Source organism: Halorubrum sp. SS7, from assembly GCF_005435055.1.
Lineage (GTDB): Archaea > Halobacteriota > Halobacteria > Halobacteriales > Haloferacaceae > Halorubrum > Halorubrum salinarum.
The window spans coordinates 1-107,841 of record NZ_SGXV01000005.1; the positions used below are offsets into that span (position 1 = coordinate 1).

114 protein-coding genes and 1 tRNA gene (1 of these 115 only partly in view) are annotated in these 107,841 nt (G+C 71.7%); 53 read left to right on the plus strand and 62 right to left on the minus strand.

The window, feature by feature from the left end:
- Positions 1-2,205: DNA mismatch repair protein MutS (gene mutS / locus EXE44_RS07105; protein ID WP_137716567.1), on the minus strand; the 2,205-nt coding region annotated here is incomplete at its 3' end.
- 112 nt (positions 2,206-2,317) lie between these two features.
- Between mutS and EXE44_RS07110 the strand changes: the two genes are divergently transcribed.
- A complete protein-coding gene (locus EXE44_RS07110) occupies positions 2,318-2,857 on the plus strand; it encodes a DnaJ domain-containing protein (RefSeq protein ID WP_137716568.1) in 540 nt (179 codons plus the stop codon).
- A 66-nt stretch (positions 2,858-2,923) separates the two neighbouring features.
- Here EXE44_RS07110 and EXE44_RS07115 read toward each other — a convergent pair whose 3' ends face one another.
- Positions 2,924-3,610: a molybdenum cofactor guanylyltransferase gene (locus EXE44_RS07115; protein ID WP_137716569.1), complete on the minus strand. Its 687-nt coding sequence runs from the start codon at positions 3,608-3,610 to the stop codon at positions 2,924-2,926.
- A gap of 141 nt (positions 3,611-3,751) precedes the next feature.
- Between EXE44_RS07115 and pdxS the strand changes: the two genes are divergently transcribed.
- Complete coding sequence (pdxS, locus tag EXE44_RS07120) at positions 3,752-4,660, plus strand: pyridoxal 5'-phosphate synthase lyase subunit PdxS (RefSeq protein ID WP_137716570.1); 909 nt, start codon at positions 3,752-3,754, stop codon at positions 4,658-4,660.
- 109 nt (positions 4,661-4,769) lie between these two features.
- Here pdxS and EXE44_RS07125 read toward each other — a convergent pair whose 3' ends face one another.
- From EXE44_RS07125 to EXE44_RS07135, 3 genes are read right to left on the minus strand one after another with little or no spacing between them, the layout of a single operon-like run.
- Positions 4,770-5,945 (minus strand): ABC transporter permease, encoded by a 1,176-nt coding sequence (locus EXE44_RS07125; RefSeq protein WP_137716571.1) that lies wholly within the window; start codon positions 5,943-5,945, stop codon positions 4,770-4,772.
- Positions 5,942-6,727 (minus strand): ABC transporter ATP-binding protein, encoded by a 786-nt coding sequence (locus EXE44_RS07130; RefSeq protein WP_394348225.1) that lies wholly within the window; start codon positions 6,725-6,727, stop codon positions 5,942-5,944. Before EXE44_RS07130 ends, EXE44_RS07125 begins: the two co-directional genes overlap by 4 nt.
- Entirely contained in the window at positions 6,724-8,127 is a 1,404-nt protein-coding gene (locus EXE44_RS07135) for a hypothetical protein (protein WP_137716572.1), read from the minus strand. The genes EXE44_RS07130 and EXE44_RS07135 overlap by 4 nt, the downstream gene beginning before the upstream one ends.
- A 174-nt stretch (positions 8,128-8,301) precedes the next feature.
- On the opposite strand from EXE44_RS07135, the gene psmA reads away from it, so the two are divergent.
- The 4 genes from psmA (at position 8,302) to EXE44_RS07155 (ending at position 10,878) form a co-directional block, all read left to right on the plus strand.
- Positions 8,302-9,063, plus strand: a complete 762-nt coding sequence (psmA, locus tag EXE44_RS07140; protein WP_199241190.1) for an archaeal proteasome endopeptidase complex subunit alpha — start codon at positions 8,302-8,304, stop codon at positions 9,061-9,063.
- Positions 9,064-9,169: 106 nt separating this feature from the next.
- On the plus strand, positions 9,170-9,568 hold the full coding sequence (locus EXE44_RS07145; RefSeq protein ID WP_137716573.1) for a helix-turn-helix domain-containing protein: 399 nt from the start codon (positions 9,170-9,172) through the stop codon (positions 9,566-9,568).
- 85 nt (positions 9,569-9,653) lie between these two features.
- The gene (locus EXE44_RS07150) at positions 9,654-9,905 is read left to right on the plus strand and encodes a hypothetical protein (protein ID WP_137716574.1); all 252 of its coding nucleotides are present in this window, start codon (positions 9,654-9,656) and stop codon (positions 9,903-9,905) included.
- Positions 9,906-9,966: 61 nt separating this feature from the next.
- Positions 9,967-10,878: an acetamidase/formamidase family protein gene (locus EXE44_RS07155; protein ID WP_137716575.1), complete on the plus strand. Its 912-nt coding sequence runs from the start codon at positions 9,967-9,969 to the stop codon at positions 10,876-10,878.
- Between the two features lie 52 nt (positions 10,879-10,930).
- Here the strand turns inward: EXE44_RS07155 and EXE44_RS07160 are convergent, their stop codons facing one another.
- A complete protein-coding gene (locus tag EXE44_RS07160; RefSeq protein WP_137716576.1) occupies positions 10,931-12,946 on the minus strand; it encodes an ATP-binding protein in 2,016 nt (671 codons plus the stop codon).
- Positions 12,947-13,036: 90 nt separating this feature from the next.
- Here EXE44_RS07160 and EXE44_RS07165 point away from each other — a divergent pair, with 90 nt between their 5' ends.
- A complete protein-coding gene (locus tag EXE44_RS07165; protein WP_121562805.1) occupies positions 13,037-13,399 on the plus strand; it encodes a DUF5518 domain-containing protein in 363 nt (120 codons plus the stop codon).
- Between the two features lie 291 nt (positions 13,400-13,690).
- On the opposite strand, the gene EXE44_RS07170 is transcribed toward EXE44_RS07165, so the two are convergent.
- Positions 13,691-15,361: a tryptophan--tRNA ligase gene (locus tag EXE44_RS07170; protein ID WP_137716577.1), complete on the minus strand. Its 1,671-nt coding sequence runs from the start codon at positions 15,359-15,361 to the stop codon at positions 13,691-13,693.
- 126 nt (positions 15,362-15,487) lie between these two features.
- On the minus strand, positions 15,488-16,291 hold the full coding sequence (locus EXE44_RS07175) for a TOBE domain-containing protein (RefSeq protein ID WP_137716578.1): 804 nt from the start codon (positions 16,289-16,291) through the stop codon (positions 15,488-15,490).
- A 103-nt stretch (positions 16,292-16,394) separates the two neighbouring features.
- Between EXE44_RS07175 and EXE44_RS07180 the strand changes: the two genes are divergently transcribed.
- From EXE44_RS07180 to EXE44_RS07190, 3 genes are read left to right on the plus strand one after another with little or no spacing between them, the layout of a single operon-like run.
- The gene (locus tag EXE44_RS07180; protein WP_137716579.1) at positions 16,395-17,360 is read left to right on the plus strand and encodes a substrate-binding domain-containing protein; all 966 of its coding nucleotides are present in this window, start codon (positions 16,395-16,397) and stop codon (positions 17,358-17,360) included.
- Between the two features lie 2 nt (positions 17,361-17,362).
- Positions 17,363-18,112 carry an ABC transporter permease gene (locus EXE44_RS07185; RefSeq protein ID WP_137716580.1) on the plus strand — a complete coding sequence of 250 codons (750 nt, stop codon included), beginning with the start codon at positions 17,363-17,365 and terminating at the stop codon, positions 18,110-18,112.
- Between the two features lie 51 nt (positions 18,113-18,163).
- Positions 18,164-18,916 (plus strand): phosphate ABC transporter ATP-binding protein, encoded by a 753-nt coding sequence (locus EXE44_RS07190; RefSeq protein ID WP_137716581.1) that lies wholly within the window; start codon positions 18,164-18,166, stop codon positions 18,914-18,916.
- Between the two features lie 33 nt (positions 18,917-18,949).
- Here EXE44_RS07190 and EXE44_RS07195 read toward each other — a convergent pair whose 3' ends face one another.
- The 3 genes from EXE44_RS07195 to EXE44_RS07205 form a co-directional block, all read right to left on the minus strand.
- Positions 18,950-19,513 carry an HIT family protein gene (locus tag EXE44_RS07195; protein WP_137716582.1) on the minus strand — a complete coding sequence of 188 codons (564 nt, stop codon included), beginning with the start codon at positions 19,511-19,513 and terminating at the stop codon, positions 18,950-18,952.
- Complete coding sequence (gene map / locus EXE44_RS07200; protein ID WP_137716583.1) at positions 19,513-20,421, minus strand: type II methionyl aminopeptidase; 909 nt, start codon at positions 20,419-20,421, stop codon at positions 19,513-19,515. The genes EXE44_RS07195 and map overlap by 1 nt, the downstream gene beginning before the upstream one ends.
- An 83-nt stretch (positions 20,422-20,504) precedes the next feature.
- Entirely contained in the window at positions 20,505-20,741 is a 237-nt protein-coding gene (locus EXE44_RS07205; RefSeq protein WP_137716584.1) for a DUF2249 domain-containing protein, read from the minus strand.
- A gap of 130 nt (positions 20,742-20,871) precedes the next feature.
- On the opposite strand from EXE44_RS07205, the gene EXE44_RS07210 reads away from it, so the two are divergent.
- A complete protein-coding gene (locus tag EXE44_RS07210) occupies positions 20,872-21,195 on the plus strand; it encodes a CGCGG family rSAM-modified RiPP protein (protein WP_137716585.1) in 324 nt (107 codons plus the stop codon).
- A gap of 27 nt (positions 21,196-21,222) precedes the next feature.
- Here the strand turns inward: EXE44_RS07210 and EXE44_RS07215 are convergent, their stop codons facing one another.
- Positions 21,223-23,274 carry a histidine kinase N-terminal 7TM domain-containing protein gene (locus EXE44_RS07215; protein WP_137716586.1) on the minus strand — a complete coding sequence of 684 codons (2,052 nt, stop codon included), beginning with the start codon at positions 23,272-23,274 and terminating at the stop codon, positions 21,223-21,225.
- A gap of 74 nt (positions 23,275-23,348) precedes the next feature.
- Here EXE44_RS07215 and EXE44_RS07220 point away from each other — a divergent pair, with 74 nt between their 5' ends.
- The gene (locus tag EXE44_RS07220) at positions 23,349-23,816 is read left to right on the plus strand and encodes a peroxiredoxin (RefSeq protein WP_137716587.1); all 468 of its coding nucleotides are present in this window, start codon (positions 23,349-23,351) and stop codon (positions 23,814-23,816) included.
- Positions 23,817-23,855: 39 nt separating this feature from the next.
- Here EXE44_RS07220 and EXE44_RS07225 read toward each other — a convergent pair whose 3' ends face one another.
- From EXE44_RS07225 to EXE44_RS07235, 3 genes are all read right to left on the minus strand, one after another.
- Positions 23,856-24,770 carry a DMT family transporter gene (locus EXE44_RS07225; protein ID WP_137716588.1) on the minus strand — a complete coding sequence of 305 codons (915 nt, stop codon included), beginning with the start codon at positions 24,768-24,770 and terminating at the stop codon, positions 23,856-23,858.
- 96 nt (positions 24,771-24,866) lie between these two features.
- Positions 24,867-25,913 (minus strand): geranylfarnesyl diphosphate synthase, encoded by a 1,047-nt coding sequence (gene idsA3, locus EXE44_RS07230; RefSeq protein ID WP_053770762.1) that lies wholly within the window; start codon positions 25,911-25,913, stop codon positions 24,867-24,869.
- Complete coding sequence (locus EXE44_RS07235) at positions 25,910-27,262, minus strand: ribonuclease J (protein WP_137716741.1); 1,353 nt, start codon at positions 27,260-27,262, stop codon at positions 25,910-25,912. Before EXE44_RS07235 ends, idsA3 begins: the two co-directional genes overlap by 4 nt.
- 285 nt (positions 27,263-27,547) lie before the next feature.
- Here EXE44_RS07235 and EXE44_RS07240 point away from each other — a divergent pair, with 285 nt between their 5' ends.
- The 5 genes from EXE44_RS07240 to EXE44_RS07260 all read left to right on the plus strand — a co-directional run bounded on the left by EXE44_RS07240 (position 27,548) and on the right by EXE44_RS07260 (position 31,589).
- Positions 27,548-28,198, plus strand: coding sequence for a hypothetical protein (locus EXE44_RS07240; protein ID WP_137716589.1), 651 nt, complete (start codon positions 27,548-27,550; stop codon positions 28,196-28,198).
- A complete protein-coding gene (locus EXE44_RS07245; RefSeq protein WP_137716590.1) occupies positions 28,195-29,484 on the plus strand; it encodes a hypothetical protein in 1,290 nt (429 codons plus the stop codon). Before EXE44_RS07240 ends, EXE44_RS07245 begins: the two co-directional genes overlap by 4 nt.
- Before the next feature lie 101 nt (positions 29,485-29,585).
- Entirely contained in the window at positions 29,586-29,828 is a 243-nt protein-coding gene (locus tag EXE44_RS07250; RefSeq protein WP_017344111.1) for an LSM domain-containing protein, read from the plus strand.
- Positions 29,825-30,001, plus strand: coding sequence for a 50S ribosomal protein L37e (locus EXE44_RS07255; RefSeq protein ID WP_053770758.1), 177 nt, complete (start codon positions 29,825-29,827; stop codon positions 29,999-30,001). Before EXE44_RS07250 ends, EXE44_RS07255 begins: the two co-directional genes overlap by 4 nt.
- A gap of 553 nt (positions 30,002-30,554) precedes the next feature.
- Positions 30,555-31,589: an LLM class flavin-dependent oxidoreductase gene (locus EXE44_RS07260; protein WP_137716591.1), complete on the plus strand. Its 1,035-nt coding sequence runs from the start codon at positions 30,555-30,557 to the stop codon at positions 31,587-31,589.
- A 129-nt stretch (positions 31,590-31,718) separates the two neighbouring features.
- Here EXE44_RS07260 and EXE44_RS07265 read toward each other — a convergent pair whose 3' ends face one another.
- Genes EXE44_RS07265 through EXE44_RS07280 form a run of 4 tightly spaced genes read right to left on the minus strand, consistent with a single transcriptional unit; the run spans position 31,719 to position 35,735 of the window.
- Positions 31,719-32,777 carry a deoxyhypusine synthase gene (locus tag EXE44_RS07265; RefSeq protein ID WP_137716592.1) on the minus strand — a complete coding sequence of 353 codons (1,059 nt, stop codon included), beginning with the start codon at positions 32,775-32,777 and terminating at the stop codon, positions 31,719-31,721.
- Between the two features lie 39 nt (positions 32,778-32,816).
- Positions 32,817-33,101 carry a ubiquitin-like small modifier protein 1 gene (locus tag EXE44_RS07270; RefSeq protein ID WP_137716593.1) on the minus strand — a complete coding sequence of 95 codons (285 nt, stop codon included), beginning with the start codon at positions 33,099-33,101 and terminating at the stop codon, positions 32,817-32,819.
- Positions 33,102-33,123: 22 nt separating this feature from the next.
- Positions 33,124-34,473, minus strand: coding sequence for a cation:proton antiporter regulatory subunit (locus EXE44_RS07275; RefSeq protein ID WP_137716594.1), 1,350 nt, complete (start codon positions 34,471-34,473; stop codon positions 33,124-33,126).
- Positions 34,470-35,735: a potassium channel family protein gene (locus tag EXE44_RS07280; protein WP_137716595.1), complete on the minus strand. Its 1,266-nt coding sequence runs from the start codon at positions 35,733-35,735 to the stop codon at positions 34,470-34,472. The genes EXE44_RS07275 and EXE44_RS07280 overlap by 4 nt, the downstream gene beginning before the upstream one ends.
- A 153-nt stretch (positions 35,736-35,888) precedes the next feature.
- Here EXE44_RS07280 and EXE44_RS07285 point away from each other — a divergent pair, with 153 nt between their 5' ends.
- Positions 35,889-37,064, plus strand: a complete 1,176-nt coding sequence (locus EXE44_RS07285) for an NAD-binding protein (protein ID WP_137716596.1) — start codon at positions 35,889-35,891, stop codon at positions 37,062-37,064.
- Positions 37,065-37,080: 16 nt separating this feature from the next.
- Here the strand turns inward: EXE44_RS07285 and EXE44_RS07290 are convergent, their stop codons facing one another.
- The 6 genes from EXE44_RS07290 to sdhC all read right to left on the minus strand — a co-directional run bounded on the left by EXE44_RS07290 (position 37,081) and on the right by sdhC (position 41,937).
- Complete coding sequence (locus EXE44_RS07290; RefSeq protein WP_137716597.1) at positions 37,081-37,716, minus strand: uracil-DNA glycosylase family protein; 636 nt, start codon at positions 37,714-37,716, stop codon at positions 37,081-37,083.
- 123 nt (positions 37,717-37,839) lie between these two features.
- Positions 37,840-38,067: a helix-turn-helix domain-containing protein gene (locus EXE44_RS07295; RefSeq protein WP_053770751.1), complete on the minus strand. Its 228-nt coding sequence runs from the start codon at positions 38,065-38,067 to the stop codon at positions 37,840-37,842.
- Between the two features lie 296 nt (positions 38,068-38,363).
- Positions 38,364-40,193 (minus strand): FAD-binding protein, encoded by a 1,830-nt coding sequence (locus EXE44_RS07300; protein ID WP_137705441.1) that lies wholly within the window; start codon positions 40,191-40,193, stop codon positions 38,364-38,366.
- A gap of 53 nt (positions 40,194-40,246) precedes the next feature.
- A complete protein-coding gene (locus EXE44_RS07305) occupies positions 40,247-41,131 on the minus strand; it encodes a succinate dehydrogenase/fumarate reductase iron-sulfur subunit (RefSeq protein WP_121562831.1) in 885 nt (294 codons plus the stop codon).
- Between the two features lie 7 nt (positions 41,132-41,138).
- Complete coding sequence (locus EXE44_RS07310; RefSeq protein ID WP_004596874.1) at positions 41,139-41,510, minus strand: succinate dehydrogenase hydrophobic membrane anchor subunit; 372 nt, start codon at positions 41,508-41,510, stop codon at positions 41,139-41,141.
- Between the two features lies 1 nt (position 41,511).
- The gene (gene sdhC, locus EXE44_RS07315) at positions 41,512-41,937 is read right to left on the minus strand and encodes a succinate dehydrogenase, cytochrome b556 subunit (protein ID WP_053770748.1); all 426 of its coding nucleotides are present in this window, start codon (positions 41,935-41,937) and stop codon (positions 41,512-41,514) included.
- A gap of 224 nt (positions 41,938-42,161) precedes the next feature.
- Here sdhC and EXE44_RS07320 point away from each other — a divergent pair, with 224 nt between their 5' ends.
- The 4 genes from EXE44_RS07320 (at position 42,162) to EXE44_RS07335 (ending at position 45,610) form a co-directional block, all read left to right on the plus strand.
- Positions 42,162-42,356 carry a cold-shock protein gene (locus EXE44_RS07320; protein ID WP_004596869.1) on the plus strand — a complete coding sequence of 65 codons (195 nt, stop codon included), beginning with the start codon at positions 42,162-42,164 and terminating at the stop codon, positions 42,354-42,356.
- Positions 42,357-42,525: 169 nt separating this feature from the next.
- Positions 42,526-43,227 carry a TetR/AcrR family transcriptional regulator gene (locus tag EXE44_RS07325; protein ID WP_121562832.1) on the plus strand — a complete coding sequence of 234 codons (702 nt, stop codon included), beginning with the start codon at positions 42,526-42,528 and terminating at the stop codon, positions 43,225-43,227.
- Positions 43,224-44,504, plus strand: a complete 1,281-nt coding sequence (locus tag EXE44_RS07330) for an MFS transporter (protein WP_137716598.1) — start codon at positions 43,224-43,226, stop codon at positions 44,502-44,504. Before EXE44_RS07325 ends, EXE44_RS07330 begins: the two co-directional genes overlap by 4 nt.
- A 629-nt stretch (positions 44,505-45,133) precedes the next feature.
- Positions 45,134-45,610: a 50S ribosomal protein L11 gene (locus EXE44_RS07335; protein ID WP_053770745.1), complete on the plus strand. Its 477-nt coding sequence runs from the start codon at positions 45,134-45,136 to the stop codon at positions 45,608-45,610.
- 54 nt (positions 45,611-45,664) lie between these two features.
- Here the strand turns inward: EXE44_RS07335 and EXE44_RS07340 are convergent, their stop codons facing one another.
- On the minus strand, positions 45,665-46,396 hold the full coding sequence (locus EXE44_RS07340) for a DUF4013 domain-containing protein (RefSeq protein WP_137716599.1): 732 nt from the start codon (positions 46,394-46,396) through the stop codon (positions 45,665-45,667).
- 170 nt (positions 46,397-46,566) lie between these two features.
- On the opposite strand from EXE44_RS07340, the gene EXE44_RS07345 reads away from it, so the two are divergent.
- Positions 46,567-47,706 carry a hypothetical protein gene (locus tag EXE44_RS07345; protein ID WP_137716600.1) on the plus strand — a complete coding sequence of 380 codons (1,140 nt, stop codon included), beginning with the start codon at positions 46,567-46,569 and terminating at the stop codon, positions 47,704-47,706.
- Between the two features lie 100 nt (positions 47,707-47,806).
- Positions 47,807-48,103: a transcriptional regulator gene (locus EXE44_RS07350; RefSeq protein ID WP_121562836.1), complete on the plus strand. Its 297-nt coding sequence runs from the start codon at positions 47,807-47,809 to the stop codon at positions 48,101-48,103.
- 3 nt (positions 48,104-48,106) lie between these two features.
- Here the strand turns inward: EXE44_RS07350 and EXE44_RS07355 are convergent, their stop codons facing one another.
- Positions 48,107-48,568, minus strand: a complete 462-nt coding sequence (locus tag EXE44_RS07355; protein WP_121562837.1) for a universal stress protein — start codon at positions 48,566-48,568, stop codon at positions 48,107-48,109.
- A gap of 135 nt (positions 48,569-48,703) precedes the next feature.
- Here EXE44_RS07355 and EXE44_RS07360 point away from each other — a divergent pair, with 135 nt between their 5' ends.
- Complete coding sequence (locus EXE44_RS07360; protein WP_137716601.1) at positions 48,704-49,114, plus strand: RDD family protein; 411 nt, start codon at positions 48,704-48,706, stop codon at positions 49,112-49,114.
- A 52-nt stretch (positions 49,115-49,166) separates the two neighbouring features.
- Here the strand turns inward: EXE44_RS07360 and EXE44_RS07365 are convergent, their stop codons facing one another.
- Positions 49,167-51,062: an ATP-binding protein gene (locus EXE44_RS07365; RefSeq protein ID WP_137716602.1), complete on the minus strand. Its 1,896-nt coding sequence runs from the start codon at positions 51,060-51,062 to the stop codon at positions 49,167-49,169.
- Positions 51,063-51,185: 123 nt separating this feature from the next.
- Between EXE44_RS07365 and EXE44_RS07370 the strand changes: the two genes are divergently transcribed.
- Together EXE44_RS07370 and EXE44_RS07375 are read left to right on the plus strand one after the other, a co-directional pair.
- Complete coding sequence (locus tag EXE44_RS07370; RefSeq protein ID WP_137716603.1) at positions 51,186-51,521, plus strand: hypothetical protein; 336 nt, start codon at positions 51,186-51,188, stop codon at positions 51,519-51,521.
- A gap of 81 nt (positions 51,522-51,602) precedes the next feature.
- Positions 51,603-52,961 (plus strand): M28 family peptidase, encoded by a 1,359-nt coding sequence (locus EXE44_RS07375; RefSeq protein ID WP_137716604.1) that lies wholly within the window; start codon positions 51,603-51,605, stop codon positions 52,959-52,961.
- 48 nt (positions 52,962-53,009) lie between these two features.
- Here EXE44_RS07375 and EXE44_RS07380 read toward each other — a convergent pair whose 3' ends face one another.
- The 5 genes from EXE44_RS07380 to EXE44_RS07400 all read right to left on the minus strand — a co-directional run bounded on the left by EXE44_RS07380 (position 53,010) and on the right by EXE44_RS07400 (position 57,511).
- Complete coding sequence (locus EXE44_RS07380; protein ID WP_137716605.1) at positions 53,010-53,537, minus strand: hypothetical protein; 528 nt, start codon at positions 53,535-53,537, stop codon at positions 53,010-53,012.
- Between the two features lie 80 nt (positions 53,538-53,617).
- Positions 53,618-53,806 (minus strand): hypothetical protein, encoded by a 189-nt coding sequence (locus EXE44_RS07385; protein ID WP_053770736.1) that lies wholly within the window; start codon positions 53,804-53,806, stop codon positions 53,618-53,620.
- Between the two features lie 47 nt (positions 53,807-53,853).
- Positions 53,854-54,594 carry a helix-turn-helix domain-containing protein gene (locus tag EXE44_RS07390; RefSeq protein ID WP_137716606.1) on the minus strand — a complete coding sequence of 247 codons (741 nt, stop codon included), beginning with the start codon at positions 54,592-54,594 and terminating at the stop codon, positions 53,854-53,856.
- 231 nt (positions 54,595-54,825) lie between these two features.
- Positions 54,826-56,124 carry an RNA-guided endonuclease TnpB family protein gene (locus tag EXE44_RS07395; RefSeq protein WP_137716607.1) on the minus strand — a complete coding sequence of 433 codons (1,299 nt, stop codon included), beginning with the start codon at positions 56,122-56,124 and terminating at the stop codon, positions 54,826-54,828.
- 313 nt (positions 56,125-56,437) lie between these two features.
- A complete protein-coding gene (locus EXE44_RS07400; protein ID WP_137705427.1) occupies positions 56,438-57,511 on the minus strand; it encodes an aldo/keto reductase in 1,074 nt (357 codons plus the stop codon).
- Between the two features lie 133 nt (positions 57,512-57,644).
- Here EXE44_RS07400 and EXE44_RS07405 point away from each other — a divergent pair, with 133 nt between their 5' ends.
- The 5 genes from EXE44_RS07405 (at position 57,645) to EXE44_RS07425 (ending at position 60,870) form a co-directional block, all read left to right on the plus strand.
- Positions 57,645-57,833: a hypothetical protein gene (locus EXE44_RS07405; protein WP_121600174.1), complete on the plus strand. Its 189-nt coding sequence runs from the start codon at positions 57,645-57,647 to the stop codon at positions 57,831-57,833.
- Positions 57,834-57,897: 64 nt separating this feature from the next.
- On the plus strand, positions 57,898-58,809 hold the full coding sequence (locus EXE44_RS07410) for an acyltransferase (protein ID WP_137716608.1): 912 nt from the start codon (positions 57,898-57,900) through the stop codon (positions 58,807-58,809).
- Positions 58,810-58,922: 113 nt separating this feature from the next.
- On the plus strand, positions 58,923-59,516 hold the full coding sequence (locus EXE44_RS07415; RefSeq protein ID WP_137716609.1) for a DJ-1/PfpI family protein: 594 nt from the start codon (positions 58,923-58,925) through the stop codon (positions 59,514-59,516).
- A gap of 18 nt (positions 59,517-59,534) precedes the next feature.
- The gene (locus tag EXE44_RS07420; RefSeq protein WP_137716610.1) at positions 59,535-60,380 is read left to right on the plus strand and encodes a hypothetical protein; all 846 of its coding nucleotides are present in this window, start codon (positions 59,535-59,537) and stop codon (positions 60,378-60,380) included.
- Positions 60,381-60,459: 79 nt separating this feature from the next.
- Positions 60,460-60,870, plus strand: coding sequence for a DoxX family protein (locus tag EXE44_RS07425; RefSeq protein WP_137716611.1), 411 nt, complete (start codon positions 60,460-60,462; stop codon positions 60,868-60,870).
- Between the two features lie 82 nt (positions 60,871-60,952).
- Here the strand turns inward: EXE44_RS07425 and EXE44_RS07430 are convergent, their stop codons facing one another.
- The 5 genes from EXE44_RS07430 to EXE44_RS07450 all read right to left on the minus strand — a co-directional run bounded on the left by EXE44_RS07430 (position 60,953) and on the right by EXE44_RS07450 (position 65,040).
- On the minus strand, positions 60,953-62,029 hold the full coding sequence (locus EXE44_RS07430) for a CNNM domain-containing protein (RefSeq protein WP_137716612.1): 1,077 nt from the start codon (positions 62,027-62,029) through the stop codon (positions 60,953-60,955).
- A gap of 87 nt (positions 62,030-62,116) precedes the next feature.
- Complete coding sequence (gene hisS / locus EXE44_RS07435) at positions 62,117-63,439, minus strand: histidine--tRNA ligase (protein WP_137716613.1); 1,323 nt, start codon at positions 63,437-63,439, stop codon at positions 62,117-62,119.
- 106 nt (positions 63,440-63,545) lie between these two features.
- Complete coding sequence (locus EXE44_RS07440) at positions 63,546-64,001, minus strand: DUF892 family protein (protein WP_121562852.1); 456 nt, start codon at positions 63,999-64,001, stop codon at positions 63,546-63,548.
- Positions 64,002-64,092: 91 nt separating this feature from the next.
- Positions 64,093-64,686: an asparagine synthase-related protein gene (locus EXE44_RS07445; protein ID WP_121562853.1), complete on the minus strand. Its 594-nt coding sequence runs from the start codon at positions 64,684-64,686 to the stop codon at positions 64,093-64,095.
- A complete protein-coding gene (locus EXE44_RS07450; protein ID WP_053770715.1) occupies positions 64,687-65,040 on the minus strand; it encodes a DNA-binding protein in 354 nt (117 codons plus the stop codon).
- Between the two features lie 140 nt (positions 65,041-65,180).
- Here EXE44_RS07450 and EXE44_RS07455 point away from each other — a divergent pair, with 140 nt between their 5' ends.
- A complete protein-coding gene (locus EXE44_RS07455) occupies positions 65,181-66,326 on the plus strand; it encodes a 60S ribosomal export protein NMD3 (RefSeq protein WP_137716614.1) in 1,146 nt (381 codons plus the stop codon).
- Between the two features lie 102 nt (positions 66,327-66,428).
- On the opposite strand, the gene EXE44_RS07460 is transcribed toward EXE44_RS07455, so the two are convergent.
- Entirely contained in the window at positions 66,429-66,620 is a 192-nt protein-coding gene (locus tag EXE44_RS07460; protein ID WP_121562855.1) for a UPF0175 family protein, read from the minus strand.
- A 330-nt stretch (positions 66,621-66,950) separates the two neighbouring features.
- Positions 66,951-68,855, minus strand: a complete 1,905-nt coding sequence (locus EXE44_RS07465; RefSeq protein WP_137716615.1) for a helicase C-terminal domain-containing protein — start codon at positions 68,853-68,855, stop codon at positions 66,951-66,953.
- A 92-nt stretch (positions 68,856-68,947) separates the two neighbouring features.
- Between EXE44_RS07465 and EXE44_RS07470 the strand changes: the two genes are divergently transcribed.
- Positions 68,948-69,178: a hypothetical protein gene (locus EXE44_RS07470; RefSeq protein ID WP_121562857.1), complete on the plus strand. Its 231-nt coding sequence runs from the start codon at positions 68,948-68,950 to the stop codon at positions 69,176-69,178.
- Between the two features lie 28 nt (positions 69,179-69,206).
- Here EXE44_RS07470 and EXE44_RS07475 read toward each other — a convergent pair whose 3' ends face one another.
- A complete protein-coding gene (locus tag EXE44_RS07475; RefSeq protein ID WP_137716616.1) occupies positions 69,207-69,671 on the minus strand; it encodes a DUF302 domain-containing protein in 465 nt (154 codons plus the stop codon).
- A gap of 181 nt (positions 69,672-69,852) precedes the next feature.
- On the opposite strand from EXE44_RS07475, the gene EXE44_RS07480 reads away from it, so the two are divergent.
- Entirely contained in the window at positions 69,853-71,328 is a 1,476-nt protein-coding gene (locus tag EXE44_RS07480) for a carotenoid oxygenase family protein (protein ID WP_137716617.1), read from the plus strand.
- A 129-nt stretch (positions 71,329-71,457) separates the two neighbouring features.
- Entirely contained in the window at positions 71,458-72,069 is a 612-nt protein-coding gene (locus EXE44_RS07485) for a hypothetical protein (RefSeq protein WP_137716618.1), read from the plus strand.
- Positions 72,070-72,209: 140 nt separating this feature from the next.
- On the opposite strand, the gene EXE44_RS07490 is transcribed toward EXE44_RS07485, so the two are convergent.
- Both EXE44_RS07490 and EXE44_RS07495 read right to left on the minus strand, forming a co-directional pair.
- Positions 72,210-72,284: transfer RNA gene (locus EXE44_RS07490), tRNA-Glu, on the minus strand.
- A gap of 94 nt (positions 72,285-72,378) precedes the next feature.
- Positions 72,379-73,455 (minus strand): M28 family peptidase, encoded by a 1,077-nt coding sequence (locus EXE44_RS07495; RefSeq protein ID WP_121562861.1) that lies wholly within the window; start codon positions 73,453-73,455, stop codon positions 72,379-72,381.
- Positions 73,456-73,554: 99 nt separating this feature from the next.
- Between EXE44_RS07495 and EXE44_RS07500 the strand changes: the two genes are divergently transcribed.
- Entirely contained in the window at positions 73,555-74,655 is a 1,101-nt protein-coding gene (locus EXE44_RS07500) for a zinc-dependent metalloprotease (protein ID WP_137716619.1), read from the plus strand.
- A 13-nt stretch (positions 74,656-74,668) separates the two neighbouring features.
- Here the strand turns inward: EXE44_RS07500 and EXE44_RS07505 are convergent, their stop codons facing one another.
- Positions 74,669-75,076: an SHOCT domain-containing protein gene (locus EXE44_RS07505; RefSeq protein ID WP_137716620.1), complete on the minus strand. Its 408-nt coding sequence runs from the start codon at positions 75,074-75,076 to the stop codon at positions 74,669-74,671.
- A gap of 101 nt (positions 75,077-75,177) precedes the next feature.
- Here EXE44_RS07505 and EXE44_RS07510 point away from each other — a divergent pair, with 101 nt between their 5' ends.
- Complete coding sequence (locus EXE44_RS07510; RefSeq protein ID WP_137716621.1) at positions 75,178-75,834, plus strand: non-canonical purine NTP pyrophosphatase; 657 nt, start codon at positions 75,178-75,180, stop codon at positions 75,832-75,834.
- A 27-nt stretch (positions 75,835-75,861) separates the two neighbouring features.
- Here the strand turns inward: EXE44_RS07510 and EXE44_RS07515 are convergent, their stop codons facing one another.
- Complete coding sequence (locus tag EXE44_RS07515) at positions 75,862-77,202, minus strand: aminotransferase class III-fold pyridoxal phosphate-dependent enzyme (RefSeq protein WP_137716622.1); 1,341 nt, start codon at positions 77,200-77,202, stop codon at positions 75,862-75,864.
- A 223-nt stretch (positions 77,203-77,425) separates the two neighbouring features.
- On the opposite strand from EXE44_RS07515, the gene EXE44_RS07520 reads away from it, so the two are divergent.
- The gene (locus EXE44_RS07520; RefSeq protein WP_121562969.1) at positions 77,426-77,788 is read left to right on the plus strand and encodes an Hsp20/alpha crystallin family protein; all 363 of its coding nucleotides are present in this window, start codon (positions 77,426-77,428) and stop codon (positions 77,786-77,788) included.
- A 184-nt stretch (positions 77,789-77,972) separates the two neighbouring features.
- Positions 77,973-78,638 carry a deoxyribose-phosphate aldolase gene (gene deoC, locus EXE44_RS07525; protein ID WP_137716623.1) on the plus strand — a complete coding sequence of 222 codons (666 nt, stop codon included), beginning with the start codon at positions 77,973-77,975 and terminating at the stop codon, positions 78,636-78,638.
- On the opposite strand, the gene EXE44_RS07530 is transcribed toward deoC, so the two are convergent.
- Positions 78,635-81,085 carry a methyl-accepting chemotaxis protein gene (locus EXE44_RS07530; protein ID WP_137716624.1) on the minus strand — a complete coding sequence of 817 codons (2,451 nt, stop codon included), beginning with the start codon at positions 81,083-81,085 and terminating at the stop codon, positions 78,635-78,637. The two genes, deoC and EXE44_RS07530, sit on opposite strands and share 4 nt — an antisense overlap.
- Positions 81,082-82,236 (minus strand): BMP family protein, encoded by a 1,155-nt coding sequence (locus EXE44_RS07535; protein WP_137716625.1) that lies wholly within the window; start codon positions 82,234-82,236, stop codon positions 81,082-81,084. The genes EXE44_RS07530 and EXE44_RS07535 overlap by 4 nt, the downstream gene beginning before the upstream one ends.
- A 158-nt stretch (positions 82,237-82,394) precedes the next feature.
- Between EXE44_RS07535 and EXE44_RS07540 the strand changes: the two genes are divergently transcribed.
- The gene (locus tag EXE44_RS07540) at positions 82,395-82,619 is read left to right on the plus strand and encodes a hypothetical protein (RefSeq protein ID WP_121562869.1); all 225 of its coding nucleotides are present in this window, start codon (positions 82,395-82,397) and stop codon (positions 82,617-82,619) included.
- 72 nt (positions 82,620-82,691) lie between these two features.
- A complete protein-coding gene (locus EXE44_RS20705) occupies positions 82,692-82,862 on the plus strand; it encodes a hypothetical protein (protein ID WP_199241191.1) in 171 nt (56 codons plus the stop codon).
- A gap of 32 nt (positions 82,863-82,894) precedes the next feature.
- On the opposite strand, the gene EXE44_RS07545 is transcribed toward EXE44_RS20705, so the two are convergent.
- The 4 genes from EXE44_RS07545 to EXE44_RS07560 all read right to left on the minus strand — a co-directional run bounded on the left by EXE44_RS07545 (position 82,895) and on the right by EXE44_RS07560 (position 85,973).
- Positions 82,895-83,722: an ABC transporter ATP-binding protein gene (locus tag EXE44_RS07545; RefSeq protein WP_137716626.1), complete on the minus strand. Its 828-nt coding sequence runs from the start codon at positions 83,720-83,722 to the stop codon at positions 82,895-82,897.
- Positions 83,710-84,513 carry an ABC transporter permease gene (locus EXE44_RS07550; protein ID WP_137716627.1) on the minus strand — a complete coding sequence of 268 codons (804 nt, stop codon included), beginning with the start codon at positions 84,511-84,513 and terminating at the stop codon, positions 83,710-83,712. Before EXE44_RS07550 ends, EXE44_RS07545 begins: the two co-directional genes overlap by 13 nt.
- Positions 84,513-85,532, minus strand: a complete 1,020-nt coding sequence (locus tag EXE44_RS07555; protein WP_137716628.1) for an ABC transporter substrate-binding protein — start codon at positions 85,530-85,532, stop codon at positions 84,513-84,515. Before EXE44_RS07555 ends, EXE44_RS07550 begins: the two co-directional genes overlap by 1 nt.
- A 231-nt stretch (positions 85,533-85,763) precedes the next feature.
- Complete coding sequence (locus EXE44_RS07560; RefSeq protein ID WP_053770698.1) at positions 85,764-85,973, minus strand: hypothetical protein; 210 nt, start codon at positions 85,971-85,973, stop codon at positions 85,764-85,766.
- 142 nt (positions 85,974-86,115) lie between these two features.
- Between EXE44_RS07560 and EXE44_RS07565 the strand changes: the two genes are divergently transcribed.
- A complete protein-coding gene (locus EXE44_RS07565) occupies positions 86,116-86,919 on the plus strand; it encodes an SDR family oxidoreductase (RefSeq protein WP_199241193.1) in 804 nt (267 codons plus the stop codon).
- Positions 86,920-86,967: 48 nt separating this feature from the next.
- Here EXE44_RS07565 and EXE44_RS07570 read toward each other — a convergent pair whose 3' ends face one another.
- Positions 86,968-87,564 (minus strand): PadR family transcriptional regulator, encoded by a 597-nt coding sequence (locus EXE44_RS07570; protein ID WP_137716629.1) that lies wholly within the window; start codon positions 87,562-87,564, stop codon positions 86,968-86,970.
- Between the two features lie 568 nt (positions 87,565-88,132).
- Here EXE44_RS07570 and EXE44_RS07575 point away from each other — a divergent pair.
- The 4 genes from EXE44_RS07575 to EXE44_RS07590 all read left to right on the plus strand — a co-directional run bounded on the left by EXE44_RS07575 (position 88,133) and on the right by EXE44_RS07590 (position 92,626).
- Complete coding sequence (locus EXE44_RS07575; RefSeq protein WP_137716630.1) at positions 88,133-89,737, plus strand: heme-binding protein; 1,605 nt, start codon at positions 88,133-88,135, stop codon at positions 89,735-89,737.
- Positions 89,738-89,806: 69 nt separating this feature from the next.
- Positions 89,807-90,271 (plus strand): universal stress protein, encoded by a 465-nt coding sequence (locus EXE44_RS07580; RefSeq protein ID WP_137716631.1) that lies wholly within the window; start codon positions 89,807-89,809, stop codon positions 90,269-90,271.
- 77 nt (positions 90,272-90,348) lie between these two features.
- Entirely contained in the window at positions 90,349-91,614 is a 1,266-nt protein-coding gene (locus EXE44_RS07585; protein ID WP_137716632.1) for a DHH family phosphoesterase, read from the plus strand.
- 4 nt (positions 91,615-91,618) lie between these two features.
- Positions 91,619-92,626: a carbohydrate kinase family protein gene (locus EXE44_RS07590; RefSeq protein WP_137716633.1), complete on the plus strand. Its 1,008-nt coding sequence runs from the start codon at positions 91,619-91,621 to the stop codon at positions 92,624-92,626.
- Between the two features lie 52 nt (positions 92,627-92,678).
- Here EXE44_RS07590 and EXE44_RS07595 read toward each other — a convergent pair whose 3' ends face one another.
- From EXE44_RS07595 to EXE44_RS07610, 4 genes are all read right to left on the minus strand, one after another.
- Complete coding sequence (locus EXE44_RS07595; protein WP_137716634.1) at positions 92,679-93,584, minus strand: DUF106 domain-containing protein; 906 nt, start codon at positions 93,582-93,584, stop codon at positions 92,679-92,681.
- A gap of 116 nt (positions 93,585-93,700) precedes the next feature.
- Positions 93,701-94,324 carry an adenylate kinase gene (locus tag EXE44_RS07600; protein WP_053770690.1) on the minus strand — a complete coding sequence of 208 codons (624 nt, stop codon included), beginning with the start codon at positions 94,322-94,324 and terminating at the stop codon, positions 93,701-93,703.
- A 50-nt stretch (positions 94,325-94,374) separates the two neighbouring features.
- Positions 94,375-94,965 (minus strand): GNAT family N-acetyltransferase, encoded by a 591-nt coding sequence (locus tag EXE44_RS07605; protein ID WP_137716635.1) that lies wholly within the window; start codon positions 94,963-94,965, stop codon positions 94,375-94,377.
- Entirely contained in the window at positions 94,962-95,330 is a 369-nt protein-coding gene (locus tag EXE44_RS07610) for a universal stress protein (protein WP_137716636.1), read from the minus strand. The genes EXE44_RS07605 and EXE44_RS07610 overlap by 4 nt, the downstream gene beginning before the upstream one ends.
- A gap of 89 nt (positions 95,331-95,419) precedes the next feature.
- Here EXE44_RS07610 and EXE44_RS07615 point away from each other — a divergent pair, with 89 nt between their 5' ends.
- Together EXE44_RS07615 and EXE44_RS07620 are read left to right on the plus strand one after the other, a co-directional pair.
- Positions 95,420-96,199 (plus strand): DUF5806 family protein, encoded by a 780-nt coding sequence (locus tag EXE44_RS07615; RefSeq protein ID WP_137716637.1) that lies wholly within the window; start codon positions 95,420-95,422, stop codon positions 96,197-96,199.
- A 2-nt stretch (positions 96,200-96,201) separates the two neighbouring features.
- A complete protein-coding gene (locus EXE44_RS07620) occupies positions 96,202-97,851 on the plus strand; it encodes a GAF domain-containing protein (RefSeq protein ID WP_394348226.1) in 1,650 nt (549 codons plus the stop codon).
- Positions 97,852-97,878: 27 nt separating this feature from the next.
- Here the strand turns inward: EXE44_RS07620 and EXE44_RS07625 are convergent, their stop codons facing one another.
- The 6 genes from EXE44_RS07625 to glyA form a co-directional block, all read right to left on the minus strand.
- Positions 97,879-99,600 (minus strand): aldehyde ferredoxin oxidoreductase family protein, encoded by a 1,722-nt coding sequence (locus EXE44_RS07625; protein WP_137716639.1) that lies wholly within the window; start codon positions 99,598-99,600, stop codon positions 97,879-97,881.
- Between the two features lie 94 nt (positions 99,601-99,694).
- Positions 99,695-100,237 carry a metallophosphoesterase gene (locus tag EXE44_RS07630; RefSeq protein ID WP_137716640.1) on the minus strand — a complete coding sequence of 181 codons (543 nt, stop codon included), beginning with the start codon at positions 100,235-100,237 and terminating at the stop codon, positions 99,695-99,697.
- A gap of 36 nt (positions 100,238-100,273) precedes the next feature.
- Complete coding sequence (locus tag EXE44_RS07635; protein ID WP_137716641.1) at positions 100,274-101,275, minus strand: ornithine cyclodeaminase family protein; 1,002 nt, start codon at positions 101,273-101,275, stop codon at positions 100,274-100,276.
- Between the two features lie 92 nt (positions 101,276-101,367).
- The gene (locus tag EXE44_RS07640; RefSeq protein WP_137716642.1) at positions 101,368-101,631 is read right to left on the minus strand and encodes a hypothetical protein; all 264 of its coding nucleotides are present in this window, start codon (positions 101,629-101,631) and stop codon (positions 101,368-101,370) included.
- A gap of 190 nt (positions 101,632-101,821) precedes the next feature.
- The gene (locus EXE44_RS07645; RefSeq protein WP_137716643.1) at positions 101,822-102,232 is read right to left on the minus strand and encodes a DUF3054 domain-containing protein; all 411 of its coding nucleotides are present in this window, start codon (positions 102,230-102,232) and stop codon (positions 101,822-101,824) included.
- Between the two features lie 77 nt (positions 102,233-102,309).
- Positions 102,310-103,557 carry a serine hydroxymethyltransferase gene (gene glyA, locus EXE44_RS07650; RefSeq protein ID WP_137716644.1) on the minus strand — a complete coding sequence of 416 codons (1,248 nt, stop codon included), beginning with the start codon at positions 103,555-103,557 and terminating at the stop codon, positions 102,310-102,312.
- Between the two features lie 232 nt (positions 103,558-103,789).
- Between glyA and tbsP the strand changes: the two genes are divergently transcribed.
- The 4 genes from tbsP to EXE44_RS07670 form a co-directional block, all read left to right on the plus strand.
- Positions 103,790-104,611, plus strand: coding sequence for a transcriptional regulator TbsP (gene tbsP / locus EXE44_RS07655; protein ID WP_137716645.1), 822 nt, complete (start codon positions 103,790-103,792; stop codon positions 104,609-104,611).
- 122 nt (positions 104,612-104,733) lie between these two features.
- Positions 104,734-106,425 (plus strand): YcaO-like family protein, encoded by a 1,692-nt coding sequence (locus EXE44_RS07660; protein ID WP_137716646.1) that lies wholly within the window; start codon positions 104,734-104,736, stop codon positions 106,423-106,425.
- Positions 106,426-106,510: 85 nt separating this feature from the next.
- Positions 106,511-106,849: a cupin domain-containing protein gene (locus tag EXE44_RS07665; RefSeq protein ID WP_137716647.1), complete on the plus strand. Its 339-nt coding sequence runs from the start codon at positions 106,511-106,513 to the stop codon at positions 106,847-106,849.
- A gap of 101 nt (positions 106,850-106,950) precedes the next feature.
- Positions 106,951-107,841, plus strand: the 5' portion of a protein-coding gene (locus tag EXE44_RS07670; protein ID WP_137716648.1) for an aminotransferase class V-fold PLP-dependent enzyme. Its footprint extends 387 nt past the window's final position; the window shows 891 of its 1,278 coding nt (coding positions 1-891); its start codon is at positions 106,951-106,953; its stop codon lies beyond the right edge, outside the window.

The window sequence follows — 107,841 nt, forward strand, 5'->3', positions numbered from 1 at the left end:
GCCCGCGTCGTGGAGGATCTCCGTCAGCTCGCTCATCTCGCGCATGAACGTCGACTGGCCGCCCGCGATGTCGTCGGAGGCGCCGACGCGGGTGAACAGCCGGTCGAAGACGGGGAGCGACGCCGCCTGCGCGGGGACGAACGACCCGGTCTGCGCGAGCACGACCGCGAGCGCGACCGACCGCATGTACGTCGACTTCCCGCTCATGTTCGGCCCCGTGATCACGGCGACCGAGCCGCGCGGGAGGTCCGCGTCGTTCGGCACGAAGTCGTCCTCGGTCCGCTCGACGACCGGGTGTCTGCCGCCCTCGATCGCGACGCCGGCGTCCGGGTCCTCTCGCAGCTCGGGCCGGACGTAGTCGCCCCCGACCGCGACCGTCGCGAGCGAGGTCAGGGCGTCGAGTTCGGCGAGCGCGTCCGCGAGCCCCTGTATCCGCTCGGTCTCCGCCGCGACGCGCTCGCGGACGTCGGCGAACAGCTCGTACTCTAAGGCGTCCGCCCGCTCCGCGGCGCCGACGATCTCCTCCTCGCGCTCCTTCAGCTCCGGGGTGACGTACCGCTCGCTGTTCTTCAGCGTCTGCCGGCGCCGGTAGTCGTCGGGGACGCGGTCGAGGTTCGCGTCGGTCACCTCGATGTAGTAGCCGTGGACCTGGTTGTGGCCGACCGACAGCGAGTCGATCCCGGTGCGCTCGCGCTCGCTCGCCTCCAGGTCGGCGACCCACTCGCGGCCCTCGCGCTCGGTGGCGCGCAGGTCGTCGAGGTCGCCGTCGAACCCCTCGCGTATCACGCCGCCCTCGGTGATCTCCTGTGGCGGGTCGGCCGCGATCGCCGCGTCGATCAGGTCGCGGACCTCGCTCAGCTCGTCGAGCCGGTCGCGGAGGTCGCCGAGGTGGTCGGTGCGGGGGAGTGCGTGGCCGTCGGCGTCCGCGTCGGCCGATCCGTCGGCGTCGCCCGCCGTCTCGTGCCCCTCGTCCGCCCCCGCGAGCGTCGCCTTCAGCTCGGGCACGACCGCGAGCGTCCGATGGAGCGAGCGCAGGTCGCGGGCGTCGGCCCGGCCCCGCGAGACGCGGCTCACCAGCCGTTCGAGGTCGTAGGCGGTCGCGAGCGCGTCGGCGACCCCCTCGCGGGCGAGGCTCCGGTCCGCGAGCTCGCCGACCGCGTCGTGGCGGCTCCGGATCACGTCGGCGTCGACGAGCGGGCGCCGGAGCCAGCGCTCCAAGCACCGCCGGCCGAGCGCGCAGTTCGTCTCGTCGAGCGCGTCGAACAGCGTGTCGCTCGCGCCCAGCCCGCGGTTCTCGAACAGCTCCAGGCTGCGCTGGGCGGCCGCGTCGAGCCGGAGCCGGTCGCGGGGATCGTACCGCCGGATCCGGGTCACGTACCCGAGCGGCCCGTCGTCGCCCTGCGTGTACTCGGCGTACGCCAGCACCGCGCCGGCCGCCCGCAGCTCCGCGTCCGCGTCGAAGCGACGGTCGGGGGCGGGGAGGTACGGCTCCAGGCGCTCGGTCGCCCGCCGGCGGTCGAACGCGCGGTCGTCGTAGTCGTGGGTCGTCCACCCGCGCTCCGCGTCCGCGGGGTCGAAGTCGGGGGCGTCCGGGCCGGCGATGAGCTCCGCCGGCGCGATCCGGTCCAGTTCGCCTGCGACCGCGTCGCGGTCGCCGGACGTGACGAGGCACTCGCCGGTCGAGACGTCGACGGCGGCGAGGCCGACGGTCTCGGAGGAAGGGTCGGCCCCACCGCCGGCCCCGCCGCCCCCGTCGGCCGCCACCGCCGCGACGTAGTTCGTCGTCCCGGATTCGAGGAGGTCGTCCTCGACGACGGTGCCGGGCGTGATGACCTCGGTGACCGCGCGGTCGACGAGGCCGGACGCCTGCTCGGCGTCCTCGACCTGGTCCCCGAGCGCGACGCGGTAGCCCGCGTCGAGGAGGGATTCGAGGTACGGCGCGGCGTTATCGATGGGGATCCCGGCCATTGGGTAGTCGCCCGTCGAGTCGGACCGCTCCGTCAGCGTCACCTCGCAGACGCGTGCGACGGTCTCGGCCGCCTCGCAGAACGCCTCGTAGAAGTCGCCGACCTGGAACAGCACCAGGGCGTCCTCGTGGGCGGCACAGAGGTCGGCGTACTGCGAGAGCATCGGCGTGAGCTCCTCGCGGGCGGCCGCGATCCCTGGCGGCAGCCCCGTGGCCGTCTCTCGGTCCGCCGGTTCCATACCCCGTGTCCGGGCGGCCGCGGGCATAAACGGTGCGGAGCGGCGCGGACCGCCCCGGTCGAGCCCTCGCCGGCGGCGAGAGCCTTACGGTCCTCCGCCCCCGAATACGGCCGTGACGAACCGAACGATCGTCGTGGGGCTCGCCGGGGCGTTCGTCGGCATGACGGCGCTGCTCGTGATCGGCGGGATCGTCCTCCACCCGATCGCGCTGGCGCTGGCGCTGCCGTTCGGCGCCGTCTCCTACTTCCTCTGGTACCACGCCACCGGGCGCCTCCACGACCAGGCCCGGCGGTCTGCCGAGGCGGCGGGCCCGACGGAGCGCCAGCGCGCCAGGCAGCGCGCCCGCGCCGAGGCCAACCGGGAGCGCGCGTACCGCGCCGCCGGCACCGACGGCGGTCGCGGCGCGACCGGGCGGCGGGGCGGCGCTCGCCGACCGGGCGGGGCCGGCGACCCCCGCGACCGCGCCCCCGCCGCCGACCGGATGACCGAGCGCGAGGCGTACGAGACGCTCGGGCTCGACCGCACGGCCGACAGCGAGGCGGTACGGCGGCGGTACCGCGAGCGCGCGAAGCGGCTCCACCCGGACGGCGAGGACGGCGACGAGGACGACTTCAAGGAGCTCAACGAGGCGTACGAGGTCCTGAAGGAGTGACGCGGAGCGCGCCCCGCGGCGACCCCCGATCGCGGCGGTCCGCGACCGCGACGGAGGCGCCGCGGCTCACTCCGCGCCGAGCGCCGCGGCGACCGCCCGCTGCGCCTCGTCGCGCTCGGCCCGCGTGTTGACGTTCGTGAAGGTGCGGTCGGTCGTCAGCGACCGGATCGCCGCGTCGTCGACGACCGTCTCGTTCACCCGGTCAACCATCGCGAGCACCTTCCGGTCGCCGCGGTCGAGCGCGCGGTCGCAGGCGTCCGCGGTCGGGGTCGTCTCGTAGACGGCCTGCGTCGTCTGGTACCAGCGGTCGTCGAGCCGCGGCACCGCGGCCTCGACGCCCGGCTCCGCAGCCAACTCGCGCAGCGCAGCGAGGAACGACGGGTCGACGAACGGCATGTCACAGGCGACGACGACGGCGTACCGGTCGGTCGCCGCGCGGCAGGCGTTCCGGATCCCCGCCAGCGGGCCCAAGTCGGGCTCCTCGTCGAGCGCCCAGCGGACTGTGAGCGGGGCCCTCGACAGGGCCTCGGCGATCGCCTCCCGCTGGTCGGGGCGGCAGTTGACGACGAGTTCGTCGACGACCGGGTCGCCGCCGCTCGCGCGGTCGGCGCCGGGCGGCACCGGGTCGTCGGTCCCCGCGAGCCGGTCCGCGACGCGGCGGATCATCGGCACGCCGGCGACCGGCGCGACGGCCTTGTCGGCGTCGCCGAAGCGCGTCGAACGGCCGCCGGCGAGGATGGCTCCCGTGGTCACGGCCGCGGCTTGGACGGCGGGGGACTTCGCGGTTGCGGTGGTCGGGCGGCGGGGCGATCGGGCGACCCGTGAACGGGGGTTTCGACCGGTCCATCCACCCGAAAGCGACCCGTTAAGTGTCCGGCGCCCCAACTGATATCCATGCCAGAGGCCACGGATCTGGAGGAACTGAAGCGCGGGACCGAGCTGGTCAAGCGCGGCTTCGCACAGATGCAGAAGGGCGGCGTTATCATGGACGTCGTCAACCGCGAGCAGGCCCGCATCGCGGAGGACGCCGGCGCGGTCGCCGTGATGGTCCTCGAACACGTCCCGGCGGACATCCGCAAGCGCGGCGGCGTCGCGCGGATGCCCGACCCCGAGCGCGTCCCTGAGATCATCGACGAGGTGTCGATCCCGGTGATGGGCAAGTCCCGGATCGGCCACCGGAAGGAGGCGGAGATCCTGGAGTCGCTCGGCGTCGACATGATCGACGAGTCGGAGGTCCTGACGCCCGCCGACGACGAGTACCACACCGACAAGCGCGACTTCACGTCGCCGTTCGTCTGCGGCGCCCGGAACCTCCCCGAGGCGCTGCGCCGCATCCGCGAGGGCGCGGCGATGATCCGGACGAAGGGCGAGGCCGGCACGGGCGACGTGAACCAGGCCGTCAAGCACCAGCGCACCATCAAGAACCAGATCCGGACGCTCAGCGGCCTCAACTACGAGGAGCGCGAGAAGTGGGCCCGCGAGCACGGCGCCCCGCGCGACCTCGTCCACGAGACCGCCGAGGCGGAGCGGCTCCCGGTCGTCAACTTCGCCGCCGGCGGCATCGCGACGCCCGCCGACGCCGCGCTCATGATGTACCACGGCTGCGACGGCATCTTCGTCGGCTCCGGCATCTTCGGCGCGGAGGACCCCGAGGCGATGGGCACCGCCATCGTCGAGGCCGTCAACAACTGGGACGACCCCGACGAGCTCGCCCGGATCGCGAGCGGCACCGGGAAGGGGATGAAGGGGCAGTCCAACGAGGACATGAAGGAAGAGGAGAAGCTTCAGGGCCGCGGCGTTTAGACGGGCGTTCCGACTACACAGCGGTTTTTCTCAGTTGAACTGCGGCGGCGCGAACCAGAGCGCCGTTCGAACGCCAAGTAGCTCCGGGCGGGTCGGCCTCTCGGCCGCCTCAGTTCCGCAGCGCCTCGACCGGGCGCTCGTTGGCCGCCTTCCACGCCGGGTACGCGCCGCTGACGATCCCGACGCCCACGCCGAACACGAGCGCGAGCAGGAGGTAGTAGCCGTTCGTCGGGTCGATCACGAGCGCGGCGTCGACGGCCGGCGTCGCGAGGACGAGCCCGGCGACGAGCAGGACGGTGAGGAGGGTGCCGGCCGCGGCGCCGGCCGCGCCGATCAGGCCGGCCTCCGCGAGCAGGACGCGCAACACGTCGCGCCGGGCGACGCCGACCGCGCGCATCACGCCGATCTCCTGACGGCGCTCGACGGTGCTCATCAGCATGACGTTGAGGATCGAGACGCCGGCGACGACCAGCGAGATGGCGCCGAGCCCGAGCAGGAACGTCGAGAGCAGGTCGAAGAACTCGTTGATCTCGTCGACGAGGGCGGCCAGTTCGAACAGGTCAACGCGCTCCTCGCGGGCGTTCACCTCCTCGCGGATGGCGTCGGCGGCCGCGCGCGCCTCGGCGCCGGAGTCGGAGATGACGAGCGCCTGCGCGTAGCCGTCGGCCGAGAACGCGGACTCGGGGAGGAAGACGGCGTCGTCGGGCGCCACCGGGCTGAACGTCTGGCTCTCGACGAGCACCGCGATCACCCGCACCTGCGAGCCCGCGATCTCGACGGTGTCGCCCGCGCCGGCGTCGAGGTCCGCGGCGATGCCCGCGCCGAGGATCGCCCCCTGCCGGTGCCGCTCGGGGAGCCGCCCTTCGGCGGCCTCGTACGCCAGCGCGGGCTCCTCGACCCCGTACACGGTCGCGAACGTCTGGTCGCCCTGCCGCGCGACCGTGGCGCTGTCGGAGTACAGCGGGACGACCGCGGGCTCGCCGACCGCGCGCCGGATCGACGCCACGTCCGCGTCCGACAGCGACTCCACGCCGGCGTCGGCGTTCGGCGAGACGACGACCTGCGTGCCGATGTCGCCGATGGCGTCGTCGGCGCCGAGCGCCAGCACGTTCCCGAAGATGCCGAGCGCCGCGACCGCGAGCACGCCGATACAGACCCCTAACACCGCCAGCACCGTCCGAACGCGGTTGCGCCGCAGGTTCCGCGACGCCATCGACACCGCGGGGCGCCAGCCGCGGAGCCAGCCGGCGGGCCCGCTCGGCGCTCGTCCGTCGCCCTCGCTCATCGGTCGTCCCCCGTCTCACCCTCCGGCAGCCCGCCGGTCAGCACGCCGTCGGTGAGGTCGACGACGCGGTCGGCGTACTCCTCGACGAGCGGGTCGTGCGTGACCGCGACGACGGCGACCCCCTCGGCCTTGACGCGTTCGAACTCCGCGAGGATCGACTCCCCCGTCTCGGTGTCGAGGTTCCCCGTGGGCTCGTCCGCGAGGAGCACGTCGGGCTCGTTGATGAGCGCGCGGGCGATGGCGACGCGCTGCTTCTGTCCGCCGGAGAGCTCGCTCGGCTCGTGGTCGAGCCGGTCGCCGAGCCCGAACCGCGCGAGCAGGTCGGCCGCCCGGCCGCTCGCGTCGCCGGGGTCGAACGCGGTCGGCATCGCGACGTTCTCGACGGCCGTCAGCGTCGGCAGCAGGTGGAAGTCCTGGAAGACGAACCCGATCGACTCCTTCCGCGCCCGGGTCCGCTCGGCGACGGAGAGGTTCGTCACGTCGGTCCCGTTCAGCAGGCGCCGGCCCGCGGTGGGGTCGTCGAGCAGGCCGAGCACGTTCAGCAGCGTCGACTTCCCGGAGCCGCTGGGGCCGACGACCGCGACGAACTCGCCGGGCCGGACCGCGAAGTCGACGTGATCGAGCGCGACGACCGGCTCGCCGCCGCCGCTCGGGTAGCGCTTCACCACGTCCCGCAGCGCGACGCCGAACTCGCCGTCCCCTGCGGGGCCCGTCGTTCGATCGACCGCACCGGCAGCGTCTACGGCGTCGCTCGGTGTATCGGCCGCGGCGTCCCCGCTCACGGCGCCGACCCGCCGCGTCGCCGCCCCGTCGACCCGCCGATCCGTCCGGTCCTGACCGCGAGGCCGACCGCGCCGGCCAGGCCGACGAGCGCGAGGCCGCTCGCGACCGCGCCCGCGGCGCCCACGCCGCCGACGCCGATCCGACCGAGCGTGCCGCCGCTCTCCCCGTCGTCGTCGGCCTCGGGCGCCGCCACCGTCAGGGTCTCCGTGTACCGGACGCCCCGCTCGGTGTAGGTGACGCGGATCGGTATCTCGTCGGCGACGGAGGCGTTCACCGCGGTCGTCAGGTCGAACCCGACGAAGTCGCTCGCGCCGAGGGTGCCGACGAAGTACTCGCCGCCCGCGGCGGTCGGCTCGACGCCCGGCGCGTCGCCGACCGAGACGACCGCGCCGGTCATCTCGCCGCCGCCGGCGTTGCCGAGGTTCGCGTCGACGACGACGCCGTCGGCGGTCTCCCGCACGGTCGCGTCGGTGACGGTCGGCGCGGCCTCGCGGACCGGGTACGTCACCGTCGACTCGGCGGCGCGGTCGGCGCCGCGGTCGTCGAACCGGTCCGTGTCGGCGCGGAAGGCGGCGGTGACCGTCACCTCCGACCGCCGGTCGAGCGGGCCGAGGTCGACGATCACCCGCCGCTCCTCGCCGGGCGCCACGTCCTCGACGACGAACGGGCCGACCGAGACGGTCCGCTCGTCGCCGTCGACCGCGGTCCCGACCGCGCGGAGGCTCACCCGGTCGGCGGTCGTCGTGCCGGTGTTGACCACCGTCACCTCGACGGGCGAGTCGGCGATCGGGGGCGCGTCGCCCTGGCCGCCCGCGTCGCCGGTGTCGAGGCCGCCGCCACCGCCGAAGATCCCCTGGATGCCGCCGACGCCGAGGTCGCCGGCCGAGCTCTCACTTCCCTCGTCGCTCTGGAGGTCCTCGGGGTCGAGCGCGCGGGTCCGAAGGTCGAGCGCGACCTGAGTCGGTCGGACTTCGATCACGGTGTCCCGGCTGACGGTCACGAGATCGCCGCTCGTCGACTGGTTCGCGACCGCCTCGACGGTGAGCCGCTTCGCGCCCGGCTCGTCGAACGACGTCCACAGCGTCGCGTCGAGCGAGTCGCCGGCGGAGAGGGCGCCGACGCCCGAGACGCTGTCGAGCACGTCGCCGTCGGCGTTCCGGACGCGGACCGTCGTGACGTTGGCCGCCGCGTCGCTGCCGCCAGAGTTCGAGACGGTGACGTTCAGCGCCGTCCGCTCCCCGACGGTCGGATCGCTCGGGGAGATCCCCACCTCGCCGACGGTGATCCGCGCGTCCGGGACCGCCGCCGCGCCGCCCGCCGCGAAGGCCCCGCCGATCGTCGCGAGAAGGGTCACGGCGGCCAGTAGCGCGGCCGTGGATGGTGTTCGAGTCAATGTCATACCATCTACGCGATACCCGTGGATATATCCGTCGGCGACGGAGGCGAGGCCCGCGCCGCCCGGCCCGCGGTTTCGGCGGCCTCCGAGACGTACCGGTTACGGATGCTTTTTCAACGGCCCGACGTAAGTAGTGGTAATGAGCGAACGCGACACCGCGCGAGCGGGTGATGGGCGATGATGGGGAACAACGACCAGCAGGCGTACGACCGCGGCACGTCGCTGTTCTCGCCGGACGGGCGCATCTACCAGGTCGAGTACGCCCGCGAGGCGGTCTCGCGCGGCGCGCCGAGCGTCGGCGTCCGGACGACCGACGGCGTCGTGTTCGTCGCGATGTCCCGCCCCTCCTCGTCGCTGATGGAGGCCGAGAGCATCGAGAAGCTCCACAAGCTCGACGACCACGTCGGGACCGCGAGCGCCGGCCACGTCGCCGACGCCCGCCAGCTGATCGACCTCGCGCGCCGCCAGTCGCAGGGGAACCGCCTGCGCTACGGCGAGCCCGTCGGCGTCGAGACGCTGACGAAGTTCGTCACCGACCACATCCAGGAGAACACCCAGCGCGGCGGCACGCGCCCCTACGGCGCCGCCCTCCTCATCGGCGGCATCGACGACGGCGAGCCGCGCCTGTTCGCGGCCGACCCCTCGGGCACGCCGAACGAGTGGAAGGCGACCGTCATCGGCGGCGGTCGGCAGGATATCCAGGGTCACCTCGAAGACGAGTGGCGCGACGACCTCTCGCTCGCGGAGGGCATCGAACTCGCGGTCGCGGCGCTGGCCGCTCACGACGACGAGTTCGAGCCCGCCGACCTCGCGGTCGCGACCGTGACCGAGGCCGACGGCTTCCGGACGGTGCCGGTCGAGGAGGTCGAGACCGCGTTCGAAGCGGCCGGCCTCGACGCCGACGACGAGGCGGACGCCGACGACGAGGCCGACGAGTAGCGACTCCTCGGCCGGGTCGCGTTCGACGCTCGGCGGCGGAGTGCGCGGAATTGTATGTCCTACACACAACACTTTTAGCGGCGGAACGCCTTACCTACGACGTAAAATGCCCGATTCGATGTCCGAACAGCTCCAGCGGGACATGGAGTGCGAGGGGTTGCTCGAGTGTTTCCACGGCCTGAAGCAGTTGGACAAGGACTGTTACCAGGCGCTCGTGTCGGCCGACAAGGCGCTCACGATCGACGAGGTGGCCGAGCGCGTCGACAGGGAGCGCTCGACCGCCTACCGCGCGGTCCAGCGGCTCCTCAAGGCCGGCTTCATCCAGAAGGAGCAGATCAACTACGAGCAGGGGGGATACTACCACGTGTACCGGCCGACCGACCCGTCGCAGATCGCCGACGACATGCAGCGGATGCTCAACGACTGGTACGCGAAGATGGGCCAGCTCATCGGCGAGTTCGAGGAGAAGTACGACCGCCCCGAGCGCGCCGCGGTCGAGAGCTGAGGCGGGGCGCGTCCCGACTGACGACCGCAACCGCGACAGCGACGCGGACCGGTGGCGTTACGCCGTTCGAGGCCGCACGACCGGTATGGCGACGACCGTCCGCTGTGACGACTGTTCGTACGAGGAGGCGTTCGACTCCCTCCGGCGGGCGCGGACGGCCGTGAGCGAACACGAGCGCTCGACCGGCCACGCGGTCGCGTGGGAGATCGAGTCGCTGGCCGGCGGCGTCGAGCGCGCCGGCGCCGACGCGGGCGTGTGCGGCCGGCCGGAGTGCGCGAACCCCGACTCGCCGCTGCTCGACCGCGACGCCGCGCGGGGGGTCGACCCGGACGACTGACCGGGCGGCCCCGTCCGTCCGCGGCGGAGGTTTTTGGTTCCGCCGCCCGGAGCGAGAGCCGATGTCACGAGAAGTCGTCTCACACCGCGACGGCCACGTGTACGAGTTCGGTCCGGAGATGGACCCGATCTACGAGGCCGCGGACGGCGAGTCGCTGACGATCGAGACGGTCGACAGCCTGAGCGGCGCGATCCAGGAAGCCGACGACCTGCTCGACGCGATCCCGGAGGAAGTCAACGCCGCGACGGGGCCGATCGCCGTGGCCGGCGCGAGCCCGGGCGACGTCCTCGCGGTCGAGATAGAGGACGTGCGCGTCGCGGAGGACCGCGGCCGGGTGCTCACCGCTCCCGGGTTCGGACTCCTCCAGGACGACCCCGAGATCGACCACCCGGCGACGCGAATCACCGAGGTCGACGCCGACGCGGAGGCGGTCGACTTCGAGGGGATCGACGTGCCGATCGAGCCCGTGATCGGGACGATCGGCGTCGCCACCGACGGCGAGACGGTCTCGACGCTCACGCCCGACGACCACGGCGGGAACCTCGACACGACCGACGTGACCGGCGGGACGACCGTCTACTTTCCCGTCTTCCAAGAGGGGGCGATGCTGGCGCTGGGCGACGCGAAGGCCGCGATGGCGGACGGCGAGATGTGCGGGACGGGCGCCGAGATAGCGGTCGAGGTCGACGCGACGCTGTCGGTGATCGAGGACCCCGCGGTCTCGCCCGACCGCCCCCTCCTCGACACCGGTGACGCGGTGAAGACGGTCGCGAGCGCCGAGACGATGGAGGCGGCCGTCGAGCTGGCGAACGCCGACATGCTGGACCTGCTTTCGCACCACCACGGGTTCTCGCGCACCGAGGCGTACCTCTTCTCCAGCCTCGTCGGCGGCCTGGAGGTCAGTCAGGTGGTCGACCCGCAGGTGACGGCGCGGAACGCGGTGCCGAGCGAGTACCTCTCGCTGCCGTTCTGACCCCCTACACCGCGGCCTCCTGGGTCGTACTCGTCGCGTCGGCCGGCCGGCCTCAGCGCTCGGACCGCTCGGCGAACCGTCGCGCGGCGTCGCTCAGGCCCCCGTCGGTCGGCGTCTCCGCCCGCTCCGACTCGGCGGCCTCGCCGGCCTCGGCCGCCGCCTCTTCGTCGGCGTCGGTCGCGTCGGTGTCGGTGCCGACCCCTTCGGCCTCCCCGGGTACCGCGTCGGCGCCGTCTCGGGCGGCCGCACCGTCGGCGCGGTCGGCGGCCGCCCCCTCCCCGACCTCGGCCGGGTCCGCGTCCGGCGGATAGCTCAGTTCGGCGGGGGGGACGAAGGCGGTCTCGACCGCGCGGACGATCTCGCGGACCTGCGCCTCGTCGAGGCGGTCGGCGTACGCCTCGCGGACGAGGTCCGGGACCGCGTACGCGTAGTGGCCGCGGCCGGCGTGGCGGATGAGCCCCGCGCGCCGGATCGGTCGGTGGCGGCTGTAGGCGTGCCCGGAGTCGCCGTCGCCGCCGGCGTCGATGTGGGCCGCGACCGGGTCGCTGGCGCCCTCGCGGCGGTAGTGGCGGAGCATGCCGCGCGAGAGCTCCGGGAGCGCCTCGATCCGCGAGCGCAGCTCCTCGATCACCGCCTCCCGGGTGCCGAGCTCGATCGCGTCGTCGAACCGGAGCGCGCTCTCGGCCACGTCGTCGCGGGTGACCGGGTCGACGTCGTCCGGCGGGGCGGGGTCGGACTCGGCCGCGGGTTCGGCGTCCGCGGCGTCGCCGTCTGCGGCCGCGGCGTCCGGATCCGACGAAGCGCCGTCGGCGGACGCGGCCGACTCCGCGTCTCCCTCGGCGCCGCCGTCAGCGGAGGGCGCCGCCTCGCTCGCGGGCTCGTCGTCGCCCTTCGTGGCGGCGACCGCCTCGTCGTACGACTTGAGTACGGACTGCTCGTCTTCGCCGTCGTCTGTCTTGCCGGCTGAGCGCTCGGCGCCGACCCGGGCCCGGCCGCCGCCGCCCCGGTACGGCGCCTCGGCCTTGCCGAGGAGCGCCTGCGCGAACTGGTCGGCCATGTCGCTCAGGTCGCGGGCCTCCTCCAGTTCGCGTTCGAGGTCTGCGATCCGGCGGTCCTTCTTCTCTAACTCCTGCTTGAGGTCGGCTATCTCGGACTCGCGACGCTCCTTCTCGTCGGAGATCGACTGGAGCTCGCCGACGAGGTCGCTGGAGACGGACTTCAGCTCGGGGCGCTCGAAGTCGTCGAGCCCGGGGGTCGCGCCCGCGTCGAACGTCTCCTTGCGGTGGAACTGGATCCGGCGGATCGACTCGTCCCAGTCGGTCATGAGGAAGGCCTCGCCGTCGCCCAAGTCCTCCACCGCGCTCGCGTACTTCGACCCGAGGATGCGCCCGACCACCTTCGTGTCGTTGTCCCACGTGAGCCGGTGCCAGCAGAGCCAGTCGCACTGGGTGATGAAGTCCTTCTTGACGTCGGCGGGGCGCTGGCTGATGCCGACGATGCCGAGGCCGTGTTTCCGGCCGCGCTTGCCAACCTTGATCAGCATCTTCCCCGTCTCGTCCATCCCGCCGCCCTCGGGGATGTACTCGTGGCACTCCTCGATGACGAGGAGGAAGGGCTTCTTCATCCGCTTCTCCTTGGCGAACAGCTGTCTGACGACCGCCAGGAGGAGCTCGTTTGCGGTCTCCTCTTCGAGGTAGCCGGAGACGTCCAAGATGATCGGGACGTTCTGGTCGAGCGCGAGCGTCGCGAGCTTCTCGGCGTGTTCGGGGGAGACGACGATGTCGCACTCCTCGTCGGCGCCGGCGTGGAGGATCTCGTACTCCTCTTTCAGGCCGTAGTACTCCCCGTCCGTGTCGACGATCATCACGGGGAACCCGTTGTCGAGCAGGTTCTCGATGACGACGCTCGCGGTGTTGCTCTTCCCGGACCCGCTTTTGCCCGTGATAAACGAGCGGCCGGTGAGCACGTCGACCACCGGGAGCTCCACCGGCGCGCCCGGCTCCGCCGTCGCGTCGCCGCCGATCCCCTCGCTGACGTCCGCGACGTGGATCGTCTCCTCCTCGCTCATACCCGTGAGAGGTGGCGCCCGCCTCATAAACCATCGCCTCGCCCGTCGGCCTCCACAAGACGTATGCCGTCTCCGGGAGTCCGACCGCACATGGACACGGACAACGCCCTCCTCAACGCGGTCGTCGGCGCGATCGCGTCGGCCCTCCTCTCGTTCACCGGCATCTCACCCCTCCTCGGCGGCGCTGTCGCCGGGTACCTGAACGGCGACGACGGGCTCCGGGTCGGCGCGCTCTCGGGCGCGATCGCGTCGATCCCGATCGTCGGACTGCTGCTGCTCGCGCTGGTTGTGCTCCCGTTCCTGGGGCTCTTCGGGTTCCCGCTCGAAGCCGGGCTCGCGGCCGGCGGCGTGTTCCTGGTCGCCGCCCTCATCGTGTTGGGCGGCGTCGCTTACAGCGTGGTGTTGAGCGCCCTCGGCGGGCTGCTGGGCGTGTACGTAAAAAACGAGCTGTAAGTCGATCGCTGGCACTGATACGTAGCCGAATCCGGACCGGCGGAGAACGCCGCCAAATTACCACCCCGCACGGCACCTCACGCCTCCCCAGCCTCGTCAGTCGCCTCCGCTTCGCTCCGGCGACTGACTCCAGCGAGGGACCGAAGGTCCCTCTGGCAGCCGGCGCTACGCGCCGGCGACCTCGCGCGTGCGGTTCGCGCCGCGCTGCGGCGCTCAGCGGCACGCGCCGACCGCACCGTTCAGTTATGAATGAAATGTGTGAGAATCGGCTCGCGACTCGGCGGAGACGCCTCAGTGCTCGCCGCCCGTGCCGCGCCGGTCGGAGTCGAGGTCGATGTCGAGGTTCTCGAGCAGTTCCTCGGCCTCCTCGCGCTTCTCCTGGTGGTCTTCGAGGAACTCGCGCATCAGCTCGGCGGCTTGCTCCTTACAGCCGCCACAGAGGCGCTCGCCGTTGACGCACTCCGAGTACACCTCCTTGGTCAGCTCGTCGTCGTCGCCCGCGAGCAGGTAGGCGTACAGCTCGTAGACGGGGCACTCGTCGGCCTCGCCGCCGAGTTCGCGCTGCTTTTCGGCGGTGTCGCGGCCGCCGGTCGTCGCTGCCTTCACCTTGTCGTAGCCGTCTTCGGGGTCATCGAGCAGCGAGATGTGGCTCGCCGGGATCGACGAGGACATCTTCCCGCCGGTGAGCCCGGTCATGAACCGGTGGTAGATCGAGGAGGGCTGCCGGAAGCCGAACCCGTCGTGGTCGATCTCGACCTCGCGGGCGACCGACTCCGCCTCGCCGCGGGTGAGGTCGAAGGCGTCGACGTGGCCCTCGAACACGCGCTTCTCGCCGTCGACCGCCTCGATCAGCGCCTCGAACGCCTCGTCGGTCGCGTTGCGGTCGAAGAAGCGCACTCGGGGGCGGAGCGGCTCCTTCCCGCCGGCTTCGAGCTTGTCGAGCGCGGTCGCCTTCGCGGCCGCGAGGTCGACGCTCTCGCGGTCCGACTCCGGGGGCTCGTAGTTCGCGAGCCACTCGGCCGCGTCCTCGCAGCGCACGTCGGGGTCGTCGCCGTCGGCGGCGCGATCCGCCGCGAGAGCGTCGTAGGCCGCCCGGACGAGCTGCCGCTCGTCGTCGTCCAGCTCGAAGGAGGCGAACGCCTCGGTCACCTTGAAGTAGCGCACGCGGGTCGCCAGGTCGCGGGTGAGCCGGACGTGGGGGTCCTGGTCCGGGCCGACCGGGATCACCGTGGGCTTCGGCTCGTCGACGAGCTGGGGGTAGAGGATGTCCGCCGTCTGGGTGATCACGCTCTGCATGTGCGAGATGTTGGTCTCGCCGTCGAAGCCGTAGATCGCCTCGAACTCCGAGAAGTTCGCCTTCGAGCCCAGTTCGAAGCCGAGGTCCTGGACCTCGCGGTTGTCCGACTGGCGGTAGATCTCGCCCTCTTCGGCGTCGAAGCCGAGCGCGAGCAGCGAGAGGAGGTAGTTGCGCGCGTGCTCGTCGATCTCGTCCCACGACATGCCGCGCGCCGAGTGGGCTTCGAGGTCGGCGATGAGGCCGAACGCGTCCCCGCCCATCTCCTGGTGCCAGATGATCTCGTCGAACACGAGCTTGTGGCCGATGTGCGGGTCGCCGGTGGGCATGAACCCGGACAGCGCCGCGAACGGCTCGTCGTTCGCCATCGCCTCCGCGACCGCGTCGTACTCGCGGTGGCCGAAGATGACCCCGCGGCGCATCAGGTAGTGCGGGTCCGGGACCTCGTCGGCGACCTCGTCGAACGCCTCGATGCCGAACTCCTCGAACAGGTCCGCGTAGTCCCCGACCGACGCCGACCCCCACGGGTCGAGCGCGACGTCCTCGGTCGGCTCGTCCGCGCGCTCGGTCCCGCCGTCGGTCCGGGGGGCCGTCGACGGCCCGGGGGCGGGGTCGGACCCGCGCCCGTCGCCGCCCGGCGTCGCCCCCTCGGGGGTGTCCTCGTCCATACCACTCCTCCCGTCGGTCGACGCAAAAACCGTTCGCTTGCGCGAGAGCGGTTCCCACGCCTCGGCGGGCGGGCCGACCTCACCGAAACGGACGACCCCGCCGACAGGCGAGCCCACCGGACGGCGTCACGCCGCGTGCGCCACCAGCCGCGTCGCGGTCGCCTTCCAGCGGATCGACACCGGGTCGCCGGGAGCGAGGCCCAGGCGCTCGATGCTCTCGGCGGTGATCAGCGCGGCCACCTCGACGTCGTCGGAGCCCTCGGCCGCCCCGACCGCGATCCGGACCGTCGACACCGTCTCGCCGGGGTCGACGCGCGAGACGCGGCCGGCGAGGCGGTTCCGGGCGCTCGTCGCGTCGGGGTCCACCGCGTCGGCCGCGTCGTTGATCGTGACGGCGTCGGCGCCGATCCGGACCTGGACCGCGTCGCCGACGGACACTCCGCTCCCGTCGCCGTCCCCGACGCCGCCGCTTTCGCTTCCGCCGCCCTCGTCGTCCCCCGTTCCCCCGTGAAGCCCGGACAGTTCCCCGACCGCGGTGTCGACGACCGCGAGCTCGCCGTCGACGGCCGTCACGGTCCCGTCGAGCACCGTCTCCGGGACCGCCGCGGCCGCCGCGAGGACGGCCTGGAGCCGGTCGTAGCGGTCGAGGAGCGCGCGGCCGGACGCGGCGAGCCGGCTCCCGCCGCCGCCCTCGCCGCCGCGGCGCCGCTCCACGAGCGTCCCGTAGGCCTCCTCCAAGGCCTCGATCCGCGAGAGGGCGCGGGCGCGCGAGCGGCCCAGGTCGGCGGCCGCGCCCGCGACGGACCCCGCCGCGTCGACCGCGCGCAGTAGCGCCGCGTCGCGGCCGTCGAACTCGACGCCGTCCTCGATGAGCGCGGCCCGCCCGCGTCCCGCCGCCGCGTCCGGCCCGACCTCGGTCGGCTCTCCCATGCCCGGAGGATGCCCCCGGGCCGTCATGGCGTTTTCGCCCGGCGCCCCCCCTCGCCCGTCGCAGCGCGGAAGTTATATGTGGCGTCGACCCACCGTTGTATCTATGCCGATACAACGGAGGCGGTTCGTGGCCGCGCTGGGCGCCGGAGCGATCGCGAGCACCGCGGGCTGTTCGTCGACCAGCGGCGACGACGGCGGCGGCGGGAACGGGACCGACGACGGCGGGAGCCCCGCCGAGTCGGTCGGCGTCGCGGGCGAGACGCTGACGCTCACGACGACGACGAGCACGTACGACACCGGGCTCTTAGACGAGATCCACACGGACTTCGAGGAGATGTACGGCGTCACCGTCGACGCCGTCGCGCAGGGGACCGGCGCGGCGTTAGAGACCGCCCGCAACGGCGACTCGGACATCGTGATGGTCCACGCCCGCGGGCTCGAAGACGAGTTCATGCGGAACGGGTACGGGGTCAACCGCCGGGACCTGATGTTCAACGACTTCGTGATCGTCGGGCCCGAGAGCGACCCGGCGGGAATTCAGGGCACGGGCTCCGCGACGGAGGCGCTCACCGCCATCGCCGAGGCGGAGGCGACGTTCGTCTCCCGGGGCGACGAGTCCGGCACGCACACGAAGGAACTGAACCTCTGGGAGGCGGCCGGCACGGATCCCGGCGGCGACTGGTACCAGGAGACCGGCACCGGGATGGGCGAGGCGCTGAACATCGCCAACCAGCAGGGCGCGTACACGCTCTCCGACCGCGGGACCTTCATCTCGCAGCGCTCGGAGATCGACCTCACGATCCTCGTCCAGGGACCGATCGAGGACGGGCCGGAGATCCTCTCGAACCCGTACGGGGTGATGGCGGTCAACCCCGGGGTCCACGAGAACGCCAACTACGACCTCGCGATGGCGTACATCGGCTGGATCACCAGTCCGGGGGTCCAGGAGGCCATCTCGGAGTACCAGGTGAACGGCGAGCAGCTGTTCTTCCCGGAGGCCGTCTCCGAGGACCCGAACTTCCAGCAGTACGTTCCGGAGGGTTGGAGTAGCGAGAGCGACGACGAGTAGTCGTGCCGTTCGAAGCGACCGTCCAGTCGGTCCCGGCGCTGCTCGACGCCGCCGCGCGGCCCGCGGCGTCGCTCCTCGGCGTCTCGTTCAGGGACGGGTACGTCGGGAGCGTCATCGCCGTCTCGCTGTACGTGAGCCTGACCGCGGTGGCGCTGAGCACGCTCGTCAGCGTGCCGGCCGCCGTCGCCATCGGGCTCACGGAGTTCCCTGGCAAGGGGTTCGTGAAGTCGGTGGTCAACACCGGGATGGGGTTCCCCAGCGTGGTCGTGGGGCTCGTCGTGCTGTTCGCGGTCTCGAACCAGGGGCCGCTCGGATCGCTTGAGCTGATCTTCACCCGCGAGGCGATGATCATGTCGCAGTTCGTCCTCGCGACGCCGCCGATCACGGCGATCAGCCTCGCGGCCGTGAGCGGCGTCGACGACGGGGTCCGCGACGCGGCCCGCGTCCTCGGCGGGACGCGCGTCGACGTGGCGCTCGTCGTGATCAAGGAGGCGCGGTACGGCATCGCGACCGCGGTGCTGGCCGGGTTCGGCCGCGCGATAAGCGAGGTCGGCTCCGTCCTCATCGTCGGCGGGAACATCACGAGCGCGGACGGCATCTCGAAGACGCGCACCCTGACGACGGCGATCCAGCTCGAAGCGCGGCAGGGGCAGTACGAGACCGCCATGGTCCTCGGCGTCGTCCTCGTCGCGCTCGTGTTGACGGTCAACGCGATCGTCGTCCGCTTCGGCGACCGGGGGGTGGCGGGCTGATGCGCCGGGAGGTGACGCGGTGACGCTCCGCGTGACGGGGGTGACGGACTGATGCTCCGCGTGACGGACGTGTCGCACGCGTACGGCGACGAGCCCGTGTTCCGCGACCTCTCCATCGACGTCGAGGCCGGCGAGGTCGTGGGGATCATCGGTCCCTCCGGCGTCGGCAAGACCACGCTACTCCGGACGCTCGCGCTCTCGCTGGAGCCGGACGAGGGGACCGTGACGCTCGACGGGACCGACGCGTGGGCGGTCGACGAGGCGGAGCGGCTCGCGCTGCGGCGCCGCGTCGGGATGGTGTTCCAGGAGGCGAGCCTCTTCGGCGGGTCGGTCGCGCGCAACGTCGAGTACGGGCTCCGCGTCCGGCGCTCGTGGGGCGACCGGCTCGCCTCGGTCCTCCGCCTGAACGGCGCCGCCGACGCGGTCGAGGAGTCCTTGGCGGTCGTGGGGCTCGAAGGCAAGATCGACCAGCCGGCCGACGCGCTGTCGGGCGGCGAGGCCCAGCGCGTCTCGTTCGCCCGGGCGCTCGCGTACGACCCCGATGTCCTGCTGCTCGACGAGCCCACCTCGGACCTGGACCCGCGCAACACGGCGGTCATCGAGGAGGCGATCGGCGAGGCGAAGTCGCGGGGGATCGGGGTCGCGCTCGCGACCCACGACATGCACCAGGCCGAGCGCGTCGCGGACCGCGTCGCGGTGCTGCTCGACGACGGGATCACGGAGGTGGGGCCGACCGAAGCCATCTTCGAGGACCCCGAGAACGAGCGCACCCGGAAGTTCATCTCGGGCGAGTTGGTGTACTGATTCGCGTCGCGGAGAGCCACCGACCGAGCGGCGTCAGCCGTCGACGCCGAGGTCGAACGAGAGTCGGACCGCGTCGCCCGCGTCGGCGTCTCCCGGATCGACGACGTGCTCGCCGGCCGCGAACCCGTCGTGGAGGTGGTCGTAGGTGCGCTCTATCGCCTCCACGATCACCTTCGTGTCGCCGGTGACGGGCATGAAGTTCGTGTCGCCGCTCCAGCGCGGGACGACGTGAGTGTGGAGGTGGTCGATCGAGCCGCCGGCGGCGTCGCCGCCGAGGTTCTGCCCGGTGTTGACGCCGTCGGGGTCGAGGTCGCGGCGCAGCGCGGCGAGCGTCGCCGCCTTCAGCCGCGCGTGATCGAGGAGCGTCGCGTCGTCGAGGTCGGTCGGGTCCTCGACGTGGGCGTCCGGGATCACCATCGCGTGGCCGGGGTTGTACGGCGCGTTGTTCAGGATGACGTAGTTACGCTCGCTCCGGGCGACGATCCGCGCCTCGCGGGCGTCCTCGCGCTCGGGCAGGACGCAGAACGGGCAGCCGTCGATCGGGTCGGCGTCGCGCTCGACCCACTCGATCCGCCACGGCGCGAAGATCCGGTCCATCAGTCGTCGAAGCCGTGGATGCCCGCGGTCGTCACCTCGACGCCGTCCTCGGTGACGAGGAGGGTGTGTTCCGCCTGGCTCACCAAGGCGTCGTCGTCCTCCTTCAGGACGGGGTACCCCTTGATCGCGTTCGCCTGCTTGAGGCGGCGCAGCGCCATCTCGGCGCGGTCAGTCTCCAGCCACCGCGCCGCGAACGGGAGGTCGTCGAACCCCTCGATCTCTTCGAGGGCCTGTCGGGCGCGCCGGTCGCGGACGCTCGCGGAGCCCTGCTGTTCGAAGATCTCCTCGTCGGTCCCCTCGCCGACCTTCCCGCGGCCGTCGGTGGCGAACGGCTCGATCGCGACCGCCTGCCCGGGCTCCAGTTCGACCGAGCGGTCGACGCCGCGGTTCGGCACCGTGGGGCCGGTGTGGGCGTCGTAGCGCTCGACGCCGTGCCCGGAGAGGTTGAGCACCGGCGTGTAGCCGTACCCGCGGATCACGTCCTCGATCGCCTGCCCCACGACGCCGACCTCGACGCCCGGGCCGGCCTCGTCGAGCGCGGCCTCCAGGGCCATCTCGGCGGCCTCGACCAGCTCCGGGGTTCCGGTGTGGTCGACCGTCACCGCGGCGTCGGCGATGTAGCCGTCGACGTGGACGCCGACGTCGAGACACACCATCTCCTCGCCGAACTCCGTCTCGTCGCCGCGGCTCGGGGTGGCGTGGGACGCCTCGGGGTCCACGCTAACGTTCACCGGGAAGGCGAGACCGGCCCCCTGCTCGCGGACGAAGTCCTCCGTCCACTCGGCGACCTCGAGGTGGGTCCGGCCCGGTTCGACCATCTCGCGGGCCTCGTTCATCGCCTCGACCAGCACCGCGCCGGCCTCGCGGTAGCTCTCGACCGCGCCCTCGTCCAGAGGTCCGTGACTCATGGACGCGGGTTCGGCGACCGCGCGCAAAGAGGTTGCGGAGAGCGCTCGACGCCGCGAGAGCCGAACGACCAGTTGGCCGGTGCTCAGGGGCGCGTGATCTCGACGTGCCACTCGTCGTCGGCCGGGTTCGCCGTCTCGTGTTCGAACCCGCGCTCCGCCAGCACGTCGTACAGCGGCACCGGCTCGAAGCCGTTCACCAGACAGAGCGACTCCCCCTCGTCGAGGCCGTCGAGCGCGGCCATGATGTCGCCGAACGGCTCGCCGTCTATCTCGCGGGCGTCCAGCCGCTCGTCCGCGTCGTCGAACGGGTCGGAGCTCATGGGTGGGTCGTCGGTTCCCGCGGTGATGTAACTCCTCCCGAAATCGTTCGGGAGGGACCGTCGAGCGCCGGGACGCCGCTCGAACATGTTCGCTCGAAGACGGACGGGGCCCGAGCGCCTCGGACGAGACATGGCGAGCACACCGTCCGACCCCGACGACGAACACGACCACGGCGCCGACCCGGTGACCGACCGCGTCCACGAGAACTCCTGGTCCGCGAACCTCGAAGGCCCGGAACACGCCGCGGACCGCGACCTGCTCGTGCGACAGGCGGTCGACGCGGTCGAGCACACGGCCGCGGGCAACCACGTCAACCTCGTCGCCCACGGCGACCACGGCCACCCGGAGGAGTACCTCTTCGGGGCGCTGGAGTCGGCGTTCGGCGACGCCGTCAACGTAGAGTACGTCGAGCAGTGCGGCTGCGGCGGCCACGTCGTCCGGGTCCACGTCTGAGCGGGACCGCCGCGGCGGCGGGCGGGCCTACTCCCTCTCCTCGGCGGCCCGCGGGAGCCACATCCGGACCACCGTGCCGGTCGGCTCGCGCGTGTCGATCTCCATGTCGCCGCCGGACTCCGTGACGATCCAGTGGACGAGCCAGAGGCCGAGCCCGCTCGCGTGTTCGAGCGCCGTCTCCCGCGCCTCCGAGAACACCGTCCGCTCGACCGGCGGGATCCCCGGGCCGTCGTCGGCCACGTCGAGCCGGAAGCGGTCGCCGTCGGCGACGACCGTCGCCTCGACGCGCGGGTCGTCGCCGTCGTTGTGGACGACGGCGTTCTCCAACACGTTCCGGACCGCCGACTCCAAGAGCTCGTCCGCGGAGACGACGGCCGACTCGGGGACGGACACCGTCACCGTCGCCTCGGGGAACGACGACGACAGGGACTCGCAGAGCCGCTCGACCAGCTCCGAGAGGTCGATCTCGGCCCGCCCCGCGTCGCTGTGGAGCGCGACGTCGATCTCCCGGGCCTGGTCGCTGAGGTGCGTCAGCGTCCGCACCTTCCGGTCGATGATGTCGAGGTACGGGTCGCCCTCCTCGTCGACGTGGTCGCGGAGCAGGTCCGCGTACCCGCCGATGACGTTGGTGTCGTTCTTCAGGTCGTGCCGCAGCACGCGGTTCAACACCTGTAACCGCTGTTCGTACCGCCGGGCGTCCGTCACGTCGGTCGCGGTGATGACCACCTCGCCCGTGTCGGCGAACAGCCGCTCGATCACCGTCTCGAACCGCCGCCAGCTCCCGTCGGCGCGCGCGATCCGGTGCGTGAGCGACTGCGGCTCGGCGCTGTCGAAGGCGCGCTCGAAGGCCTGCTGCGCCTCGCGCCGGTCCTCGGGGTGGACCAGGTCGATGATCGGTCGCCCCTCGATCTCCGTCGGCCGGTGGCCGAGCAGCCGCTCTATCGACGGGCTCACGTAGCGGAGCAGCCCGTCCTCGCCGCAGACCGCGATCACGTTGGGCGACTTCTCGATGAGCGCGCGGTAGCGACGCTGGAGCGTCTCCCGCTCGGTGACGTCGCGGAACAGCAGGACGGTCCCCCCGCGGGTCGTCCCCGGCCCGGTGATGTCGTGGACGTCGACCGTCAGGAACCGCGGCGCGTCGTCGCCGTTGACCGTCACGCGGAACTCGTCGTCGGCCGCCGGATCCGTCACCGCGTCGGCGACCGCGGGGACGTCGTCGAACGCGTCGTCGGCCCGGACGCCGAGCTCGGCGTCCGGAAACAGCGCCTCCGCCGGGTCGTTGGTGTCGACCACGCGGCCGTCGGCGTCGCAGACCACGACGCCGTCCGAGAGGTTCGCGAACACCGCGTCGCGGGCGATCGGCGAGACGTCGAGGATGCGGTACCGGAACACGACCCACGCCAGAAGCGCCGAGGTGCCGCTGAAGGCGATGGGGGTGAAGTCGATGAACCCGGCGTCGGGACCGACGACGCCCGCGATGCCGGCCGCGCTGAGCACCAGCGGCGCGACGCCGGCGAGGAAGAGGACGGCCGCCTGCCGGCGGAACACGCCGTCGCGGGAGACCGCCGCGTATCCGAGGACGATGAACGTGAACAGGTTGACCGTGTAGGTGTAGCCGACGAAGCCGAGCAGCGCCGGCGTCGGCGTGTAGCTGAGGACGCGGTACCCGCCGGCGTCGACGAGGGAGGGGTCGGCGTAGAACAGCGGGTCGACGCCGGCCGTCCACACGGCGGCCGCGACCGCGACGGGGACGACCCAGAGGAGCGCGAACCGGCGCCGGCCGAGCCACGCGGTCCGGTCGACGTACGAAAAGACGAACGCGGGCCACGCGACCGCTAAGCCGGCGGAGCCGAGCCAGACGAAGCGGTTGAAAAACAGCGTGGGCCCGAGGGTCGTCGCCGACAGCTGGGCCGCGTAGGCCAGCGACCAGACGCCGGCGGCGCCCGCGACGGCGACGAAGCTCCACAGGAGGGCGTGCCCGCCGCGCGACCGGTTGGCGGTCCCGTAGACGGCGAACCCGAACGACGCGACGGCCGCGACGAGCAACGGGGCCGTGTACGGCGTCGGTTGCCACGCCATCGATACCGGTAGGATGCGAGTATCCGGTAAAAAGGGACCGAATCGCCTAACCCCTTCGAGACGCGTCGATGCGTATGCTCGAACCGGGCGACTCCGCACCCGAGATCACGCTCACCGACCACCGCGGCGAGACGGTCACCGTCGACCCGGCCGCGGCCGGTCACACGGTGGTGTACTTCTACCCGCGCGCCGACACGCCCGGCTGCACCGCCGAGGCGTGTAGCTTCCGCGACGAGTGGGACGCGTTCGAGGCGGAAGACGTCGCCGTCCTCGGGATCAGCGATGACCCCGTCGAGGACCTCGAACCGTTCGCCGCGGAGTACGACCTCCCCTTCACGCTCCTCTCGGACCCCGACGGCGCCGTGTCGAGCGCGTACGACTCCTACGGCGAGAAGCAGATGTTCGGGAATACCTTCGACGGCGTGTTCCGGAACACGTACGTCCTCGACGACGCGGGCACCGTAGTCCTGGCCTACGAGGGCGTCTCCCCCGAGGACCACGCGGTCGAGATCATCGACGACATCCGCGCGCTCGACGACTGACGGACGTCGGTCCCCGAGCGGTCCGTGCGGACGCGACGCTCACCCGGGGAACCGGATCCCGGCGGCCGCGTCGGCGATCTCGCGCCGCTTCAGCAGGCCGAACCCGAGGACGATGACGACGAAGCCCGCGACGGTGAACGGCGTCACCGGCTCGGCGAGCAGCAGGGCGCCCGCGGCGGTGGCCACGATCGGGACGACGTAGGAGACGAGGTTGATCTCGAAGGGGCCGAGCCGGTCGAGCAGCGTGAAGTAGATGGTGTACGCCACCGCAGAGGAGAGCAGTCCGAGGAACCCCAGCGAGAGGAGCGCGGGCGGGGCGGCGGCCGGGAGCCGCTGGCTCTCGCCGATCCCGAGGCTGAGCGCGTGGATGGCGAGCGCGCCGAAGCCCATCGCCCACCCGGTGAGCGCGACGCTGGAGAACGAGGTCTCGACGGTCCGGAGCCCGACGCTGCCGATCGCGACGGCGACCACGCCGACCGCGATCAGCCCGACGCCGACCGCGACGCCCCCGCCGAGGTTCGCGGGGTCAGGCTGCGCGACGAGCCCCACGCCGAGGAACGCGAGGACGACCCCGACCGCGCCGCGACGATCGAGGTCGGCGCCGCCGATCCACAGGGCCGCGACCGCCGCGGTCGCGATGGGCACGAGGCTGTAGGTGATGGAGGCGATGCCGCTCGTCGTGTACTGCTGGCCGACGAACAGCAGGGCGTTGTTCGCGGCCACGGAGAGCCCGCCGCTGAACCCGATCGCGGTGAGGTCGCCGCGCGTCCGCGGGAACGGGTCGTCCTGCGTGACCAGCACGTACGACAGCAGCGCGAGCGCCGCCACGTCGAACCGGTACGCGGCGTACAGCACCGGCGGGTAGTAGTCGAGGCCGACCTCGATGGCGACGAAGGAGCCGCCCCACAGCAGTGCGAGGGTGAAAAACAAGAGGACGTTCCGGTACCGTGACACGGCCGACCGAACGGGGGCCGCGGGTAAAGCGGTGTCCGTCCCGGCCCGGACCGCCGGTGTCGGGTCGTCGGACGGGACCGCCCGCGGGCGGTCGGCTCAGTAGCCGCGGACGATGAGGTAGTCCGCGAGGTCTTCGAGCAGGCCGCGGGAGCCGCTCTCGGGCAGCAGTTCGAGGTGCTCCTTCGACCGCGCGGTGAGCTCCTCGGCGGTGTCGCGGGCGTACTCGATGGAGCCGACCTCCTCCAACGCGGCGACCGCGTCGTCGATGGCCGCCTCGGTCACCTCGGCGGGCGTGTCGGCGTCGACGAGGCCGTCGACGTCGACGCCCTGCTGGCGGGCGTGGAGCGTGATGAGCGTCTCCTTCCCCTCGACGAGGTCGGAGCCGCGCTGCTTGCCGAGGTCCTCCGACGGGACCGTCAGGTCGAGCACGTCGTCCTGGATCTGGAACGCGCGCCCCGAGTCGATCCCGTACTGGTAGAGGGCGTCGACGACGTCCTCGTCGGCGCCGAGCAGGAGGGCGGGCGTCGCCGCGGAGGCGCCGTACAGCACCGCGGTCTTCAGCTCGACCATCTCCAGGTACTCGTCCGGGAGGATGTCGTCGCGGTTCTCGAAGGCGACGTCGAGCGCCTGCCCCTCGCAGATCTCGGTACAGGTCGACGCGAGCATCCGCATCGCTTCGAGCCCGTGTTGCGGGTCGGCCCCCGTCTCGGTCATGAACTCGAACGCCTTCGAGTAGAGCGTGTCCCCGGCGAGGATCGCCGTCGAGACGTCGTACGCCTCGTGGACCGCGGGGACGCCGCGCCGCAGGTCGTCCTCGTCCATGATGTCGTCGTGGATCAGCGTGAACGACTGGATCACCTCGATGGCGACCGCGGCCCGCATCACGTCGACGTCGTCGCCGTCGAGCGACGGGAACGCGCGGAAGTCGGCGCCCATCGGCTCGGTGCCGGTGACCGCCTCCGCGGCCAGCGTGGTCACCGTCGGGCGGAGCCGCTTGCCGCCGGCCTCGAGGATGTATCGGGTCGCCTCGTACAGCCGCTCGGGCTCCTGTACCGGCAGCTCCTCGTCGATAGCGGCGTTGACCAGCTCCCGCCGCTCGCGGATGGCGTCGAGCACCCGCGCCTCCTTCGTCTCGCTCGTCATTCGACGAGCTGGATGGTGGACCCGTTCTGCGTGACGTGCACGTCGCGTCCGAGCTTGTACCCCTGCGACTTCGCGAGGTCGACGTACGGCGAGCGGCCCTTCAGCGTCTGGTGGCCCGGGATCAGGTGCTGGGGCTGGAGCGCCTGCAGCATCTCGTAGTGGCCCTCCTCGCGGAGGTGGCCGGAGACGTGGATGTCGTCGTAGAGGCGCGCGCCCTGCATCCGGAGGAGCTGTTCGCTCTGGTAGCGCTGGCCCTCGTTGGTGGGCTCCGGGATGACGCTGGCGCTGAAGACGATCTTGTCGCCGTCGTCGATTTCGTACGGGGTCTCGCCGCGGCCCATGCGGGTCAACATCGCGCGCGGCTCGCCCTGGTGGCCCGTCACGATGGGGAGGAAGTTCCCCTTCCCCTCCTTCATGATGCGCTTGAACGCGCGGTCGACGGACTTCCGGTGGCCGTACATGCCGACGTCGCCCTGGAAGTCGACGAAGTCGAGCCGCTCGGCCGTACCGGAGTACTTCTCCATCGAGCGCCCGAGCAGGACCGGCTGCCGGCCGATCTCGCGGGCGTACTCGACGAGGGTCTTCACGCGGGCGATGTGGGAGGAGAACGTGGTGGCGACGATGCCGCCGGTGTAGTCCTCCATCGACTTCAGCGTGTCCTCGACGTGCTTCTTCGCGTACGACTCGGAGGGGGTTCGGCCCTTCTGGCCGGCGTTCGTACAGTCCTCGATGTACGCGAGGACGCCCTCGTCCTGGCGGCCGATCTCGCGGAACCGCTCCATGTCGATCGGGTCGCCGATGACGGGGTCGTGGTCCAGGCGCTTGTCGAGGCCGTAGACGATCGCCCCCTCGGGCGTGTGGAGGACCGGGTTGATCGCGTCGATGATGGAGTGGGTGACGTTGACGAACTCCATCTCGACCTGCTCGGAGTCGCCGATCGCCATCGTGGCGCCCGGCTTCATCTTCACGAGGTCGTTGTCGACCTGGAACTTGCCCTCGTCTTCGATCTGCTGGCGGACCAGCTCGATCGTGTAGGGGGCGGAGACGATGGGGGCGTCGTAGCGGTGGGCGAGCTTCGGGATCCCCGCGATGTGGTCGAGGTGCCCGTGGGTGGGGACGATCGCCTGAACGTCGCCCTCCAGTTCGCTCATGACCCGGTCGTCCGGGATGGCGCCCATGTCGATCAGGTCGAGGCTGTGCATGCTCTCGGTCTCCACGTTGTCGTGGATGAGGACCTTACTGAGGTTCAGGCCCATGTCGAAGATGACGATGTCCTCGCCCGCGCGGACCGCCGTCATCTGTCGACCGACCTCTTCGTAACCGCCGAGTGTCGCAATTTCGATTTCCATGGTGTGTTCGTGTCTGACGCCGTGGTCGGCGCCGGTCACTGAAACCCCGCAAGGAGCCGTCGGCGCACCGTCGTACCGCGCGTCGTGAAGGCCCCGCTACGGCCGAGTCGTCGCGACTCACCGTGTCCCGCGGGAGTGTGGTACCTCGGCGTACTCTCGCCCACGTTAAAAACTCCCGGGTTCGGCCCCGCGACGGTGGTTCGCGTCCGAACGGGGCCTCGGCGGTCCGTCGCGGGAGGGTCGCGTCCCACAAAGCGTTTCACGCTCTCCGCCGAACCGCCGCCGATGACGGACGTTCCCCGCCGCCGAGCCCTCCTCGCGGCCGCGTCAGGGATCGCCGCCCTGGCCGGCTGCGCCGGCAGCGAGACCGCGTCGAACAGCTACCCGAGCAGCGACCGACCGATCGACGACTACGAGCTGGCGAAGGCGCGCGACGAGCGCGGCGGCGCGCTGGTTGCCGAGGGCGACGAGCTGCCGTCGCTGTCGGCCGACGAGCGGGCGCCGCAGCGGCGGCAGACGCACCGCGTGTTGGTCGCGGCGTCGGACCTCGACGAGCTCACGTTCGCCGGGACGGGCGCGGGCGAACGGCTCCGGACGTTCCTCGCCGCGACCGACTTCGAGTCGTCGTCGGCGTACCTTCTCTCGATGCCGGTGCGGGCGTGTCGGGAGGTCCGGTTCCGGTCCGTGTCGGTCGAGCCGGACGAGCTCGCGGACGGCGACCTCCACCCCCACGCCGACTTCTGTCGGGCGTACCGCCCGGCGGACGTCGAGTGCGACGCGGACGCGACCCACACGGTCGGGTTCGCGATCCGGCTCCCCGTCGCCGCCGACCGCTCGACCGGGAGCGGGAGGGGCATGAGCGGCTCTTGCCTGCGTCGGGAGCCACCGGCCGTCTTCAACGCCTCGTCGACCGGCTCGGGGGGTGAGGGCGCGTGACCGAAGAGGGCGAGTCCCGGCGACGGTTCCTCGCCGGGGTCGCGACCGCGGGCGCGGCGGCGGTCGCCGGCTGTTCCGGCCTCCCGTTCACCGGCGGCGAGACGGAGCGCCGCGAGGCGGCCGCGGTGCCGACGGACCTCGTCGACGCGACCGAGTGGCCCTCCGCGCCGTTCCCCGCGACCGTCCCCGACGCCCTCGCGGCGGCGCACGTGTCTCGCGCCCGCGACCTGCTCGACGCCGTCCCGGCGGAGCCGTCGCTTCCGAACGCGGCGGTCGCGGCGGCGATCGCCGACGACAGGGCGCGGGCGGTCGAGCGGGTCGACGCGGAGCCGACCGACCCGTGGCCGACCGAGTCCCTCGCCGCGCGGCGGCGGGCCCGCGGAACGGCGGCGACGGTCCGCGGCGCCCACCGGGCGGCAACCGGCGTCGACGACGGGGCGGCCCTGACTGCCCGGCGCCGCGCCGTCCGCGAAGACCGGGCGACGATCGCGGCCGACCTAGAGTACCGCGCCGAGGCGACGGCGGCGGCGGCGCTCGCCTACGAGCCGGTCGAGTCGCTGCTCGCGGCGTGCGCGCGGCACCTGGTCCCCACCGTCAGGTACCCGGACGACCCGGTCGCGGCGCCGTTCCGGGCCGGGGACGCGGTCGGCGACGTCGAGCGCGCGCGGGCCGCCGCGACCGACGCCGCGGGCCTCCGCGACGCGTTTCACGGCGACCGCGAGGGGCTCGGCCCGCGGTGGGCGTCGCTGGTGGCGGCCGCGGACGTGCTGGACGGGTCGGTGCGCCGAACGCGCGCGGAGGTGCGGCGGCGCACCGGCGACGAGGCGGCGCCCGGCGACGAGGACCTGAGCGGGACCGTGGCACAGGAGCTGGCGGTCGCGACCGACCGGCGGACGGAGTCGGCGGTCAGAGACGTCGAGCGGGCGTCCGACAACGGGAACTACGCCACCGCGGTGATCGAAGCCGGGACCGCGCTGGCGACGGTTGAGGCGCGGCGGCGGGCCGTCGAGGCGATCCGCGACGGCCGCCACCGGGAGCCGCCGTCGGAGTCGTCGCTCCGGTCGGCCGCGGAGCGGGCGCGCGAGGCCGTCGCGGCGGTCGACGGCGGCGACCCGCTCGCGGCGCGGTTCGTCCGCCCGGCGCTGGCCTCGCTCGAACGCGTCGCCGACGAGATCGACGCGGGGTACGCCGCCCCGAGGCGGACCCAGGCGGAGCTGACGTACGCCGCCCTGTACGCGCGGGCGGTCCCGCCGGCGACCGCGTTCGTGCGCGAGCGACTGGCGTGAGGGTCGGTCCGGGGGCGGCGGGCCCGCGGTCGTGTCAAACCGACCGGCCTCGGAGGCTCCGTCCCGGTATTTTTATTACCGCGACGGGCGGCGATCGGACAATGAGTGGACGACCCCTCGACGTGCTCGAAGCGTCGCTCGAGGAGCCCGTGACGGTACACCTGAAGGACGGCACGACCTACTACGGCGTCCTCGGCGGCTACGACCAGCACATGAACGTCGTCATCGAGCCCGAGGCCGACGTGGACGACCGCGTCGACGACGACCTCGACGGCGAGTTCGCCGTCGCGATCGAAGACACAACGATTATACGCGGCGATAACGTCGTCACCATCAAAGCATGACCGGCGCAGGTACGCCCTCTCAGGGAAAGAAGAACAAGACGGTCCACGTGAAGTGTCGACGCTGCGGTGAGAAGTCCTACCACGTCAAGAAGGAGCGCTGCTCCTCGTGCGGCTTCGGCGAGTCCGCCTCCCGGCGCGACTACGCCTGGCAGTCGAAGAACGGCGACAACTGAACCGGCGTCTCTTCAGGTTCTTCTCGCTTTCACTCGCGTAGCTACGCGTTTACCGTGGAGGAACGACGGACACTCTCGAAGTCTCAGTCGCTCGGCCGTACGAGATCGCTGACTCCGCGGTGACCACCACCAAAGCCCCAGCCGCGAGGACTCGCGCGCCTTGTTGTCGCCCGAAAATCTCCGATTTTCGGGATGACGAGAGAGCTTCGCTCTCTCGAACCACGCGCCTCGCTCGTTCGCTTCGCTCACTCGCTGCGGTGCTTACTGCGGCGTGCTTCGCCCTCGCGGCAGCGTGGCGCTACGCGCCACGGGCAACCGGCGGCTCCGCCGCCGGTGACTGCCCCTTTGCGTCCCGCCCCGCACAGCACCGCAGCCTCACGCCTCCCCAGCCTCGTCGCTGGCGGCGCCAGCCGCCAGCGACTCCCTCGCGCGTGCGGCTCGCGGCCTGTCGGCCGCTCGCAGGCACGCGCCACCGCACGGAATCCGGGGTTGCGATCCGCCACGACGCCGCCGGGACCCAAACCGTTTCACGCGGCGGTCGCCGAGCGGGCGTATGGACCTCTCAGTCGTCGACCTCTCGCCGGTCCCCCGCGGCGGCACCGCGGCGGACGCGTTCGCGAACACGGTCGACGCCGCGAAACACGCCGAGCGACTGGGCTACGAGCGGTTCTGGGTCGCCGAACACCACGGGATGGGCGACCGCCTCGCCGGCACCACGCCCGAGGTGCTGCTCGGGCGGCTCGCCGGCGCGACCGACTCGATCCGGATCGGCAGCGGCGCGGTGCTGATGAACCACTACAGCCCGTTCAAGGTGGCCGAGTCGTTCGGCGTCCTCGACGGGCTGGCGCCCGGCCGCGTCGACCTCGGCATGGGGCGCGCGAACGGCTCGCCCGCGTCCGACCGCGCGCTCGGCACCGACCGCCGCGTCGAGGACCCGAACGAGGACCACCGCGAGCGGATCACCGCGGTCGTGAACCACCTCCGCGACGACTACCCGCCGGAACACCCCTACTCCGACCTGTCGGTGCCGGGCTCCGACTCGGGGCCGGCCGTCCCGTGGGTGCTCGGGTCGAGCCCGTCGAGCGGCGAGATCGCTGGCGAGCTCGGCCTCCGCTACTGCTTCGCCGGGTTCATCCGGCCCGGATTCGCCGAGCGCGCGTTCGCGGCGTACCGCGAGGCGTTCGACCCCGAGGGGGGACTCGGGGCGCTCGACGAGCCGCGGGGGATGGTCGCGGTCAACGCGGTCGCGGCCGAGACGGACGAGGCAGCGGCCCGGCGGCGCGCCCCCGCGGAGGCGACGTTCCGGCGGATGAAGCGCGGCGAGCTGGGCGACGAGACGCCGACGGTCGAGGAGGCGGTCGACGAGCTGGGCGGCGCGCCCGAGCCGACGCCGGCGACGCTGGACGACGACGAGTGGCCGCGGTCGATCTCGGGGAGCCCCGAGACGATTTCGGGGCTCTTAGAGCAGCTGGCCGACCGCGTCGGCGTCGACGAGGTGATGATCCAGCACACGGTACCGGACCACGACGACGCCTTGGAGTCGCACGCGCTGCTCGCCGAGGCGATGGATCTGGACGCGAGAGAGTAGGACGGTCGCTGCGCGTCGGGTGCTTCCCACCCCGCGAACCGTTTTTGGAAAGCTGCCGAGAACGAGTCGGCGTCGAGTACCGCGGATCAGTTTACAGCCGATGACGTGGACGGAATCGCGCTCGCGCGCCTACTCCACGCGCTCGCGGGCGGCGGCGACGAGCATCGGGAGCATCACGGTCGCGTCGCCGTGGACGGAGGCGTTTCGCGCGTCCTTCTCAAGCTTTCCCCACGAGCGCGCCTCGTCGAGGCTCGCGCCGGAGAGCCCGCCGGTCGCCTCGGGGTCCATCGTGACCTGGACGGCGTAGTCGTAGGCGCGGGGCGTGACGAGCATCGTCTGGAGCGTGAAGTTCTTCGGGACGCCGCCGCCGACGAGCAGGCAGCCCGCGTCGTCGGCCTCGAAGGCGAGGTCCGTCAGCTCGGTCATGTCCGCGAGGGCGTCGATGGTGAAGTCGGCCGTCTGGGCGTACATCCACGCCTGAAGCCCCAACACGGAGTCCTGGACCGCGGGGCAGTAGACCGGTACGTCGTGCTCGTAGGCGGCGGCCGCGACCCCCGGCCCCTCGGGGACGTCGTCGCGCTCGTTGACTTCGGCGTTCGCGCGGCCGAGCTCGCGCGTGAGGTCGGCGATGGAGACGGCGCCGCTCCCCGCGTCGTCCGGGTCGGCCTCCAGCGCCGGGAACACCTCCTCGCGGAGGTGGCCCTCGAAGTCGGCGAAGTGCTCCTGGGGGAGGTAGACGTTGTAGATGCGGTCGACCCCCTCGTCGCGGAGCCCCTCGTCGTGCTCGCGCGGCGTCTTCTCGGGGTCGCGAGTGCGCCCGTGGTGGTGTTTCCCGCCGATGGCCTCGATGGCGTCGTGGGTGAGGTTCGCCCCGGTGGTCACCAAGGCGTCGACGTAGCCGTCGCGGATCAGGTCGGCGACGATCCGACGCATGCCGGCGGGGACCATCGCGCCCGCCAGCGAGAGGAAGACGGTACAGTCCTCGTTGGCGAACATCTCCGCGAGCACGTCTCCGGCCTCGTTGACCGCGGCGGCGCCGATCCCCGCGTCGCCGTAGCCGTCGACGAGTTCGCTCACGGTCATCCCGGCGGTCGCGCGCGTGTGGCCGACCGGGTCCTCGTGGAACTCCTCGCGGTGCGGGTCGTGGCCGCCGTCGTCGCCGTGATCGCCCTCGTCGCTGTCGGTCATGGCTCCGGATGGGGCCGGCGCGCGTTTGAAACGACCGATCTATCGGACGGGGCGGCCGCCGCTCACGGGCGGGAACAGCGCGAGCTCGTCGCCCGCCTCCAGCGTGGCGTCGAGCCCCTCGTCGTGGCGGACGCTCCGCCCGTTCCGGAGGACGTTGATGTGGTCCGCGACGGCGCCGTCCTCCATCACGCGGTCCCGCAGGTCGGGGTGTGCGTCGAGCAGCGCGTCGAGCGCGTCGCCGACCGTGTCGCCCGGCCCCGCGTCGACCGCCACCGTGCGGTCGCCCGCGATCTCCGCGAGGTCGGCGAACAGCTTCCACTCCATACCGGATCCCCGCGCGGGCGACTCAAGAGCGTTGCGTCCCGTCGGGGTCCGCGTCTGCGTCGTCGGCGTCGCCGGCGTCCCCGACCGCGGCGTCGGCGGCAGCGGATCCGGCCTCGCGCCCGGTCGCGGACGCCGCACCGGGCGCGTCGTTCCCGGGGTCCGACTCGCTCGGCGCCGCGGCGGCGGCCTCGAACCGCCGGATCGCGCCCGGGCGGCCGACGAGGTACACCAGGTCCCCGGCGCCGAAGGCGTACGCCCGCGGCGGGATGGGCTCGACGGAGCCGCCCGCCGGTCGGACCGCGGCGACGACGGCCCCGACCTCCCCGACGGTGCTCCCGTCGAGGTCGCTGCCGGCCGCGACGGTGACGGAGGCCATCGTCTCGTCCGCGTTGCGCAGCAGGGAGGCGAACTCGCGGTCGGCCTGCGGCTCCGCGGGGAGCGTGACGAGCCGGTAGCCGCCCTCGTCGGTCAGCCGCTCGGCGTCCGACTCGTCGAGCGCGACCGTGACGGCGTCGCCGGCGACGCCGCGCAGCTCGCCGGTCGCGACCCGCTCCGGCTCGGGGTCGTCGCGCCACAGCTGGACCGTGTCGCCGACCGTGGCGTTGTTCGGCGGGTCCGCGGCGACGGCGACCGCGGCCGACCCCGGCGCGAGCGTCGGGCCGAGCCCGGCGGCGCGGGAGCCGACCGCGAAGTACTCCACGGTCCCGTCCGCGCCGAGGTCGGCGTCGACGTAGCCGACCCCGTACTCGTCTTTGAGCCGGGCGATGAGCCGCTCGCGGAGCTCGGCCGCGGGGAGCTTCCGCGGGAACAGCAGGGTCGTCTCCGCGAGCTCCGCCTTCTTGTCCGCCGAGACCGGGTCGTACGTGTCCATGTCGCGGATCTCGTCGACCGACGGGAGCGTCACCGCCGTGAAGCGCCCGACCGCGCGGACGATCCCGCTCAGCTCGCCGTCGAGCTGTTTGGCGCCGGAGAGCGCGAACACGTCGACCGCGAGCCGGTCGCCGGCGTACCGGCCGACGGGCGCGGTCACCGCCGCGACGCCGAGCGAGACGAGGTTGAAGAAGACGCTCTCGGGCGCCAGCAGGGCGGGGTTGTCCCCGACCGCCACCGACCCCAGCGAGGTCGTGTTGAGGTACAGCGCGACGACCGAGACGCCGAGGAGCCAGGTCACCCCCTCCGGGATCTCCGTGCGGAAGTACCAGCGGTAAGCCAGCGCGGCGCCGGCCGCGACGAGCACGGCGACGGCCGCGAACGTGACGAGCGTGACCGCCGCCTGCCACGGCCGCGCGAAACCGACGCCGACGGCCGCGAGAGCGAGGTCGGCCGCGGCGAGCCCGTCCGCGCCGCCGAGAGCGACGAGCAGGGGACTCACGCGGCCACCTCCGCGAACCGGTCGAGCGCGTCGCGGCTCCCGACGACGAACAGGTCGTCGCCGGCGGACAGCGACTGCGAGCCGTCCGGCGCGACCGTCCACGTCTCGTGACGCGCCGCGAGGACCGCCACGCCGTACGCCTCGCGGACCTCGGCCTCGCCGATCGTGTGGCCGTCGAGCGGGCCGTCGGCGACCACCGAGACCTTCCGGAACCGCTTCCCGGCCCGACGCAGCAGGGCCGTGAGCTCGTACTCGCGGCGGGTGCCCCGCGACAGCACCAGCACGCGCCCGCGGTCGGCCCGGAGGAGCGCCGTCGCCTCCGAGCGGTCGAGCGCGAGCGTGACGCGCCCCTCGCCGCCGGTCGTCGTGGGCGCGGTCGCCGCTGGGGGCGCGGCGACGGCCTCCTCGCCGCCGTCCGTCCGGGCGTCGTCGTCCGGGTCCGGGTCGTCGCCCGCGGCGGCGGGCGTCGACGCCGCGGTGGCCCCCGGCTCCGGCTTCCCGCTCGACCGGGCGGCGATCACGGCGCCCTCGGCGTCGAGGTCCGGGGTTATCACGCGGACGACGTCGCCGCGGGCGATGCCGGTCGGGACCAGCGCCGACACGGACACCGCGCGCTTCCCGGCGGGCACCCGCTTCGAGAGCGCGCCGGTCGGCGGCGCGGCCGACACCGTCGCGCGCGCCTGTTCGTCGATCCGCACGGCAACGTCGGCGAGGTCCAACTCGGTCCGGAGCCGCTCCGCGAACCGGCTTTCGAGCTCCGCGAGCGGGAGGTCGGCGGGGAACGCCCAGTCGCCGTCGACGATCGCGCGGCGCGTGTCCGCCGGCAGCGGCGGGTACCCCTCCATGTCGTTCACCTCGCCGGCCACCTCGACGGAGACGCGCCCGCGGCCGCCGACCAGCTCGATCACGTCGGTCGAGAGCGTCCGGTCGCGGAGCTGCTTGAGCGAGATGCGCTTCGGGACGCTGGCGCCGAGCTTGTCCCCCTGCGCGTGGGCGTACATCGAGAGCATGAGCACCACGACGATCGCCGTGAGGATCGCCGGCGCGCGCTCCGAGGAGCGGATCGTCTCGTCGTTGAGCGCGAGCAGCCCGCCGTTGACGCCGGCGATGGCGAGCGACAGCACGACCACCCCGAGCCCGGGGATCGTCACGTCCGTGACGTACTTGAACACGAACCCGAGGGCCCCGGCCACCAGCGCGGGGACGATCCCGGTGATGACGCCGAGGTAGACGCCGAATACGATCTCGACGGGCAGCGACATACGCCCCCCAACCGGCGGCGCGGTTAAACGTGTGTCGGCGCGCCGCGTCCGGGCGGGTCGCGGGAGCGCCGCGGGCGCGCGCCGTTCCCGCCGGCGGCGAGCGGGTCGGACCGGCCTCGCGGGGTTTAAGTCCGGTCTCGGCGACCCGGAGATATGGAGCTGACCCGGGACTGGGTTACCGTCCGCGCGTCGATCGCGTTGACGTTCGGGGTCGCGATCCTCTCCATCCTCGCCGGGCTCGCGCAGATCGGCGGGCTCGGCGTCAACGGCCCGCTCGCCCCGTACGTCGGCGGCGTCGTCCGGCAGACGGTCGGGTTCACGGGGACGATCACCGGCTTCGCGATGTTCGCGAGCGGGTTCGCGCTGCGGAACGGGTACCGAGTGGGGTGGTACTCCACGGCGGTGCTGCTGCCGCTGACGGCGCTTCAAGGCCTGTTACAGGCGTCCGTCCTGTCGTTCCCGCTCGTGGCGCTGTCGGTCCTGTCGGCGCCGACGCTCGTGATCAACCGGGGGCGGTTCGACCGCCGGTTCAGCCCTTCGCCCACGCAGCTGGCCGCGGGCGCGGCGCTCGTGGGAGCGGTCGCGTACGGAACGGTCGGCTCGTACGCCCTCAGGGACCAGTTCGAGGGGATCGAGACGATCGTCGACGCGTTCTACTTCACGATCGTCACGGCCTCGACGGTCGGCTACGGCGACATCCACCCGGCGACCGGCCCGGCCTCCGACATCGCGCAGCTGTTCGCGCTCTCGTCGCTCGTGGTGAACGTCGCCGCCTTCGCGGTGGCGCTCGGGGTCCTCCTCACGCCCGCAATCGAGGCGCAGCTCTCCAAGGCGCTCGGGAAAATGACAGACAGACAGATAGACCTCCTCGACGACCACGTCCTCGTGTTAGGCTACGGGGACCTGACGGAACCGATCCTCGAAGAGCTCGACGCCCGCGACGGCGTCGAGTACGCGGTGGTGACGCCGGACGAAAACGTCGCCAGGCGGCTCACGGACCGCGACGTGCCCGTGTACACCGCCGACCCCAGCGACGTCGACCCGCTCGAACGGGTCAACCTCGACGGAGCCCGCGCCGTCGTCGCCGCCACCGAGGACGACGCGCGCGACGCGCTCGCCATCCTCACCGCCCGCCAGCTCAACCCGGACGTGCGAATCGTCGCGGCGGTGACGCAGCGAGAGAACGTCGACAAGCTCCGCCGCGCCGGCGCCGACCAGGTCATCTCGCCGTCGACGCTCGGCGGGCACATCCTCGTCGACTGCGCGTTCGGCGCGGACAGCACGGACGCGACCGAGGGGATCTTAGACGACGTCGACCTCGACGACTGAGGCCGGGCCGCGAAAGCTACCGGCTCCGCCGGCCCTTCGTCTGCCGGTAGTCTCGGCTCAACACGTTCTCGCGCATGTGGTCGCGGAAGGCGTCGGCCTCGTCGTCGGTCATCGCGGCCGGCTCGGCCATCGGCACCAGTTCGAACCCCCGCCCGCGGATCGTCGTCGCGTGCTCCGCGTCGACGTCGAAGGAGTCCGGCCGGCGCGTCGTGTACTCGACGGCCAACTCCCTGAGCGGGCGCTCGCCGACCGGCACGATGATCTGCGGGTTGATCATCCTGATCTCCGCGTTGAGGAAGGGCTCGCAGGTGTCGACCTCGCGGTCGGTCGGCCCGCGCTCCGGGTGGCGACACCGCGTCAGGTTCGTGAAGAAGACGTTCTGTACGTCCGGCTCCGCGGCGTCCGGCGCCGACCGGACGAAGCCGAGGTCGGCGAAGATAGACTGGACGCGCTCGCCGCCCCCCTCTCCGGTGAAGGGGACGCCGTTGCGCTCGGCGGCCGCCGTCGGCGCCGTCCCGACCACGAGGAACTCGGCGCCGACGTCGCCGTAGCCGTGGACGACGCGGTCGCGGGCGCCACACAGCGCCTCGCAGTTCTCGCAGTCGGTGTCCATCGCGAACGGGTTCTCGAACTCCGTCTGGTTCGCGTCCACGGTCGACGTGGGCGCTCCGCCACCCTAAACGCTCCGCTGCGGCGGGGAACGCGAAGAGAGGAAGGCGGCGTCGCGAGCGAGGGGTCGCGAGCCGAGGGGCGCGCGGTCGGCGCCGCGGCCGCGTCAGTTGGGGACGTAACAGTCGCCGTCGCAGTCGACGAGGCCCTCGTTGCGGAGGGTCTTCAGGATGCTGTACAGGGAGAGCTTCTTCATGCCGAGCGACTCGCCCATCTCCGAGACCGTGGCGTCGCCGTTCGTGGTCAGGTAGAGGTACACGAGCTTGGCGCGGGGCGACTGGAGCTCCCGGGGCAGCGCCGGGGCGGCCGCGGACGCGGTTTCCGTCTCGATCATCTTGTCCGATCCGTGTAGTTCGACGATAATAAATCCCCCATTCAACGTTCGTCGAAACTACCGGAAGGCGTCGGAGAGCGCGTCTCCCGCCGGTTCCCTCGGGTCTCGTGCGAGCAACGTCGATCAACGAACCGGAAATCGACGCGTATCGACGCCCGGTTTCGACCGTCGACGGATAGGAGACCGTGAACGATCCGGATCGATCGGGTGAAAGCGAGGAGGTATCGAAGCGAGTCGCCGCCGACCCGCGGCGGACGGTCGCGGGCGGCCGCGCGTGCCGCGCGTCGCCGGACGGCTCAGTACGAGCGGCTCTTCGGCTCGTACGTCTTGTTCTCGCCCTCGAGGACGACCGGCTTGTACCACAGCTCGGGCTCGCCGTCGTTCCACGAGATGAGCGTGTGCTTCAGCCAGTCCTCGTCTTTGCGCTCCTGGTGCTCCTTGCGCCAGTGGGCGCCCCGGAACTCCTCGCGGGCGAGCGCGCCCATCGTGAGCGCCTCCGCGATGTCGAGGATGTTCCGCGTCTCGATGGTGTGGATGAGGTCGGTGTTGAACGTCCGCGACGGGTCCGACACCGCGACGTCCTTGTACGCCTCGCGGGCCTCGCGGAGGTCTTCGAGCGTCTCCTCCAGGCGGCCCTCCTCGCGGAACACGTTGACGTTGGCCGTCATCGTCTCCTGGACGGCGGAGCGGATCTCCGCGTGGTTGCGCCCCTTCCGGGAGAGCAGCTCCTCGACGCGCTCCTGGGCGCGGTCGACGGCCGCCCCGAGGACGCTGTCGGCGTCGGTCGCCACCGCGCCGCCGTCGGCGGCGGCGGGGCCCGAGCCCCCGGTCTCGCCGACCTCGACGCCGAACTCGTAGTCGGCCGGCTGCCAGTCGCCCGAGCGGCCGGTCTCGATCTCGGCCTCGCCCATCTCCTCGCCGGCGGCGTGGCGGCCGGCGCGCTTGCCGAAGACGATGAGCTCCGGCAGCGCGTTCCCGCCGAGGCGGTTCGCGCCGTGGACGGAGGCGCAGGCGCACTCGCCGGCGGCGTACAGCCCGTCGATGACGGTCTCGCCGAACTCGTTCGTCTCGATGCCGCCCATCGCGTAGTGCTGGCCGGGCTTGACCGGCATCGGCTCCGTGAGCCCGTCGGCGCCCTCGAAGTCCTCCGCGAGGTGGAGGATGTTCTCCAGACGGTCGAGGATGCGCTCCTCGCCGAGGTGGCGCATGTCGAGGTGGACGTACTCGTCCTCGATGCCGCGGCCCTCGTTGACCTCGGTCAGCTCGGCGCGGGAAACCACGTCGCGGGAGGCGAGCTCGCCGGCGTTGTTCGCGTAGCCGTGCTCGAACATGAACCGCTCGCCCTCGCTGTTGTAGAGGATGCCGCCCTCGCCGCGGACGCCCTCGGAGATGAGGACGCCGGTCGACGGCAGCGTCGTCGGGTGGAACTGGATGAACTCCATGTCCTCCATCGGGACGCCGGCGCGGTACGCCATCGCGACGCCGTCGCCGGTGTTGGCGACCGCGTTCGTGGTGTGGTCGAACACCTGGCCCATCCCGCCGGTGGCGAGGATGACGCCGTCGTTGGCTTGGAACCCGCTAATTTCGCCGCTCTGGATGTCGTAGGCGACGACGCCGTGACAGGTCCGCTCGGCGGGATCGTCCTCGTCGGTGACCGCGAGGTCCATCACGTGCCACTCGTCGTACACCGTGATCCCGCGTTTGACCACCTGCTCGTACATCGTGTGGAGCATCTGGTGGCCGGTCTCGGCGCCCGCGTAGGTCGTGCGCGGGAACGAGAGGCCGCCGAACGGCCGCTGGGAGACGCGGCCGTCGTCCTCGCGGGAGAACGGCATCCCCCAGTGTTCGAGGCGGATGACCTCCTCGGGGCTCTCCTGGCAGAGCGCCTCGACCGCGGGCGCGTCGCCGAGGTAGTCGGACCCCTTCATCGTGTCGTACGCGTGGTCCTCCCAGGAGTCGGCGTCGCGCAGCGCCGCGTTGATCCCGCCCTCTGCCGCGCCGGTGTGGGACCGGACGGGATGGAGCTTCGACACCATCGCCACGTCCGCGCCCGCTTCCTGTGCCGCGATCGCCGCCCGGAGTCCCGCCCCGCCGGCCCCGACGACGACGACGTCGTGTTCGTACATTGTTGGTATGTAATTTCGTAAGTTCCGGAGTCCCTTGATACTGTCTGTCGGGTTTACCAGAACTTCAGGTTGTTTTTGACTGCCTCCCGCTTCAGCTCCTGAATGTGCTCGGTGAGGGGGATGTCCTTCGGGCACACCTCCGTACAGGAGAACTGGGTCTGACACCGCCAGACGCCGTGTTCCTGCTCGATGATCTCCAGGCGCTTCTGTTTCATCTCCTCGCCCTCGCGCTCGTCCATCGCGAACCGGTACGCCTTGTTGATCGCGGCCGGCCCGAGGTACTCGTTGTCGCCGGCGGCGATGTTACACGAGGACATGCACGCGCCACACCAGATACAGCGCGTGGACATCTTGATCTTCTCGCGGTTCTCGCGGTCCTGGCGCTGCTCTTCGAGCTCGCCGTCAGGGTACTCGTTCGTCTGGAAGTACGGCTCGACGGCCTCCATCTGGTCGTAGAAGTGCTCCATGTCGACGACGAGGTCCTTCGTCACCTCGGCGTGCGGGAGCGGCTCGACGCGGACCGGCTCTTCGAGGTCCGAGATCTGGGTCTTACACGCCAGCTTCTGCCCGCCGTTGACGAACATGGCGTCCGAGCCGCAGACGGCCTGCCGGCAGGAGTGCCGGAAGGTGAGCGAGGAGTCGTACGTGTCGCGCGCGTACATGAGCGCGTCGAGGACGGTCATCCCCTTCGTGAACGGGACGTGGAACGTGTCGAAGCGCGGCTCCTGTTTCCCCTCGACCTGCGGGTCGTAGCGGAACACCTTCAGCTCGACCGTGCTCTCGTCGGCGGCCGCCTTCTCCGCCTCCTCCTCCTGTCGCTGCTCGCGGCGCTCGGCCGCGCGGCGCCGCTTCTCGGCGCGGCGCTCGTCGCCCTTCGAGGCGGGCTCCGTCTCGGTCTCGGTCGATTCCTCGGTCTGCTTCGGAATTTGCGTGCTCATTGTCGGTTCAGTAGAGTCCGATGCCCGCCCACGCGTTCGCGGTGCGGATTCCCTGCGCGATCAGCACGACGCTCGCGGCGACGAGCGTCCACTTGATGACGGTGCGTTTCGTGCCGGTGAGCCCCTGGTTCACCAAGGCGTTGTAGACGCCGTTGACCCCGTGGAACGTCGCGGTCACGAGGAAGAGGATCATCAGCGAGTAGTAGCTCAGCTGCTCCATCCGCGCGGAGCTGGCGAGGAACGACACCTCGTCCGCGTGGTGGACGAAGTGGAGCAGGAAGAAGTGGAACGCCAACACGACCAGCAGGAAGACCGCCGTGACCCGCTGGAGGAACCACATCCGGCCGCCCGACTGGAACGAGGAGTAGCGCTCGGCCATCTCAGAACGCCCCCGCGATGAACGTCGGAACCGACGCGACGGTGATCGCTCCCGTGAGGATCAGCGACGCGTAGAAGCTCTTGTCCTGTGCGTCGAGTCCGATGCCGAGGTCGGTGAGGAGGAGTCGCGTCCCGTTGAGCATGTGGAAGACCGCCACCGCGAGCAGGCCGACCTCCAGGAGGCGCACGAGCAACAGCCCCTCCAAGGAGACGATGGTCTGCGTGTACACGTCGTTTCCAGCGGCGATCGCCGCCTCGCTGGCACCGGCGGCCGGGATCCCCGTACTCAGGACGGCGATGTGCGTGAACAGGTACCCGATGAGCACCCATCCCGTGAACTTGTGGAAGATCCACGCCCACATCCCCGCCTCGAACTCCCGCCAACGGCCGAAGTCCTCAATGAGGCCTCGATTGTACGACTGACTCATACCTAACGGTTCTGAACCGCGCTGGTATAGTAGTTACTAACACGGCGGCCTGCGCGGCCGGATTCCGGACCAATCCGATCGGCGCGGAATCGGAGGGAACGCGGGGGTCAAGCGGCCGAACTCCGAGACGGATCCGATCCGAGAACGCGGTCCGTGCGAGGGCGTTCCACGCCGCGTATCGTCGCGGAAGCCTTATATGTCACAGTCCCGCTTCTACGGTCGCAATGGCGAAAGGCGAAGTTGACTTCTTCAACGACACTGGCGGCTACGGTTTCATTTCGACTGACGACGCGGACGAGGACGTGTTCTTCCACATGGAGGACGTCGGCGGCCCGGACCTCGAAGAGGGTCAGGAAGTCGAGTTCGACATCGAGGAGGCGGACAAGGGTCCGCGCGCGTCGAACGTCACCCGTCTGTAAGTCGGCGACACCCGAGGCGAATCGGCTTTTCGACTGTTCTCGACCCCCGAGCGGCGGCGCCGTCGCGCGCCCCGCCGCGGACGGGCGTCGCTCGCGGCGCCGAGCGGTTTCGGCGCCGAACGGCCCCGACCGATAGGAATTTACCGCTCGTTGACTGACCGGTCAGTCAATGAGCGACTCGCCGAGCGCGGCCGCGGAGATCATGGACGGGGTGTACAGCGCCCTCCGCGCTCACGGCTACGCCGACCTGACGATGCAGGACATCGCCGACGAGTGTTCGAAGAGCAAGTCGCTGCTCCACTACCACTACGACACGAAGGAAGACCTGCTGGTCGCCTTCCTGGAGTACATCATCTCCGACTCCGAGGACCGGATCGCGGCCCGCGCGGACGACCCGCCCGTCGACCGACTGGTCCAGTTCGTGGGGTGGTTCGTCTTCGCCCCCGACGAGGCCGACCGCGAGGCGTTCCACATCGCCCTGCTGGAGCTCCGCACTCAGGGCCCGTTCAACGAGCGGATCCGCGAGCAGCTGGCGCGCAGCGACCGGCTGCTCCGCGGGACCGTCGCCGACATCCTCGCGGACGGCATCGAGGCGGGCGTCTTCCGCGACGTCGACGTCGAGGAGACGGCGGCGCTGCTCGTGGCGACCCTCGACGGCGCGCGGACCCGGCAGATCACCCTCGCCGGCGCCGAACGCGACGCCGAGGGCGAGGGCTACACCCGCGAGGTCGCGGAGGCGGCGCTCCGGCGGATCGTAGGTCCACTGCTCGCCGACGGGGTCGAACTGCCGCCGCTCGACGCGGCGATCGATGCGCTCCGGCTCGACGCCGACGAGCCGGGGAGCGACGCCGCCGCGGACCGCACCGAATGACCCGCTTCGGGTTCGAGCGCCCGCCGCCGGTCCTCCTCGCGGTGATCGCGAGCACGTTCTTCGTCGGCTTCGGCGGCGGCGTCGTCTTCCCGATCCTCCCGAACCTCGGCGCGGTCCTCGGCATCTCGGCGTTCATGGTCGGCGCGATCCTCTCGGCGAACCGGTGGGTGCGGCTCGTCGCGAACGCGCCGGCCGGCGCCCTCGTCGACCGGTACGGGACGCGCACGCCGTTCGTCGTCGGGCTGTTCGTCGAGGGGGTCGCCACGCTCGGGTACGTCGTCGCGCTCGCGGTCCCGGCGGGGATCGCTCCCGAGGCGTGGTTCCTGCTCGCGCGGGTCCTCTGGGGGCTCGGCTCCGCCGCGGTGTTCGCGACCGCGTACACCATCGCCGCCGACCTCTCCGACAGCGGCTCGCGGGGGACGAACATGGGGATCGTCCGCGGCGGGATCACGATGGGGTTCCCGGCCGGCCTCGTGCTCGGCGGGGTCGTCTCCGCGGTCGCGGGCAACGTCGCGGCGTTCGCCGTCGCCGCCGCCTTCGCGCTCACCGCGAGCGTCGTCGCGTACCGGTACGTCCCGGAGACGCACGTCACCGGCGACCGCTCCGGCGACTCGATCAAGCCCTGGGAGGTCGACACCGCCGTCCCGGCCCTGACGGTCGGCCTGGTCAACTTCGGGCTGATGTTCGCGTACATCGGCGCGCTGTTCTCCACGCTCGTGCTGTTCCTCGGCGCGAACGACATCTCGCTGTTCGGCCTCGCCCCGCAGGGGACCTCCGGGCTGTTCATGGCCGGCACGGTCGTCTCGGCCGCGGCCTTCATGCTCGTCGGCGGGCGGGTCTCCGACACCCGCGAGTCGCGGACGCCCATCCTCCTGATCTTCCTCGCGGTCTCGTTCGTCGGGTTCCTGCTGCTCGCCCGGGCCGGGTCGGTCCTCTCCCTGGGGCTCGCCTGCGTCTTCATCGGCGCCGGCCAGGGCGGGACCAGCGGCCCGATGATGGCCCTGCTCGCCGACCTCACCCCCGACGAGCGGATGGGTCGCGCCTCCGGGACGAACAACGTCCTCGGCGACGTGGGGGGCGGCCTCGGCCCCATGGTGTCGCTCCCCCTCATCGAGGCGGTCGGCTTCGCGCCGATATACGCCGCCTGCGCCGCCCTGCCGCTGCTCGCCGGCGGCGTCCTCCTCCTCGGCGTCCGCCGAGAGACCGGGACGTTCCTCCCCGGCCGCGTCGCCGACGAGGCGGGGGCGACCGACCCGTCGAGCGTCGTGGACTCGTAGTTCCGGACTTCCCGGTCCGCTTCGCAGACCGATTAAATAACCAGACCAAGCAGTGGCGCGTGCCGATGAGCGCCCGAAGGGCGCGAATCGACCGCGCGAGGGAGTCGCTGGCTCCCGGAGCGAAGCGGAGGGACCAGCGACGAGGCTGGGGAGGCGTGAGGTGCGGTTGCTGTGCGGTGCGGGGTGGGATTCAAACGGGCAGTCGCGAGGAGGCCGTAGGTGACGCAAGCACTGGAAGGAGCGAGCAGCGCGAGCGACTGAAGCGCGCAGCGAGCGTACGGCCTCTTCGCGGCTGGGGTTTTGGAGATCACCTCGGCAACAGCGATCACGTCTCACCGAGCGGTTGGAGCTTTGAAAACCACCTCAGCAGCGACCATGTCCCACCGAGCGCCTGGGGCTTTGGAGGTGTTCGGCGTCGATCCGCAGCCGGTGTCTTGTGAATAGACGATACGATCGTCGACAGGGTATCGCCCGACGTTGAGTGGTGACGTATGAAATCAGACCGGACAGGCGCGCACCGCCGAGCGAGCGGCTCACCGCCGGGGAACCCAGACGTACGGTGTGCGAACCGCTGACTCCCCCTACCCGAAAGAACAACCGTTAAAAGTCGGCGACGGGTTCGTACGGACATGGCTGGAACTATCGAAGCGCTCGTCCCCGGCGGGCAGGCCAACCCCGGCCCGCCGCTCGGTCCCGAGCTCGGACCGACGCCGGTGGACGTCCAGGACGTCGTCGCGGAGATCAACGACGAGACCGCTGCCTTCGACGGCATGGAGGTGCCCGTCACCGTCGAGTACGACGACGACGGCTCCTTCACCATCGAGGTCGGCGTGCCGCCCACCGCGGAGCTCATCAAGGACGAGGCCGGCTTCGACACCGGCTCCGGCGAGCCGCAGGAGAACTTCGTCGCCGACATGTCGATCGAACAGGTGAAGAAGGTCGCCGAGCAGAAGTCGAGCGACCTGCTCGCGTACGACACGAAGGCCGCCGCCAAGGAGGTCGGCGGCACCTGTGCCTCCCTCGGCGTCACCATCGAGGGCGAGGACGCCCGGACGTTCGACGAGCGCGTCGACGCCGGCGAGTACGACGACGTCCTCGACGAGTAACGCCGCCCCTTTTCGCGAGCTCCGCCCTTCCGCGGCGATTTCGATTCGATCCCGTTACACCGCGGGCCGTTCCGCGGGCTCCGTCTCGGGCGGTTCCGTCCCGACCGGGCGCACGTCGGTCCACGTCCACCCGACGATGGCGGCCGCCGCCACGAGCGCGTAGAACTGGACGAACACCCCCGCGATCGTCCCGAGGATCGGGACCACGGAGAGCACGCCGATCGCGAGCGCGCCGGCGAGCACCACGACCGCCGCGGTGACCCACCCCGCCGCGTACGCCCGCTTCGTGACGACGCCCCAGAGCGTCCCGAGGGCGAAGCCGTCGCCGACCTTCCCGGAGTCCGCGACCGCCGCCAGCGCCGCGGGCGTCACGTAGAGACCGACGAGCGACAGGCCCAGGGCGACGAGCCCCGCGACGAGGACGACGACGCCGACGACGAAGGTGCCGAGGAACGTCCCGGCACCGGGGTCGCCGGTCCCGGGCACCACGACGAACGCGCCGACGGTCAGGGCCCCGGCGACCGCGAGGACCCCGAGCGGCAGCAGCGAGTAGACGAACGCGACGACGAACGCCTTCAGGCCGTCGACGAACAGGTCGCCCCACGCCTCGAACGCCGGGGGCTCGTCGTCGCCGCCGGCGGTGCGCCGAATGACGCGGGTCACGTAGCCGAAGACGAGGATCGAGGGGATGATGAGGGGACTCGCGAGCAGCAGGAGTCCGCCGATGACGGCGGTAGTGACGGCGTCGTCGCCGTCGCGAAGATAGCTGAGCGATGCTTCTAACATGGTGATTCTCACGGCCACGACGCGCCGTGAGGTATTAAAGTAGTAGGGCGGCGGTCCGCAGTAGCCGGGCGGCAGTGGTTCGGGGTCCGGACGCGCCTTACGACGGGCAGAGCCGAGCCGATGGACGGGAGACGGGGTCCGTTTATGTCAGTTCACGAGGATCGGAGGGTATGGCCGAAGAGAGGGACGCCGTCCCCGCGGACGCGGAGCGCGAGTGGGACGCGATCGATATCGACGATATCGGCGGGTTCGACGTCGCGGGGATCGGGGAGCCGTTCGACGAGGACCTGTGGCTGGACGGGCTCGCGCGGAAGGTGGGGATGGGGCACCTGTCCGACGCGCTGCCCGGATCGGTCCCGCCGTCGTACCTCTACGCCCTCGTGACGATCGGCGTGCTCGAACTGGTGCTGGGCGCCTACTCGTACGCTATCGGCGAACCGGTGATCTACCTCCAGAACCCGTTCTTCCTGCTTCAGCCGATCGGCCTGCTTGCCGCCGTTTACGGGTCGCGATCGCTCCGGCGACGCTACCACGAGGTCACGGTGGAGATGCGGATCAGGAACCGAACCGACGACCCCGAGCGACTGACGAGCGTGATCCCCTCGTGGCTTCCGTGGACGGTGTTCCTGTCCGTGGTGGCCGTGAACTACGTGCGGCTGTTCGCGCTCGGTGGACCGGTCGCCGTCTACCAGGACGCGAACCTCGCGGCGGTGATCGGCTGGACGGTGGCGAACCCGGTCTGGGCGTCGATCGCCACGCAGTTTTTCACCGTGTACGTCGCCGTCACGCTCATCGCGCCGCGTCGCCTCCGAGACTCCGACGTCGGCGTCGACTTCCTCGATCCGGAGGGGCTCGGCGGACTCCGACCGATCGGTGAGCTGGTCAAGCACGCGTACTACTACGTCGTCGCTGGACTGGTCGCGATCGGGCTCGTCCTCTACGGGCCGGCGATCGTTGGCATCGAGTGGGAGCGGACGACGGCGACGAACCTCATCTTCACGACGGTGTGGCTGAGCTCGGTCGCGACGGTCGGCTACGCCGTGTTCACGCTTCATCAGTTCATGCGCGACGAGAAGCGTCGCGAACTCCATCGACTACGGGCGATCGAGGAGCGGCTCGTCGAGGACCGGTGGGGAGTCGGGTTCCAGAGGGCGTCGAGCGAGAAACAGGGAGTCCTCGAAGAGGTCCGGCGCCGGATGGAACGGGTGAGCGCCACGCAGGAGTACCCCGCGACGTTCAGCATCTGGTCGCAGCTGCTCCTCAGTATCGTGATTCCGAAGGCGGTCCAACTGGTCGTCGCGAGGATATAGCACGGCGGCCCCCGGAACGCCGGACACGGGCAGCCGAACGCGGGTCCCGGGCGTCACTCGGAGCGCCGCGCTTATACGCCGCACACGCCGACCTGCCGGTATGCCGGATCTACACCCGATCGCGAAGCGGATCCACAACGTCCAGCCGCGCCCGGTGCGGCTCGAACTCGACTCGGGCGAGACCGGCGTCTACGAGTTCTCGTCAACCGAGTTCTTCCAGCGCGAGTTCCGCGGCGAGGGCACTCGGACCGATGCCGACGCGGACGCCGAGTTCCGCCTGATCAGCTCCGAGGACTACGAGCGGATCCTGCTCGGTCGGTCGGGGCCCGACGAGGAGGGCTGGTCGATGGTCGGCGAGGTGGTCGAAGCGGAGGCGGCGGCGGCGGCCGAGGAGTGAGCCTCAGCGGACGACCGTCACTGGCATCTCGGCGCGGCGGACGACCCCTTCCGCGACGCTGCCGAGGAGGACCCGCGAGAGCCCGGTCCGGCCGCGGCTCCCGACGACGACGTGGTCGAACGGTTCCGGGTCGGCGGGCTGGTCGCGGTCCGTGGTCGGTTCCGTCTCCCCCGCGGCGACGCCGAGGATGGTCGCCGTCGGGCGACCGACCTCCATGCGGGTGTCGATATCGCGGTCGACGGACTTCGCCGCCTCGCGGAGGATGCGCTCGCCGCGCGCGGTGGCGCTCTCGTACCACTGGTCCGCGGCGCCCGGGAACCCGCCCTCCGCGCCGGTGGTCGAGTCCGCCGGGTTGACCACGTACAGGGCCGTCAGGTCGGCGTCGGGCCACTCGGCGACGGCGAACGAGAGCGCTTCGGCGGCCTCCTCAGACCCGTCGACCGCGACGAGGATGCGTTTGCTCATGGGCGGGGATTCGCCCGCACCGGATAAAAAGGGCGACGGCGACTCCGGGCCGGCGACAACGCGCCGCGGGCGGCGCGTTTCGGGCCGGAAGCGACCGGTCACAAAACACTTGCCGGCGCCCGCTCAGGTGCCCGTATGAGCACCCCGTACGCGCAGTCGCAGTTGGCGTCGGTCACCGCTCGCGGCGGCGCGTGGCTCATCGACATCGTCGCGAGCGTCGCCGTCGCCGCGGTCGTCTCGCTGGCGGTCGGCGCCGTCTCGGCGGGCCTCGCCGACCTCGCGTTCCTCCTCGTCGCGTTCGGCTGGTACGTCGCGTCGGAGGCGGTCTGGGGGCGCACGCCGGGCAAGTGGATCGTCGGGATCGAGGTCGTCGACACGGACGGCGACGAGGTCTCCAGCGTCGCCGCGGTCGTCCGGAACGTCACCAAGATCGTCGGCGGCGCCTCGCTGCTTTTGATCCTCGCGGGCGTCGTGTTCATCGCCGACTCGCCGAACAGCCAGCGACTCGGCGACCGGTTGGCTGACACGCTAGTCGTGCGAGTCTGAGTCGGGGCGGGACCTCCGCCGGCGACCCCGACGGGCCCGGGGCGGCCGGCCGTCAGTCGTGCCGCGTCACGCACTCCGAGAGGCCGATCAGCTCGACGGGCTCGGAGTTGTCGGGCGAGTAGACGACCATCTGTCCCTTCTCCATGTACGGCACCTTCCCGGCGAGGTTCGTCGGGATGTTGACGCTGGAGATGGCGTCCTCGTCGCCGAGGTTCAACACGATCTTCGTGTTCACCTGCTTGAACACCGACTCGGCCACGTCCTGCGGGTCCTGGGTGATGAGGAAGAGCCCGAGCCGCTCCTTGCGGCCCTGCTTGGCCGCCTCGGTGAACTTCTGGACCACCTTCTGCGCCTGGACGTTGTCGGCGTCGGCGAGGAAGTTGTGGGCCTCGTCCATCCCGACCAGGAGCGGCGTCTCCTTGATCCGGTCGCTGTCCGGGTCGTTCGAGAGCTTGTCGTCGATGAGCAGCCCCGCGACCGCGAGGACGACGATCTCCTTCTGCCGGGAGGTCGGCAGGTGGTAGGTGGGGACGACCGAGAGCCCGCCCGGCCGGACGAGCGTGTGGTCAAGTTCGGTAATCGGCTTCGCGTCCTGGTCGAACACGCCGCTCGGGACGCCCCGAACCCGACGCTTGACGGCGTCGAAGGTGGCCTCGTGGACCCGGCCGCTCTCGTGGAGCTCCTCTTTCAGCGCCGGGTCGTCGAGGTACGAGAGGAACTGGCTGTACGTCCCCGAGTCGCCGTAGTTGTCGAAGAAGCGGTTGAGCAGCGTCAGGAGGGCCGGGTACTGGTTGTCGTTGAGCCCGGAGCCGGCGACGAGCCACGGCATGTCCCGCGCCAGCGAGAAGGGGATGGTGAACTCGACGCGCTCGGCGCGGTGGCCCTCGCCCGGGTACGTCGCGTTCGCGACGCGGGGCACCAAGGCGACGGTGTCGTCGTGGCCGCCGTGGGCGATCCCCTCCCGCTCCAGCCGGCGGGCGAAGCCGTCGTCGAGGTCGGGGTTGTCGTCGTGCATCTGCGCGTACTCGTCCTGCGGGTCGAACTGGACGACCGCCATGCGCGACTCCCGACCGTCCCCCATCGGGTACGTCCGGTCGTCGTCGAGGTACTGCCGGAGGACGTTCTTCGAGGCGTGAGTCTTCCCGGACCCGGTCCCGCCGGCGACGAGCGTGTGGCGGAACGCGAGCGGGTCGCCGTCGGCGTAGTCGTCCTTCACGCGGTAGTCGACCGTCGGGGGCTCGGCGGCGGTGCGCACCTTCTCGCCGCCGACGGAGAGGTGCCCGAGGAAGACGCCGTCGTCGGGGATCTTCAGGCCGGTCTTGATCTCGGCGTCGTCGGCCGCCTCCTCGACGACCGCGCCGGGCTTCGGGACCCGGTCGGTCATCCGGCGCTTCATCGAGTCCCCCTCGCCGTAGACGACGGACATCGGCTCCAGGTCGGCGACGAACTTGTAGTCGCGCTCGGCGAACTCGTCGCGGCGCATCTGCCGGCGGGCGTGGATCTCGGTCGCGTCGTCCGACTGGAACTCCTGGGCGTACTCCAGCCCCGTGATCCGACAGAAGAGCCGCTCGCCGTCCGGGTACGGGATCAGGAGGTACTTCCCGAGCCGCACCGACTCGCGGTTCCCGGTCGTGACGAACGCCTTCAGCGACGTCTCCTCCTCCTCCTCGGCCACGCGGAGCCCCTGCGAGACCGAGACGACGCCCAGGCCGGCGTCGCTGCCCGCCGGCGTCGCGTCGTAGGCGGCGAACGCGTCCTCGTCGGCGTCGGCCCCGGGGGCCTCGCTCGCGCTTCCCCCGTCGGCGACGCCCCCGCTGTCGACCGCGGACTCGCCGTCGCCCCCGCCCTCGGCGCCGTCGCCCCCGCCCTCGGCGCCGTCGGCCTCGCTCGGGGCGCCGCCGTCGCCGTCACCGTCCCCGGTGAAGTCGGTGAAATCCTCCAGCGTCATGGCGTATCCACCGGTCGCCGGGCCGAAAGCGTTTGCCCTCGCGCCGCGGCCGACCTCCCCCTGTCGACGGGCGCTCTGTGCCCGTCGCGGGGCGCTTATCACGCTCGGCCCCGTACCCGAGGCATGATACTCGTTCGCGGCAGCGGCGGCGGGACGGACCTCACCGGCACGGTGTTCGAGCGCGGTGAGGAGCCGCCCGCGTACAAGGGCGCGCCGGACGAGGACGCGCCGTACGTCTGGGTCTGCGACTCGTTCTACGAGGTCGAGAGCGGCGGCTCGCCGCTCGTCGTCGACGGCGAGGAGATCCGCGTCGCCTTCGAGGAACCCATGCCCCGCGGGTTCGACACCCGCGACCAGGCGGTCGAGGCGGCCCGCGAGCACGTCCGCACGCAGTTCGCGCGGATCGGCGTCGACCCCGCCGACGTCGAGGTCGAGGTGACCGCGGCCGACCCGGCCTGAGGTCGGACGCGCCGAGCCGTCCGGTCGGGCCGCGGCTCCGCCTCCCGCAACCCCTTTTCGCCCGGGGCCCAACCGGACCGTATGACCGAGCTACCGGACCGCGTCGTGGGCGACGCGCGGACGAGCGACTTCGGGTGGGACCTCCTCACCGACCTGACCGACATCGGGAACCGCATGGCGGGATCGGCGGGCGAGCGCCGCGGCGCCGAGCGCGTCGTCGAGGCGTTCGAGGCGGCCGGCCTGCGGAACGCCGGCCTCGACGAGTTCGAGATCCCCGGCTGGTGGCGCGGCGAGTCGTCGCTGTCGGTGACGGGCGCCGTGGACCGCCGCCACGAGGGCTCGCACGAGGTGATCGCGCTGCCCGGCACGCCGAGCGGCGAGGCGTCCGCCCCGCTCGTCGACGTGGGCGACGGCACCGACGAGGAGTTCGCGGCCGCGGAGGGGGACCTGGAGGGCGCGGTCGCGATGGCCTCCTCCCGCACGCCGGACTCCCACGACCGGTGGATCCACCGGATGGAGAAGTACGTCGCGGCGGCGGAGCGCGGCGCGGTCGGGTTCGTCTTCCGGAACCACATCGAGGGCGCGCTCCCGCCGACCGGCGAGATCGGCTACCACAACCGGCCCGGCCCGATCCCCGCGGTCGGCGTCTCGAAGGAGGTCGGCGACCGGCTCTCGCGGCTCGCCGCGGACGAGGGCGGCGACCGCCCGACCGTCTCGCTCGACATCGACTGCCGGAACGAGCCGACCACCTCGGTGAACGCGGTCGCGGAGGTCGGCCCCGACACCGACGAGGCGGTGTACCTCACCGCCCACGTCGACGCCCACGACGTGAGCGACGGCGCCAACGACAACGGCGCCGGCTCGGCGCTCGTCGCCGAGGTCGGGCGCCTGCTCGCGACCGTCGAGGGCGACCTCGACACCCGGGTGCGACTCGTCACGTTCGGCTCCGAGGAGATCGGGCTGTGGGGGGCGTACCACGCCGCGGAGACGACCCCGAAGGAGGACATCGCCTGCGTCGTCAACCTCGACGGCGCCTGTAGCTCGCGGGACCTCCGCGTGGGGACGAACGGGTTCGAGGGGATGCGCTCGACGTTCGAGGCGGTCGCCGACGCGTTCGACGCGCCCCTGACGACCGGCGAGACGATCTCGCCGCACGGCGACCAGTGGGCGTTCGTCCAGGAGGGGATCCCGGCGGTGATGGCCTCCACGACGAGCGACCAGTCCGGGCGCGGCTGGGGCCACACCCACGCCGACACCCTCGACAAGCTCGACTCCCGCGACCTCCGGGAGGTGGCGACGCTCGTGACCGCGGCCGTCTACCGGTTCGCGACCGGCGAGGTCGGGGCCGAACACCGGTCGCGGGAGTCGATCCGCGACGCCATCGACGAGGGGTACGTCGAGGAGCTGAAGACGGGCGGGCGGTGGCCCTACGACGAGTGACGGCGCCGCGCGCGTCGCTTCGACTCCGACGGTCGGGCTCCGCACGCACTACTTCGGGAGCCGCGACCACCATCGTCGCTGCTCGTCCGGCGACCGGTAGAGCGCCTCCATCCCGAGGAAAAAGATCCCCGCGGCCGGGACCACGAACGCGAGTGCCAACGCGAGCACGCGGAGGAGTTCCGGGTCCGACATGACGTAGCCGGGCGTCCGGTAGAACTCGGCCGGCGGAGTCGCTCCCCGGATCCAGAAGGCGACGGCGCCCCCGTTGACCGCGAACGCCGCACCGACGAGGACGTTCCAGATGTGCCACCCGTACGCACGGAGCGTCGCGAGACCGACGAAGGCGCCGAGCCCGAGGTTCGCTCCGAGGGTCGCCTTCGTCCTCGCGACCTGTCCCGCGACCGAGTCCGCCGCGAGTTCGGGCGAGAGTCCGAGGACCGCCACCGTCGCCTCGAAACCGACGTACCAGCAGACGAGCCCAACGCAGGGAACGAGGAGATTCAGCGGGAGCGGCCGGCGGAACGGCTTGAACACTGCCCACGCGGAAACGCCGGTCGACTCGTCGGTGTCGCCCATCGGCGCGAGTTGTGCCGCCTCCTATTAGGGTCCACCGGCGACGGTGGGCGCCTCGGCGACCCGTCGGCCCGCCGCCCGGCTCACTCCTCGGCGGAGTCGTCGCAGACGCCGAGGGGGAGCGTCTCGGGGGTCTCGTCGCCGTCGAGGCCGGCGTACGCGTCGTCGATGAGCCGGGCCAACTGCGTCTCTGGGCTCACGCCGCGGGCGGCCGCGAGGGCCGCGAGCCGCTCGTACTGCTCGTCCGGCACGGAGACGGTTCCGTCGTCCATACGCGGCGCTCCGTCCCGAAGCTACAAAAGCGTTGGTCTGAGCCCGCTCACGGCGATTCCGACCGGTCCGTCTCGCGCACGGCGCCGATCGGCTCGCCCTCGGCGAACCGCTCGAACAGCGCGTTCATCACCGACGACTCGGCGCGCGAGAGGTGCTCCCACACCGTCGTCGACCCGAGCCCGAGCTCGGCGGCGACCTCCTCGACGCCCACGCCCCCGCCGTGGTCGTAGTAGCCCGCGGCGATGGCGGTCGCGAGCACCTCCCGCTGTCGGTCGGTGAGTCCGTCGAGGAGCCCCGAGGCCGGGAGCTGCGGCGAGCGCTCGATCGACGCCAGCTCCACGTTCCGCGCGAGCTCCACCTCGTTGCCGCCGCGCTCCAGTTCGCGCATCACCGCCGAGAGGTCGGCGTCGTCCTCCAGGTACGCCGTCCAGCGCTCGACGCCCCCGGAGATGGTCGTCCCGGTCCGGTAGTGGATGCCCAACCGCGAGAACCGCTCGCCGATGCCCTCCCAGTCGGCCGCCCCCGCGTCGATCGTCAGGGCGACGTAGGCGTGGGTGCCCTCGATCGGCGCCAGCGGCTCGGCGGAGACGACCAGGTCGAACTCGCGGAACTCCTCGACGAACGCCTCGATCTCCGCCGGCGGTCCGGTCAGTTCGGCGATCCGCTTGCGTTCGGGGCCGCTGCCCGTCATCGAGGAGACGGACCGGTACCGCACCTCCGGGTGGCGCGCGCTCACCTCGCACTCCGGCTCCCCCGCGTGGCGGATCCGGAACGTCACTTCCCGCATGCCAGAGCCGAGGGCGCCGGGGTTCAAACGGGTTCCGGACCGTCGCGAGGCATTTATACCGGTGACCGCGCAAGCGTCGGTGTGGTGGCCATGACGATCCGTTACCCCCTCTCGAGCCCCTTGTGATGAAGACTTCCTACCGAGCCACCACTTCCACATGCCGAGTTACAACACTCGACACACTCGCCACGGTCTATTAGTAGTTCTCGACTTTCTCCACTGAGCCCCTTGTCAGTGGCCCACGACTGAAGTCGTGGGCTTGTCAGTGGACTCCCCTTCTGTCGTCGAATCGACGCTGGCGGTGAATCCACCGTTCAGGTTCAGCGTCCCTGACTTCAGCGCACACTGACAGGGTGCGCCTCCACTCGAAGACATCTGCCCCGAATGGAGTCGTTTCATCAGCTTTCGAGCGATGTTCTTGCTCGCGTTATAGTCCGCGTTCAGCTCGTAGTCGCATTTTTGACACACGAACTGGTGTTTCGATTTCCGATTCGTCTCGTTTGTAAAGCCGCACTTCGAACACCGCTGGCTCGTGTACGCCGGACTCACTTGCTCGACTTCAATGTCGAGCATCTCGGATTTGTACACCACGTACTCGTACAATCGGCGGAACGCCCACGTGTGGAATCGCTTCGCACCAGTCATCCGATCCCGGATATCGGTTAGATTCTCGAAGGCGACGTGCGTACATCCGTGGTCGCGAGCTTCGTCGAGAACCTGGTTCGAAGCACGATGGAGTTCGTCTTTCATCCAGCGGTGTTCTCGGTCGTCCATCGACTGGATCGACAGGTGGGCTGACCGCGTGCCCGCCTGTTGTATTGACCCGCGGGTCTTCTCGAATTCGCGGCGTCGATGGTTCATCTCGTCGGCGTTCCCGATGAACGCACCCGTAGAAGTCACGGCGAGCGAGCCGTCCACGTTCAGATCAACGCCAAGGACTGTTCTGTGCTTGGCGTTAGAAGCAGTCATGGATTGCTCGTGCTCGGTTGTGGTGCGGCGCATTCGTGCGTGGAGATAGAATGACTCGGTCGAGCGATCGTACTGGAGCGTGGACATCCGGAACTCGTAGTCCTCGTTCAGTAGGTACTCGCCGATCGGTGTTCCCTCAGGGTCATCAGGGATTATATACTCACACTCGACGCGCCCGTTTACCGTTGAAAGAGACACGTGGTCGCGGTGGAACGTCGCGGAGCGCTTGTCGTAGACGACACTCCACGCATCGAACTGTGGTTGACTGGTTGTTTCGCCCTTTCTGAGTCGGGCAACACCGCTTTTGGTGGCTTCGATAGCGCGTCGGATTCCCTTCTGGACGAGGTTCGCTGTCAGGGCTGTTTCATCCCGAAGTCGCTCGTAGAGCGCGTTCTCGGCTTGTTGTTTCGACGTGACGCAATGTTCGTCCGGGTATCTCCACGCCCAGGCTGCGGTCGTGTTCGCACAGTGGAGAAACTGCTCTTTCGTCTGATGGAGGTCGTCGCACCGCTCGTCGGGTACGTCAAGCTTGACTTTGACGGTGCGGATCACATCCTCCATCTGTGTTTCACATGTTAATCTATTTATTTATAACTTATACGGCTGGTGCCGGGGAGTCACGGTGCTATCGCTCTTATATGTTGCGGGGAGTGTTGGATTCCTCCCACGGCTGAAGCCGGGGGCTTCCTCCTTGTTACTCTGTGATGACGGGTTTCCACCGAGCCACCGTTTCCACGCCCGCCAGCGGCGCGGCCGAACCAGGGTGGAGTGAAAGTGATCCTACTCGACGAGAACCGCTCGCTGTCGGGCGGTTTCGAGGCGAAAAAGGCGGGTCAGTCGGCGTCGATCGCTCGGCGGACGGGGGCGCTCCCGCTCAGTACGAGGCGGCGCGCTTGTCGAGGCCGGCGGCCTCGATGTCCTCGCCGTCGACGGAGGTGCGGAGCACGTCCATCCCGTCGTCGCGGTCGACGTCGAAGTTGCGGGCGTACAGCTCCTCCAAGCGCTCGTACTCGGCGTCGGAAATCGGCGGCACGTCGGCGGCGGCGCTCCACTCGGCGATGTCGTCGCCGTCGCGGAAGGTGGGCGTGACGGACGCGACCTCGTCGTGCGCGAGCAGCCAGCGGATCGCGGCCTGCGCCATCGTCCGGGTCCCCTCGACGCCCTCCGGGTCTTCGAGGAAGCGGATCGCCTCCACCTTCTCCCAGCCGGTCTCGTACCACTCCTTCGGCCGGTGCGAGCGGTGGTCGCCGTCCTCGAGGACGGTGTCGGGTGTCACCTGCTCGTTGAGCAGGCCGGAGGAGTGCGGGACGCGCGCGATGACGGAGGTGTCCGAATCGCTCTCGCGGACCGTCTCGACGAAGTGGCGGCCGGGCTCCTGCTCGAAGAGGTTGAAGACGGTCTGGACCGCGTCGAACTCCTCGTACTCGACGGCCGCGTCGCCCTCGGCGAGCCAGCCGATCGAGGGGCCGAGCGCCCAGCCGAGCGCGCGGACGCGGCCGTCTTCCTTCCACTCGCGGAGGAGGTCGCGCACCTCGGGCGTCACCTCGTCGACGTTGGCGTTGTGCAGCTGGAGCACGTCGACGTAGTCGGTGTCGAGGCGGTCCAGCGAGGCCTCGAACGCCTCGGTGAGGTACTCGCGGTTCAGCTCCTTGGGGAGCTCGCCGTGGCCGGCCTGCGGGTTGTCGTAGAAGTCGTAGCCGATCTTCGTCGACAGCGTCACCTCGTCGCGGCGGCCGTCGATCGCCTCGCCGATGATCGCCTCGCTGTCGCCGTGGCCGTACACGTCGCCCGTGTCGACGTAGGTGACGCCCGCGTCGAGCGCCTCCTCGACCATCGCGACCGCCTGGTCGTCCGAGCGGTCGCCCCACCAGTCGGTGCCGACGACCCACGCGCCGAAGCCGATCTCCGAGACCTCGACGCCCGAATTACCGAGTTCGCGGTGTTCCATACCGGCCGCTTGGCGGTCGGGACACTTATCGGGCGCGGTCGCTCCCACGGGTACAGAACGGAAAGCGGTAACCGGTAGTCCGGCGCCGACCGCACCAGTAGAATTTACACGACTGACCCACTCCGTGGTTCGTATGGAGAAGCCCCTCCGCCGACGGCTCGACGCTATCGTCGCGCTGCTCGCGGTCGTCGCCATCGCCTCGGTCACCGCCCTGTCGTTGTCGTTCGGCATAGCCGGGGTCGTCACCGCGTCCCTCGTGGCCGTCGGCGTGTCGTTCGTCGGCGTCGTGGTCGGACTGTTCGCACGCGGAATTCTGTATTAGCCGACGGGCGCACGCGGGACCACACAACCGAATCCATATCAACCACGGCGACGAAGGTGGGCCGATGACAAAGCGACACGTGTCCCTGCCCGACGGCGCCGAGGCCGGGGTCCGAGGGTTCATCGACGAGGTGGACGAGCGGCTCTCCTCGGACGAGGACACCTGCGAGGTCGTCCGCGACGTGCTGATCGACCTCCACGGCGACCGGGAGGCGTGGGAGGCGTGGCAGGACGGCGAGTCGGTGTCGCGCGCCGAGCGCGTCCGCCTCCAGGGGTACGACCCGTGTAACGCGACGCTGGAGTCGGAGTACTACGCCGAGAAGGACGAGGACCGCTTCCAGCGCTCGAAGCACCTCCAGTGGCTCTGGCGCCAGTTCGACGCCACCCCGATGGCCGACAACGTCGAGTTCGCGCTCCGCTTCCGGCAGATGCTCGGGAACCACCTGTTCGCCGAGTGCGGGGACAACTGCCGCTTCTTCAAGGGCATCTCCGTCACCTACGGCCACAACATCGAGGTCGGCGACAACGTCGTGATCCACGACGACGTCCACCTCGACGACCGCGGGAAGCTGACGATCGGCGACCGCGCCTCCATCTCCGACGGGGTCCACCTCTACAGCCACGACCACGACATCGTCGACCAGACGGAGGTCCGGAACTTCCACACGATCGTCGGGGACGACGCCCGGGTCACCTACGACGCGATGGTCAGGGCGGGCTGCCGGATCGGCGAGAACAGCGTCGTCGGCGCGCGCTCGGTCGTCCAGGGCGACGTGCCCGACCACCACGTCGTCGTGGGGTCGCCCGCGCGCTCCGTCCGCGTGAAGCCCGGGTGGGAGGAGGTCGCCGACGACCTCGAGGACGGGCGGCTCCCCGACAACCAGGACGAACGCGAGATCGAGTACGAACTCCCCGAGGACCTCGAACAGTTCGACGAGTTCCAGCGGGACCTCCGACCGCCGAACCGACCGCGCTGACGCCGCCGTTTGGCCGACCCCGCGGAAGCCGTGAACCGGGGGCGCGTGGTGTGTTACCGCTCGCCAGCACCATTATGAGACAGTAGCACGTACCGGCGACCGGTGTTACACGCATGACAGGACAGCGCATACTGATGATCGTCGGCGACTTCGGGGAGGACTACGAGATCATGGTCCCGTTCCAGGCGCTTCAGGCGGTCGGCCACGAGGTCCACGCCGTCTGCCCGGACCGGGAGGCTGGCGAGACGGTCAAGACCGCGATCCACGACTTCCGCGGCGACCAGACGTACTTGGAGGAGCGCGGCCACGACTTCGAGCTCACCCACGGCCTCGACGAGGTCGACCCGGCCGACTACGACGCCCTGGTCGTTCCCGGCGGGCGCGCCCCCGAGTACCTCCGCGGCTACGACGAGGTGCTCGACGCTGTGCGGCACTTCTTCGAGGCGGACAAGCCCGTCGCGTCGATCTGTCACGGCCCGCAGATCCTCGCGGCCGCGGGCGTGCTCGACGGCTACGAGATGACGGCGTACCCGGCGGTCAGGCCCGAGGTCGAGGCCGCCGGCTGCTCGTGGGTCGACGGCGTGACGACCGACGGCAACCTCGTCACCGGGCAGGCGTGGCCCGACCACCCCGAGTGGATCGCGCAGTTCCTCGACCTCCTCGGGACCGAGGTCGAACACGAGGGCCCCGCCGCGACGGCGGACTGATCCCCCCGATTTTCCCGCATGCCCGACCCCCGTGCGGTCGCCGTCAACGTCGCCGCCAACACGAACGAGCCCGGGTTCCGCGGGCCCGTCTACCCGGACGGCTCCTTCGCGTACGTCCCGATCCCCGAGCCGGCGGCGACGCTGCCGCGCGACCGGTTCCCGGTCGACGAGCCGCTCCCGACGTACGGCGACCTCGACCTCCCCTTCGCGGTCCCCGCCGACCTGCGCGAGACGCCGGTCCACGCCGACCCCGAGTTCCCGGGCGTCCACGGCCGCGAGCGGGCGACCTACGGCGACCCGTACGCCGTGAAGGCGGGCCGGATCGCCGCCCTCGACCCCGGCGACTGGCTCCTCTTCTACGCGACGCTGACGCTGCGGCCGCGCGACTGGGCGGAGCCGGGCGACGGGCGTCCCGGCGATTCGACCGGCGACCGCGACGGCGGAACGGACGACCGCGACGGCGCGTGGCTCCGCGAGCGAGGGGTCGCCGTCGACGACGACCTCGCCCCCGACTGGGGCGCGTACCTCTTCGCGGGGATGCGGATCGAGCGGGTGCTGTCGGGCGAGGATGGTGATGAGGAGTCTGAGCACGTCGACCGCGCGGCCGCCGAAAGGGCCGCGCCGACCAACGCGCACCTGAAGCGCGACCCGTTCGACGCCCGCGTCGTCGTCGCGGGCGACCCGGACGCCTCTGGACTCTTCGACCGCGTCGTGCCGCTGAGCGCGCCCGACGCCGGGAGCGAGGCGAACCGGATCGTCACCGACCTATCGACCGACTCCGGGAAGGGCCCGTGGTGGCGCCGGCCGATGGCCTTCGACGCGGCGGCGACGGGCCGGCTACTGACGCGGATCGACGGGGTGTGACGGCGGGGCGGGACGGCGGCGCGGGGACCCGCACCGAGCGCCACCGCGATTTATGAGGCGCGCCCCCGTTGCGTGCGGTATGAGCGACGACGACACGGAGACGAGCGACGGGGCGACCGGCCGCGGCGCGCCGTCGCGGCTCGGCCGCGTCCTGCTCGGCGTCGGCCTCGCCGCGCAGGCCTCGGAGGACTTCCGCGACATGGACGACACGATCGAGTACGCCGAGTCGGCGGGCGTCCCGATGCCGGACCTCGCCGCGCCGTTCGCCTCCGGCATGATGGTGGTCGCCGGCCTCGGGATCGCGCTCTGGCGGCTCCCCCGGATCGCGACCGGCGCGGCGGTCGCGTTCCTGACCGTCGTGACCGGCACAATGCACGACTTCTGGAACGCCGACGAGGACGACAAGAGCGGCGAGCGGCTCGCCTTCTTCGGGAACCTCGCGATGCTCGGCGGCGCGCTGGTGTTCCTGCGCGAGGCGTACAAGAGGTGAACGGCGGCGCGGAGCGGGGATCCGAGGTCCCGGCCCCTTATTTCTAATCAGCCGCCGGATCGCCGGGGAGCGCCGGCGTCGACTATAGGTTCCCGGCGTCCAGCGGGTCCTCGAGCTGGCCCATCACCGCTTCCATGGCGTCCGTCGCGGTGATCAGGCCGACGACCTCGCCGTCCTCGATGACTAAGGCGAGCTCCTGGGACTCCGCCTGGAACCGGTCGAAGGCGTCGCTGACGCTCGCGTCCGCCGCGACCGTCATCGGCGGGGCGGCGACCTCGGCGAACGTCAGGTCGCCGTCGCGCAGCTCGTCGTAGCGGCTCACGATCGAGGGGGCGTACACGATCCCCTCGAAGTCGGTCAGATCGTCGCCGACGAGCGGGAAGCGGGTGTGCGGCGTGTCTCGGATCCGGTCGAGGTTCTCGTCCACGGACGCCCCCGTCGTCAGCGAGACGATCTCCTCGGGCGCGGTCATCACGTCCGCGACGGTCACCCGGTCGACGTCGAGCGCGTTGAGGACCTCTTCGCGGCGCTCCTCGGGGAGCTCGACCTCCTCCATCATCGAGCCGAGGCGGTTGCGGAGCTCGGCGCGCGTCTCCAGCACCTCCTCCTCGGCCTCGGTCCACGACCCGGTCATCTCGACGCCGAACAGCCCGAGCGTCGCCTTCGCGACCCAGTCGCCGACCTTGATCAGCGGCGAGATGAGCCACGCGAACCAGTACAGCGGCCGCGAGCCGTACCGGGCGACCTGCTTCGAGCGCTCGACGCCGAGGTACGTCGGCGTCTGCTCGCCGTGGGTCAGGTGGACCATGTTGATGATGAAAAAGCCCAGGAGCGACCCGGCGCCGGCGGACGCGAACGCCGTGTTCTCGAATATCGGGGCGAAAAGCGCCGCGAGCCCCGGCTCGGCGACGATGCCGAGCGCGATGGACGTGCCGGAGATCCACACCTGACAGGTCGTGAGGTAGAACTCCAGGTCGTCGGTCATCTCCCAGGCGCGCCGCAGCCCCGGGGTGTCCATCTCCGACTCGGGGTACTGCCGGAGGCGCGTCAGCCCGAACTCGATAGCCACAAAGTACGCGTTGATCAGGATGAGGAGGACCCCCGCGGCCACGCGGAGGGCGACCTCGGTCGGGGGCATCGCCGTCGCGAGCGGGATCATCGTCCACACCGTCCCGACGCGCGACCCAAAAGCGTTCAGGGATCGCGTCGCCCGGCCGGCGGGACGGGCCGCGGGCGCGCCGCGGCGTTACTCGTAGTCCTCGTAGGTCGGCAGCCCCTCCTCGGGCGGGAACTCCTCGACCGGGACCGTCGTCTCGTCGCCGCTCGCCATGTCCTTCACCGTGTACTCGCCGTTCTCCAGGTCGCGCTCGCCGACGACGACGACCGTCTCGGCGTTGATCGAGTCGGCGTAGCCCAGCTGGGCGCCGAACGAGCGGCCGGAGACGTCCTGCTCGACGACCACGTCGTCGCCGAGCGCGCGGAGGTCGCTCGCGAGCGCGGCCGCCTCGCTCCGCGTGTCGCCCACGCTGAGCACGTAGTAGTCCGTCGTCAGCTCCTCGTCGGGCCAGACGCCGGCGCGCTGGCAGAGCAGCTTGAGCGTCGCGTGGCCGGGCGCGACCCCGACCGCGGGGGTGGGCTGGCCGCCGAAGCTCTCGATGAGGTCGTCGTAGCGGCCGCCGCCGAAGACGGACCGGGACACCTCGCCGGTGGAGTCGAAGCACTCGAAGACGACGCCGGTGTAGTAGTCGAGCCCGCGGGCGGTGGTCAGAGACACCTCGCAGAACTCGCCCGCGCCGAAGTCGTCGGCCGCGGCGAGGACGTTCCGGAGGTTCTCGACCGCGGCCTCGACCGCCTCGCCGCCGGCCTCGGCGACCGCGTCGAGGTCGTCGACCGTCTCCACGTCCGCGATGAGGTCGTCGAAGTCGCGCGCGGTGTCGCGGGCGAGGCCCGCGTCAGAGAGGAGCCCGAGGTACTCGCCGTCGTCGACCTTCGCGCGCTTGTCGACCGCGCGGATCGCGGCCGCGGTGTCGACCGCGTCGGGGTCCGCGGCGAGCGAGCGGACGAGGCCGCCGAGGATGTCGCGGTGCGAGACCCGGAACTCGAAGTCGTCGCCCGTGAGCCCGAGGTCGGTCAGCGCGTCGGCGGCGACCGCCAGCACCTCGGCGTCGGCCTCGGGCGCCGAGGAGCCGAACACGTCGATGTTCGTCTGGTAGAACTCGCGGAACCGGCCCTGCTGGACCTGCTCGTAGCGCCAGAACGGGCGGGTGGACACCCACTTGATCGGCTTCGACAGCTCCTGGCCCTTCGCGACGACCATCCGCGCGACGGTCGGGGTGAGCTCGGGGGTCATCGAGACGCCGCGGCCGCCCTTGTCGTCGAAGGCGTACAGCTCCTCGACGATCTCCTCGCCGGACTTGTCGACGTACATCTCCGTCCGCTCCAAGGCGGGGGTGGCGATCTCCCGGAAGCCGTGCCTGGCCGCCGCGTCCTCGACCGCGTCGGTCACCTCGCGGCGGGCGGACTGCTCGCCGGGGTAGAAGTCGCGGAATCCCTTGAGGCCGTCGTACATACGCGTCGGTTCGGCGAGCGCCCGCTTGAAAGCATCCTTTCGGGGGCGGCGCTCGCCGGCGTCGATGCGCGTCACGTCGGCGACGGGCGGCGTCGCCTCGGCCCGCCTACTCGCGCTGGTACTCCTTCTGGAACCCGCGGAACTCCGTCCGGTGTGCCTCCTCGTCCGAGAGGAGCGTCACCGCGAGGTCCTCGGTGACCGGGTCGTCGGCCGCCTCGGCGGCGTCGATCAGCTCTCGGTACGTCGCGATGGCGTCCTCCTCGGCGTCGAGCACGCCGTTGATGACGGCCAGCACGTCGGTGGAGTCCTCGGGCGGCTGTAGCGACTCCTGGCCGGCCGTGAACTCGGCGGAGCCGGGCGGCCGGGCGTCGAGCTGTTTGAGCCGCTGGCCGAGCTGTTCGGCGTGGCCGAGCTCCTCCTGGACGTCCTGTTTCAGGCTCTCCTTGATCTCCTCGGCGCGGACGCCGTCGAGGACGATCGCGTTCGTCTGGTAGTTCATCACGGTCTCGATCTCGTCGGCGTACGCCGTTCGGAGCAGGTCGACGACTCGGTCGGATGACATGCCTCACGCTACGCCCGGGGGGTCGAAAGGCGTTCCGGCGAGCGGGTGCGGCGGGAGGTCGCCGACGGCGGACGGAAAGCGGGGCGGTCGGTCAGTCGCTGCGGCCGTGGACGTACGTCTGGTCGTGGTCGGGGAACACGTCGCCGACGGTCCCCTCGCCGTACTGGTCCGCGATGAGCGTGCGGAGCTCGTCCTCGTAGTCCGCCTTCGGGACCTCCTCGCTCGGGCCCTGCTGGACGTCGAAGGTGGCGTCGACGAGCTGGTCGACGGCGTGGCGACCGAACCCGGACAGCGGGGAGATGTAGTCGATCCCGTTGCGGTCTTCGAGGCTCTGCGCCTGCGCCCGCGACACCGTGGGGACGCGGTCGTCGCGGCGGGTGCCGTCCGCGATGGCGTCGACGTCGAGCGCGGCGATGGTCTCTAAGGCGTGCTCGTGGACGCGCTGGATCCCGTTGCGCGGGTAGCCGTCCGCGACCATTGTCTCGGCCGCGCTCTCGGCGACCTCGCGGTCGAGGTCGACGCGCTCGAACGGGAACCCGAGCTCGGCGGCCGCCCGCTCCGCGTGCTCCCAGTCGTCCGTGAGCCCGAAGCTCCCCGTGACGCAGCGGACGTCGTAGAACCGGTCGAGCAGGTGGGCGGCCAGCGAGGAGTCTTTCCCCCCGCTGTACAGCAGCGCGAGCTCCATCTACCGGTGGCGGATGTCGAAGCTCTTCTGGTCGGGCTGGAGCTCCTTGAGGAGCTCGCGCATCTGCTCTTCGTCGATCTGTCCCTGGATCCGCCCGCTCTGCGCCAGCGCGGCGACCTGCTGTTTCACCTTCTCGCCGAACTGCGGCTTGGACATCTCGACCGCGTTGAGCCGCTGGCGGGCGCCGTCCGTGAGGTACTGCTTCAGGACGGCCTCCTGCTGGGCCTCGGCGCGTTCCTGGGCCTGCTGTTGGGCCTCGGCGGCGTCGCCCTCGCCGCCCTGCCGCTCGCGGAGCTCCTCCATCTTCTGTTCGCGCAGTTCCTCGAGCCGTTCGTCGTCGGGGTTACCGCTCATACACGCCCGTTCTCGGTCCGTGCGAAAAACCATTTCGGAGGTCGCGACCCGCTCGGAGCGGCCGGAGCCGCCGTCGCGGCGTCGGCGCCGGCGGGGGCGGTCCGCGCCGTTTAAACGGGTCCTCGGCGTAGCGGGCGCCAATGAGCGAGTCGCGGGAGTTCTGTCCGCGCTGCGGCGACCCGGTCCCCGAGCGGCGCGACCCCCTTCCGGGCGAGCCGCGCGGGCGAGACGCCCTGCTGTGCGACGACTGCTACTTCGAGGACTTCGACCTGGTCGACGCCCCCGACCGGATCGAGGTGCTGGTCTGCTCCGGCTGCGGCGCCGTCAGGCGCGGCGAGTCGTGGCGCGACGTGGGGGCGCGCGACTACACCGACGTGGCCGTCGACGAGGTGGCCGAGTCCCTCGGGGTCCACGTCGACGCCGCGGACGTGGAGTGGGGCGTCGAGCCCGAGCAGGTCGACGAGAACACGGTCCGGATGCACTGCCGCTTCTCCGGCGTGGTGCGCGGCACCCTGCGCTCCGCGGAGGTGACCGTCCCCGTGAAGATCTCGCGCGGGACCTGCGACCGCTGCGGGCGCATCGCCGGCGGCTACTACGCCGGGATCGTCCAGGTCCGCGCCGACGAGCGCGACCTCACGCCCGCCGAGCGCGCGGAGGCGCTGGACATCGCCGAGCGGTACGTCGCCGACCAGGAGGCCGACGGCGACCGCGAGGCGTTCATCACCGAGGTGACGGAGACCGACGACGGGCCGGACATCAAGCTCTCCTCGAACCGCCTCGCGCAGAACGTCGCGACGCGGATCACGGAGTCGCTCGGGGGGAGCTTCGAGTCGTACCCGACGCTCGTCACCGAGGACGGCGACGGCAACGAGGTGTACCGGGTCACGTTCGCGGTCCGGCTCCCGAGGTACGCGGAAGGCGAGATCGTCGACCCGGAGGACGGGGACGGCCCGGTCCTCGTCACGGGCGTCTCCGGCCGCCTCCAGGGGGTCCGGCTCGCCACGGGCGCGGAGTACACCTCGGCGTTCGCGGACGGCGACGCCCCCGACGCGACCCGGCTCGGCACCCGCGACGACGCGGCGGAGACGACGGTCGTGACCGTCGAGGACGAGAACGCGATCCAGGTGCTCGACCCCGTCACCTACGAGGCGAAGACGGTGCCGAACCCGGCGTTCGTCGACGACGACGCCGAGTCAGTCCTCGCCTTCGAACACGACGGGGAGGTCCACCTCGTGCCGGACGAGGACGCGGAGCGGCCGGCGGAGTCGGTCTCGAACCGGGAGTAGAAGAGACTCGCGGCTCGCTGGGAGAAGAGAACTGATCGTTCGTAGGACGGGTCGGAACGCCGACGCGGCGCGCCGCCCTCGCGGGCGGCGACGGAGCGCCGTTCAGTCGGCGCGAGCGGGCTGTTCGCGGCCGAGCGCCGCGGCGCGCTCGGACTCGGTTACCTCGATGCCGCGGCGTTCGAGTTGATCGATGAATTCGGCCTCGCTGAGCCCTGCCTGTGCGGCCGCCTGCGACAGCGTCAGGGTTCGCGCACCGTACAGCGTCAGCGCACTCGACAGCCCGTTCGTGGCCATACACCCAGTAGTCGGGTGAGGGATTATGAAGGTTACTACTTCATTGAGGGGCCTGATACACCTTATACGATATATATTGACGAGTGATCGGCGCGGGGGTGGTAATATGACTCGCACCCGGGCGCCCGTCGCCCGCAGGAGTTATACGGCTCTGCGGTCGACACGCCGACATGGACAGACAACAGCTCATGGCGCTGTTCTTCGCGTTTCTCATGGTGAGCTCCATGGTGGCGTACGGCGTCTCGCTGCTGTAACCGACGGGCGGTCGCACGCCGCCGGTCCCCGCTCTCGCGGTGATCGCCCGTCGCGCCTCGGCGGCGTCGGTCCCCGTCAGCCGTCGCCCCACACGTCCGACAGAGGGTGGTTCTCCCGCCGCTCGGCGTCCTGCTCGGACCGGGTCCGAACGGTGTCGTCATCGCTCGTCCCGCCGTCGCCGGTCGCGTCGCCGCCGTCGCGCCCCTGACCGGAGCCGTCCCGAGACGAGCGACCGCCGGGTGCGCCGGCCGACCCGCCCGTCCGGCGGCTCTTCCGGCGACCCGCCCCCGCGCCGCTCGACGGCGACGCGTCGACGCCGGCCAGCGCGGCCTCGGGGTCGAACGCCGGCAGCGAGGGGGTCGTCATCGCGTCGACCTGATCGCGGAACCAGTCGGGCGTGTCCGCCGCCGCGCGTTCGAAGAGGTCGAGCAGGGAGTCGTCGGCGAGGTAGGTCGCGCCGTGGTCGTCCGGGGCGCGGACGACCCGCCCGCACGCCTGGATGACGGTGCGCAGCGCGGTCCGGTGGTACCACGCCCACTGCCCGTCCGCCAGCCGGCGGGCGACCCGCGAGTCGTTCGTGTTCCGGTACGGCGCCTTACACACGACCTGCCAGCGACAGAGGTCGCCCTTCAGGTCCAGCGCCTCCTCCATCTTCACGGAGACGAACACCTCCGGGTCGGAGCTCGCCTTCCACGCCTCCAGCTCGGCGTCGCGGTTCGACCGGTCGTGGCGCCTGACGCGCGCGGCGACGCCGAACTCGCCGAGCCGCTCGGTGATCCGCTCCGCGATGTCGTACGAGTGCGCGTGGATCAGCCCCTTCTCGTCGGGGTGTTCCGCCATCAGCCGGACGATCAGGCGGGCGATCTTCGGGGTCGTCTCGTCGCGGTGCTCGTAGGTCATCGACCCCTGCGTCACGTCGTACAGCGGGCGGTTCGCGAGCGGGAACGTGTGCTCGACGTCGACGAGCGCGACGTCGGCGGGGTCGAGCCCGACCCCGCGGCAGAACGCCTCCTTCGAGAGGATGGTCGCCGACAGCAGCGCGAACCGGTTGCCCCGGTCCCACACCGTGTGTCTGAGGTACCGCGCGGGGTCGAGCGGCTTGATCTCCATCGCCGACCCCTCGCCGCCGGGCTGGTCGACGACCCACGAGGTGGGGGACTGCGGGTCGCGGTAGTCCTCCAGGAACCAGCCGAGCTCGCTTATCAGCTCCTGGAGCCGGTCGCGCCGGGCGACCTCCTCCCGGTCGAGCTCGGGCCGCCCCACCAGCTCGTCTTTCGCGCGGATCGCCACGTCGCGGAGCGCCTCGACGAACCGCGCGGTGCGGTCGACGGCGTCCTCCTCTGGGCCGGCGTCGGCCGCGACGTCTGGGACGCCCACGTCGTCCCAAACCGGGACGCGCTCGGGCGATATCTCGATGGTCGCGTACATCTCGGCCCACTCGGCGAGCCCGTGCGCCTCGTCGATGACGACCACGTCGCGCTTCCGGAACACCTCGGAGCCGGCGGTGCGCATGAAGTACGCGAGCGTCATCGCGGCGAAGCGGTTGCCGGAGGCGATGGCGCGGTCGGAGAAGTACGGACAGCGGTGCCGGATCGAGCAGTCGAACCCCTGTTGGCGCGCGCAGGGCGCGCGGTTCACCGGCGTGTCGTGCTCGCCGGGCAGCACGCAGTCGTAGTTCGACTTGCCGCGGATCACGGCCAGGTCGTCGAGCAGGTCGTCGGCCTCGACGTCGTCGATCTGCGACACCTGCGGGGTCGTGTAGTAGGCCCCCGTCGCCTCGCTGGGGGCCGCCTCGCCCGCCGTCTCGGCCGCGCCCATGATCGCGCGGGCGAGCAGCGACTTGCCGCTGCCGGTCGGCGCGCGCACCAAGACGACCCGGTTGCCCGCCGCGAACGCGTCGCGGATGTCGGCGAGAGCCTGCTCCTGCGCGCCGCGGAAGCTCGGCGCGGGGAACTCTGCGGGGATCCGGCTCGGGTCCACACGACGCCCTCGCGCGCTGGCGGAATTAAACCCTCGCTTGGGCCGCGGGGGCGACACCTATTGGTAGCCCGGGGCGAAAGGGAGAAGCGACGATGAGCGACGACGGGATCCTCGGGTCGCTGTCCGCCGTCGGCCTGCTGAGCCTCTGTTGTATCGGGTTCGGCGGACTGGCGGGCGGGGCGGCGGTGGTCGGCGGCTCCGCCTCGGCGAGCGCGTTCGCGACCGGCGCGACGAGCGCGCGCGGCGCGCTGATCTCCGGGCTCGTCACGTTCGGGACGGTCCTCGTCGCCGCCGCGGTGATCCGCTGGCGGCTGAACCGCTGAAGCGGCGCGCTCGCGTCGAGCGCGGCGCTCACTCCCGCCCGTGCGTCTCGATGTTCTCCCAGACGACGGCCATCAGCTCGCCGGTCTTCGCCACGAGGTCTTCGACGGCGTCCTCGTCGACCCCGGCGGCCGACGCGCAGCCGAGGTCGCGGATCGCCTTCGTCGCCGACACGTGGTGGACGTGGACCCGGTCGTCGCCGGCGCACTCGTAGACGACGGTGGTACACGGGAGCATGCCGGCGAGCGTCGGGTCGATCCGCAGCGCGTCGTACGCGATCTCGGGGTGACAGACGACGATCAGCGCCGTCCGCTCGACGTCGTCGCGGCCGAGCATCCCCTCGATCATCTCGTCGAGCCGCGTGACGCGCACCGTCTCGAAGTCCGCGAGCTCGTGTTCGAGCTGGACGAACGGCACCGCGTCGTCGAAGGGGAGGTCGACGGTCGTGTGGAGCGCCTCGTCGGCGGTCGGCGCGGGGGGTGCGGCGTCGCTCATGCGAGCCTCTCACACCCCACCCGGCTAAACGGGTTTCGCCGTCTCAACACCTGCCGCTACCTCCGACGGGCAGGGTCGGTCCGGCGCGGCGGAGACGGTCGGGGCGCGAGCGCGCGGCCCGGCGACCCGTCGCGGTCGACGCCCCCGTCAGACCTTAGCCCGGCGCGTCCCGTGCCCCCGTATGGCGCACTCGGGCTTCCACTCGCTCCGCGAGGAGACGGCCGCCTCGCTCCCCGTGACCGGCGACCTGCCGGACTGGCTCCGGGGGAGCCTGATCCGGAACGGTCCCGGCGCGTTCTCGTTCCCCGACGGGAGCGCCGTCGACCACTGGTTCGACGGGCTCGCGATGCTCTACCGCTTCACCTTCGACCCGGGCGGCCGGGCGAGCGGGGGCGGTGACGCGGTCCACTACCGGAACCGGTTCCTCCGGACCGACGCGTACGAGGCGGCGCGGTCGGGGGAGTTCGACGGCGGGTTCGCCACGGGCGAGACCACCCTCCGATCGCGGCTGGCGGGGTTCCTGACGGCGCCGTACGACAACGCGAACATAGTCGCCGAGCGGGTCGGCGACCGCTACGTCGCGCTGACCGAGTCCCCGCGCGGCGTCGGCTTCGACCCGAACACGCTGGCGACGACCGGACCGGTCGACCGCGAGGGCGACGCGCCGAGCGGCCAGCTCTCCTGTGCCCACTTCAAGCGGGACCCGGCGACCGGGGCGCTGGTCACCCTCGACACCGAGTTCGGGCGGACGAGCCGGTACCACGTCACCGCCTGGACGCCGAGCGGGGACCGCCGGCACGTGGCGACCGTGCCGACCGAGAAGCCGGCGTACATACACAGCTTCGCGCTCACGCCGCGGTACGTCGTGGTGACGGAGTTCCCGCTCCGGCTCGACCCGCGGCGGTTCCTCAGGCCTGGGCGACAGGCGCCGTTCATCGAGCAGTTCGAGTGGGAGCCGGACCGCGGCACTCGGATCGCCGTCGTCGACCGGACGACCGGCGCGGTCGTCGCGGAGCCGGTGACCGAGCCGCTGTTCGGCTTCCACCACGTGAACGCCTTCGAGCGGGCGGGCGGGAGCGAGGTCGTGTTCGACTTTGAGACCGTCCCGGACGCGACGGCGATCGACTCGCTGTACCTGGAGACCGTCCGCGCCGGCGAGATGGGCGCGATCGCGGGGCGGGTCGACCGGTTCGCGGTCGACCTCGGCGGCGCGGTCGGGACGGACCGCTACGGCGCCGCGGAGGCGACGGTCTCCCGCGAGCGCCTGTCCGACGAGGGCACCGCGCTCCCGACCGCGTCGCCGGCGCGCTGGTGTCGCGAACACCGCTACGTGTACGCGATGGGTATGGACGCGCCGGTCACCGAGTGGGCGCGGCGGGTCGTGAAGCTCGACGCGGAGACGGGCGCGACCCGGACCTTCGGCGACGGGGCCGACTACTTCGGCGAGCCGGTGTTCGTCCCGGCGCCGGACGGCGACGGCGAGGACGACGGGGTCGTGCTGACGGTCGCGCTCGACGTCGACGCCGACCGGTCGCGGCTGTTCGTCCTCGACGGCGAGACGCTCGCCGAGCGCGCCCGGGCGACGCTGCCGCACGCGGCGCCGTTCGACTTCCACGGCCGGTACTTCCCGGAGCTCCGGGCGGCCGCGGCGGAGTGACGGCCGCCGCCTCGATCGACGCACCCGACCGTCCGGCGGGGGTCGAGCGCCGGCGGTCGGCGGTCGACGCACCGGCCGGGCGTGGGGGTCGGCCACAGACCTTTGCGGCTGGCGGCCGTCGGTTCGGCTATGACCGACGACGAGGCCGCGGGCGACGCGGTGACCGAGTGGGACGGCGGGTTCGGCTGGATCGCGCGTCCCGAGGAGGAGGCTCGCCGGGCGAGCCACGCGCTGGCGACGGATGACGGGGTCTGGGTCGTCGATCCGGTCGACGCCGACGGACTCGACGACCGCCTGCGCGAACTAGGCGACGTGGTCGGGGTCGCGGTCGTCCAAGACCGCCACACCCGGGACGCCGAGGCGGTCGCGCGACGGCACGACGTTCCCGTTGCCGCGCCGGAGTGGGCGTCGCTTACGCGCGAGAAGCTCGACGGCGAGGCGGCGCCGCTCGGGCCGGCGCTCGACGGGACGGGCTACGCGGTCCGCGACCTGATCCGCCGCGATGACTGGGAGGAGGCCGCGCTGTGGGACGCGGCGGCCGGGACGCTGCTCGTCCCCGAGACGCTCGGCACCCTGCCGGCGTTCACCGACGGGGACGCCGCGCTCGGCGTCCATCCAGCGATCGACGACCCGCCGAGCTGGCTCGCCGACGCGGACCCCGACCGGGTGCTCGTGGGCCACGGGTCGAGCGTCCACGAGGACGCGAGCGCGGCGCTGGCGGCGGCGGTCGGCGACCGCTGACGACCTGTCGCCGAAGTAGAACTATTACGCCAGAGACGCGCGAACGTCCCATGAGGGACGGATCAGCCGGCTCTGAGGCGGGCGCCTCGCCCGGACGACCGAGGCCGGGCCTCAGAGGAAAACTGCCGCGAGAATCGGGATGCTCCGGCTGGGATTTGAACCCAGGTCCTTGCCGTGAGAGGGCAAGATGATTGGCCGGACTACACCACCAGAGCGCGTCCGTTCGTCGCAATCAACGGTAGGAAATGAGATTGTAAAACAGTTCCGTTTCGACCCCGCCGTGCCCCGGTTTGTCGTGCCGGGGCGCGCTCAGACGTCGACGGCGAACGGCTCCGGTCCGGCCGCGTGATCGCCCGCCGCGGCTCCGATCGCGGCGAGGAGGTCGGCGACCTCGTCGAGGTCCCCCGTGTCGATCACCTCGACCGGCGTGTGCATGTACCGGTTCGGGATCGAGACGTTGAGCGCCGGGGTGCCGCCGCGGACCGTGTAGAACGCGTCCGCGTCGGTGCCGGTGCGGGTGCCGGCCGCCTGTAGCTGCACGTCGACGCCGGCGTCGGCGGCCGCCTCGCGGGCGAGGTCGACGAGGACCGGGTGGTTCGCACTGCCGCGGCCGATCACCGGGCCGGCGCCGAGCTCGATCGGGCCGCGGTGCTCGCGGTCGACGTCCGGGTTGTCGGTGGCGTGGGTGACGTCGACCGCGACGAAGGCGTCGACGGCGTCGAGGTCGACGCCGACCATCCGCGCGCCCTGGAGCCCGACCTCCTCCTGGACCGTCGAGACGGCGTAGACCGTGGCGTCGACGTCGCGCTCGGCGGCGCGTCGCAGCCCCTCCGCCGCCGCCCACGCGCCGGCGCGGTTGTCGACCCCGCGGGCGGCGATCCGGTCGCCGACGAGGTCGCGACGGCCCGTCGAGAACGTGACGGGGTCGCCGACCTCGACGTGCTCGCGCGCCTCGGCGGCGTCCTCGGCGCCGATGTCGACGAACTGGCCCGCGACGTCCTCGTACTCGTCGTCCGCCTGGTCCCGCAGGTGGATCGCGGTCTGCCCGACGACGCCCTGGACCGGCTCGTCGGCGTGGACCGTGACGTGCTGGCCCTTCGAGACGGTGCGGTCGGAGCCGCCGATCCGCCCGATCCGGAGGAAGCCGTCGTCGAGCACGTCGCGGACGATGAACCCGATCTCGTCGGCGTGGCCGGTGACCGCGACCGTCGGCGCGTCGGGGTCGCCCTCGTGGACGGCGACGGCGTTGCCGTAGGCGTCGGTTTCGACCCGGTCCGCGAACTCGCGGACGTAGTCGGTCCACACCCGCTGGGCGGCCGTCTCGAAGCCCGAGGGGCTCGGCGTCGCGAGGAGGTCGTCGAGGAACGCTCTGCGCGCGTCGTCCATGTCCGTGGCTGTGGGGCGGCCGGCAAGAAAACGTCGGTGTCGGATCCGGCCGGGACCGGTCGACACAAGCGCTTTGAGGTGCCCGCCCGTCCGATCCGTATGGACATCCTCCGAAGCGTCCGGACCGTCGCCGAGGCCGAGGGGCCGGGCGTCGTCGATTGGGACCGGGCCGCGGCGGCCGCGAAGGACGCCACCGACCCCGGATCGGTCGCGCTCTCCGACGCGGAGCGCGCGGGGTACGCCGGCGACGTGCGCGACGCCCGCTCGCGGCTGGCCGAGGTCGCCGGGATCGAGTTCGACGTGCCCGACACCGTGGAGGTACAGAACCGCCACCACTGGATCGACGCGAGCGTCGACACCTTCCGGCGCGTGATGGACCCGATAGAGGCGGCCGCGGCGGGCGACGCGGGCGGTCGGATCGGCGCGGACGCGGGCGGCGACGCCGACACCGACTCGCCGGACGTGTTCCCCGACGCCTCGTCGGGCCCTGTGGGGCCCGCGCTCGGCGCCGGGTTCGCGCGGGACCTCTCGCGGGTCGCCAACACCGGGTCGATGGCGTTCGCGCTGGGGTTCCTCGCGCGCAACGTCCTCGGCCAGTACGACCCCCTCCTGCTCGCCGACGAGCCGGACGCCGACCACGGGCTCTACTTCGTCCATCCGAACATCGTCGCGGTCGCGAGCGCGCTCGACGTTGAGTACCCCCGGTTCCGCCGCTGGATCGCGTTCCACGAGGTGACCCACGCCGCCGAGTTCGGCGCGGCGCCGTGGCTCCCGGAGTACCTCGAATCGCGCGTCGAGCGCGGGGTGGAGGGCATGGTCGGCGGCGCGGGCGGCGTCGAGGGGACGGCCGGTCGCGGGCTCGACCCAGACGCGTTCGCGGAGCTCCAGGCCGCGATGACCGCGGTCGAGGGGTACGCCGAGGTGCTGATGGACCGCGCGTTCGACGGCGAGTACGCGGACCTCCGGCGGAAGCTCGACGAGCGCCGCGGCGGCGGCGGGCCCGTGCGGCGGCTCGCGCAGCGCCTGCTCGGGCTGGGGCTCAAGCGCCGGCAGTACGAGCGCGGCGCCGCCTTCTTCCGGCACGTCGCCGACGAGCGCGGCATCGAGGCCGCGGGCGCGGTGTGGGAGCGCGCCGAGAACCTGCCGACCGGGGCGGAGATCGACGACCCCGAGGCGTGGCTCGTCCGCGTCGACCCCTGAGCCGCGCGTCGACTCACTCCAGTTCGGCGTCGCGCTCCCGGTGCCGGTCGCCGCGGTCGGGCTCGACCCGGTCGAGCCGCTCGTCGAGGTCCTCGGTCGCGAGCAGCCGGTCGAGCCGGCGCTCGAACTCCGCCTCGTCGATCTCGCCGCTCGCGTAGCGGTCGCGCAGCGCGGCCACCGGCCGCTCGGCCGTCGCGTCGCTCGCGGCCGGCGCGTCGGGCTCGTCGGCCGCGACGAGCGGGAAGTCCTCGCCCAGCACCAGCACCAGCGGGATGAGGATGAAGAAGCCGGTGATGAACGTCGCCGGGATCAGCGGCCCCAGCGCGGTCGGGAGGAGGACGGCCAAAAGCGACGTGAGCCCGAACGAGAGGATCGCGATGAGCCCGATGAGCCGCTTCTTCTCGAACGTGGGGAGGGCCATACGCGAGTGCTGTCGTCGGCCCGACAAAAGCGTACTGCCGTCGGCCGAGGCGACCGCCCGCGACCGACGCCTATTCGTCGCGGGCGCGCCCACGGCGATCCGTGCTCAGGTACGTGACGACGAACCCGGGGAAGGTGCGCGAGGCGGAGCGGTACCTCCCGGACGGCTCGGTGGAGCGGCTCGACTTCGACTACGCGGAGGTCCAGGCCGACGAGCTCGGCCCCATCGCGGCGCGGGGCGCGCGCGAGGCGTACCGCCACGCCGACGCGCCGGTCCTCGTCGACGACGCGGGGCTGTTCGTCGAGGGCCTCGACGGCTTCCCGGGCCCGTACTCCTCGTACGTCGAGGAGACGCTCGGGATCGAGCGCGTCCACGACATCGCCGCCGACCTCGACGACCGCCGCGCCGCCTTCCGCTGCGTCCTCGGCTACTGCGACGGCGAGGGGTTCGCCGCGAGCCCCGACCCGGTCGACCGGGGCGACCGCGACGCGGCCGCCGCGGCCGGGCCGGACGAAGGGGGCGAGGGCGGCGGGAGCGGCGGCGACGCGGGCGGGGCGGACCCGCTCCCGGTCAAGCTGTTCGAGGGGTACGTGCCGGGCCGGATCGTCGCGCCGCGGGGCGACGGGGGCTTCGGCTACGACCCGATCTTCGAACACGACGGCGAGACGTTCGCGGAGATGGACACCGACCGGAAGAACGCGGTGTCGCACCGCGGCCGGGCCTTAGAGAAGTTCGCGGAGTGGTACGCGGACCGGTAGGGCGGCCGTTCCGTGGCGATCTGACCCTCAGGTCGCGGCCGCGATCGCGTCCGTGAGGAGGTCGGCGCCGAGGTCGATCTCGCGTTCGGTGACGTCGAGCGGCGGAAGGATCCGGAGGACCTTGTGGCCGCACGCGAGCGTGAGGAGGCCGCGAGCGAACGCCTCGTCGACGACCGCGTCCCGCCGCTCCTTCGTGTCGAACTCGACGGCGAGCAGCAGCCCCTTCCCGCGCACGTCCTCGACGGGGTCGAGGGCGGCGTCGCACATCGTCTCCGTGAACTGCCGGCCGCGGGCGACGGCGTTGTCCATGAGGTCGGCCTCCTCGATGGCGTCGAGGGTGAGCGCGCCCTGCGCGGCGGCGATCACGTCGCCGGCGCCCCACGTCGAGGAGAGCCGGCCGGTCTCCTCGGGGAACACGTCGCTCCGCGAGACGGTCGCGCCCACGCGGAGGCCCTTCGCGCTCGCGATCACGTCCGGGTCGTACGCGTAGTGGTCGGAGCCCCACATCTCGCCGGTGCGCCCGACGCCGGTCTGGATCTCGTCGGCGATCACCGTGATGTCGTGCTCGTCGGCGAGCGCGGCGATCTCGTCGGTGAACGCCTCGGAGGGGAACCGGTAGCCGCCCTCGCCCTGGATCGGCTCCATGATCAGGTACGCCACGTCGTCCGGGTGGACGTTCCCCCGCTTCGGGTCGAGCTTCCGCCGGAGCCGGGAGACGCCGTCGGCGAAGAAGCCGCACGAGCAGGTCTCGGGCGAGCAGGTCCGGTCCTCGCAGAACGGGACCTCCGTGACGCCGCTGACCTCCGGGAAGTCGCGGCGGTACACCGACTTCGAGCGGTTGAGTGAGAGCGCGCCGAGCGTCCGGCCGTGGAACGCCCCGTCGAAGGTGATCGCGTACTTCGCGCCGTCGGAGGCGTCGTAGGCGATCTTGATGGCGTTCTCGACCGCCTCCGCGCCGGAGTTCGAGAGGAAGACGGTGTCCATGTCGTAGTGGCTCGTCAGGTCGGTGAGCCGGTCCATGAGACCCGACGAGCCGGGGATCCCGTCCCCGGGCGCGGGACCGCCGGCGGCGTAGAAGTCCTGGCCGGCGATCTTCAGGGGGTCCACGAGGTCGAACTCCGCGAGCCGGTCCATGATCAGCGGGTTGTTGTAGCCGAGCGGCGCGGCGGCGACGTGGCTGGTGAAGTCCATGAGGACGTTGCCGTCGACGTCGGTACAGAACGGGCCCTCGGCGGGGGCGGTACGGTCCCAGACGAACTCGTAGACGTAGGTGCTCGGCGCTGCCGACTCGTGGTGGTAGTCGACCCACTCGCGAGCGCGCTCGCCGGGGAGGTCCGAGACGGCGGGCGTGGCGGTGTCGCGATCCATGCGTCGGGGTGGCACGCGGACGAAATAAATCCGGGGCGATCGCGAGAACGTTGGAGAAATATCCAACCGAACGCGTCACACCTTACCGACCGTCCGGGAACGAGCCCGTTCGCCGGGGCGGTCCGCCGCCCGGAGGTGGTTGTTAATTACTCCCAAGATCCGTTGAGTTTTTATAGAATCGCTACCCTATTACTAGTTGAGTTCGAGGTGGTCAGCAATGCCCATGCTCGAACCGGCGAACACGTGGACGCAAGGACTCGACTTCCCGAGCCGACTGTTCGAATCCGGTAGCAACGACTACGAACTGTACGAGGAGGACGGCGAGTTCGTCCTCTCGGTCGAACTACCTGGGTTCGACCCAGCCGAGATCACCGCCTCGTGGAACGACGGCGTGCTCAACGTCGCCGGCGAACACGAGGACGAGCGGCGCGGGACCCGCCGGACGTACCACCGGCGGTTCCGCTTCCCGAAGGCGATCGACGAGGACGGCATCCGGGCCGAGTACCGGAACGGCATCCTGACGGTGCGGCTCCCCGTGACCGTCGAGGGCGCCGTCTCCGGCACGGAGATCGAGATCGAGAGCTGAGCCGGACCCCCGCCGGCGACCCCCCGGTCTCCGGATCGCCCGCGTCGGCCGGTGAACCGCCGGTCTGCGGCCGTCCGTGTTCCTTCTCCCGTTTCCGTCGGGAATCGCGTTTTTCAGCGCCGTTCGCCCGAAGCCGCCGGTGCGACCCAGCACGTCTTTTATCCTCCGCCGCGACGGGAGACGCATGAACCGCGAGGAGTTCGCCGCCAGCATCGACCACACCGTCCTCGGCCCCGAGACGACCTGGGACGACACCCGGACCGTCCTCGACGAGGCCGCCGCCCACGGGATGAACGCCTGTATCCCGCCGTGTTACGTCGCGGAGGCGGCCGACTACGAGAACGCGCCCGAGGCGATCGCCACCGTGGTCGGGTTCCCGCACGGCCAGCACGCCCCCGAGGTGAAACGCGACGAGGCGGTCACGGCCTGGGAGGCGGGCGCCGACGAGGTCGACATCGTGATCAACGTCGGCCGGCTGAAGGCGGGCGACGACGGCGCGGTCGCCGACGAGCTCGCGGACGTGGTCGCGGCCGTGCCGGTCCCGGTGAAGGTGATCATCGAGACCGCGCTCCTCGACGACGCCGAGAAGCGCCGCGCCTGCGAGGCCGCGGTCGCCGCCGACGCCGACATGGTGAAGACCTCGACCGGCTTCGCCGACGGCGGCGCGACGCTCGCCGACGTCGAGCTGATGAGCGAGTACCTGCCGGTGAAGGCCTCCGGCGGCGTCGGCTCCTACGAGGAGGCGACGGCGATGCTCGACGCGGGCGCGGTCCGGATCGGCGCCTCGTCGGGGGTCGCCATCGTCGAGGGACACCCCGAGGCCGGCGGCGAGACGCGGTCGGCGGACTAGGCGTCGTCCCCGTCGGCAGGCCGGTCCCGGCCGTCGCCGTCGGCGGCGAGACCGGGGTCGCCCGCCGAGTCACTCTCCGTCTCGGCCGGCGAGTCGCTCTCCGTCTCGGCCGGCGAGTCGCTCCCCGTCTCGGCCGGCGCTCGGACGGCCGTACCGTCGGTACCGGCGCCGTCCGCCTCCGCGCCCTCGATCTCCTCGGGCGCGACGTCGACCTCGAACGCCGAGACCGACTCCGAGAGCGACGCGGCCTGGTCGCGGAGCCGGTCCGCGTTCTCCGCGATGGTGGTGACGGTCGCCGTCTGCTCCTCGGCGGCCGCGGACACCTGCTCGGAGCCGCTCGCGACCTCGCCGCTCACCTCGGCGACGTCCTCGACGCCCTCGACCGCGCGCTGGGTCGACCGCGCCTGGTCCTCCGCCGCCTCGCTGATCTCCTGGACGCCGTGGTTCGTCTCCTCGACCGCGTCGACGACCGCCTCCAGCGACGACGACGCCTCGCGGACGGTGTCCGACCCCTCGTCGATCCGGGCGTTCGTCTCGCGGATGTCCGCGACGGTCTCGTCGGTCTCCTCGCGGACCGCAGCGATCTCCGACTCGATCTCGGCGGCCGCCTCCTGCGTCTCCTCCGCGAGTTCCTTGACCTCGTCGGCGACGACCGCGAAGCCCTCGCCGGCCTCGCCGGCGCGGGCGGCCTCGATCGAGGCGTTGAGCGCGAGGATGTTCGTCTGCTCGGCCACGTCCGTGATGAACTCGACGACCTCGTCGATCTCGTCCATGCGCTCGTCGAGGGCCTCCATCTGCTCGACCGCGGCCGCGGAGCGGGCCTCGATCGCGTCCATCTCGTCGAGCGCCTCGGCGGCGGCCTCGCGCCCCGCCTCGCCGCGCTCGGAGGCGGCCTCGGCGGTCTCGGCGACGGACGCCGCGGACGACGCCACCTCCTCGATGCTCGCCGAGAGGTCGCTCATCTCGTCGCTGACCGAGTCGAGCCGCTCGTCCTGTCGGACCGCGCCGTCCGCGATCTCCTGGATCTGCTCGCTGACGGTCCCGCTCGCGGTCTCGACCTCGTCGGCGCCCGCCGCGAGCTCAGCGCTCGCGTCGTCGACCTCGCCGGCGAAGGCGGCGACGCGCGCGGTCGTCCGCTCCAGCTGCGCGACCATGTCGTTGAACTCCTCGGCGATCTCGCGCATCGCCTCGCGGTCCGCGTCGGGGTCCATCCGGCGGGTGAGGTCGCCGTCGGCGACGGCGCCCATCACCTCGCTGTAGTCGGCCGCCCGCGCCTCCATGTCGCGGGTGACGGCCTCGGCCTCCTCGCGGGCCGCCTCGGCCTCGTCGGCGGCGGTCTCCGCCTCCGCGATCCGCTCGCGGAGCGCGTCGCGCATCTCGGCGAAGCTGGTGAACAGCCGCCCGATCTCGTCGACGCGGCCGGTCGACAGGTCGACGTCGAGGTCGCCGGACTCGATCCGCTCGGCGCGGTCGCGGAGCCGCGCGAGCGGGACGACCGTGCGCCCGCCCAGCACGACGCCGACGGCCCCGAGCGACGCAAGCGTGAGGAGGAGCAACAGCAGCACCGAGTTCCCAACGTCGTTGCGCACGGCGAACGCCGTCGACTTCGCGACGCTCGTCACCGCCACCCAGTCGGTGCCGGGCACGGCCGCGTACGCGTGGACCTCGTCGTCGCCGATCGTCGTCGCGGTCGTGGCGTTGCCGTCGCGGACCGCCGCGATCCCCTCCGCGTGGCGGTCGCCGTCGACCGTCCCGTCGATGTCCAGCACGGTCTCGCCCGCGGCGTTGAGGATCGTCGTCTCCTCGCCGGTGTCTGTGTCCTGGATCCGTTCGAGCTGCGGCTGGATCCGCGTCACCACGACGAGGTACCGGCCGTCGGCCCGCGGCACGGAGCTGGCGAACGCCATCACCGGCCGGTCGTTGAGCACGGGCGAGCGGTACGACCGGGCAGAGCGCCAGACGCGGTCGTTCTCGCCGACCCCCTCGGGCACGTCCGCGTCGCTCCACGGTGCGTTCAGCTCGCTCGGCGCGCGCCCCTCCAGGGGCCGCTCCGTGCTGGCGACGACGCGGTCCTGCGCCGCGTCGACGAGGTGGATGCTGACGATGTCCTCGGAGAGCAGCTGGTCTTTCAACAGGACGTACGCCGCCGCGCGGCGGTCGGACCGGAGCTCGTCGGCCGCGGACATCGACCGGGTCTGGGTGGTCATCCGCTCGGTCCACGAGCCGATCGCGTCCGCCTGGAGCCCGCTGGTCTCCGCCAGTTGGGTCGTGGCGTCGGTCTCCACCGCTTCCCCGGTCTGGAGGTACGTGAACGCCCCGCCGGCCGCGACGACCGCGGCGACGACGAGGAACGCGAGCGCGAACTTGGCGGCGTACCGCCGGCGGACCGCGTCGGGGAGGACGCGACCGACGGCGCTCGCCAGCCGTTCGAGCGGTCCGGCGCTCATCGGTCGACCGCCTCCGGATCGGTGGGGACCGACAGCTCGCCGGCGACGATCCGCTCGCCGGAGTCGGCGATGGCCGCGCGCACGTCGTCGGGGATCACCGGTCCGAGCGTGGTGCCGTACACGAGCGCGACGCCGTCCTCCGCGAGCCCGAGCGCGGTCGTCGACCCCGTCCGGAGCGAGTCGTCGATCGTTCGCTCGGCGGCGTCGTACACCGCGGTCCCGACCCGTTTCACCATCGACCCTAAGATCACGTCCGCGTACCGCGGGTTGCTCCGCGACTGGTCGGAGTCGACGCCGATCGCGTACCGGCCGTACTCCTGTGCGGCCTGGAAGACGCCGAGGCCGCTGCCGCCCGCCGCGTGGTACACCACGTCCGCGCCCTGCTCGTACATCTCCGCGGCGGCGTCGTAGCCGGCCTCGGGGTCGTCGAAGGCGCCCACGTACGTCCGCAGCACGGACGCGTCGCCGTCGGCGTGCGCGACGCCGGCGAGGTAGCCGGCCTCGAACTTCGCGATCAGCGGGGACTCGACGCCGCCGACGAAGCCGACCGTCCGCTCGCCGTCGACGGTCCCGCCGGCCCCGACGGAGAGGTCGCGGCCCGTCACCAGCCCGGCGAGGTGCCCGGCCTGGAACGACCCCTCGTGCTCGCGGAACACGTAGTTCGCGACGTTGTCGCGGTCGACGACGGAGTCGACGAGCGCGTACTGCTGGTCGGGGTGCTCGCCCGCGACCGTCGAGAGCGCGTCCGCCTGGAGGAACCCGATACAGCAGATCAGGTCGTAGTCCGGCCGTTCGGACGCCGACAGCGCCGCCTGCGTCGTCTCGAAGTCGGCCATCGAGCTCGGCTCCTGGTTGGTGAACGCCACGTCGTGGTCGAGGCGCGCGCGCTGGATCCCCCGGTTGGCCGCGTCGTTGAACGAGCGGTCGTCGAGGCCGCCGAGCGCGTACACCATGCCGATCGTCGCGCTCGCGTCGGCCGAGACGGCCGGCGCGTCGTCGCCGGCGTCGGCCGCCGCGTCGTCCCCGTCGTCGATCGACGCCGTTCCGGTCGGATCGGTTCCCAGACACCCGGCGACGGCGCCCGCGACGCCCGTCCCCAGGGCGGCCGCGAACCGCCGGCGCGAGTGCGTGATGCCTCTCGTGTCAGTCATCACGCCGACATCGACGAGAGGGGTCTAAAACGCCTCCGCGCAAATTATCAACGGCAATAGTCAATATTGGTAGGTTGTCGCACGACCGGAGCCGTCGCCGTTCCCCGGACCTGAGAATCCCGCTGGCGGATTTATGCCGGGAGCGCGTACGACGGGGTATGAGTCACCAACGGCGATCGCAGGGCTTCGACCTCGACGCGGCGTTCAAGGCGTTCGGCGCGGTCGGCATCGCCATCTCGGTCGCGCTCATCGTGGCGGTGTTCGCGCTGACCGACCCGTTCGGCGAGTACGTCACCGCGTCGCCGGCCGTCTTCGGCACGCTGCTCTCGGCGGTCCTCGTCGTCGCGGTCGGGTACACGACGCACGCGCTCCGGCGCCGGTGACGAGCGAGCGCCCGGCGCGGCGGCGACCGCGGCGCCGAGAGACATAAACCGCTCGCGGGCGGAGCGACGCGCATGTCCGACGAGCCGACCGACGAGGCGGTGGAACGCTTTCTCGACCGAGCGGCGGCCGCGCTCGACGACTACGATCAGGGGTACGCCGACGCGGACGCGACGCTGGCGACGCTGCGGACCCACGTCGACGAGCTGGCGGCGACCGTCGAGGGAGACGGGGACGGCGCGTAGGCGCCGACGAGCGGGGACCGGCGTCGGGGCGGCTACGGCCCGGCCCCGATCAGCTCTCGCACGCGCCCCACGCGCTCCGCGAATTCGGCGTCGCCGCGGTCGCGCGGGCGCTCGATGTCCACGTCGACGATCTCGCGGACGCGCCCCGGGTCGGCGGCCATCACGACGATGCGGTCCGCGAGCGTCACCGCCTCCGCCACGTCGTGCGTGACGAAGAGGATCGTCTTGCCGGTCGATTCCCACACGTCGAGCAGCTCGCGCTGGAGCATCTCGCGGGTCTGGGCGTCGACAGCGCCGAACGGCTCGTCCATCAGGAGGAGGTCCGGGTCGACCGCGAGCGAGCGGGCGATGGCGACGCGCTGTTTCATCCCGCCCGACAGCGACTTCGGGTAGGCGTCGCGGAACTCCGTCAGCCCGACGAGGTCGAGCATCTCGTCGACGCGCGCCTCGCGCTCGGCGGGCGAGCGGTCGCTCCGTTCGAGGCCGAAGCCGACGTTCTCCGCGACGGTGAGCCACGGGAACAGGTGGTACTCCTGGAACACGACGCCCATGTCCGTCGTCGGGCCCGTGACCTCGGTGCCGTCGAGGAGGACGCGGCCGTCGGTCGCCTCGGTGAGCCCGGCCGCGATCCGGAACAGGGTCGTCTTCCCGCAGCCCGACGGCCCGACCAGACAGACGAACTCCCCGTCCGCGACCGAGAAGGACACGTCGTCGAGCGCGCGCACCGAGCCGCCGTCGCCGTCGCCGGGGTACGTCTTGCCGACGCCGTCGAGCGCGACGCTCGCCTCGCTCGGCGCTGGGGGGTCTCGCCCGTTGCGCTCGGCGGCGTCGGCCGCCCCGTCACCGTTCACGCCCGCCACGCCAACGCCCTCCGTTCGACCGCGCGGAACGCCACGTCGACGAGCAGGTACATCAGGCTCAACACGAGGATGTACGCGATCGCCCGGTCGACGCGGAGGTTGTTGCTGGCGCGGATGATCTCGCGGCCGACCCCGGGGACGCCGAATATCTCCGAGGCGACGACGAGCATCCAGCACCGGCCCAGTCCGGTCCGGATCCCGGTCATGATCCCCGGCAGCGACGCCGGCAACACGATCGACCGGACCGCGTCGAGGTCGCCGCGGACGCCGAGCGTCCGGCCCACGTCGAGGAGGTCCTCGCTCACGCCCTCGACCGCGCCGTACGCCGCGTAGAAGTTGATCCAGAACGCGCCGACCGCGATGATGAAGGCGGCGCCCCAGTCGTTGATCCCGAACCACGCGATCGCGAAGCCGATCAGCGCGAGCGGCGGCACGGGCCGCAGCGTCCGCACGAGCGGCGCCGTCAGGTCGTCGAGCAGGCGGCTCCAGCCGAACGCGACGCCGGCGGCGACGCCGAGCCCGGTCCCGGCGACCGTGCCGGGGATCCAGTGTCGGACGCTCTGGTAGAGCGCCGTCGTCATGTCGCCCGCGGCGAGCTCGCTCGCGAACGCGCCCGCGACCGCGACCGGCGAGGGGAGGACGAACGGATCCTGCGTGAGCGAGACGGCGTGCCAGACGACGAGGAAGCCGGCGACGCCGACGACCCCGCGGAGCAGTCGCCGGCCGTCGCCGAACGCGACGCCGGCGAGCGCGTCCCCCTCGCCGGCGGCCGATGCGGTTTCGGTCGCCATCAGAGCGAGCCGTACACCTCCAGGTCGAATATCTCGTCGGTCGACAGCTGCGCTTCGATCTGGCCGTTGTCGGCCGCGAACTCGGAGAACACCTGCGTCGCCTCGGTGATCTCGTTGGGGTCGGTGATGAAGTTCGACAGCGGCGAGTCGAGCGCCTTCCGCGCGCGGTCGACCGGCATCCCGATCCCCTCCTCGACGTGCTCGGCCGTCGCGTCGGGGTTCGCGTCGATGAACTCGGTCGCGCGGACGTGCTGTTCGAGGAACTGCGCCGCGAGCGGCGAGTCCCGGACCGCGTCGCTCATCAGCGTGACCGCGGCGGGCTGGCCGGGGAGGACCTCGGCGGCCGTGCGGAGCATCGTCACCGAGGAGCCCTCGGCCTGCGCGATGGTCGGCACGGGCTCCATGATCGAGGTGCCGTCGATCTCGTCGTTCGCGATCGCCTGCCAGACGGAGCTTGCGCCGTTGATCTCGATGATCTCGACGCTGTCGTTCGCGGCGGGGTCGACGCCCACGTCGCGGAGCCAGTAGCGGAGCAGCACGTCCGGGACGCTCCCCTGCGGGAACGTGCCGAAGGTGAACGGCTCGCCCCGCTCGTCCGCCCACGCCGCGAACGCGTCGGCGCCCTGCTGTTCGAACGTCTCGTGGAACGACTCCTCCGCCATGATCCCCATCGGCTCGCGGATGTTCGCGGCGGTCACCTGCGCCGAGATGCCCCGGTCGATCGCGATCATCGCGGGGACGATCCCGAACATGGCGATGTCGATGTCGCCGCCCCCGAGCGCCTGGACGATCGCGGGACCGTTGCCGAACTCCTGGCCGGTGATCTCGGCGTCGACCTCGGAGAAGTACCCCTCACCCTCCATCACGTACCACTGGAGGTCGGGGTAGATCGGCATGTGCGCCACCGTCAGTTCGTCGAGTCCGCCGCCGCCCATACAGCCCGCGAGGCCGACCGTCGCGGTTCCGCCCGCCGCCGCGAGGAACGACCGCCGCGACGCTGTCAGATCTGAGTCGTACATACCATTCCAAGCCGCCGGGCGGGCAACACCCTCGCGTCACCAGCAACTGCGGCGGATTCCGATGACGGACATAATCACATAATTCGACGTTAGAGGGGCTGAAAAGCCTGTAATCACCTTATCCGGTATTTCAACCCGTCACCGAATGACGCAATTATTGCTTCCACACGCCCCCGTCGGTGTCGGGCGCTACCCGCGAGCGCTCGCGGACGCGGGTTCGCGGGCGCTCGCTCACGCCTCCTCGTCGAACAGCCCCAAGTCCTCGGCGACGAGGTCGGCGAGGCGGTCCTTGATCGCGGGGTCGACCTCCGCGACGGACTCGCCGCCGTGCTTCTGGGCGTTGTGCTTGTCGAGCGCGTCCGCGAGGTCGTCGAGCGGCACGCGGGTCTCCGTCTCGCACTCGTCGCACACGATCGGGACGGACGGCTCGTCGGTGGACATTACGCCGACCATCGCCCGTGTCGGATATATGCCTTCGGGCGTCGACCGGGAGACCGAGACCGGCGGCGCCGCCCGCGCCGTCGAGTCCGCCTCCGGCGACGCGAACCGCCACCGTCTACTGGCCCCGCCGCGACCCTCCGGCATGCACGTTCTCGTGACGGGGGCCGCGGGCGGGATCGGCGGGGGCGTCGCGCGCTCGCTCGCGGCCGCCGGCCACGACGTCCTCGGCGTCGACCGCGACGCGGACGGCCTCGCGGCGCTGCCCGACGCGGTCGAGACCGCCGTCGTCGACCTCCGCGACGAGGCGGCGGTTCGCGGCCTGCTCGCGGACCGCCCGCTCGACGCCGTCGTCTCCTGCGTCGGCGGCTACGAGATCGCGTCGGTCGAGGACACCTCGGCCAAGGCGTTCCGCCGGCAGGTGGACACGAACCTGACCGCGGTCCACGTGACCGCGTCCGCGGCGCTCCCGACGCTCCGCGAGCGCGGCGGGCGCGTCGTGGTCGTCGGCTCGATGGTCGGCTCCGTGGCGCTGCCGTACCACGGCGCGTACAGCGCCGCGAAGGCCGGGCTCGACGGGTACGTCGACGCGCTCCGCCGCGAGGTCGAGCCGCTCGGGGTCGACGTCGCGCTGGTCGAGCCGGGGCCGGTGCCGACGGGGTTCAACGAGCGGGCCGCCGCGGCGGTCGCCGGCGCGGGCGGCGAGGGGTCGTACGCCGACGCCTACCGGGAGTTCGAGGGGTACTCCCCGGCCGCCACCGACGTCGAGACGGTCGTCGAGCGCGTGGTGACCGCGGCGACCGCGGAGCGACCGGAGACGCGCTACCGGGTGAGCCGCCGGGCGCGGTGGCTGCCGCGGATCGCGCGCGTCCTGCCCAACCGGCTGTACGACCGGCTCGTCCGCGCCGGGCTCCCCGGCGGGCTCCTGTGGCGGCTGCTCAACCGGTGAGTCGCGGCGCCGCGGGGCAGGGGCGCCGGCGCGGACGGAGCCCCGCGCTCAGTCGTCGGCGGCGCCGGAGGAGGGCTCCTCGGCGTCGTCCGCGGGCTCCGTCTCGGAGGAATCCGGATCGGCCGCGTCCGCCGCGGCGCCGTCCTCCCGGGCGTAGAACTCCTCGGGCGAGGCGTCGATCCGCTCGAACTCGCCGAAGTCGCGCTCGTGGTGGCGGATCATCTGCTCGACGATCCAGGCGCTGTACCGCTCCGAGAACGCCCAGTCGGCGTCCGCGTCGTCGACCTCGAACCGGCCGTCGGTGGCGAGCGCGGCGTACAGGTGGTAGAAGCCGAGGACGACGTCGCCGAAGTCCTTCGCCTCGCCGCCGATCGCGCGGCGCTTCTCGGCCAGCTCCTCCCGGCCCGCGTCGGTGAGCGCGAAGTACTTCCGGTCGGGCTCGTCGGCGCGCTCGACGCGCTCGGCGACGCCCTCCTCCTCGAACTTGTAGAGGATCGGGTAGACGGAGCCGTAGGAGGGCTCCCAGTGCCCGCCGCTGATCTCCGTTATCTCGCCGAGCAGCTCGTACCCGTACCGCGGGCGCTCGTCGAGCAGCTCCAACACGAGGTACGAGATCAGTCCTTTCGGCGGGCCGCTTTTCCGCATCGTCCGGACATTTCGGGGTCGCGTCGAAAGGGTTTCGGTCACGGTGACTGCTGACGCGAGCCGCGACGATCCGGGGGGTTCGGGCACTTCGACGGCTCCGGAGCCCGACCGAACAGCCACGTGCGGCGGCGCGTGCCTCCGAGGCCGCTTTGCGGCCGAGGAGCGCGCGCGAGGGACGCCGCGAGCGAAGCGAGCGGCGAGGCTGGGGAGGCGTGAGGTGTAGGGCGGGGCTCGAAGGGGCAGCCGGGAGGCGGGCGCAGGCGAAGTAAGTAGCGTGGCGCTACGCGCCACGGAAAGCCGGCGGCGAAGCCGCCGGCGACACCGCAGGGAGCGAACGCAGTGAGCGACCGAGGCGCGCAACGAGCGTGCGCCCGCCTCCCGGCTGGGGCTTCGGCGGTCTCGGTAACGGAGTCCCCGTTAGCGGAGGCACTCGGGTACACCCGAGCGGCTGGGACTTCGAAACCGTTTGTGCCGCTTTCCGCACCGGCGCGACCGGCGACGGTCCGGCCGATTACTACGTCTCGGGACGACCCGCAAACCCCTAAGTCGCGGGGCACCAACCCGGCGTATGGTCGAGGCTCCACAGACCGCCGAAGGGTGGTTCTCGCTACACGACTTCCGCTCGATCGACTGGGACGCCTGGCGTGAGGCGCCCGAGTCCGAGCGAGAGCGGGCGATCGAAGAGGGCGAGGCCTTCCTGAAACACCGCGAACTGGTCGCCGACGCCGACGACGGCGAGTCGGCGCTGTTCTCCGTGCTGGGACACAAGGCCGACCTCCTCTTCTTGCACTTCCGGCCGTCCCTCGACGACCTCTCCGCGATCGAGCGCCGCTTCGAGGACACCGCGCTCGCGAAGTTCACCGAGCGCGAGACCTCCTACGTCTCCGTCACCGAGGTGTCGGGGTACGTCTCCGACGACTACTTCGAGGAGGGCGCCGACGCCGTCGACGAGGGGCTCCGCCGGTACATCGAGGGGAAGCTGAAGCCCGACATCCCGGACGAGGAGTACGTCAGCTTCTACCCGATGAGCAAGCGCCGCGGCGAGGAGCACAACTGGTACGACCTCGAGTTCGAGGAGCGCGCCGAGCTGATGGCGGGCCACGGCGAGGTCGGCAAGGAGTACGCCGGCAAGATCAAGCAGGTGATCGCCTCCTCCGTCGGCTTCGACGACCACGAGTGGGGCGTCACGCTGTTCGGCGCGGACCCGACCGACATCAAGGACATCGTCTACGAGATGCGGTTCGACCCCGCCTCCTCGCGGTACGGCGAGTTCGGCGACTTCTACGTCGGCCGGCGGTTCCCGCCGACCGACCTCGACGCCTTCCTCGCCGGCGAGCCGGTCCCGACCGGCCGCGTCCCCGAGCGCGACAGCGCCGGCCACCCCCACGGCGGAGGCGGCCACGGCGACGAGGGCGGCCATCACGGCGAGAGCGGCCATCGCGGCGACGACGCGCACGGCGGCGGCGAGGGCCACGACCGCTCGGGCACGGGCGGCGGCTCCGCGCACGGCGACCACCCCCACGGCGACGGAGACGGCGGCGAGGGCGACCACCCGCACGGCGAGGACGGCAGCGACGACGGGGGCGCGGACGAGGACATCCGCGGCGAGCTCGCCGACCTCGACATCTACGCCGGGAAGCCCCACGGCGAGGACGTGTACGCCACCGTGCTGTACAGCGAGGCCGACACCGGGGAGCTGTTCGACGAGGTCGAGGGGCTCCGCGGCAACTTCGACCACTACGGCACCCACGTCAAGACCGCGGTGTACGAGGGGCGCCACACCGACCGCGCCGCGGTCGTCTCCATCTGGGACACGGCGTCGGCCGCCGAGACGGCGGCGGGCTTCCTCTCGGAGCTGCCCGACATCGTCGCCCGCGCCGGCGAGGAGTCCGGCTTCGGGACGATGGGGATGTTCTACACCGTCAAGCCCGACTACCAGACGGAGTTCGTCGAGACGTTCGACGACGTGGGCGAGCTGCTGGCGGAGATGGACGGCCACGTCGAGACCGACCTGATGGTGAACACGGAAGACGAGAACGACATGTTCATCGCCAGCCAGTGGAACGCGAAGGAGGACGCGATGGCCTTCTTCCGCTCCGACGAGTTCTCCGAGACCGTCCAGTGGGGCCGCGACGTGCTCGCCGACCGCCCGCGGCACGTGTTCCTGGCGTAGGCCGACCCCGCCCCGGACTCCCCGCTCCGACCGCCGGGTTTTAGGTGCCGTTGCGGCGAACGAGGGTCCATGTTCGACACCATCGTGGTCGCGACCGACGGCTCCGACAGCGTCCGGCGGGCCGTCTCGGTCGCGGTCGACGTGGCGGCGCGGTTCGACGCCGATGTCCACGCGGTGTACGTCGTCGACGCCGGCGAGGTGGAGTCGTCGCCGGACACAGTCCGCGAGGACCTCCGCGACGCGCTCGACGACCAGGGGCGCGACGCGCTCGACCGCGTCTCGGCGGCGGCGCGCGACCGCGACGGCGACCTCGGCGTCACCATCGAGGTCCGGGAGGGCCGCCCGGCCTCGGAGATAGACGCGTACGCCCGCTCGGTCGACGCCGACCTCGTCGCGATGGGCACCCGGGGGCGCCACGGCGAGAACCGCTTCCTCATCGGCTCCGTCGCCGAGCGCGTCGTCCGGACCTGTCCGATCCCCGTGTTGACGGTCCGCCAGTTGACCGAGGAGGACCCGCGCCGGACGACCGTCTGAGGGGGCGCAAAAGCGGCCCGACGCCGCGGCCGACGCGAGAGCGGCGGAGTTTTCCGGCTGCCGCCCGCCTCGACGGTATGGACGACGACCTCATCGACGCGGGGGACGCCCCCCGATCGCGGTACACGAAGCTCCCAGGGAAGGGGTTCTTTTACCCGGACTCGCTGGACGACGAGCGCGCCGAGCGCCGAGCGCGGGAGACTATCGAGGGCAGCGAGGCGGTCGTGATCGCCGACGGCGACGCCGACGGCCTCGCCTGCGCCGCGATGGTCCGCGAGGCGTACGACGCCGCGCTCGACGTGGCGCCCTTCGAGGACGCCATCGCGGCGCGGCTGGAAGCGGGAGGCGACGAGAACGACGACGCGGACGCGGGCGACGAAGATGCGGACGGCGACGAGACGGCGGACGACGACCCCCTCGCCGACGCCCACGCCGAGTCGCCGGTCGGGCTGCTCTCCGCCGGGCCGTACTCGATCGACACCGCGCTCGAACGGGTCGAGGCGTACGCCGACCCCGGGATCGACCTGTTCGTCTGCGACCTCTGTCCCGACGACTACGAGTGGATCGCGGAGCCGCTGGAGGCGCTCGCGGAGTCGACCGACACGATCCACTGGTTCGACCACCACCAGTGGGACGACGCGACCGCGGCCGCGGTGCGCGACGCGGGCGTCGACCTCGTCGTCGGCGACTCCGACGAGGAGTGCACCGCCGACGTGACGCTCCGCTCGCTCGACCACGCGTTCGACGACCGCTGGACCGAGCTGGCCGCGGTCACGCGCGACCACGACCTCTGGATCAAGGAGGACTCTCGGTCCGACGACCTCGCCGACTACTCCTACTGGGCCGGCGCCGAGGAGTACGCGGCCGTGATCGGCGCCTACGGCGTCGACCTCCCCGAGACGGTGCGGTCGTTCGTCGAGGAGCGCCGCGTCGAGAAGGAGGCCCGGATCGACCTCGCGGTCGACCGCGCGGTCACCCACGAGGTCGGCGACTGGCGCGTCGCGGTCACCTACGGCCGCTGCTCGCAGAACGAGGTCGCGGAGGCGCTCCGCGAGGCCGGCGCCGACGCCGCCGTGATCGTCAAGCCCGCCGGGTCGGCGTCGATCCGCGGCTCCGAGGACTTCCGCCACGCGCACGAGGTCGCCGGCCGCGTGAACGGCGGCGGCCACCCGCAGGCGGCGGGCTGTAAGCCCGACATCTACGACGACATGCTCGACTACGCCCACCACTGGAGCACCGAGGGACAGGCGTGTAAGCGCGTCATCCTCGCGGCGTTCGAGGCGGTCGCCGAGGAGGTCGCGGCCGACGGGAGCGACGCCGACGAGGCCGCAGCGGCCGAGTAGGCCGATGGCCGAGGTCCTCGTGGCCGGCGAGACGCTCGTCGACTTCGTGCCCGGCGAGGGGGAAACGCTGCGCGAGGTCGACGGCTACGCCCACCGGCCCGGCGGCGCGCCGGCCAACGTCGCGGTCGGGCTCGCACGGCTCGGCTCGCCGCCCGCGTTCTGGACGCGCCTCGGCGACGACGCGTTCGGCGAGTTCCTCGCCGAAACGCTCGCTGCCGAGGGGATCCCGGAGACGCACGTCGAGCGCGTCGACGGGAAGACGACGCTCGCGGTGGTCGCCCCGCCCGGTACGGACGGCCCGCGGTTCGACTTCTACGGCTCGCGAGACGCGACGTTCGGGTTCGACCCGGACGCCGTGCCGAGCGAGGCGCTGACGGCGGAGGCGACCGGCGAGGCCGGTGACCCGCCGTGGGTCCACCTCGGCGGCGCGGCGCTGACGCACCCCGACGGGCGGGCGGCGACCCGCGAACTGCTGTCGGCGGCGACCGACGCCGGCTGCCCGGTCTCGTTCGACGTGAACTACCGCGCGGACCTCGTTCCGGACGGGAGCGGAGCGGCCGCGTCGAACGCGGTCCGCGAGGCGGTCGCCGCGAGCGACGTGGTCCTGTGTAGCGCCGAGGACGTGGCGGCGGCCGGGCTCTCGACGGACGACGGGGCGGCGCTGGCCCGCGACCTGCTCGGCTTCGGACCGCACACAGCGGTCGTCACCCTCGGTGACGAGGGCACGCTCGCGGTCAGTTCGGGGGCGGCGCCGTGGGGCGCCGCGACCGTCCGGCACGACGGGTTCGCCGTCGACGCCGTCGACGCGACCGGGGCGGGCGACGCGTTCACCGCGGGGCTGCTCTCGCGGGTCGCGACCGGGAACGGGGGACGGATCGGCGGCGAGGACGACCCCCGCGACGCGCTCGCGTTCGGCAACGCGACCGCCGCGCTCTCGGTGCGGTCGGTCGGCGGGATGGGGTCGATCCCGTCGCGCGATGAGGTGGCGGCGTTCCTCGCGGAGCGGGAGTGACGGGAGAAGGGGAGCGGGTCGAGAAAGGACGGACCGGAGCTCGGAGCGTCGCCTACGAGGAGGACGGCGACATCTCGATGTTGAGGCTCTTCTGGACGAGCTGCGTGAACGCCATCGAGCAGAGGAAGTACCAGAGGATCCACATCTGGATCGGGCCGACGATCCCCGTGTCCCACGTGACGGTCCCGGCGAGCGGGACGACGAGCTCCTGGGCGGCGACGGCCGGGTACGCGGCGTCGGAGCCGCGGTAGCCGATCACCCAGAACATCCAGAGGAACGCGGGGATGGTGAGGAACATGATCCACACCATCGGGCGGAACTGCTCTTTGAACATGCCGAGCTGGTCGCCCATCGCCTCCATCTGCTCTTCCTGGATCTGGTCGAGCGCCTCGTCGTCGTCGCGCTTCTCGGCCTCCTTCCGGCGCTCCTGGATGTCCTTCATCCGCTCTTGATACGCGCCCATCTTCTCCATGTCCATGAGCCCGGCGCGCAGGAGCGTCGAGTACAGCCCCGTGCCGAGCGCGATGACCATGATGACGACGTAGAACGGGACGATGTTCAGGAGCGGGCCGAGGACCACGTCGATGGCGCCGGCGATCGCGTCGCGGACCGGCGGGACCGCGTAGCCGACGAACGCGCCGACGGTCGCCAGCCCGGCGAGCTTGTCCCACTTCGACCAGCTGGTCGTCTCGGGCGTCTCCACGTCGCCGCCGCCCCCGTCGTCGTCTTCCATGCCGGCCTCGATGCAGTCGCGGTCGGCCAGGGCGAACCCCTCCTCGCCGTCGACGAGGATCTCCTTCTCGATGAGCCGGCCCCACTGCCCGCTCGTGATCTCGTCGCGAACGTCGACCCAGCGGACCTCGCCGCCGCTGGCGTTGTCGAGGACGGTTTGGATGGCGTCCCGCATCTCGCCGTCCTCGCGGACAAGCGAGCGGACTCGCCGTTCGACTTTGCTCATTACCGGCCGATTAGCGGTCGACGGTTAAGAAGCTTGTAGAATCGGCGCTCGAATCGACCCGAGGCGACGCGGGTCGGTTCGCGGCGCCGGGGCGCGTCGCCCTTCGACGCGCCGGGTCAGTTCTCGACGACGTCGCGGATCCGCTCGAAGACCTCGTCCGGGGTCGCCTCGCCGTCGACCTCGACGAGAACGCCCTCGTCGCGGAAGTGGTCGACCACGGGCTCGGTGTTGTCGTAGAACACTTCGAGGCGCTCGCGGGCCGTCTCCTCGGTGTCGTCCTCGCGCTGGACGAGGTCGCCGCCGCACTCGTCGCAGACGCCGGGCTCTTCCGGGGGCTGGAAGTCGACGTGGTAGTTCGCGCCGCAGTCGTCACAGACGCGGCGGCCGGTGAGGCGGTCGACGAGCACCTCCTCGTCGACGTCGAGGAGGACGACCGCGTCGAGGTCCGTAATCTCAGAGAGGTACTCGGCCTGGTCGAGGTTGCGCGGGTAGCCGTCGAGGACGAACCCGTCGGCGTCCTCGAGCGCGGCCTTCACGATCTCGTTGACGACCGGGTCCGGGACCAGTTCGCCCGCGTCCATGAACGACTTGGGCGTCCCGTACTCCGTCTCCATCTCCTTGTTCGCGCGGAGCGCGTCGCCGGTCGTGACGTGTTCAACGCCGTACTCGTCGGCGAGCTTCGCGCTCTGCGTCCCCTTCCCGGCGCCGGGCGCCCCCAACAGCAGAATTCGGTGACTCATACCGGAGCGGTCGCGGGCCGCCCCTAAAGGCTTGAAGATTCCGGCCAGCCCTACTCGTCGCCGTCGGCCTCGCCCGCGGATCCGCCGGCCCCCTCCGCGGCCGCCTCGTCGGCGCGGAGCCGCAGCCCCATCTCCAGTTCGAAGCTCTCGGCGTCCGAGGTCTCGAAGCCGATCTTCTTGTACAGCGAGACCGCGGCGCGGTTCCACCGCTCGACGGTGAGCCACACCTTCGCGACGCCGTTCGCCTGCCCGTGCCCGAGCAGCCCGCGGATGAGGTGGGTGCCGATCCCGGCGCGCTGGTACTCCTGGTGGACGAAGATCGCAAGCTCGTAGGCGTCGCCGTCGGGCACGAGCGTCGCGTGGCCGGCCGCCTCGTCGCCGCACCAGGCGATCACGTTGTAGCAGTCGTCGCCGAGGATGGCGCCGAGCCACTCGCGGATGCGCTCCTCCCCGCCCGGCGGGATCCCCTGCGCGCGGTCGGCCGGGTCGAAGGCGTCGTACATCTCGACGAGCGCCTCGCGGGCCGCGTCGTCCCCCTCGTACGGCCGGATCTCGATCTCGCGGTCCTCGCGGTCCGTGAACGCGGTCGGCGGCGGCGGGAACTCGTCCGCCACCGCGTCCGGGTAGCCTCGGTCGCTCATCTGACTAGCGTCACCGATGTCTTGGCGTTCAACAGGACGAACTCCGCGATCGACCCGATCGTGATCTTCCCCATCGGGCTCGTGTGGCCGCCGCCGAGGACGATCTCCTCGAACCCCTCGGTCTCCGCGATCTCGACCAGCCGGCTCCCCGGGTCGCCCTCGACGCGCCGCACCTCGGCGTCTATCTCGGCGTCGTCGACCGCCTCCCGGGCGCGGTCCATCACGTCGCCCGGAGCGACCGACGAGTCCTCGTTGTCGACCACGGCGATGGTCAGGTCGTCGTCCGCGACCGCCGCGCGCTCGACCGTCCGGTCGAGCGCGCGGAACGAGTCGTCGCTGCCGCCGATCCCGCAGAGCACTTTCATGCCCCATCCCTCCACGCGGCGGTACAAAAGTGGATCTCCGGCGTCCGGCCACCGACAAGGCTTTTGCCCGCCCGCGGGGTTTCAAACGTATGAGCGACCAGACCGGTCCCGCGGCCGACGACGCCGACGGGACCGGCGACGACGCCGCTGACCGCAGCCCCCCCGAGAGCGGCGACGGCGGTGAAGCGACCGGCGGAGACCCGACGGCCCCCGACGGGGACGCGGCGGCCGACGACGCGACGGACGATGAGAACGCGGCGGCCGACGACGCGACGGACGGTGAGAACGCGGCGGCCGGCGGCGCGACGGACGACCGCGAGGGCGACGGCGACGCGTCGGACGTGCCCCGCGACGTCAGGAAGTACGAGCGGTTCCAGAAGATGGACGGGGCGCGCTACGAGCGCGTCAACGAGTTCCTCCGCGACCGGACGTACATCACGGCCCGCGAGTGGGCGATAGCGCGCCTCTGCGCCGACTTCCGCACGGAGACCGGCGTCGAGATGACGAAGATCGGCGAGAACCTCCCCGAGCTCGTCCCCTTCATGACCGACACCTACACCCCGCAGGCGGTCAACCAGGCGCGCTACTCCTTCGAGGAGAAGGTGACGAAGGCGGGCGCGACGTTCCTCTACGGCGCGATGTCCGGCTTCTTCACCGCCGAGGACTTAGACGAGATGATGTACGAGGTGACGGAGGTCGCGAAGTTCCTCCTCGAAGTGGAGGGCGTCGACCTCGCCGTCGCGGACGAGCTGGAGGCCGAAGACAAGATCAGCGAGGTGATGCGCGACGTGCGCGCCTCCTCGGCGGACCTCCGGGGCGAGGAGGTGCGCTGCCCGGAGTGCGGTCACGTCCACGAGCCGGAGGAGTGACGATGGACAGCTTCCCGGAGGCGATCGACGCGACCCCGGACCCGACGCTCGTCGTCGACGGCGACGGCGTCGTCCGCGCGGGCACGCCGAGCGTCGAGGCCGTCTTCGGGCTCGACCCGGCGGAGCTCTCGGGGCGGTCGGTCACCGCCGTGTTCGAGGACCCGGCGGAGGTGGACCTCGACGACGTCGCGCCGACCGCGGCCCTCGACGCCGACCGGGGCGACGCCGAGCCCGCCCGGGAGGCGACGGACGACGGGGAGGGCGACTCGGGCGACACCGTCGCCGCGCTGGTCGACGCGGTGCGCGCGGGGGAGTCCCGGTCGCTGGCCGACGGGTTCGAGCTCGTCGTGCGCCGCGGCGACGGCGTCCTGATCCCGGTCCGCGTCAGCGTCGGCGCCTTCGGGCTCGACGGCGACTCGTACGCGGTCGTCACCGCGATAGACGTCTCGAACGAGCGGACGCAACAGCTGGCGCTCCGGCGCCGCACGGAGACGCTCGAATCGCTCCACGAGGCGACCAGGGAGCTGCTGAAGACGACGGACAGGGAGACGGCCGCCGAGGCGGCGGTGTCGTACGTCGACGACGTGCTCGGCCACCCCATCGCCGCGATCTGGTTCCACGACGAGCGGCGCGACGCGCTTGAACCGGTCGTCTGGACCGAGACCGCCGAGGCCGTGGTCGGCGACCATCCGACGTTCGACGCCGCGGGGCAGAGCATCACCTGGGAGGTCTTCGAGAGCGGCGAGCCGACCTACGTGGCTGACGTCGCCGACGACCCCGACCGGTACACCGAGGACGCGACGATCCGCAGCGAGCTCGTCGTCCCGCTCGGCCGGTACGGCGTGTTGAACGTCGGCGCCACGGTCCCCGACGTCTTCTCCGAGTCCGACCTGGCGATCGCGCGCATCTGGGCGGCGACGGTGACGATGGTGCTCGTCCGCATCGAGCGGGAGCGACAGCTCCGCCGCCGCGAGGCGGAGGTGGCCCGCGAGCGCGACCGCCTGGAGGAGTTCGCCAGCCTCGTTTCACACGACCTCCGGAGCCCGCTCAACGTCGCGACCGGCAACCTCGAGATGGTCGCCGACCGGCTCGCCGAGGAGTCGATAGAGGTCGCGGAGCTGAGCGCGGTGAAGCGCTCGCTGGATCGCATGGACGCGCTCATCGAGGACCTGCTCGCGCTGGCCCGGCAGGGGGCCGGCATCGACGAGACGGAGCCGGTCCCCCTCGCCGACCTCGTCGCGGAGTGCTGGGAGACCGTCGACACCGAGGACGCGACGCTCGCGGTCGAGACGGACGCCGTCGTCGCCGCGGACCGCAGCCGCCTGCGGCAGGCGCTGGAGAACCTCTTCGTCAACGCGGTCACGCACGTCGGTCCGGGCGTCACCGTCACGGTCGGCTCCCTGCCCGACGGCGACGGCTTCTACGTCGAGGACGACGGCCCGGGGATCGACCCCGCCGACGGGGAGTCGGTGTTCGAGGCGGGCGTGACGACGGATCCCGACGGCACCGGATTCGGGCTGAAGATCGTCGCCGAGGTCGCGGAGGCGCACGGGTGGACGGTCGAACTCGGCGACGGCGACGGCGGCGCGCGGTTCGAGTTCCGCGGCGTCGACGTGGTCTCGGCCGGGAACACCGACGAGACGGCCGACTGACGCGGTCGCGTCCGCGAGCGCCCGCCGTCAGTCGTCGGCGGGCGCCGCGCTCGCCGGGTCGATCCCGTCGCCATGTCCGGGCACGGTGCCGTCGTCGTTCCAGCCGCGGAGCGCGTAGTACTCCGACAGCGCCGCGTCGAACCCCTCGATCGCGTCGGCGTACGGGAGCGTGTCGTCCGCGCGGTCGAAGCCGCGGGCGTTGTTGAACGCGCGCTCCAGTTCGACGATCCGGGCGCCCAGCGTTTGGAGTGCGTCGTAGTCGGCGTCGAGCAGCGCGGCGAGCCGGTCGTCGGTGACGGTGCCCCGCGAGAACTTACAGACGACCGCGGAGTCCAGCACCGCGTTGCGGTTCTCCTTCGCGACGAGCTTCGGGGGCTTCCCCGACAGCCCCTCGGGATCGAACGCCTCGTCGGGGTCGACGAGGGGGTACTCGTACGGGTAGAACTCGCCGTACATGTGGTCGGCGCCGCGGTTCGCGGTCGCGAACGCGAGCCCCTGTCCGTTGAGCGCGCGGCCGTCGTGGCCGGAGAAGGCCATCCCCTTCACCGTCCAGTCGTCGGCGCCGAACTCCTCGTGGGCGCGGTGGACGCCCTCCGCGAGCTTGTCGCCGACGCCCTCGCGGTAGGCGATCTGCTCGACGAGCGAGCGGACCAGCTCCGCGTTGCCGAACTCGTCTTCGCTCCGGAGGAACATCGAGACGGCGTCGCCACAGGAGATTGTGTCCATCCCGAGCTCGTCGCACAGCTCGTTGGCGGCCATCACGTCGACGATGTCGTCGACGCCCGCGTTCGACCCGAACGCCATCACGGTCTCGAACTCGGGCCCCTCCGTCTCGACGCCGGTGGCCTCGTCGCGGGTCGGGAGCTTACAGGCGAACGCGCACTGCGAGCAGGTCCCCTTCTTGTACTTCTTCTCTTCGACGCGGTCGCCGGAGATGCCCTCGACGCCCTCGAAGGAGGTCTCGGCGAAGTAGTAGGCGGGGAGCGCGTCCACCTCGTTGGCCAGCTCCGTCACGCTCGTCGTCCCCTGCCGCTTCATGATCGAGTCGGAGGTCGCGGCCTCGCGGTGGACCTCGCCCGCCGCGTCGGGCCAGTCGAGGTCGAGGTCGACTTCCGCCTCGCCGTCGAACGTGAGCGCCTTCACGCCCTTCGAGCCGAGGACCGCGCCCAGCCCGCCGCGCCCGAACGCCCGCGTGTCAGAGGTCATCACCGACGCGAACCGCACCTCGTTCTCGCCGGCGGGGCCGACGCAGGCGACGTGTTCCGGCTCCAGGCCGTGCGTCTCCGCGAGGCGGTCGGAGACGGCGGACACCTCCGCCTGCGCTAGGTCCGGGACCTCTTCGAACGTCACGTCCGGCTCGCCGTCCGGACCGATCTCGCGGACGTGGACCGCGAGCAGGTCGTCGCTCGCGCCGACCAGCTCGACCGCGGCGTACCCCGCGCCGGTGAAGTTCCGCGAGAGGAACCCGCCCGCGTTCGACGACAGCAGGCCGTTCGTGAGCGGCGAGAGGCCCGTGGCGGCCATGCGTCCGGTGTAGGAGGTCGTCGAGTACTGCATCGGCCCCGTCGAGAGGAACAGGCGGTTCTCCGGCCCCAGCGGGTCGGCGTCGAACGGGATCCGGTCGTACGCGAGCGACGTGTTGAGCCCGCGGCCCCCGACGAACGACGCGAGCCGGTCGTCGATCCGCGTCGTCGACGCGGTCCGCTCTGTCAGGTCGATCGTGAGGAGCGGTCCCTGCGCGTGTCTCATACAGGTACGGAGCGAGCGAGCGGCGATAAAACTCGGGGTGGGGGCGACGCGCGCCGCGCCGCCGTCGAACGGCGCCGCCGGTCGCCGGGCGCCGTCAGCCGTCGAGGACGTGGTGCGTCACCGCGTCGACGCCGGACTCCGCCGTGTCGAGCGTCGCGACCCGGAACGCGTCGTCGGCGCCCTCGACCGGGATGGGGAGGCCGCCGGGGTTCACGCGGACGGTTCCGCCCCGCGCCTCGACGCCGTGCGCGTGGGTGTGGCCGTGGAACACGTAGTCGTAGTCGCCGCAGTCGACGAGCGCGTCGACGACGAGGCCGCTCGTGCCGTGGGTGACCGCGACGTCGACCGCGTCGTCGCCGGTCGCGTCGCCGCTCCCCGCGCCGTCGAACGAGAGCGCGGCGGCCTCCCCGTGGTAGGTGCCGAACTCCTCGACCGTCGACTCGACGGCCCACTCCCCGTCGTTGTTCCCGCGGACCGCGTGGAAGTCGAAGCCCGCGTCGAACGGGGTCGCGGAGAAGGGCGCGACGAAGTCGCCGCAGTGGACGACGGCGTCGACCCCCTCGCGCTCGAACAGCGAGACGGCCGCCTCGACGGCGGCGAGGTCGTCGTGCGTGTCGGAGACGATCCCAACGAGCATACCGGCCGAACGCCGGCAGGCCACTTCAACCTCCGGCTACTCGCCGGTCAGCGCCTCGCTCGCGGGCGCGAAGTCGACGATCTCGCCCCGCCCGGCGTCGCTCGCCCGCTCGTACAGCATGTGGGCGGCGGCGACCGTCTCCACTCCGGTCCCGCCCGAGTCGAAGACGGTCACCTCCTCGTCGCTCGTCCGGCCGGGGTGGTCGCCCGCGACGACCGCGCCGAGGTCGGCCGCGATCCCCTCCCCTTCCTCGATCAGGCCGGCCGCGACCGCGGCGAGGTACGAGCCGGCGTCCTGCGTCGCGCGCGCTCGGAGGTCGGGGACGTAGGTGGCGCGCGCGACCAGCTCGGGCGGCAGCTCGTTCTTCTCCGGGTGGTACTGGCCCATCGCCGTGACGTGCGTCCCCGGCTCCACGTCGGCGTCGGCGATCACGGGGTCGCTCGCTGTCGTCGCGGTGATCACCACGTCGGCGCCCGCCAGCGCGTCGCTCGCGCTCTCGACCGCCCACACGTCGGCGTCGAGTCGCTCGTCGAAGTCGGCGGCGAACGACTCGCGGTTCTCCGCGGTCGGCGAGAAGACGCGGACCGCCTCGAACTCGCGGACCGTCGCGGTCGTCGCGACCTGCCCGCGCGCCTGCGCGCCGCTGCCGACCACGGCGAGCTCGGTCGCGTCGTCGCGGGCGAGCGCGTCGACCGCGACAGCGCCCGCGGCGCCGGTCTTGAACGGGTTCATCGACGCGCCGTCGAGCAGCGCGAGCGGCTCGCCGGACTCGGCGTCGAACAGCGGCGTCATGAACCACGCGTCGCCCGCGCCGAACCCCGCCGAGTAGGTGTACCCGCCCATCGCGCCCGTCTCCGGGAGGACCGCGGCGTAGGTGGTGAGCATGCCCGGCGGCTCGCGGTTGAACAGCTTCGTCCGCGGCTCGGCCGGCGCGCCCTCGCCCACCTGGCGGTACGCGTCGCGGACCGCCGCGACGTAGTCGGCCGGCTCCGCGAGGTCGTCGACGTCGCCGCTCGACAGGAACAGGGTCTCCGTCATACCCGACCACTCGCGGCGAGGGGACTAAACGGTACAGGACGCGGGAGCGGTCGGGACGACGGGCCCGGACCGCGGAGGCCGGGCGGCCGAGCTCAGTCGACGGCGCCCGCCGAGGAGCCGCCGGTCGCCGATCCGCCGGAGCGCTCGCCGGCATCCCCGTCGAGCGACCGGCGTGCGGGGACCTCGCCCGCGACTGGATTTCGGACGAACATCGCGTGAGCCATCACCGCGCCCGCGGCCGCGGCGCCGACCGGGAGCGCGGCGGTCAGGGACAGCCCGACCAGCGTGAGCGAGGCGGTCACACCGATCAACGCGCCCGGAATGAGCCCAAGGACGTAGTCGTAGTATCCAGCCATGCTGTCGTTGAATACTAATTGGACCGTTCGTATTAAATTTTTCTCGCGGTTCGCAGGCGGTTCGGACGTGGACACACAGATGTAACTCATAACTTATGAGCCGCGCGAGGGACCCGGGCAGCCGTGTCGGTCGGACGGGTAGAAAGGGGCGGCGCGGTCGGTCGCCGGAGTCGGCGGCGGAACGCGGGGGCTACCGCAGTCGGAAGTAGAGCGCGCGCCAGCCGCCGAGCGCGAGCGATCCCAGCACGAGCATGACGGCCGCGAAGGTGATCTCGGCGCCGCCGCGGAAGACGAACGCGCGGAGCGCCAGCCCGACGACCGCCGCGGGGATCCACGACCTGACGACGAGCGGCACCGACGACTTCGCCGTCTCGGCCGCGCCCGCGGAGTAGGCGCCGACGAGCGGCGCCACCGCCGCCCAGCCGATCAGGAAGGGCGCGTAGACGCCGGGGAGGTACAGCGGGTTGGCGGTGAGGAACGCGACCGACTGGTGGTTGAGCGTCCCGACGGTCAAGAGTAGGATCAACGCGATCACGTCGCCGACGACCAGCGGGGCGGCGTCGCGGTCGAGGCGAGCGGCGAGAAACGACGGAGCGTCCATACCGACCCCTGCGGGCCGCCCCCACTTTTACGCACGGATTCGTCGACGCGGCCCGGCCCCGCGACGGCGCCGGGTCGTCACTCGTACAGCGGGTGGGCCTCGCAGAGCTCGACGACGCGCTCGCCGACCTCGTAGATCACGTCGTCGCTGTCGGCGTCGTCGACGACGCGGTAGATCAGGTCGCCGACCTCCTCGATCGCGTCCGCGTCGAACCCGCGCGTCGTGAGCCCGGCGGTGCCCGCGCGGATCCCGGAGGGGTCGAACGGCGAGCGCGTCTCGCCGGGGACCGTGTTCCCGTTGAGGACGATGTTCGCGGCCGCCAGCGCGTCCTCGGCCTCGCCGCCCGAGAGGTCCGGGTGCGAGTCGCGCAGGTCGGCGAGCACGAGGTGGTTGTCGGTGCCGCCGGAGACCAGCGAGAGGCCGTGCTCTTGAAGCGTCTCGGCGAGCACCTCGGCGTTGTCGACTACCCGCTGGGCGTACGCCTCGAACTCGGGCTGGAGCGCCTCTTTGAAGCCGACCGCCTTGCCGGCGACGTTGTGCATCAGCGGGCCGCCCTGCCCGCCGGGGAAGACGGCCGAGTCGACGTCGTCCGCGAACTCCGCGTCGCACATCACGATCCCGCCGCGGCCGGCGCGGATCGTCTTGTGGGTCGAGCCGGTGACGAAGTCGGCGACGCCGACCGGCGAAGGGTGGACGCCGGCGGCGACGAGGCCGGTGATGTGCGCGATGTCGGCGAGGTGGTAGGCGTCGACCGCGTCGGCGGCCGCCTGGATCTCCTCCCAGTCGACGGTGCGGGGGTACGCGGAGTAGCCCGAGACGATGATGTCCGGGTCGAACGACTCGGCGGTGTCCCGGAGCCCCTCGTAGTCGATGTAGCCGCTCTCGGGGTCGACCTCGTACTGCTCGACGTCGTACAGCTGCCCCGTGAAGTTCGCGGGGTGGCCGTGCGAGAGGTGACCGCCGTGGTTCAGCTCCAGCGAGAGGATCTTGTCGCCGGGTTCGAGGACGGAGTAGTACACCGCCTGGTTCGCCTGCGTGCCGGAGTGGGGCTGGACGTTGACGTGGTCGGCGCCCCACAGCTCCTTCGCGCGTTCGATCGCCAGCTCCTCGACCTCGTCGGCGTACTCGCAGCCGGCGTAGTAGCGCGACCCCGGATAGCCCTCGGCGTACTTGTTGGTGAGGACGCTGCCCTGCGCCTCCAGTACCGCCTCGCTCACGTGGTTCTCGCTGGCGATCATCGCCAGCGTCTGCTCCTGTCTGTCGCGCTCCCCGGCCAGCGCGTCGGCGACCGCCGGGTCGACCTCCCGGACGTGCTCGTGGTCCATGTGCGAACCCGGGCGCGACCGCGCATTAATCCTTCCGTCGCCGCCGCGGCACCCCGCCGCCGATCGGTCGCGCACCCGGCAACGATGGCGACCGTCGAGACGCCGATCGACCGGCGATCGCCGTCGGGGCTGATCGGGCGATTTCGGCCTTTTGAGGCCTCCTACGTGAGTTGTCCGAACCATGAATCCCGTTAATATTAAATACGCAACCGGCTTTTATACCGAGAGACAGATGGTATCGAATTTACTGGCGGCCGACGTCGAGGCGGCGCTCGAAGCGGCCTTCGCCGGGGGCGACGACGAGCTGCTCGTCGTGGACCCCTCCGCGGAGACGATCGTATCGCTGGTCGAGACCGCCGTCGGGCGGGACGACCTCCCGGAGCTGTCGATGCTCGCCGACGAGCGCACCCTCAAGGACGTCATGGACGACTTCGTCGTCGCGTCCCGGGCGGCCGACCTCGTGGCCGACGGCGCCTTGGACCTCCGGGTGCTGGACGGCGAGGTCGACAACGCGCTGTTCGTCTCTCCCTCTCGGGTCGTGGCGCTCGTCACCGCCGGGGACGACGTCGCCGCGCTCTCGACCGACGACGGCGAGTTCGTCGACCAAGTGTACGAGTCCCACCGCGGCGCGTTCGAGGACGCCGAGCCGTACACGCTCCGCACGCCGGCGATCAGCCGGGTCCGCGAGACGATGGCGTCGGAGATCGGCGAGGAGGCCCGCGCCGACTTCGACGCCGTCCTCGACGCGACCGAGGGCGAGGACGGCGCCGACCTCGACGAGGTGACCGTCTCCCTGCTCGTCGCGGCGAAGAACGACGTGCTCCTCTACGACATCTCGAAGTGGGGCGAGGACGTCGGGATCGCCTCGAAGGCGACGTTCTCCCGCACGAAGACGCGCCTGGAGGACCTGGGGATCATCGACACCGAGAAGGTCCCGATCGACGTCGGCCGCCCCCGGCTCCGCCTGAAGCTCGGCGACGAGCGGCTCGAAGGGGTCGACGCCGCCGACCTCGCCGCCGAGGCCGCCGAGATGATGGCGGCCACGCCGGCCTGAGCGGGCCGCCCGTCCGACCGCCGCCTCTCGTCCCTTTCCTCGCGTCCCCGAGCGTTCTTCTCCGTCCGCCCTCCCGCGCCGCGGACCCGCGGCTTTTTTCCGCCGCCTCGCGTCCACGGGGTATGGATATCGGACTTGTCGGCGACGGCCCCGCGGTCGAGGCGGCCGGGGCCGCGCTCGGCGACGTCGACGTGAACGCGATGCCCGTGGAAGCGGAGCTGCTCGACGGGTTCGACCTCGCGGTCGTCGTCGACACCGCCGGGTCGGCGGCGTTCGCGACCGCGAACGAGCTGCTCGACCGGTGGGTCGCCGTCGAGGTGGGCGGGCTCGGCGGCGTCCCGCTCGCCGACCTCGACGCGGCGGTGACCGTCTTCGACGACGCCTGCTACGACTGCCTGCGCGCCCGGGTCGAGAGCGGCGGCGCGGAGCCCGCCGACGCCCCGACCGGCCGCCGCTCCGCCGTGCGCTACGCCGGCGCGGTGGCCGGCCGGCGGGCGATCCGACTGCTCGCCGGCGACCCGGTGGCGGACACGGTCGTCGAGGTGCCGGGCGGCGAGCGGACGCTCCTCCCGGCGCCCGGGTGCGGCTGCGGCGCCGACCCCGGCGACGCGCTGCCGCGGGAGCACGCCGACCGCGACCTCGGAGAGACGCTCGACCGCGCGGAGCGGGCGGTCGACCCGCGGGTCGGCGCGCTGAGCGAGGTCGGCGAGCAGGAGTCGTTCCCGCTGCCGTACTACGTCGCGCGGGTCGCGGACACGACGCCCTTCTCCGACGGCGACGCGGCCGACTTCGGCGGCGGCGCGGCAGCCGACTGGGACGCCGCGTTCATGAAGGCGCTCGGCGAGGGGCTAGAGCGGTACGCGGCCGGCGTCTACCGCGAGGCCGCGTTCACGCGCGCGCCGGCCGCGAACGTCCCGAACCCGGTCACGCCGGACGCGTTCGTGCGCCCCGAGAGCGCCGAGGCGTACGGCCGCGACGACCGGCTCCCGTGGGTTCGGGGCGAGCGGCTCGGGACCGGCGAGCCGGCGAGCCTCCCGGCGGAGTTCGTCCACTTCCCGCCACCGGAGCGCCGGTACCGCCCGGCGATCACGACCGGGCTCGGGCTCGGGAGCTCGGGCCCCGACGCCGCGCTCTCCGGGCTCTACGAGGCGGTCGAGCGCGACGCGACGATGACCAGCTGGTACTCCACGACGGAGCCGCTCGGGCTCGACGTCGACGACCCCGGGTTCGCCGAGCTGGAGAAGCGGGCGCGCGCCGAGTCGCTGTCGGTGACGGCGCTGCTCGTCACGACCGACGTGGACGTGCCGGTCGTCGCCGTCGGCGTCGGCCGCGAGGGCGACTGGCCGCGGTTCGCCGCAGGGTCGGGCGCCGACCTCGACCCGGCCGCGGCGGCCCGGAGCGCGCTCGCGGAGGCGCTCCAGAACTGGACCGAGCTCCGCTCGATGGGCCGTGAGGCGGCCGACGAGCAGGGCGCCGCGATCGGTCACCACGCCGACCGCCCCGCCGAGACCGCGGCGTTCTTCGACCCGGACGCGACCGTCTCGACCGACGGGCTCGGCGAGCCGGCGCTGTCGGGCGAGGCCGAGCTCGCCGCCGTCGTCGACCGCGTCGAGGCCGTCGGGCTCGACCCGTACGTCGCGCGGGTGACGACGCGCGACCTCGCGTCGCTGGGGTTCGAGGCGGTCCGCGTGCTGGTGCCCGGCGCGCAGCCGCTGTTCACCGGCGACCCGTTCTTCGGCGACCGCGCCCGCGAGGTGCCGCGGTCGATGGGGTTCGAGCCCGCGCTCGACCGCCCGTACCACCCGTTCCCGTGAGAGCCCTGAGGCGGCGCCGGCGTCGCCCCCGGCACCGGCTGCCCGTCCCCGCGGATTTAGGTGCCTCCGGACCGCCGGAGCGCGTATGGAGGTCGCACCCGACGCGGACGCGGAGGCGGTCGAAGCGGTCGACGGCGTGTTCCTCACGCAGGGGGCCGTCGGCGAGGACACGAGCATCCAGCGGTTCGAGATCGACCCGGGCGAGGGCGTGCCCGAACACGACCACCCGCACGAGCAGATCGGCGTGATCACGGCCGGCCGGCTGACGTTCCTCGTCGACGGCGAGGAGCGCGTCGTCGGCCCCGACGACACGTACGTGATCCCCGGCGGCGAGCCGCACGCGGCCGAGAACCGGACCGACGAGCCCGTCGTCGGCTTCGACATCTTCTCGCCGCCGCGGGCGAATCCGGACTGGGGGGAGTAGCGGGGCGAGCCCCGGCGGATCGCGGCGTTCCGCGCGTCCGCGGTACCCGCAAGACGTACCGGACCGAAGGTGTGTTAGTGCTCGGGGCCCGATAACGGGTAATGGGAGTTCAAGAACAGTACCCGTTCGACGTGGAGGCGCTCCGCGCCGACTTCCCGGTCCTCGACCGGAAAGTCGGCGGGGACCCGGAGACCGCCGGGGAGGGCGAGGGCGACGACACCCCCCTCGTCTACCTCGACAACGCGGCGACCTCGCACACCCCCGACCCGGTCGTCGACGCCATCGCCGACTACTACCGGAGCTACAACGCCAACGTCCACCGCGGGATCCACCAGCTGAGCCAGGAGGCCTCCGTCGCCTACGAGGAGGCCCACGACGCGGTCGCCGACTTCATCGGCGCCGCGGGCCGCGAGGAGGTCGTCTTCACCAAGAACACGACCGAGGCGATGAACCTCGTCGCCTACGCGTGGGGGCTCGAAGAGCTCGGCCCGGGCGACAACGTCGTCCTCTCGGAGATGGAGCACCACGCCTCGCTCGTCACCTGGCAGCAGATCGGCAAGCGGACGGGCGCCGACGTGCGCTTCATCGATGTCACCGACGAGGGGCGGCTCGACATGGACCACGCCGCCGAGCTCGTCGACGACGACACCGAGATGGTCTCGGTCGTCCACGTGTCCAACACGCTCGGCACGGTGAACCCGATCCGCGAGCTGGCCGACATGGCCCACGACCACGACGCCTACATCTTCGCCGACGCCGCGCAGTCGGTGCCGACGCGGCCGGTCGACGTACAGGCGCTGGACGTGGACTTCCTCGCCTTCTCCGGCCACAAGATGTGCGGCCCGACCGGGATCGGCGCCCTCTACGGCCGCGAGGCGGTCTTAGAGGAGATGCAGCCGTACCTCTACGGCGGCGACATGATCCGCCGCGTCTCCTTCGAGGACTCCACTTGGGAGGACCTACCGTGGAAGTTCGAGGCCGGGACGCCCTCC

What these genes read in the sequence shown, in the direction of transcription:
- EXE44_RS07250 (WP_017344111.1), top strand. Translation starts at nt 29,586, where the DNA reads ATGAGTGGACGACCCCTCGACGTGCTCGAAGCGTCGCTCGAGGAGCCC.
- EXE44_RS07310 (WP_004596874.1), bottom strand. Translation starts at nt 41,510, where the DNA reads ATGGCCGAGCGCTACTCCTCGTTCCAGTCGGGCGGCCGGATGTGGTTC.
- EXE44_RS20705 (WP_199241191.1), top strand. Translation starts at nt 82,692, where the DNA reads ATGTCCGACGAGCCGACCGACGAGGCGGTGGAACGCTTTCTCGACCGA.
- EXE44_RS07335 (WP_053770745.1), top strand. Translation starts at nt 45,134, where the DNA reads ATGGCTGGAACTATCGAAGCGCTCGTCCCCGGCGGGCAGGCCAACCCC.
- EXE44_RS07475 (WP_137716616.1), bottom strand. Translation starts at nt 69,671, where the DNA reads ATGAGCGACGCCGCACCCCCCGCGCCGACCGCCGACGAGGCGCTCCAC.
- EXE44_RS07320 (WP_004596869.1), top strand. Translation starts at nt 42,162, where the DNA reads ATGGCGAAAGGCGAAGTTGACTTCTTCAACGACACTGGCGGCTACGGT.
- EXE44_RS07270 (WP_137716593.1), bottom strand. Translation starts at nt 33,101, where the DNA reads ATGGAGTGGAAGCTGTTCGCCGACCTCGCGGAGATCGCGGGCGACCGC.
- map (WP_137716583.1), bottom strand. Translation starts at nt 20,421, where the DNA reads ATGAGTCACGGACCTCTGGACGAGGGCGCGGTCGAGAGCTACCGCGAG.
- EXE44_RS07145 (WP_137716573.1), top strand. Translation starts at nt 9,170, where the DNA reads ATGCCCGATTCGATGTCCGAACAGCTCCAGCGGGACATGGAGTGCGAG.
- EXE44_RS07170 (WP_137716577.1), bottom strand. Translation starts at nt 15,361, where the DNA reads ATGGACGAGGACACCCCCGAGGGGGCGACGCCGGGCGGCGACGGGCGC.
- EXE44_RS07150 (WP_137716574.1), top strand. Translation starts at nt 9,654, where the DNA reads ATGGCGACGACCGTCCGCTGTGACGACTGTTCGTACGAGGAGGCGTTC.
- EXE44_RS07195 (WP_137716582.1), bottom strand. Translation starts at nt 19,513, where the DNA reads ATGGACCGGATCTTCGCGCCGTGGCGGATCGAGTGGGTCGAGCGCGAC.
- EXE44_RS07600 (WP_053770690.1), bottom strand. Translation starts at nt 94,324, where the DNA reads ATGAGTCACCGAATTCTGCTGTTGGGGGCGCCCGGCGCCGGGAAGGGG.
- EXE44_RS07470 (WP_121562857.1), top strand. Translation starts at nt 68,948, where the DNA reads ATGAGCGACGACGGGATCCTCGGGTCGCTGTCCGCCGTCGGCCTGCTG.
- EXE44_RS07125 (WP_137716571.1), bottom strand. Translation starts at nt 5,945, where the DNA reads ATGAGCGAGGGCGACGGACGAGCGCCGAGCGGGCCCGCCGGCTGGCTC.
- EXE44_RS07285 (WP_137716596.1), top strand. Translation starts at nt 35,889, where the DNA reads ATGGAGCTGACCCGGGACTGGGTTACCGTCCGCGCGTCGATCGCGTTG.
- EXE44_RS07505 (WP_137716620.1), bottom strand. Translation starts at nt 75,076, where the DNA reads ATGGCCCTCCCCACGTTCGAGAAGAAGCGGCTCATCGGGCTCATCGCG.
- EXE44_RS07295 (WP_053770751.1), bottom strand. Translation starts at nt 38,067, where the DNA reads ATGATCGAGACGGAAACCGCGTCCGCGGCCGCCCCGGCGCTGCCCCGG.
- EXE44_RS07595 (WP_137716634.1), bottom strand. Translation starts at nt 93,584, where the DNA reads ATGAGCAAAGTCGAACGGCGAGTCCGCTCGCTTGTCCGCGAGGACGGC.
- EXE44_RS07180 (WP_137716579.1), top strand. Translation starts at nt 16,395, where the DNA reads ATGCCGATACAACGGAGGCGGTTCGTGGCCGCGCTGGGCGCCGGAGCG.
- EXE44_RS07375 (WP_137716604.1), top strand. Translation starts at nt 51,603, where the DNA reads ATGACCGAGCTACCGGACCGCGTCGTGGGCGACGCGCGGACGAGCGAC.
- EXE44_RS07530 (WP_137716624.1), bottom strand. Translation starts at nt 81,085, where the DNA reads ATGAGCGCCGGACCGCTCGAACGGCTGGCGAGCGCCGTCGGTCGCGTC.
- hisS (WP_137716613.1), bottom strand. Translation starts at nt 63,439, where the DNA reads ATGTACGACGGCCTCAAGGGATTCCGCGACTTCTACCCCGGCGAGCAG.
- tbsP (WP_137716645.1), top strand. Translation starts at nt 103,790, where the DNA reads ATGGTATCGAATTTACTGGCGGCCGACGTCGAGGCGGCGCTCGAAGCG.
- EXE44_RS07355 (WP_121562837.1), bottom strand. Translation starts at nt 48,568, where the DNA reads ATGAGCAAACGCATCCTCGTCGCGGTCGACGGGTCTGAGGAGGCCGCC.
- EXE44_RS07485 (WP_137716618.1), top strand. Translation starts at nt 71,458, where the DNA reads ATGACCGACGACGAGGCCGCGGGCGACGCGGTGACCGAGTGGGACGGC.
- EXE44_RS07330 (WP_137716598.1), top strand. Translation starts at nt 43,224, where the DNA reads ATGACCCGCTTCGGGTTCGAGCGCCCGCCGCCGGTCCTCCTCGCGGTG.
- EXE44_RS07240 (WP_137716589.1), top strand. Translation starts at nt 27,548, where the DNA reads ATGACGGACGTTCCCCGCCGCCGAGCCCTCCTCGCGGCCGCGTCAGGG.
- EXE44_RS07370 (WP_137716603.1), top strand. Translation starts at nt 51,186, where the DNA reads ATGATACTCGTTCGCGGCAGCGGCGGCGGGACGGACCTCACCGGCACG.
- EXE44_RS07540 (WP_121562869.1), top strand. Translation starts at nt 82,395, where the DNA reads ATGAGTCACCAACGGCGATCGCAGGGCTTCGACCTCGACGCGGCGTTC.
- EXE44_RS07640 (WP_137716642.1), bottom strand. Translation starts at nt 101,631, where the DNA reads ATGGCTGGATACTACGACTACGTCCTTGGGCTCATTCCGGGCGCGTTG.
- EXE44_RS07340 (WP_137716599.1), bottom strand. Translation starts at nt 46,396, where the DNA reads ATGTTAGAAGCATCGCTCAGCTATCTTCGCGACGGCGACGACGCCGTC.
- EXE44_RS07495 (WP_121562861.1), bottom strand. Translation starts at nt 73,455, where the DNA reads ATGGACGACGCGCGCAGAGCGTTCCTCGACGACCTCCTCGCGACGCCG.
- EXE44_RS07205 (WP_137716584.1), bottom strand. Translation starts at nt 20,741, where the DNA reads ATGAGCTCCGACCCGTTCGACGACGCGGACGAGCGGCTGGACGCCCGC.
- EXE44_RS07405 (WP_121600174.1), top strand. Translation starts at nt 57,645, where the DNA reads ATGGAGAAGCCCCTCCGCCGACGGCTCGACGCTATCGTCGCGCTGCTC.
- EXE44_RS07565 (WP_199241193.1), top strand. Translation starts at nt 86,116, where the DNA reads ATGCACGTTCTCGTGACGGGGGCCGCGGGCGGGATCGGCGGGGGCGTC.
- EXE44_RS07165 (WP_121562805.1), top strand. Translation starts at nt 13,037, where the DNA reads ATGGACACGGACAACGCCCTCCTCAACGCGGTCGTCGGCGCGATCGCG.
- EXE44_RS07555 (WP_137716628.1), bottom strand. Translation starts at nt 85,532, where the DNA reads ATGTACGACTCAGATCTGACAGCGTCGCGGCGGTCGTTCCTCGCGGCG.
- EXE44_RS07365 (WP_137716602.1), bottom strand. Translation starts at nt 51,062, where the DNA reads ATGACGCTGGAGGATTTCACCGACTTCACCGGGGACGGTGACGGCGAC.
- EXE44_RS07445 (WP_121562853.1), bottom strand. Translation starts at nt 64,686, where the DNA reads ATGGAGCTCGCGCTGCTGTACAGCGGGGGGAAAGACTCCTCGCTGGCC.
- glyA (WP_137716644.1), bottom strand. Translation starts at nt 103,557, where the DNA reads ATGGACCACGAGCACGTCCGGGAGGTCGACCCGGCGGTCGCCGACGCG.
- EXE44_RS07560 (WP_053770698.1), bottom strand. Translation starts at nt 85,973, where the DNA reads ATGTCCACCGACGAGCCGTCCGTCCCGATCGTGTGCGACGAGTGCGAG.
- EXE44_RS07615 (WP_137716637.1), top strand. Translation starts at nt 95,420, where the DNA reads ATGAGCGACCAGACCGGTCCCGCGGCCGACGACGCCGACGGGACCGGC.
- EXE44_RS07425 (WP_137716611.1), top strand. Translation starts at nt 60,460, where the DNA reads ATGAGCGACGACGACACGGAGACGAGCGACGGGGCGACCGGCCGCGGC.
- EXE44_RS07345 (WP_137716600.1), top strand. Translation starts at nt 46,567, where the DNA reads ATGGCCGAAGAGAGGGACGCCGTCCCCGCGGACGCGGAGCGCGAGTGG.
- EXE44_RS07660 (WP_137716646.1), top strand. Translation starts at nt 104,734, where the DNA reads ATGGATATCGGACTTGTCGGCGACGGCCCCGCGGTCGAGGCGGCCGGG.
- EXE44_RS07155 (WP_137716575.1), top strand. Translation starts at nt 9,967, where the DNA reads ATGTCACGAGAAGTCGTCTCACACCGCGACGGCCACGTGTACGAGTTC.
- EXE44_RS07535 (WP_137716625.1), bottom strand. Translation starts at nt 82,236, where the DNA reads ATGACTGACACGAGAGGCATCACGCACTCGCGCCGGCGGTTCGCGGCC.
- deoC (WP_137716623.1), top strand. Translation starts at nt 77,973, where the DNA reads ATGAACCGCGAGGAGTTCGCCGCCAGCATCGACCACACCGTCCTCGGC.
- EXE44_RS07515 (WP_137716622.1), bottom strand. Translation starts at nt 77,202, where the DNA reads ATGGATCGCGACACCGCCACGCCCGCCGTCTCGGACCTCCCCGGCGAG.
- EXE44_RS07390 (WP_137716606.1), bottom strand. Translation starts at nt 54,594, where the DNA reads ATGCGGGAAGTGACGTTCCGGATCCGCCACGCGGGGGAGCCGGAGTGC.
- EXE44_RS07410 (WP_137716608.1), top strand. Translation starts at nt 57,898, where the DNA reads ATGACAAAGCGACACGTGTCCCTGCCCGACGGCGCCGAGGCCGGGGTC.
- EXE44_RS07455 (WP_137716614.1), top strand. Translation starts at nt 65,181, where the DNA reads ATGAGCGAGTCGCGGGAGTTCTGTCCGCGCTGCGGCGACCCGGTCCCC.
- EXE44_RS07460 (WP_121562855.1), bottom strand. Translation starts at nt 66,620, where the DNA reads ATGGCCACGAACGGGCTGTCGAGTGCGCTGACGCTGTACGGTGCGCGA.
- EXE44_RS07385 (WP_053770736.1), bottom strand. Translation starts at nt 53,806, where the DNA reads ATGGACGACGGAACCGTCTCCGTGCCGGACGAGCAGTACGAGCGGCTC.
- EXE44_RS07210 (WP_137716585.1), top strand. Translation starts at nt 20,872, where the DNA reads ATGGCGAGCACACCGTCCGACCCCGACGACGAACACGACCACGGCGCC.
- EXE44_RS07380 (WP_137716605.1), bottom strand. Translation starts at nt 53,537, where the DNA reads ATGGGCGACACCGACGAGTCGACCGGCGTTTCCGCGTGGGCAGTGTTC.
- EXE44_RS07550 (WP_137716627.1), bottom strand. Translation starts at nt 84,513, where the DNA reads ATGGCGACCGAAACCGCATCGGCCGCCGGCGAGGGGGACGCGCTCGCC.
- EXE44_RS07520 (WP_121562969.1), top strand. Translation starts at nt 77,426, where the DNA reads ATGCTCGAACCGGCGAACACGTGGACGCAAGGACTCGACTTCCCGAGC.
- psmA (WP_199241190.1), top strand. Translation starts at nt 8,302, where the DNA reads ATGATGGGGAACAACGACCAGCAGGCGTACGACCGCGGCACGTCGCTG.
- EXE44_RS07570 (WP_137716629.1), bottom strand. Translation starts at nt 87,564, where the DNA reads ATGCGGAAAAGCGGCCCGCCGAAAGGACTGATCTCGTACCTCGTGTTG.
- EXE44_RS07350 (WP_121562836.1), top strand. Translation starts at nt 47,807, where the DNA reads ATGCCGGATCTACACCCGATCGCGAAGCGGATCCACAACGTCCAGCCG.
- pdxS (WP_137716570.1), top strand. Translation starts at nt 3,752, where the DNA reads ATGCCAGAGGCCACGGATCTGGAGGAACTGAAGCGCGGGACCGAGCTG.
- EXE44_RS07400 (WP_137705427.1), bottom strand. Translation starts at nt 57,511, where the DNA reads ATGGAACACCGCGAACTCGGTAATTCGGGCGTCGAGGTCTCGGAGATC.
- EXE44_RS07635 (WP_137716641.1), bottom strand. Translation starts at nt 101,275, where the DNA reads ATGACGGAGACCCTGTTCCTGTCGAGCGGCGACGTCGACGACCTCGCG.
- EXE44_RS07590 (WP_137716633.1), top strand. Translation starts at nt 91,619, where the DNA reads ATGGCCGAGGTCCTCGTGGCCGGCGAGACGCTCGTCGACTTCGTGCCC.
- EXE44_RS07420 (WP_137716610.1), top strand. Translation starts at nt 59,535, where the DNA reads ATGCCCGACCCCCGTGCGGTCGCCGTCAACGTCGCCGCCAACACGAAC.
- EXE44_RS07665 (WP_137716647.1), top strand. Translation starts at nt 106,511, where the DNA reads ATGGAGGTCGCACCCGACGCGGACGCGGAGGCGGTCGAAGCGGTCGAC.
- EXE44_RS07585 (WP_137716632.1), top strand. Translation starts at nt 90,349, where the DNA reads ATGGACGACGACCTCATCGACGCGGGGGACGCCCCCCGATCGCGGTAC.
- EXE44_RS07135 (WP_137716572.1), bottom strand. Translation starts at nt 8,127, where the DNA reads ATGACATTGACTCGAACACCATCCACGGCCGCGCTACTGGCCGCCGTG.
- EXE44_RS07625 (WP_137716639.1), bottom strand. Translation starts at nt 99,600, where the DNA reads ATGAGACACGCGCAGGGACCGCTCCTCACGATCGACCTGACAGAGCGG.
- EXE44_RS07265 (WP_137716592.1), bottom strand. Translation starts at nt 32,777, where the DNA reads ATGACCGACAGCGACGAGGGCGATCACGGCGACGACGGCGGCCACGAC.
- EXE44_RS07220 (WP_137716587.1), top strand. Translation starts at nt 23,349, where the DNA reads ATGCTCGAACCGGGCGACTCCGCACCCGAGATCACGCTCACCGACCAC.
- EXE44_RS07450 (WP_053770715.1), bottom strand. Translation starts at nt 65,040, where the DNA reads ATGAGCGGTAACCCCGACGACGAACGGCTCGAGGAACTGCGCGAACAG.
- EXE44_RS07215 (WP_137716586.1), bottom strand. Translation starts at nt 23,274, where the DNA reads ATGGCGTGGCAACCGACGCCGTACACGGCCCCGTTGCTCGTCGCGGCC.
- EXE44_RS07575 (WP_137716630.1), top strand. Translation starts at nt 88,133, where the DNA reads ATGGTCGAGGCTCCACAGACCGCCGAAGGGTGGTTCTCGCTACACGAC.
- EXE44_RS07630 (WP_137716640.1), bottom strand. Translation starts at nt 100,237, where the DNA reads ATGCTCGTTGGGATCGTCTCCGACACGCACGACGACCTCGCCGCCGTC.
- EXE44_RS07480 (WP_137716617.1), top strand. Translation starts at nt 69,853, where the DNA reads ATGGCGCACTCGGGCTTCCACTCGCTCCGCGAGGAGACGGCCGCCTCG.
- EXE44_RS07175 (WP_137716578.1), bottom strand. Translation starts at nt 16,291, where the DNA reads ATGGGAGAGCCGACCGAGGTCGGGCCGGACGCGGCGGCGGGACGCGGG.
- EXE44_RS07260 (WP_137716591.1), top strand. Translation starts at nt 30,555, where the DNA reads ATGGACCTCTCAGTCGTCGACCTCTCGCCGGTCCCCCGCGGCGGCACC.
- EXE44_RS07305 (WP_121562831.1), bottom strand. Translation starts at nt 41,131, where the DNA reads ATGAGCACGCAAATTCCGAAGCAGACCGAGGAATCGACCGAGACCGAG.
- EXE44_RS07160 (WP_137716576.1), bottom strand. Translation starts at nt 12,946, where the DNA reads ATGAGCGAGGAGGAGACGATCCACGTCGCGGACGTCAGCGAGGGGATC.
- EXE44_RS07430 (WP_137716612.1), bottom strand. Translation starts at nt 62,029, where the DNA reads ATGATCCCGCTCGCGACGGCGATGCCCCCGACCGAGGTCGCCCTCCGC.
- EXE44_RS07190 (WP_137716581.1), top strand. Translation starts at nt 18,164, where the DNA reads ATGCTCCGCGTGACGGACGTGTCGCACGCGTACGGCGACGAGCCCGTG.
- idsA3 (WP_053770762.1), bottom strand. Translation starts at nt 25,913, where the DNA reads ATGACGAGCGAGACGAAGGAGGCGCGGGTGCTCGACGCCATCCGCGAG.
- EXE44_RS07300 (WP_137705441.1), bottom strand. Translation starts at nt 40,193, where the DNA reads ATGTACGAACACGACGTCGTCGTCGTCGGGGCCGGCGGGGCGGGACTC.
- EXE44_RS07500 (WP_137716619.1), top strand. Translation starts at nt 73,555, where the DNA reads ATGGACATCCTCCGAAGCGTCCGGACCGTCGCCGAGGCCGAGGGGCCG.
- EXE44_RS07415 (WP_137716609.1), top strand. Translation starts at nt 58,923, where the DNA reads ATGACAGGACAGCGCATACTGATGATCGTCGGCGACTTCGGGGAGGAC.
- EXE44_RS07280 (WP_137716595.1), bottom strand. Translation starts at nt 35,735, where the DNA reads ATGTCGCTGCCCGTCGAGATCGTATTCGGCGTCTACCTCGGCGTCATC.
- EXE44_RS07605 (WP_137716635.1), bottom strand. Translation starts at nt 94,965, where the DNA reads ATGAGCGACCGAGGCTACCCGGACGCGGTGGCGGACGAGTTCCCGCCG.
- EXE44_RS07440 (WP_121562852.1), bottom strand. Translation starts at nt 64,001, where the DNA reads ATGTCATCCGACCGAGTCGTCGACCTGCTCCGAACGGCGTACGCCGAC.
- EXE44_RS07325 (WP_121562832.1), top strand. Translation starts at nt 42,526, where the DNA reads ATGAGCGACTCGCCGAGCGCGGCCGCGGAGATCATGGACGGGGTGTAC.
- EXE44_RS07645 (WP_137716643.1), bottom strand. Translation starts at nt 102,232, where the DNA reads ATGGACGCTCCGTCGTTTCTCGCCGCTCGCCTCGACCGCGACGCCGCC.
- EXE44_RS07360 (WP_137716601.1), top strand. Translation starts at nt 48,704, where the DNA reads ATGAGCACCCCGTACGCGCAGTCGCAGTTGGCGTCGGTCACCGCTCGC.
- EXE44_RS07620 (WP_394348226.1), top strand. Translation starts at nt 96,202, where the DNA reads ATGGACAGCTTCCCGGAGGCGATCGACGCGACCCCGGACCCGACGCTC.
- sdhC (WP_053770748.1), bottom strand. Translation starts at nt 41,937, where the DNA reads ATGAGTCAGTCGTACAATCGAGGCCTCATTGAGGACTTCGGCCGTTGG.
- EXE44_RS07255 (WP_053770758.1), top strand. Translation starts at nt 29,825, where the DNA reads ATGACCGGCGCAGGTACGCCCTCTCAGGGAAAGAAGAACAAGACGGTC.
- EXE44_RS07395 (WP_137716607.1), bottom strand. Translation starts at nt 56,124, where the DNA reads ATGGAGGATGTGATCCGCACCGTCAAAGTCAAGCTTGACGTACCCGAC.
- EXE44_RS07580 (WP_137716631.1), top strand. Translation starts at nt 89,807, where the DNA reads ATGTTCGACACCATCGTGGTCGCGACCGACGGCTCCGACAGCGTCCGG.
- EXE44_RS07235 (WP_137716741.1), bottom strand. Translation starts at nt 27,262, where the DNA reads ATGGAAATCGAAATTGCGACACTCGGCGGTTACGAAGAGGTCGGTCGA.
- EXE44_RS07610 (WP_137716636.1), bottom strand. Translation starts at nt 95,330, where the DNA reads ATGAAAGTGCTCTGCGGGATCGGCGGCAGCGACGACTCGTTCCGCGCG.